105 protein-coding genes (2 of these 105 cut by a window edge) are annotated in these 112,022 nt (G+C 69.4%); 58 read left to right on the forward strand and 47 right to left on the reverse strand.

Annotated elements, in window-relative coordinates; all coding sequences use genetic code 11:
• From BM013_RS13325 to BM013_RS13335, 3 genes are all read right to left on the reverse strand, one after another.
• Positions 1–947: the 5' portion of a pyridoxal phosphate-dependent aminotransferase gene (locus BM013_RS13325; RefSeq protein ID WP_093127671.1), read on the reverse strand. Its footprint begins 283 nt before the window's first position; 947 of the gene's 1,230 nt are visible here — the first part of the coding sequence; its start codon is at positions 945–947; its stop codon lies beyond the left edge, outside the window.
• The gene (locus BM013_RS13330) at positions 944–1,852 is read right to left on the reverse strand and encodes an amino acid ABC transporter substrate-binding protein (RefSeq protein WP_093127674.1); all 909 of its coding nucleotides are present in this window, start codon (positions 1,850–1,852) and stop codon (positions 944–946) included. Before BM013_RS13330 ends, BM013_RS13325 begins: the two co-directional genes overlap by 4 nt.
• 107 nt (positions 1,853–1,959) lie before the next feature.
• Complete coding sequence (locus BM013_RS13335) at positions 1,960–3,498, reverse strand: L-piperidine-6-carboxylate dehydrogenase (protein WP_093127676.1); 1,539 nt, start codon at positions 3,496–3,498, stop codon at positions 1,960–1,962.
• Positions 3,499–3,713: 215 nt separating this feature from the next.
• On the opposite strand from BM013_RS13335, the gene BM013_RS13340 reads away from it, so the two are divergent.
• On the forward strand, positions 3,714–3,986 hold the full coding sequence (locus BM013_RS13340) for a GIY-YIG nuclease family protein (protein WP_093128109.1): 273 nt from the start codon (positions 3,714–3,716) through the stop codon (positions 3,984–3,986).
• Between the two features lie 19 nt (positions 3,987–4,005).
• Here the strand turns inward: BM013_RS13340 and BM013_RS13345 are convergent, their stop codons facing one another.
• Both BM013_RS13345 and BM013_RS41635 read right to left on the reverse strand, forming a co-directional pair.
• On the reverse strand, positions 4,006–4,890 hold the full coding sequence (locus BM013_RS13345) for an IclR family transcriptional regulator (protein WP_093127679.1): 885 nt from the start codon (positions 4,888–4,890) through the stop codon (positions 4,006–4,008).
• 31 nt (positions 4,891–4,921) lie between these two features.
• Entirely contained in the window at positions 4,922–5,110 is a 189-nt protein-coding gene (locus BM013_RS41635) for a hypothetical protein (protein WP_218153656.1), read from the reverse strand.
• Here BM013_RS41635 and BM013_RS13350 point away from each other — a divergent pair.
• From BM013_RS13350 to BM013_RS13380, 7 genes are all read left to right on the forward strand, one after another.
• Positions 5,109–6,191: an ABC transporter ATP-binding protein gene (locus BM013_RS13350; RefSeq protein WP_093127681.1), complete on the forward strand. Its 1,083-nt coding sequence runs from the start codon at positions 5,109–5,111 to the stop codon at positions 6,189–6,191. The two genes, BM013_RS41635 and BM013_RS13350, sit on opposite strands and share 2 nt — an antisense overlap.
• Positions 6,188–7,048: an ABC transporter permease gene (locus BM013_RS13355; RefSeq protein ID WP_093127683.1), complete on the forward strand. Its 861-nt coding sequence runs from the start codon at positions 6,188–6,190 to the stop codon at positions 7,046–7,048. The genes BM013_RS13350 and BM013_RS13355 overlap by 4 nt, the downstream gene beginning before the upstream one ends.
• Positions 7,049–7,052: 4 nt before the next feature.
• Positions 7,053–7,847, forward strand: a complete 795-nt coding sequence (locus tag BM013_RS13360; RefSeq protein ID WP_093127686.1) for an ABC transporter permease — start codon at positions 7,053–7,055, stop codon at positions 7,845–7,847.
• Positions 7,848–8,153: a (2Fe-2S)-binding protein gene (locus BM013_RS13365; protein ID WP_093127688.1), complete on the forward strand. Its 306-nt coding sequence runs from the start codon at positions 7,848–7,850 to the stop codon at positions 8,151–8,153.
• Positions 8,150–9,553 (forward strand): NAD(P)/FAD-dependent oxidoreductase, encoded by a 1,404-nt coding sequence (locus tag BM013_RS13370; protein ID WP_093127691.1) that lies wholly within the window; start codon positions 8,150–8,152, stop codon positions 9,551–9,553. The genes BM013_RS13365 and BM013_RS13370 overlap by 4 nt, the downstream gene beginning before the upstream one ends.
• A gap of 91 nt (positions 9,554–9,644) precedes the next feature.
• Positions 9,645–10,826 carry an NAD(P)/FAD-dependent oxidoreductase gene (locus BM013_RS13375; RefSeq protein WP_093127693.1) on the forward strand — a complete coding sequence of 394 codons (1,182 nt, stop codon included), beginning with the start codon at positions 9,645–9,647 and terminating at the stop codon, positions 10,824–10,826.
• Positions 10,827–10,847: 21 nt separating this feature from the next.
• Complete coding sequence (locus BM013_RS13380) at positions 10,848–11,900, forward strand: ABC transporter substrate-binding protein (RefSeq protein ID WP_093128111.1); 1,053 nt, start codon at positions 10,848–10,850, stop codon at positions 11,898–11,900.
• A 53-nt stretch (positions 11,901–11,953) separates the two neighbouring features.
• Here BM013_RS13380 and BM013_RS13385 read toward each other — a convergent pair whose 3' ends face one another.
• On the reverse strand, positions 11,954–14,746 hold the full coding sequence (locus tag BM013_RS13385; RefSeq protein WP_218153657.1) for a glycoside hydrolase family 19 protein: 2,793 nt from the start codon (positions 14,744–14,746) through the stop codon (positions 11,954–11,956).
• Between the two features lie 191 nt (positions 14,747–14,937).
• On the reverse strand, positions 14,938–16,164 hold the full coding sequence (gene tet / locus BM013_RS13395; RefSeq protein WP_093127698.1) for a Tet(A)/Tet(B)/Tet(C) family tetracycline efflux MFS transporter: 1,227 nt from the start codon (positions 16,162–16,164) through the stop codon (positions 14,938–14,940).
• A 104-nt stretch (positions 16,165–16,268) separates the two neighbouring features.
• On the opposite strand from tet, the gene tetR reads away from it, so the two are divergent.
• Positions 16,269–16,949 (forward strand): tetracycline resistance transcriptional repressor TetR, encoded by a 681-nt coding sequence (gene tetR / locus BM013_RS13400; RefSeq protein ID WP_093127701.1) that lies wholly within the window; start codon positions 16,269–16,271, stop codon positions 16,947–16,949.
• Positions 16,950–16,962: 13 nt separating this feature from the next.
• Here the strand turns inward: tetR and BM013_RS13405 are convergent, their stop codons facing one another.
• The gene (locus tag BM013_RS13405; protein ID WP_093127703.1) at positions 16,963–17,793 is read right to left on the reverse strand and encodes an alpha/beta fold hydrolase; all 831 of its coding nucleotides are present in this window, start codon (positions 17,791–17,793) and stop codon (positions 16,963–16,965) included.
• Between the two features lie 437 nt (positions 17,794–18,230).
• Between BM013_RS13405 and BM013_RS13410 the strand changes: the two genes are divergently transcribed.
• Both BM013_RS13410 and BM013_RS13415 read left to right on the forward strand, forming a co-directional pair.
• Positions 18,231–19,106 carry an AraC family transcriptional regulator gene (locus BM013_RS13410; protein WP_093127705.1) on the forward strand — a complete coding sequence of 292 codons (876 nt, stop codon included), beginning with the start codon at positions 18,231–18,233 and terminating at the stop codon, positions 19,104–19,106.
• A gap of 22 nt (positions 19,107–19,128) precedes the next feature.
• A complete protein-coding gene (locus tag BM013_RS13415; RefSeq protein ID WP_093127708.1) occupies positions 19,129–19,539 on the forward strand; it encodes a cupin domain-containing protein in 411 nt (136 codons plus the stop codon).
• A 7-nt stretch (positions 19,540–19,546) separates the two neighbouring features.
• On the opposite strand, the gene BM013_RS13420 is transcribed toward BM013_RS13415, so the two are convergent.
• The 3 genes from BM013_RS13420 to BM013_RS13430 form a co-directional block, all read right to left on the reverse strand.
• The gene (locus BM013_RS13420) at positions 19,547–21,181 is read right to left on the reverse strand and encodes a GMC family oxidoreductase (protein ID WP_093127710.1); all 1,635 of its coding nucleotides are present in this window, start codon (positions 21,179–21,181) and stop codon (positions 19,547–19,549) included.
• Between the two features lie 8 nt (positions 21,182–21,189).
• Positions 21,190–26,904 carry an alpha-2-macroglobulin family protein gene (locus tag BM013_RS13425; RefSeq protein ID WP_093127713.1) on the reverse strand — a complete coding sequence of 1,905 codons (5,715 nt, stop codon included), beginning with the start codon at positions 26,902–26,904 and terminating at the stop codon, positions 21,190–21,192.
• A 170-nt stretch (positions 26,905–27,074) separates the two neighbouring features.
• Complete coding sequence (locus tag BM013_RS13430) at positions 27,075–28,583, reverse strand: CoA-acylating methylmalonate-semialdehyde dehydrogenase (protein ID WP_093127715.1); 1,509 nt, start codon at positions 28,581–28,583, stop codon at positions 27,075–27,077.
• Between the two features lie 117 nt (positions 28,584–28,700).
• Between BM013_RS13430 and BM013_RS13435 the strand changes: the two genes are divergently transcribed.
• The 6 genes from BM013_RS13435 to BM013_RS13460 all read left to right on the forward strand — a co-directional run bounded on the left by BM013_RS13435 (position 28,701) and on the right by BM013_RS13460 (position 33,830).
• Positions 28,701–29,630: a LysR family transcriptional regulator gene (locus BM013_RS13435; protein ID WP_093128114.1), complete on the forward strand. Its 930-nt coding sequence runs from the start codon at positions 28,701–28,703 to the stop codon at positions 29,628–29,630.
• Between the two features lie 213 nt (positions 29,631–29,843).
• Positions 29,844–31,010: an MlaE family ABC transporter permease gene (locus BM013_RS13440; RefSeq protein WP_093127718.1), complete on the forward strand. Its 1,167-nt coding sequence runs from the start codon at positions 29,844–29,846 to the stop codon at positions 31,008–31,010.
• Positions 31,011–31,014: 4 nt separating this feature from the next.
• The gene (locus tag BM013_RS13445; protein WP_093127720.1) at positions 31,015–31,875 is read left to right on the forward strand and encodes an ABC transporter ATP-binding protein; all 861 of its coding nucleotides are present in this window, start codon (positions 31,015–31,017) and stop codon (positions 31,873–31,875) included.
• Between the two features lie 16 nt (positions 31,876–31,891).
• A complete protein-coding gene (locus BM013_RS13450; RefSeq protein WP_093127723.1) occupies positions 31,892–32,851 on the forward strand; it encodes an MlaD family protein in 960 nt (319 codons plus the stop codon).
• Positions 32,852–32,883: 32 nt separating this feature from the next.
• Positions 32,884–33,564: an ABC-type transport auxiliary lipoprotein family protein gene (locus BM013_RS13455; RefSeq protein WP_093127726.1), complete on the forward strand. Its 681-nt coding sequence runs from the start codon at positions 32,884–32,886 to the stop codon at positions 33,562–33,564.
• 44 nt (positions 33,565–33,608) lie between these two features.
• Positions 33,609–33,830, forward strand: a complete 222-nt coding sequence (locus BM013_RS13460; RefSeq protein WP_093127728.1) for a hypothetical protein — start codon at positions 33,609–33,611, stop codon at positions 33,828–33,830.
• Between the two features lie 42 nt (positions 33,831–33,872).
• Here BM013_RS13460 and BM013_RS13465 read toward each other — a convergent pair whose 3' ends face one another.
• Positions 33,873–34,613 (reverse strand): SIR2 family NAD-dependent protein deacylase, encoded by a 741-nt coding sequence (locus BM013_RS13465; RefSeq protein ID WP_093127731.1) that lies wholly within the window; start codon positions 34,611–34,613, stop codon positions 33,873–33,875.
• A 29-nt stretch (positions 34,614–34,642) separates the two neighbouring features.
• Entirely contained in the window at positions 34,643–35,506 is an 864-nt protein-coding gene (locus tag BM013_RS13470; protein WP_093127733.1) for an IclR family transcriptional regulator, read from the reverse strand.
• Positions 35,507–35,664: 158 nt separating this feature from the next.
• Here BM013_RS13470 and BM013_RS13475 point away from each other — a divergent pair, with 158 nt between their 5' ends.
• The 6 genes from BM013_RS13475 to fahA all read left to right on the forward strand — a co-directional run bounded on the left by BM013_RS13475 (position 35,665) and on the right by fahA (position 42,266).
• On the forward strand, positions 35,665–36,633 hold the full coding sequence (locus BM013_RS13475) for an MBL fold metallo-hydrolase (protein WP_093127736.1): 969 nt from the start codon (positions 35,665–35,667) through the stop codon (positions 36,631–36,633).
• A 155-nt stretch (positions 36,634–36,788) separates the two neighbouring features.
• Positions 36,789–38,432, forward strand: coding sequence for an FAD-dependent oxidoreductase (locus BM013_RS13480; protein WP_093127739.1), 1,644 nt, complete (start codon positions 36,789–36,791; stop codon positions 38,430–38,432).
• 5 nt (positions 38,433–38,437) lie between these two features.
• Positions 38,438–38,632 carry a DUF2783 domain-containing protein gene (locus tag BM013_RS13485; protein WP_093128116.1) on the forward strand — a complete coding sequence of 65 codons (195 nt, stop codon included), beginning with the start codon at positions 38,438–38,440 and terminating at the stop codon, positions 38,630–38,632.
• A gap of 61 nt (positions 38,633–38,693) precedes the next feature.
• Positions 38,694–40,004, forward strand: a complete 1,311-nt coding sequence (gene hmgA / locus BM013_RS13490) for a homogentisate 1,2-dioxygenase (protein ID WP_093127742.1) — start codon at positions 38,694–38,696, stop codon at positions 40,002–40,004.
• Positions 40,001–40,975 (forward strand): Bug family tripartite tricarboxylate transporter substrate binding protein, encoded by a 975-nt coding sequence (locus BM013_RS13495; protein ID WP_093127744.1) that lies wholly within the window; start codon positions 40,001–40,003, stop codon positions 40,973–40,975. The genes hmgA and BM013_RS13495 overlap by 4 nt, the downstream gene beginning before the upstream one ends.
• Positions 40,976–40,997: 22 nt before the next feature.
• On the forward strand, positions 40,998–42,266 hold the full coding sequence (fahA, locus tag BM013_RS13500; RefSeq protein WP_093127746.1) for a fumarylacetoacetase: 1,269 nt from the start codon (positions 40,998–41,000) through the stop codon (positions 42,264–42,266).
• 466 nt (positions 42,267–42,732) lie between these two features.
• Here fahA and mrdA read toward each other — a convergent pair whose 3' ends face one another.
• From mrdA to BM013_RS13520, 4 genes are all read right to left on the reverse strand, one after another.
• Positions 42,733–44,703 (reverse strand): penicillin-binding protein 2, encoded by a 1,971-nt coding sequence (mrdA, locus tag BM013_RS13505; RefSeq protein WP_093127749.1) that lies wholly within the window; start codon positions 44,701–44,703, stop codon positions 42,733–42,735.
• Positions 44,704–44,790: 87 nt separating this feature from the next.
• Positions 44,791–45,312 (reverse strand): rod shape-determining protein MreD, encoded by a 522-nt coding sequence (gene mreD, locus BM013_RS13510; RefSeq protein ID WP_093127752.1) that lies wholly within the window; start codon positions 45,310–45,312, stop codon positions 44,791–44,793.
• Positions 45,309–46,268, reverse strand: a complete 960-nt coding sequence (gene mreC, locus BM013_RS13515; RefSeq protein WP_093127755.1) for a rod shape-determining protein MreC — start codon at positions 46,266–46,268, stop codon at positions 45,309–45,311. The genes mreD and mreC overlap by 4 nt, the downstream gene beginning before the upstream one ends.
• 86 nt (positions 46,269–46,354) lie before the next feature.
• Positions 46,355–47,398, reverse strand: coding sequence for a rod shape-determining protein (locus BM013_RS13520; protein ID WP_007833435.1), 1,044 nt, complete (start codon positions 47,396–47,398; stop codon positions 46,355–46,357).
• A 214-nt stretch (positions 47,399–47,612) separates the two neighbouring features.
• Between BM013_RS13520 and gatC the strand changes: the two genes are divergently transcribed.
• The 3 genes from gatC to gatB are packed head-to-tail and all read left to right on the forward strand — an operon-like array spanning position 47,613 to position 50,921.
• A complete protein-coding gene (gatC, locus tag BM013_RS13525) occupies positions 47,613–47,912 on the forward strand; it encodes an Asp-tRNA(Asn)/Glu-tRNA(Gln) amidotransferase subunit GatC (RefSeq protein ID WP_093127757.1) in 300 nt (99 codons plus the stop codon).
• Entirely contained in the window at positions 47,912–49,426 is a 1,515-nt protein-coding gene (gene gatA, locus BM013_RS13530; RefSeq protein ID WP_093127759.1) for an Asp-tRNA(Asn)/Glu-tRNA(Gln) amidotransferase subunit GatA, read from the forward strand. Before gatC ends, gatA begins: the two co-directional genes overlap by 1 nt.
• 1 nt (position 49,427) lies before the next feature.
• Positions 49,428–50,921, forward strand: coding sequence for an Asp-tRNA(Asn)/Glu-tRNA(Gln) amidotransferase subunit GatB (gene gatB / locus BM013_RS13535; RefSeq protein ID WP_093127761.1), 1,494 nt, complete (start codon positions 49,428–49,430; stop codon positions 50,919–50,921).
• A gap of 75 nt (positions 50,922–50,996) precedes the next feature.
• Here the strand turns inward: gatB and BM013_RS13540 are convergent, their stop codons facing one another.
• Together BM013_RS13540 and pyrE are read right to left on the reverse strand one after the other, a co-directional pair.
• On the reverse strand, positions 50,997–51,692 hold the full coding sequence (locus BM013_RS13540; RefSeq protein ID WP_093127764.1) for a DUF4124 domain-containing protein: 696 nt from the start codon (positions 51,690–51,692) through the stop codon (positions 50,997–50,999).
• A gap of 11 nt (positions 51,693–51,703) precedes the next feature.
• Positions 51,704–52,387, reverse strand: a complete 684-nt coding sequence (gene pyrE, locus BM013_RS13545; RefSeq protein ID WP_093127767.1) for an orotate phosphoribosyltransferase — start codon at positions 52,385–52,387, stop codon at positions 51,704–51,706.
• A gap of 12 nt (positions 52,388–52,399) precedes the next feature.
• Here pyrE and BM013_RS13550 point away from each other — a divergent pair, with 12 nt between their 5' ends.
• Positions 52,400–53,203, forward strand: a complete 804-nt coding sequence (locus BM013_RS13550) for an exodeoxyribonuclease III (protein WP_093127770.1) — start codon at positions 52,400–52,402, stop codon at positions 53,201–53,203.
• Between the two features lie 39 nt (positions 53,204–53,242).
• On the opposite strand, the gene BM013_RS13555 is transcribed toward BM013_RS13550, so the two are convergent.
• Positions 53,243–54,175: a LysR family transcriptional regulator gene (locus BM013_RS13555; RefSeq protein ID WP_093127773.1), complete on the reverse strand. Its 933-nt coding sequence runs from the start codon at positions 54,173–54,175 to the stop codon at positions 53,243–53,245.
• A 103-nt stretch (positions 54,176–54,278) separates the two neighbouring features.
• Between BM013_RS13555 and BM013_RS13560 the strand changes: the two genes are divergently transcribed.
• Positions 54,279–55,517 (forward strand): flavin-dependent oxidoreductase, encoded by a 1,239-nt coding sequence (locus BM013_RS13560; protein ID WP_093127776.1) that lies wholly within the window; start codon positions 54,279–54,281, stop codon positions 55,515–55,517.
• A gap of 46 nt (positions 55,518–55,563) precedes the next feature.
• Positions 55,564–56,529, forward strand: a complete 966-nt coding sequence (locus BM013_RS13565; protein ID WP_093127779.1) for a tripartite tricarboxylate transporter substrate binding protein — start codon at positions 55,564–55,566, stop codon at positions 56,527–56,529.
• Between the two features lie 147 nt (positions 56,530–56,676).
• Here the strand turns inward: BM013_RS13565 and BM013_RS13570 are convergent, their stop codons facing one another.
• The 16 genes from BM013_RS13570 to BM013_RS13645 form a co-directional block, all read right to left on the reverse strand.
• Complete coding sequence (locus BM013_RS13570; RefSeq protein WP_093127782.1) at positions 56,677–57,441, reverse strand: GntR family transcriptional regulator; 765 nt, start codon at positions 57,439–57,441, stop codon at positions 56,677–56,679.
• A 29-nt stretch (positions 57,442–57,470) separates the two neighbouring features.
• Positions 57,471–58,169, reverse strand: a complete 699-nt coding sequence (locus BM013_RS13575) for a cysteine hydrolase family protein (protein WP_093127785.1) — start codon at positions 58,167–58,169, stop codon at positions 57,471–57,473.
• Positions 58,170–58,207: 38 nt separating this feature from the next.
• A complete protein-coding gene (locus tag BM013_RS13580; RefSeq protein WP_093127788.1) occupies positions 58,208–59,809 on the reverse strand; it encodes an ABC transporter ATP-binding protein in 1,602 nt (533 codons plus the stop codon).
• Between the two features lie 14 nt (positions 59,810–59,823).
• On the reverse strand, positions 59,824–60,537 hold the full coding sequence (locus BM013_RS13585) for a biuret amidohydrolase (protein ID WP_093127791.1): 714 nt from the start codon (positions 60,535–60,537) through the stop codon (positions 59,824–59,826).
• A gap of 10 nt (positions 60,538–60,547) precedes the next feature.
• Positions 60,548–61,540 (reverse strand): formamidase, encoded by a 993-nt coding sequence (locus BM013_RS13590; protein ID WP_093127794.1) that lies wholly within the window; start codon positions 61,538–61,540, stop codon positions 60,548–60,550.
• A gap of 5 nt (positions 61,541–61,545) precedes the next feature.
• Positions 61,546–62,469: an ABC transporter permease gene (locus BM013_RS13595; protein WP_093127795.1), complete on the reverse strand. Its 924-nt coding sequence runs from the start codon at positions 62,467–62,469 to the stop codon at positions 61,546–61,548.
• Positions 62,466–63,542: an ABC transporter permease gene (locus BM013_RS13600; protein ID WP_093127798.1), complete on the reverse strand. Its 1,077-nt coding sequence runs from the start codon at positions 63,540–63,542 to the stop codon at positions 62,466–62,468. Before BM013_RS13600 ends, BM013_RS13595 begins: the two co-directional genes overlap by 4 nt.
• A 107-nt stretch (positions 63,543–63,649) precedes the next feature.
• The gene (locus tag BM013_RS13605; protein ID WP_093127801.1) at positions 63,650–64,768 is read right to left on the reverse strand and encodes a BMP family ABC transporter substrate-binding protein; all 1,119 of its coding nucleotides are present in this window, start codon (positions 64,766–64,768) and stop codon (positions 63,650–63,652) included.
• A gap of 52 nt (positions 64,769–64,820) precedes the next feature.
• Complete coding sequence (hpxZ, locus tag BM013_RS13610; RefSeq protein WP_093127804.1) at positions 64,821–65,204, reverse strand: oxalurate catabolism protein HpxZ; 384 nt, start codon at positions 65,202–65,204, stop codon at positions 64,821–64,823.
• The gene (locus BM013_RS13615; protein ID WP_093127807.1) at positions 65,201–66,658 is read right to left on the reverse strand and encodes an AtzE family amidohydrolase; all 1,458 of its coding nucleotides are present in this window, start codon (positions 66,656–66,658) and stop codon (positions 65,201–65,203) included. Before BM013_RS13615 ends, hpxZ begins: the two co-directional genes overlap by 4 nt.
• Complete coding sequence (locus tag BM013_RS13620; protein WP_093127810.1) at positions 66,655–66,867, reverse strand: AtzG-like protein; 213 nt, start codon at positions 66,865–66,867, stop codon at positions 66,655–66,657. The genes BM013_RS13615 and BM013_RS13620 overlap by 4 nt, the downstream gene beginning before the upstream one ends.
• 24 nt (positions 66,868–66,891) lie before the next feature.
• Complete coding sequence (locus BM013_RS13625) at positions 66,892–67,725, reverse strand: ABC transporter ATP-binding protein (RefSeq protein WP_093127813.1); 834 nt, start codon at positions 67,723–67,725, stop codon at positions 66,892–66,894.
• Positions 67,722–68,552 (reverse strand): ABC transporter permease, encoded by an 831-nt coding sequence (locus BM013_RS13630; RefSeq protein ID WP_093127815.1) that lies wholly within the window; start codon positions 68,550–68,552, stop codon positions 67,722–67,724. Before BM013_RS13630 ends, BM013_RS13625 begins: the two co-directional genes overlap by 4 nt.
• A gap of 2 nt (positions 68,553–68,554) precedes the next feature.
• A complete protein-coding gene (locus BM013_RS13635) occupies positions 68,555–69,559 on the reverse strand; it encodes an ABC transporter substrate-binding protein (protein ID WP_093127818.1) in 1,005 nt (334 codons plus the stop codon).
• Positions 69,560–69,578: 19 nt separating this feature from the next.
• Positions 69,579–71,354, reverse strand: a complete 1,776-nt coding sequence (gene atzF, locus BM013_RS13640; protein ID WP_093127822.1) for an allophanate hydrolase — start codon at positions 71,352–71,354, stop codon at positions 69,579–69,581.
• A gap of 934 nt (positions 71,355–72,288) precedes the next feature.
• Positions 72,289–73,155 carry a M48 family metallopeptidase gene (locus BM013_RS13645; protein ID WP_093127825.1) on the reverse strand — a complete coding sequence of 289 codons (867 nt, stop codon included), beginning with the start codon at positions 73,153–73,155 and terminating at the stop codon, positions 72,289–72,291.
• A gap of 59 nt (positions 73,156–73,214) precedes the next feature.
• On the opposite strand from BM013_RS13645, the gene BM013_RS13650 reads away from it, so the two are divergent.
• From BM013_RS13650 to BM013_RS13680, 7 genes are all read left to right on the forward strand, one after another.
• On the forward strand, positions 73,215–74,621 hold the full coding sequence (locus BM013_RS13650) for an AmpG family muropeptide MFS transporter (RefSeq protein WP_093127827.1): 1,407 nt from the start codon (positions 73,215–73,217) through the stop codon (positions 74,619–74,621).
• Positions 74,622–74,744: 123 nt separating this feature from the next.
• Positions 74,745–75,947: a beta-ketoacyl-[acyl-carrier-protein] synthase family protein gene (locus BM013_RS13655; RefSeq protein ID WP_177225471.1), complete on the forward strand. Its 1,203-nt coding sequence runs from the start codon at positions 74,745–74,747 to the stop codon at positions 75,945–75,947.
• A complete protein-coding gene (locus tag BM013_RS13660) occupies positions 75,944–76,816 on the forward strand; it encodes a beta-ketoacyl synthase chain length factor (RefSeq protein ID WP_305728015.1) in 873 nt (290 codons plus the stop codon). The genes BM013_RS13655 and BM013_RS13660 overlap by 4 nt, the downstream gene beginning before the upstream one ends.
• A gap of 2 nt (positions 76,817–76,818) precedes the next feature.
• The gene (locus BM013_RS13665) at positions 76,819–78,471 is read left to right on the forward strand and encodes an NAD(P)/FAD-dependent oxidoreductase (RefSeq protein ID WP_093127830.1); all 1,653 of its coding nucleotides are present in this window, start codon (positions 76,819–76,821) and stop codon (positions 78,469–78,471) included.
• A 53-nt stretch (positions 78,472–78,524) separates the two neighbouring features.
• Positions 78,525–79,247 (forward strand): response regulator transcription factor, encoded by a 723-nt coding sequence (locus BM013_RS13670; protein WP_093127833.1) that lies wholly within the window; start codon positions 78,525–78,527, stop codon positions 79,245–79,247.
• A gap of 9 nt (positions 79,248–79,256) precedes the next feature.
• On the forward strand, positions 79,257–80,483 hold the full coding sequence (locus BM013_RS13675; RefSeq protein ID WP_093127836.1) for an ATP-binding protein: 1,227 nt from the start codon (positions 79,257–79,259) through the stop codon (positions 80,481–80,483).
• 65 nt (positions 80,484–80,548) lie between these two features.
• The gene (locus tag BM013_RS13680; protein ID WP_256219903.1) at positions 80,549–81,796 is read left to right on the forward strand and encodes an O-antigen ligase family protein; all 1,248 of its coding nucleotides are present in this window, start codon (positions 80,549–80,551) and stop codon (positions 81,794–81,796) included.
• 131 nt (positions 81,797–81,927) lie between these two features.
• Here BM013_RS13680 and BM013_RS13685 read toward each other — a convergent pair whose 3' ends face one another.
• From BM013_RS13685 to BM013_RS13695, 3 genes are read right to left on the reverse strand one after another with little or no spacing between them, the layout of a single operon-like run.
• On the reverse strand, positions 81,928–82,344 hold the full coding sequence (locus tag BM013_RS13685) for an ABZJ_00895 family protein (protein ID WP_093127841.1): 417 nt from the start codon (positions 82,342–82,344) through the stop codon (positions 81,928–81,930).
• Positions 82,341–82,550 carry a zinc-finger domain-containing protein gene (locus BM013_RS13690; RefSeq protein WP_093127844.1) on the reverse strand — a complete coding sequence of 70 codons (210 nt, stop codon included), beginning with the start codon at positions 82,548–82,550 and terminating at the stop codon, positions 82,341–82,343. The genes BM013_RS13685 and BM013_RS13690 overlap by 4 nt, the downstream gene beginning before the upstream one ends.
• Positions 82,551–82,555: 5 nt before the next feature.
• A complete protein-coding gene (locus BM013_RS13695; RefSeq protein ID WP_093127847.1) occupies positions 82,556–83,509 on the reverse strand; it encodes a branched-chain amino acid transaminase in 954 nt (317 codons plus the stop codon).
• 134 nt (positions 83,510–83,643) lie between these two features.
• On the opposite strand from BM013_RS13695, the gene BM013_RS13700 reads away from it, so the two are divergent.
• Entirely contained in the window at positions 83,644–84,657 is a 1,014-nt protein-coding gene (locus BM013_RS13700; RefSeq protein WP_093127850.1) for a recombination-associated protein RdgC, read from the forward strand.
• Positions 84,658–84,700: 43 nt separating this feature from the next.
• Here the strand turns inward: BM013_RS13700 and BM013_RS13705 are convergent, their stop codons facing one another.
• Together BM013_RS13705 and BM013_RS13710 are read right to left on the reverse strand one after the other, a co-directional pair.
• The gene (locus tag BM013_RS13705; protein ID WP_093127854.1) at positions 84,701–85,912 is read right to left on the reverse strand and encodes a M20 aminoacylase family protein; all 1,212 of its coding nucleotides are present in this window, start codon (positions 85,910–85,912) and stop codon (positions 84,701–84,703) included.
• A gap of 38 nt (positions 85,913–85,950) precedes the next feature.
• On the reverse strand, positions 85,951–87,276 hold the full coding sequence (locus BM013_RS13710; RefSeq protein WP_093127857.1) for an MFS transporter: 1,326 nt from the start codon (positions 87,274–87,276) through the stop codon (positions 85,951–85,953).
• A gap of 214 nt (positions 87,277–87,490) precedes the next feature.
• On the opposite strand from BM013_RS13710, the gene BM013_RS13715 reads away from it, so the two are divergent.
• Positions 87,491–88,489 (forward strand): LysR family transcriptional regulator, encoded by a 999-nt coding sequence (locus BM013_RS13715; protein WP_093127860.1) that lies wholly within the window; start codon positions 87,491–87,493, stop codon positions 88,487–88,489.
• A gap of 6 nt (positions 88,490–88,495) precedes the next feature.
• Here BM013_RS13715 and BM013_RS13720 read toward each other — a convergent pair whose 3' ends face one another.
• Positions 88,496–88,930 (reverse strand): glycerate kinase, encoded by a 435-nt coding sequence (locus BM013_RS13720; protein ID WP_093127862.1) that lies wholly within the window; start codon positions 88,928–88,930, stop codon positions 88,496–88,498.
• A gap of 148 nt (positions 88,931–89,078) precedes the next feature.
• Between BM013_RS13720 and BM013_RS13725 the strand changes: the two genes are divergently transcribed.
• A complete protein-coding gene (locus tag BM013_RS13725; protein WP_093127865.1) occupies positions 89,079–89,534 on the forward strand; it encodes a hypothetical protein in 456 nt (151 codons plus the stop codon).
• A 66-nt stretch (positions 89,535–89,600) separates the two neighbouring features.
• On the opposite strand, the gene radA is transcribed toward BM013_RS13725, so the two are convergent.
• Positions 89,601–90,989, reverse strand: a complete 1,389-nt coding sequence (gene radA, locus BM013_RS13730; RefSeq protein ID WP_093127867.1) for a DNA repair protein RadA — start codon at positions 90,987–90,989, stop codon at positions 89,601–89,603.
• Positions 90,990–91,089: 100 nt separating this feature from the next.
• On the opposite strand from radA, the gene hpaR reads away from it, so the two are divergent.
• From hpaR to BM013_RS13820, 18 genes are all read left to right on the forward strand, one after another.
• Entirely contained in the window at positions 91,090–91,524 is a 435-nt protein-coding gene (hpaR, locus tag BM013_RS13735) for a homoprotocatechuate degradation operon regulator HpaR (protein ID WP_093127869.1), read from the forward strand.
• Complete coding sequence (locus BM013_RS13740; RefSeq protein WP_093127872.1) at positions 91,521–92,168, forward strand: fumarylacetoacetate hydrolase family protein; 648 nt, start codon at positions 91,521–91,523, stop codon at positions 92,166–92,168. The genes hpaR and BM013_RS13740 overlap by 4 nt, the downstream gene beginning before the upstream one ends.
• Positions 92,165–92,935: a fumarylacetoacetate hydrolase family protein gene (locus BM013_RS13745; protein ID WP_093127875.1), complete on the forward strand. Its 771-nt coding sequence runs from the start codon at positions 92,165–92,167 to the stop codon at positions 92,933–92,935. The genes BM013_RS13740 and BM013_RS13745 overlap by 4 nt, the downstream gene beginning before the upstream one ends.
• 131 nt (positions 92,936–93,066) lie before the next feature.
• The gene (locus BM013_RS13750) at positions 93,067–94,047 is read left to right on the forward strand and encodes a Bug family tripartite tricarboxylate transporter substrate binding protein (protein WP_093127878.1); all 981 of its coding nucleotides are present in this window, start codon (positions 93,067–93,069) and stop codon (positions 94,045–94,047) included.
• A gap of 20 nt (positions 94,048–94,067) precedes the next feature.
• Positions 94,068–95,534: a 5-carboxymethyl-2-hydroxymuconate semialdehyde dehydrogenase gene (hpaE, locus tag BM013_RS13755; protein ID WP_093127881.1), complete on the forward strand. Its 1,467-nt coding sequence runs from the start codon at positions 94,068–94,070 to the stop codon at positions 95,532–95,534.
• A gap of 68 nt (positions 95,535–95,602) precedes the next feature.
• On the forward strand, positions 95,603–96,577 hold the full coding sequence (locus tag BM013_RS13760) for a Bug family tripartite tricarboxylate transporter substrate binding protein (RefSeq protein WP_093127883.1): 975 nt from the start codon (positions 95,603–95,605) through the stop codon (positions 96,575–96,577).
• A gap of 3 nt (positions 96,578–96,580) precedes the next feature.
• Positions 96,581–96,916: an aromatic ring-opening dioxygenase subunit LigA gene (locus BM013_RS13765; RefSeq protein ID WP_093127885.1), complete on the forward strand. Its 336-nt coding sequence runs from the start codon at positions 96,581–96,583 to the stop codon at positions 96,914–96,916.
• Positions 96,913–97,740 carry a DODA-type extradiol aromatic ring-opening family dioxygenase gene (locus BM013_RS13770; protein WP_093127888.1) on the forward strand — a complete coding sequence of 276 codons (828 nt, stop codon included), beginning with the start codon at positions 96,913–96,915 and terminating at the stop codon, positions 97,738–97,740. The genes BM013_RS13765 and BM013_RS13770 overlap by 4 nt, the downstream gene beginning before the upstream one ends.
• 13 nt (positions 97,741–97,753) lie before the next feature.
• Positions 97,754–98,161: a 5-carboxymethyl-2-hydroxymuconate Delta-isomerase gene (locus BM013_RS13775; RefSeq protein ID WP_093127890.1), complete on the forward strand. Its 408-nt coding sequence runs from the start codon at positions 97,754–97,756 to the stop codon at positions 98,159–98,161.
• Positions 98,162–98,174: 13 nt separating this feature from the next.
• Positions 98,175–98,978 (forward strand): 2-oxo-hept-4-ene-1,7-dioate hydratase, encoded by an 804-nt coding sequence (gene hpaH / locus BM013_RS13780; RefSeq protein ID WP_093127893.1) that lies wholly within the window; start codon positions 98,175–98,177, stop codon positions 98,976–98,978.
• Between the two features lie 136 nt (positions 98,979–99,114).
• Positions 99,115–99,936: a 4-hydroxy-2-oxoheptanedioate aldolase gene (gene hpaI / locus BM013_RS13785; protein ID WP_093127895.1), complete on the forward strand. Its 822-nt coding sequence runs from the start codon at positions 99,115–99,117 to the stop codon at positions 99,934–99,936.
• Positions 99,937–100,006: 70 nt separating this feature from the next.
• Positions 100,007–101,203, forward strand: coding sequence for an ATP-binding protein (locus BM013_RS13790; protein WP_093127898.1), 1,197 nt, complete (start codon positions 100,007–100,009; stop codon positions 101,201–101,203).
• Positions 101,200–102,648: a hypothetical protein gene (locus tag BM013_RS13795; RefSeq protein WP_093127900.1), complete on the forward strand. Its 1,449-nt coding sequence runs from the start codon at positions 101,200–101,202 to the stop codon at positions 102,646–102,648. Before BM013_RS13790 ends, BM013_RS13795 begins: the two co-directional genes overlap by 4 nt.
• Positions 102,649–102,670: 22 nt before the next feature.
• Positions 102,671–103,159 (forward strand): nuclear transport factor 2 family protein, encoded by a 489-nt coding sequence (locus BM013_RS13800; RefSeq protein ID WP_093128121.1) that lies wholly within the window; start codon positions 102,671–102,673, stop codon positions 103,157–103,159.
• Between the two features lie 37 nt (positions 103,160–103,196).
• A complete protein-coding gene (gene ilvD, locus BM013_RS13805; protein ID WP_093127903.1) occupies positions 103,197–104,930 on the forward strand; it encodes a dihydroxy-acid dehydratase in 1,734 nt (577 codons plus the stop codon).
• A gap of 32 nt (positions 104,931–104,962) precedes the next feature.
• Entirely contained in the window at positions 104,963–105,955 is a 993-nt protein-coding gene (locus tag BM013_RS13810; RefSeq protein WP_093127905.1) for a Bug family tripartite tricarboxylate transporter substrate binding protein, read from the forward strand.
• Positions 105,956–105,973: 18 nt separating this feature from the next.
• Positions 105,974–106,774: a class II aldolase/adducin family protein gene (locus BM013_RS13815; RefSeq protein WP_093127907.1), complete on the forward strand. Its 801-nt coding sequence runs from the start codon at positions 105,974–105,976 to the stop codon at positions 106,772–106,774.
• A gap of 19 nt (positions 106,775–106,793) precedes the next feature.
• Entirely contained in the window at positions 106,794–107,771 is a 978-nt protein-coding gene (locus BM013_RS13820; protein WP_093127909.1) for a 2-dehydropantoate 2-reductase, read from the forward strand.
• Positions 107,772–107,787: 16 nt separating this feature from the next.
• Here BM013_RS13820 and BM013_RS13825 read toward each other — a convergent pair whose 3' ends face one another.
• From BM013_RS13825 to BM013_RS13840, 4 genes are all read right to left on the reverse strand, one after another.
• Positions 107,788–108,198, reverse strand: a complete 411-nt coding sequence (locus tag BM013_RS13825) for a hypothetical protein (protein WP_093127912.1) — start codon at positions 108,196–108,198, stop codon at positions 107,788–107,790.
• 92 nt (positions 108,199–108,290) lie between these two features.
• Positions 108,291–109,094, reverse strand: coding sequence for a hypothetical protein (locus BM013_RS13830; RefSeq protein WP_256221491.1), 804 nt, complete (start codon positions 109,092–109,094; stop codon positions 108,291–108,293).
• Between the two features lie 84 nt (positions 109,095–109,178).
• Positions 109,179–110,318 carry a serine hydrolase domain-containing protein gene (locus tag BM013_RS13835; RefSeq protein ID WP_093127915.1) on the reverse strand — a complete coding sequence of 380 codons (1,140 nt, stop codon included), beginning with the start codon at positions 110,316–110,318 and terminating at the stop codon, positions 109,179–109,181.
• 9 nt (positions 110,319–110,327) lie between these two features.
• Positions 110,328–111,287: a DMT family transporter gene (locus BM013_RS13840; RefSeq protein ID WP_093127917.1), complete on the reverse strand. Its 960-nt coding sequence runs from the start codon at positions 111,285–111,287 to the stop codon at positions 110,328–110,330.
• A gap of 104 nt (positions 111,288–111,391) precedes the next feature.
• Between BM013_RS13840 and BM013_RS13845 the strand changes: the two genes are divergently transcribed.
• On the forward strand, positions 111,392–112,022 hold the 5' portion of the coding sequence (locus tag BM013_RS13845) for a LysR family transcriptional regulator (RefSeq protein ID WP_093127920.1). Its footprint extends 287 nt past the window's final position; only the first 631 of its 918 coding nucleotides appear in the window; the start codon lies at positions 111,392–111,394; the stop codon falls past the right edge of the window.

Below are 112,022 nucleotides of genomic sequence, written 5' to 3' on the forward strand. Positions count from 1 at the left end.
GCCACCACGAAGTCGCGCCGCGCCTGGAAGTCGGCGCAGCGCTCGGCCACGATGCCCTGCGGTCCGGTCAGCGCCTCGATGGCCGCGGCCTGGCTGATCGACGAAGGGCACGACGTGGTCTGGCTCTGCACCACGGCCATGGCCGCGATGAGCGCGCGCGGGCCCGCGCCGTAGCCCACGCGCCAGCCGGTCATGGCATAGGCCTTCGACACGCCGTTGATGGTCAGGGTGCGCTCGCGCAAGCGCGGCTCCACGGCCACGGGCGTGGCGAACGCCAGGCCGTCGTACAGGATGTGTTCGTAGATGTCGTCCGCCAGCACCCACACCTGCGGGTGGCGCAGCAGCACCTCGCACAGCGGCTTCAGCTGCGCCGCGCTGTAGGCGGCGCCGCTGGGGTTCGACGGCGAGTTGACGAACAGCCAGCGCGTGCGCGGCGTGATGGCCGCCTCGAGCTGCGCCGCGTCAAGCCGGAAACCGTTGGCCTCGGCGCACGCGACGGACACCGGCACGCCGCCGCAGATCTGCACGATGTCGGCGTACGAGGTCCAGTACGGCGCGGGCAGGATCACCTCGTCGCCGGGGTTCAGGCTGGCCATCAGCGCGTTGAAGATCACCTGCTTGGCGCCCGCGCTCACGCTGATCTCGTCGAGCGCGAAGTCCAGCGCGTTGTCGCGCTTGAACTTCAGCTGCACCGCCGCCTTCATCGCCGGGCTGCCGTCGAGCACCGTGTAGCGCGTGTCGCCGCGCTCGATGGCACGCACCGCGGCCTCGCGCACGTTCTGCGGCGTGTCGAAGTCGGGCTCGCCCGCGCCCAGCACGATCACCGGACGGCCGGCGCGCTTGAGCGCATTGGCGTGGTCGGTGATGCGCAGGATTTCCGACACGCCGATGGCGCGCACGCGCTGCGCCGGCTGGAAGGCGATGGAGTCGGCGGTGTCCGGGGTCACTTGGCGTAGGCTTCCAGCGGCTTGTCGTTGGGCTCGGCCATCAGCTGCTTGAGCGCCGGGCTCATCGGCAGGTTCAGGCTGGTGTTCTTCGGCGGAATGGCGGCCACGAACCACTTGGTGTAGATCTTCTCGAGGTCGCCGTTCTTCATCATGCGGCGCAGCGAGTCGTCCACCGCGGCCTTGAAGGCCGGGTCGTCCTTGCGGAACAGCAGCGCGATGGGCTCGGAACCCAGCGCCTCGCCCACGATGCGGTACGACGCGGGGCTCTTCGAGTTGGCGATGATGCCGGCCAGCAGGTTGTCGTCGAGCACGAAGGCATCGGCGCGGCCCGACTCCATCAGCAGGAAGCTCTCGAGGTGGTCCTTGCCCAGCATGGTGTTGTAAGACACGTTCTGCGCGCGCTCGCGCTTGCGCAGCAGCTGCACGGCGGTGGTGCCGGTCGATGCCGACACGTTGCGGCCCGCGAGCTGCTCCAGCGTGGTGATGCCCGAGTCGACCTTGGTGGCCATGCGCACTTCGCTCACGTACGTGGTGAGCGCAAAGGCCACCTGCTGCTGGCGCGCGGTGTTGTTGGTGGTGGGGCCACAGCCGATGTCCAGCGTGCCGTTCTGCACCAGCGGAATGGTGTTCTGCGCCGTGACGGCCATGTACTCGAGCTTGGCCTGCGGCGCGATGTCCTTCAGCACGCGCTCGCACAGCTCCACGTGGTAGCCCACGTACTTCTCGCCGGCGCCCAGCATGTAGGCCATGGGCGGCGAGGCTTCGCGCACGCCGAGCACCACCTTGCCGCTGGTCTTGATCTTGTCGAGCGTGCCGGTGGCGGTCTGCGCGGTGGCGCCGAAGGCGAGCGCGAGCAGCGCGGCGGCAATGCCGGTCGTTGCGGCGGTCTTGAAGGGAATGTTCATGTTCTCTGTCTCCTGGTTATGGTTCTGGTTGCGTGAATGCATGCGGCCGCCCGCCCGCCACCGCGGCACAGTGCCGCGCGGCGGGTTCGGGCGAACCGGGAAGGCGATCAGTCGCCGATGTCGAAGGTCACGCCTTGGGCCAAGGGCAACGCGGTCGAATAGTTGATGGTGTTGGTGGCGCGGCGCATGTACGCCTTCCAGCTGTCGGAGCCGGCTTCGCGCCCGCCGCCGGTTTCCTTCTCGCCACCGAAGGCACCGCCGATTTCAGCGCCGCTCGGGCCGATGTTGACGTTGGCAATGCCGCAGTCGGAGCCCGCGCTCGACATGAAGCGCTCGGCCTCGCGCACGTTCAGCGTGAAGATCGACGACGACAGGCCCGCGCCCACCGCGTTGTGCCACTCGATGGCTTCGTCCAGCGTGCCGTAGCGCACCACGTACAGGATGGGCGCGAAGGTTTCGCGCAGCACCGGGCCGTCGTGCGACTTCAGTTCCACCAGCGCGGGGCGCACGTAGAAGGCGTCGTTCGTGCCGATGCCTTCCACGCGCTGGCCGCCATGCACCGTGGCGCCGATCTCGCGGCTTTCGCCCAGCGCCTTCTGCATGCCGTCGAAAGCCGCGCGGTCGATCAGCGGGCCGACCAGCGTGCCGGCCGCGCGCGGGTCGCCGACCTGCACGTTGCCGTAGACCTTGGCCAGCTTGGGCACCAGCGCGTCGTACACGCTGTCGTGCACGAACAGGCGGCGCAGCGTGGTGCAGCGCTGGCCGGCCGTGCCCATGGCCGCGAAGGCGATGCCGCGCAGCGTGAGGTCGAGGTCGGCCGAGGGCGTGACGATGGCGGCGTTGTTGCCGCCCAGCTCGAGAATGGCGCGGGCGAAGCGCGCGGCCAGCTTCGGCCCCACCTGGCGGCCCATGGCGGTCGAGCCGGTGGCCGAGAGAATCGGCACGCGGTGGTCGTCCACCAGCACCTCGCCGATGTCGCGCTGGCCCAGCAGCAGGCCCAGCAGGCCCTCGGGCGCGTCGCCGAAACGCGCGATGGCGCGCTGCGCGATGGCATGCACGGCCAGCGCGGTCAGCGGTGTCTTTTCGGACGGCTTCCACACCACCGAGTCGCCGCACACCAGTGCCAGCGCGGCGTTCCACGACCACACGGCCACGGGGAAGTTGAAGGCCGAGATCACGCCGCACACGCCCAGCGGATGCCAGGTTTCCATCATGCGGTGCTCGGCGCGCTCGGTGGCCAGCGTGAGGCCGTAGAGCTGGCGCGACAGGCCGACCGCGAAGTCGCAGATGTCGATCATTTCCTGCACCTCGCCCGCGCCTTCGGACGGGATCTTGCCGGCCTCCAGCGTGACCAGGCGGCCCAGGTCGGCCTTGGCGGCGCGCAGCTCTTCGCCCAGCAGGCGCACCAGCTCGCCGCGGCGCGGGGCCGGCACGTTGCGCCAGGCCTTGTACGCGTCGTGCGCGCGGCCGATGGCGGCGGTGGCGTCGGCCGGCGAGGTTTGCGGCACCTGCGCGACCACCTCGCCGGTGACCGGCGAGCGCACCGTCAGCTCGCCGCCGGTGTGGGCGGCACGGGGCACGCCGAGGCGCTCGAGCAGCTGTGCGACTTCGGTGGCTACGGGAAGGGAGGTGTGGGCTTCGGACATGGACGCGCTCCGGGAAGGAGGTGGAACAAGAAGGCAAAGGGGGTGTGGGACCCGGCCAATATCAGCGAATCCCGCGCGCTTGCCTAGTGAAAATATGGAAGGACTTGATGCGTTTGGCGAATGAACTCCGGGGTCACATCTTCATTCAACGCACGATGCATGGCGACCCACAGGCCACCCGCAAACCACCCGCAGGCCCCCTGCACAATCGGCACGTGCCCCGAACCCCGCCCGACCTATCGCCCAAGCCCTACTGGCTCTACCTGCTGGAATGCGAAGGCGGCGTGTACTACGCGGGCATCGCGCTCGACGTGGAGCAGCGCTTCTTCCAGCATGTCTTCGGGCTGGGCGCCAAGTTCACGCGCGCGCGGCCGCCGCTGCGCGTGCTGGCGGCCCGCGAGTACCCCGACAAGGGCGCCGCGCTGCGGGCGGAGATCAGGCTCAAGGCGCTCCCGCGCGCACGCAAGCTGGCCTTCTTCGACGCGTAGCCGGCCTTTCGGTCGAACTTCAGGCCGGCGCGTCCGGCAGGCTGATGCGCTGCGCCGCCGGCGAGCCCGCCAGGCTCTGCGCGGGCCGCCGCAGCGTCGCATCGAACGGGTTGATCCTCGGCCCGATGGCCGCCGCCTCGCGCTTGAGCAGGTCGACCACCGTCGGCATGCGGTCGGCGTTGAGCCGGTCGGCGATGGTGCCCACGCTCAGCGCCGCCACGGCGCGCCCTTCGCGGTCGAGGATCGGCACGGCCACGCCGGCCATGCCTTCGAGCAGGCCGGTGTTGCGCCCCGCATAGCCGTTCTGGCGCACGCGCTCGATCTCGGTGCGCAGGTAAACCTCGTCGTACACGCCGTACTCGCGCACCCGCGACAGGTTGAAGCGGATCACCTCCTCGCGCTCGGCCTCGGGCAGGAACGCCAGGATGGCCAGCGCGCCCTGCCCCACGCCCAGCGCAATGCGCCCGCCGATGTCGCCGGTGAACGAGCGGATCGGAAACGGCCCCTCGCTGCGGTCCAGGCAGATGGCGTCGAAGCCGCTGCGCGCCAATAGGAAGATGCTGTCGCCCAGGCTCGCGCACAGCCGCAGCAGCACCGGGCGGCAGATGGAGCGCAGGTCGCCGGGGTTGCCCGCGCTGGCCGCGAGCGCGAAGAAGTCGATGCTCAGGCGGTAGAGCTTGCTGCGCTCGTCCTGCTCGACCATGCCCTCGGCCATGAGCGACTGCAGCAAACGGTGCGTGGTGGCCTGGGTGAGGCCCACCGACCGCGCGATCTGGGTCACGCGGCCGCCCTCGGCCTGCACCGCGCCGAGCGCGCGGATCACCGAAAACACGCGCGGCACGCCGCCGCTGGACGCCGCCGTGGCCGGGGTGCTCGCCGGGGTGTTCGCCAAAGTGCTTTCCATACCTTGCTCCTGCGGAATCAGATCCATTGCTTCAGGCCATCATATTCCATTGAATGGAATAAATTGAAGAAAGATTCTGATTAATGGAATACCCGAGGCGATCTGGCGCAATCGTTGCAATAGAGTGAATCGAAAGCAGCCAGCCGTCCATGGCCCGCACCAAGATGAACCGTGGTGCCTCCAGCCCTCTTTTCGCCCCCGCAGAAAGGCACCGTTCCATGTCATTCCTCCGGCTCACCGACGTGACCAAGTTCTACGGCACCACCCGCGCGGTCTCGGCCATGAACCTCACGGTGGAAAAAGGCGAGTTCGTCTCGCTGCTCGGCCCGTCGGGCTGCGGCAAGACCACCACGCTGCAGATGATTGCGGGCTTCGAGGCCGTGAGCAGCGGGCGCATCGAACTCGCCGGCAAGGACATCACGCACGCCAAGGCCAACACGCGCGGCCTGGGCATCGTGTTCCAGACCTACGCCCTGTTCCCGCACATGACGGTGGCCGACAACGTGAGCTTCGGCCTGGAAATGCGCAAGATGCCCAAGGCCGAGCGCACCGAACGCGTGAAGCAGGCGCTGGCGCTGGTGCACCTGGAGGCGCACGCCGCGCGCTACCCGCGCGAGCTCTCGGGCGGCCAGCGGCAGCGCGTGGCGCTGGCCCGCGCGCTGGTGATCGAGCCGCCGGTGCTGCTGCTGGACGAGCCGCTGTCCAACCTGGACGCCAAGCTGCGCGAGGAAATGCAGTTCGAGCTGCGCCAGATCCAGCGCAAGGTGGGCACCACCACGGTGATGGTCACGCACGACCAGAGCGAGGCCATGTCCATCAGCGACCGCGTGGTGGTGATGGAAGGCGGCTGCGCCACGCAGATCGACCATCCGCAGCGCGTGTACGAACACCCGAGCACGCGCTTCATCTCCACCTTCGTGGGCAAGGCCAACCTGCTGGACTGCCGCGTGTCCGGCAGCGGCGCCACGCGCACCTGCGTGGAAGTGGGCGCGCTGTCGCTCGACGTGGACGACACCGGCTTCAGCGTCGACGCCGCGGCGCTGCTCAGCGTGCGGCCCGAAAAGCTGCAGCTGGTGGCGCCGGGCCGCGGCCGGCTCGACGGCGAGGTGCAGGAGCGCTTCTTCCTCGGCAGCCAGTGGCTCTACCGCGTGGCCACGCCCGTGGGCGACCTCACGGTGCTGAGCCCCAACGACGGGCGCGAGGCGCTGGAAGAAGGCGCGCGCACCGGCATCGACTGGCCCGCGCACTGCATGCGGCTGCTGCCGGCGGACGCCGGCGCGGCCAAGGCGGTTGCCGCATGAGCACCTTGCAGAACAAGGCCACCCCGTGGTGGCTCTCCGGCCCCGCGCTGCTGCTGTTCACCGCGCTGCTGGTGGTGCCGCTGCTGCTCACCGCGGTGCTGTCGTTCAACGTGTACGACCCGGCCACGGGCCCGAAGGCCGGCGAGTTCACGCTCGAGCACTACGCGCTGGTGTTCTCCGACTCGTACTACCTGGGCATCTTCTGGCGCACCTTCTGGGTCTCGGGCCTGGTCACGCTGATCTGCGTGCTGGTCGGCGCGCCCGAGGCCTATGTGCTCAGCCGCATGCGCAACCCGTGGCGCTCGGTGCTGCTGCTGGTGGTGCTGGCGCCGCTGCTGGTGTCGGTGGTGGTGCGGGCCTTCGGCTGGAGCATGCTGCTCGGGCCCGAGGGCGCGGTGAACGGCCTGCTGCAACTGGTGGGCATCGGCCCGGTGAAGATCCTCTACACCAACGCGGCAGTGGTCATTGCGCTGGTGCACGTGATGCTGCCCTTCATGGTGATCCCGGTATGGACCTCGCTGCAGAAGCTCGACCCCGGCGTGGAGAACGCGGCCCTGTCGCTCAACGCCACGCCCTTCACCACGCTGCGGCGCATCGTGCTTCCGCAGGTGATGCCGGGCATTCTCTCGGGCAGCCTGATCGTGTTCGGCCTGGCCGCGAGTTCGTTCGCGATTCCGGGCCTGCTGGGCGGGCGCCGCCTGAAGATGGTCGCGACCATCGTCTACGACGAATATTTGAGCGAACTCAACTGGCCGCTGGGCGCCGCGGTGGCGCTGGTGTTGCTGGTGGCCAACCTCGTGGTCATGCTCAGCTACAACCGCCTCGTCGAAGGCCGCTACAAGAAAGCGCTGGGCTGAAGCGATGAACAAGAACGGCCCCATCGCGCTCGCGTTCAACGCGCTCGTCATCGTCTTCATGCTGGCACCGCTGGTGGTGGTGTGCATCGTGGCGTTCACGCCCGAGAACACGCTGACCATTCCGACCACCCACTTCTCGCTGCGCTGGTTCAAGGCGGTGTTCGCGCACCCCGACTTCATGCAGTCATTCTGGAACAGCCTGTGGCTCGCGCTGAGCTCGGCCACCATCGCCACGCTGCTGGCGGTGCCGGCCGGCATGGCGATCACGCGCTACGAGTTCCCGGGGCGCGACTTTCTGAACGGACTGTTCCTGTCGCCGCTGATCGTGCCGCACCTGGTGCTGGGCGTGGCGCTGCTGCGGCTGTTCGCGCTGGTCGGCGGCACGGGCAGCTTCGCCTGGCTGGTGATGGCGCACGCGCTCATCGTCACGCCGTACACGCTGCGGCTGGTGGTGGCGGCGCTGGTGGGCTTCGACCGCAGCGCCGAGCAGGCCGCACTCTCCTTGGGCGCGAGCCAGGCCACGGTGTTCCGCCGCATCACGCTGCCGATGATCCTGCCGGGCGTCACCGGCGGCTGGCTGCTGTCGTTCATCAACAGCTTCGACGAAGTGACGATGTCGATCTTCGTGACTTCGCCCAGCACGGTGACGCTGCCGGTGCGCATGTACATGTACGCGACCGAGTCGATCGATCCGCTGATGGCGGCCGTGTCGGCGCTGATGGTGGCGGTGACCGCCGCGGCAATGATCGTGCTCGACCGCGTGTACGGCCTGGACCGCGTGCTGGTGGGACGCAGATAGATGACGAAGACCTCCCTTGCCTTGCTGCACCGCGTGGCCGAGACCACCGGGCGCGACGCCGTGCCCTTCACGCTCGACGGCGCACCGGCCAGCGCCCTGGCCGGCGACACCGTGCTGACCGCCGTGCTCACCCAATGCGGCCAGCTGAGGCGCAATGAATTCAGCGGCCTGCCGCGCGCGGGCTTCTGCATGATGGGCGCCTGCCAGGACTGCTGGATCGCCACCGACGAAGGCGAACGGCTGCGCGCCTGCTCCACCTTCATCGCGCCCGGCATGGCGCTGGTCACCGGAAAGAACGGCGCATGACCGCTGCAAGCGAACTCCGTCCCGTGATCGTGGGTGCCGGCCCGGCCGGCGTGCGCGCTGCGCAGACGCTGGTGGCGCACGGCCTGCGGCCCGTGGTGATCGACGAGGCGCCGCGCGCCGGCGGCCAGATCTACCGCCGCCCGCCCGCGGGCCTGGCGCAGCGCACCGCGAGGACGCTCTACGGCTTCGAGTCGAAGCGGGCCGATGCGCTGCACGCGGCCTTCGACGGCCTGCGCGGGCGCATCGAGCACCAGCCCGACAGCCTCGTGTGGAACGCGCAGGACGGGCAGCTCGACGTGATGCACGGCCCCACGCAAGCCACCCGCCAGGTGCCCTACAGCCACCTGGTCGTGGCCACGGGCGCCACCGACCGCGTGCTGCCGGTGCCGGGCTGGACGCTGCCCGGCGTCTACACGCTGGGCGGCGCGCAGGTGGCGCTCAAGTTCCAGGGCTGCGCCATCGGGCGGCGCGTGGTGTTCATGGGCACCGGGCCGCTGCTGTACCTGGTGGCCTACCAGTATGCGAAGGCCGGCGTGGACGTGGCCGCGGTGCTCGACACCGCGCGCCTTGCGGACCAGATCGCCGCCACGCCCGCGATGCTCACGCAACCCGCGGTGTTCGCCAAGGGCGTGTACTACGTCGGCTGGCTGCGCGCGCACGGCGTGGCGCTGCACAGCGGCGTGCGGCCGTTGCGCGTGCTCGGCGACGACGCGCAGAGCCGCGTGACCGGGGTGGCCTGGCAGGACGGCAACGCCGAACGCACGCTGGCCTGCGACGCCATCGGCTTCGGCTACGCGCTGCGCTCCGAGACGCAACTGGCCGACCTGCTCGGCTGCCGCTTCGACTACGCGCCCATGCACCGCGCGCACCTGCCGGTGCGCGACGCGGCGGGCCGCGCGAGCGTGCCGGGCGTGTACCTCGCGGGCGATGGCGCCGGCATCATGGGCGCGGACGCGGCCGAATGGGCCGGCGAGCGCGCGGCACTGGCGCTGCTCGCGGACAACGGCGTCGCGATCGACACCGCGCGCGCGGCGCAACTCGAACGCCGGCTCGACCGGCTCACGGGCTTTCGCCGTGGCCTGGAGCGCGCCTTCCCGGTGCCGCAGGACTGGGCCGCGCACGCACCCGACGACCTCGTGGTCTGCCGCTGCGAGAACGTGACCGCGGGCACCTTGCGCCAGACCGTGGCCGTGAACGGCGCGAACGAGTTGAACCGGCTCAAGGCGCTGTCGCGCGTGGGCATGGGCCGCTGCCAGGGCCGCATGTGCGGCGTGGCCGCGGCCGAGATCCTCGCGCATGCCACGCAGCAGCCGCTGCAGCAGGTCGGCCGGCTGCGCGGGCAGGCGCCGATCAAGCCGATTCCGATCCGGCTCGTGCCGGCCGAAGGGAGCGGCACATGAGCACCCGCCCGTTCACCGTTCTTCGGTCCTGGTCTTGCCCCGGCCCCAACCCTCCCCCGGAAGGGGAGGGAGAAAGACAGGGAGCACCCGCATGAGCACGATCCAGAAACTGCGAACGGACGTCGTCATCGTGGGCGGCGGCATCGTCGGCGCCTCGGCCGCGCTCGCGCTGCGCCGCATGGGGGCCGCCGTGGTGCTGCTGGAGCGCGACCTGTGCGGCTCGCGCTCCAGCGGCGTGAACTTTGGCGGCGTGCGACGCCAGGGCCGCCCGGTGAGCCAGCTGCCGCTCGCGCAGCGCGCGCACCGCATCTGGGCCCAGCTGCCCGCGCTGCTGGGCACCGACGGCGAGTACATCCGCTCGGGCCACTTCAAGATCGCGCGCAGCGAAGCCGACATGGCCTCGCTGGAGCGCTACCGGGCGCTCAGCAGCGACTTCGACCTGGGCCTCGAACTCATCTCCGCCGCGCGCCTGCGCACGCAGTGCCCCTGGCTCGGCACGCGCGCGGTGGGCGGCTCGCTGTGCCTCGAGGACGGGCAGGCCAACCCGCGGCTGGTGTCGCCGGCCTTCGCGCTCGCCGCGCAGCGCGCGGGCGCGCAGGTGCTGGAGCGCCACAAGGTCGAAGAGGTGGCGCACGACGGCGAACTGTTCATGGTGCGCGCCGCGCATGCGCAAGGCACGCTCGAAGTGCAGGCCCCCGTGCTGCTCAACTGCGCTGGCGCATGGGCCGGCGCCATTGCCGCCCAGTTCGGCGAGACACCGCCGCTGACCTGGCGCAGCCCGCTGATGGCCGTGACCGAACCGGTTGCGCACTTCATGGACTGGAGCCTGGGCGTGGAGGGCGGCGGCATCTACTGCCGCCAGGTCGAACGCGGCAACCTGGTGATCGGCGGGGGCAACGGCCTCACGCTCGGCCCCGACCGCGCGCGCGCCGAGCGCGAGGGCATTGCGCTGCTCGCGCAGCAGGCCGTGGAGCTGCTGCCCGCGCTGCGCCATGCGCACATCATCCGCACCTGGGGCGGCACCGAGGGCTACCTGCCCGACCGCCAGCCGGTGCTCGGGCCCAGCCGCACCACGCCCGGCCTGTTCCACGGCTTCGGCTTCTCGGGCGCGGGCTTCCAGATCGGCCCGGCCGCCGGCGAGGTGCTGGCCGACCTCGCGCGCGACGGGCATACCGAGACCCCCATCGACGCCTTCGCCATCGAGCGCTTCGACACGCCGCCCGTTTCCCTGTCCGCCACGGTTTCCGCCGTTCCCACCGCATCCCCCACCTGAACTTGATTGGAGAGCATCACCATGTCCCGCACCGCCAAGTCCCCAACGTCCCTCCTCCTTCTCGCCGCGCTGCTCGCAGCCACCGGCGTCGCCAGCGCCCAGACCAGGACGCTCTACATCGGCATGAACGGCGGCACCATGGAGAAGGCGTACACGCAGTACGTGTTCCCGGCCTTCGAGAAAGCCTACGGCGCCAAGGTGGTGGTGGTGCCGGGCACCTCCTCCGACATCCTGGCCAAGGCGCAGGCCAACAAGGACAAGCCGCAGATGCACGTGATGTTCCTGGACGACGGCATCATGGTGCGCGCCATCGGCATGGGCCTGTGCCAGAAGCAGAAGCCCAGCCAGTCGCTCAGCGAGATCTACCCGGCCGCGCGCTTCAAGGACGACATGGCCAGCGGCGTGAGCCTGGGCATGACGGGCCTGGCCTACAACGCCAAGATGTTCAAGGAAAAGGGCTGGGCACCGCCCACCTCGTGGATGGACCTGGCCGACCCCAAGTACAAGGGCAAGGTGGTGTTCCAGTCGATGTCGTCCTCGTCCTTCGGCCTGCACGGCTTCCTGATGTTCAACCGCATCCAGGGCGGCAACGACAAGAACGTGGAACCCGGCTTCAAGGCCTGGCCCACCACGGTGGGGCCGAACGTGCTGGAGTACATCCCGAGCTCGGCCAAGCTGTCGGAGATGGTGCAGACCGGCGAGGCCGCCATCTTCCCGCTCACGCCCACGGCCGTGGCGGCGCTGAAGACCAAGGGCATTCCGGTGGAGTACGCGCCGCCCAAGGAAGGCGCGGTGGTGCTCATGGTGGGCCAGTGCGTGATTGCCAACAACAGCGAGCCCGAGCTGTCGCAGAAGCTCGCCGAGTTCCTGCTGAGCCCGGTGGCGCAGGCCAACGTGCTGCAGTACGGCGCGCAGATCCCGACCAACCCCAAGACCCCGGCCGAGGGTGAAGGCGCCGCGCAGGTGGCCGACATCAACAAGTGGATGAAGACGGCCGTGACCATCGACTGGGAAAGCATCAACGCGAACCGGCCCGCGTGGAACGCGCGCTGGAACAAGACCATCGAGCGCTGAACCCGCGCGCCCGAGCGCGCGATGGCGAGCGCTGCGGGCGCTGCGGGCGCCAGCTAGCGCGAGGTCTTCAGGTCGATGATCGTGCGCTGGTCGCGCAACGACGACTCGGAGCGCCTGAACATCGGCGTCGCGCCCTCGCGCTCGGTGGCCGCGGGCGGCGGCATGGCCATGGCGCGGGCCTTTGCGGACGCCTGGCTCGGCGCCTTGGCGCCCGCGACGATGCGGCGGAAGGTCGACATCACGGTCTTCTCGTCGTCGTCGAAGTCGCCGTGGTGCATGGCGCCCGAGGCGCTCTGCGAATCGTCCGGCTGGTTGTTCGGCGCGAGCACCAGCTCGGCGCCGAGCTTCTGGAAGGTCTGGCGCAGGTCCGCGTCGATCCAGCGTTCCATGCCCAGGATGGGCTCGCCCTCGCGGAACAGCGGAATGCGCGCCTCCTTCTCGAAGGCCGCCGACACCAGGTACAGCAGCGACTTGTTGTAGATCTTTGCGCAGTTGTCGTCGCGCTCGGTCTTGTCGCTGAGCGCGAACACGGCCATCTTGCCGAGCGTGCCCTTCTGCATCGCCGGCAGGTAGGCCGAACGGAACAGTTCCACCGTGCAGGCCGGTGCCCACAGCGTGCAGGTCTGCACCTTCAGGCCGCGGTCGTTGAGCAGCTTGACCACCGGCGCGAGCAGGATCGAGCCCGCGCTGTGGCCCACCATGTGGATCTCCAGGCCCGGCAGCTTCTGCGCGAGCGCCTTCAGGTGGTCGGCCACCAGCACCGCCGCCCCGCCAGGGCCACCGGTGGCCAGTGCGTTCTGCTTCATCTCGTCCCACGCCGACTTGCCCGTGAGCACGCGCGCCAGCGGCTCCAGCGCGTCGTCCAGCCGGTCGAGCATGAAGTCCTTGGTGGCGTCGAGGGCGCCTTCGGGCCGCCGGCGGCTCACCGTGTCCTTCAGGATGTTGGTGACGGTGGTCCAGTAGTCGGTGCGCCAGATGAAGGCCAGCGGGTACACGTTGCCGCCCAGCAGCGGCGGGCGGTACTCGGCCAGGCGCTGCGTGGCGGCCTGCTCGCTCACCAGCCCGCCGTGCGCGTAGAGCAGGATGCGCGGCTTGTCCCAGCCCTGGGTCACGCGCGGAATGTCGTCCTCGAAGATACGCGCGAGCTCGGCCTCGGTGCAGCCGTAGTCGCCGCCCGCCTTGAGCATGCCGTTGTTGCCCACGCTCACGATGTGCGGGCGCAGGTCGGCGAACGAGTAGGCGTTCGACTGCGCGGCCGCCGCGGCATGCACCGCCGCGATCGACTCAAGCCGGCGCAGCGTGACCGGCGCGCCGAGCCGCGCCACCCAGGTGTCGCTGCCGTTCTCGAGCCAGTCGTCGTAGCTGATGCGCGCGAAGCCCTGCCGGCCCCAGCCCACGCCCCACGAGTTCTGCAGCCAGAAGCCCTGGTCGTCGAAGGCCACGATGGCGAAGGCATGGCCGCCGGTGATGGTGGGCGACTGCGTGATGACGCCGTCGGCGCCGACGGCGTTCCAGCCCGCGTGCACGGTACAGGTGACGTACAGGATGCCGACCTCCGCCAGCGCGGAGTGCATGGCCACGATGTCCTTGTGGTTCACGCGGAAGTAGGCGCCCAGCGGCCGGCGCAGCGCGTCGGAGGTGCGCGCGTCGGTCAGGCCCTGCGGGTCGCTCTTCTTCGCGGGCTTGTAGGGGAACAGCGTCTCGGAACACACGCCGTGCTTGTGCCAGCCCTTCATCGCGCCGCGCGCGCTGGAGCCGCTGTAGTTCTCGCCCGGCCACTCGTCGTAGCGGCGCGCCAGTTCGTAGAACATGCGCGGGCTCACCGGCACGTTGTCGGGTATCACGCGGCGGCGCAGCAGCAGGTAGTTGGCCACCGTGGCCAGCCCGAAGCCGGTGCACGCGCCTTCGCTGCCCTGGTCGAGGATGGGCACGCCGTAGTCGATGTAGTCGCCCAGCGGCACGTGCGTGGGCACCTCGATGAGCGTGGGCGTGTACATGAGGTCGCGAAAGTCGAGCGTGTCGGGGCGCGCGTCGAGCACGCGTTTTGGCGTGCCCGCATCCGCGGCGGCGCCGGCTTGCGCCGAAGCCGGGCGCTTCTTCGCACGGCCCGTGGACGGCCTGGCCGCCACCGGTTCTTTCGCGGCCTGCGCCGCCGTGTCGAGGGCGATCAGCTCGGGGCCGCGTTCGAGCGCGTCGGCCGCTGCCGTGGCGGCGCGGGCCTTGGCGCTCCTGCCGGCACTTGCACCGGCACTTGCACCGGCACCTGTACCCGCGCGTGCCGAAGCCTGCACCGGCGCGCTCGCGCCCAGCACCTGCCTGGCCACCGCATAGAAGCGCTCGCGGTCGGCCGCGCCGTTCTGCCCGCCGTTGATGCGCTGCGTCACCTCCGTGAAGTTGCCCGCGTCGGCCAGCGCGTTGAGGCCCTTGCGTTCCCAGAACAGCCCCGCGATGGAGAAGCCGACCTCGGGCGTCGCGGCCTGGTCGGGGTTGCCCACCAGGTCCAGCCCCATCAGGTCGCCGAAGGTCTTGTAGTTGGCGCGCCCGGTGATCTGGATCGGCCCGCGCCCCTTGAAGCGCCGGCCGTCGCCGGGCTGCGTGTTGCCCAGCCTGCGCGCGAGGTCGCTGGGCGGCTCGTAGCGTTTCTGCGCGGCGGTCGGCCCCCAGATCTCCTCCATGAACTGCAGCTCGCCCGACTCGTGCGCCAGTTGCGCGAGAAAGGCCGCCATGCGCAACGGCGTGTCGATGCCGTGCGCGCTCATGGCGTCGTTGAGCGGCTGCAGGAACAGCGCGCGGCGGCGCTGCGAGGCGTTGCGCATGATCTGCGCAAGTTGGAGATCGGTCAGCATGGGAAGGGCTCCTTCGGGCGACGACGTGTCGCAAGCTGTGCGGCCCGCGCATCTTTCCGCTTGCGGGCGGCGAAAGAAATTCCACGAACTGCGTATGCCGAAGGTGGAGCCCGGCTGTAACGCTTCGTGCGCCGCGGTTCAGGGCGTCACGGGCCGTACGGCCTTCACGCGGTTCACGCGCTTCACGGGCTTCAAGGTCCGCGCGGCGCGATCTTCGCCAGCAGCACCGGCAGGCACAGCACGTACACCGCCGCGCCCGCGAGCCACACGATGCCCGGGAAGGTGGCGCGGTACGCGAAGTACAGCGGGCTGATCAGCAGCGGCCCGAGCACCGCGGCCAGGCTGGTGATGCTCGCGAGCACGCCCTGCAGCCGCCCCTGGTGGTCCTCGCCCACGCGCGACGACAGCGAGGAGCGCAGCGCCGGCGCGGCGACACCTCCCAGGCACAGCACCGGCAGCAGCGCGAGCGCCATCCAGCCGCGCGTGGCGAAGGCGATCAGCGCGTAGGCCGTGAAGTCGGCGGCGGTGCCGATGGCGATGGTCGCGCGCTCGCCCCAGCGCTCGGCCACCGGACCGGCCACGAAGGCCTGCATCAGCGCATGGAACAGCCCGAAGCACGCGAGCGAGAGGCCGACCATGGTGCCGTTCCAGGCGAACTTGTCCTCGCCGTAGATGACCCAGGTCGTGCCGGCGACCTCGCCCACCAGCACCAGCACCCCGAACACGCCGAGCATCGGCAGCAGCGCCGGAAAGCCCGCGGCCCAGCGCAGCGGCGCGAGCGGATGCAGCACGCCGCGGTCGAAGGGCTGCGCCACGAGCGCCGGCGGGCGCGACTCGCGCAGCAGCAGCAGGCCCGCCAGGAAGGTCAGGCCGTTGAGCACCGCGGCCGCGACGAAGGGCAGCCGCACGCCGTGGTCGCCGAGCACGCCGCCGATCGCCGGCCCGGCGATGAAGCCCAGCCCGAAGCACGCGCCCATGCGGCCGAACCAGCGCGCGCGCTGGTGCTCGGGCGTGAGGTCGGCAATGGCGGCCGAGGCCACCGCCATGCTCGCGCCGGTCATGCCCGCGACGGCGCGGCCCACGAACAGCATCCACAGCGAGGGCGCGAAGGCCATGAAGAGCGCGTCGATGGCCGCGCCCGCCACCGAGACGAGCAGCACCGGCCGGCGGCCGAAGCGGTCGCTGAGCGCGCCGAGCACGGGCGCGCAGAGGAACTGCATCAGCGCGTAGAGCGAGAGGAAGGCGCCGAAGCGCCAGCCGAGGTCGCCGGTGTGGCCGACCTCGCGCAGCAGGCCCGGCACGATCGGCATGACCAGGCTGATGCCGACGGCGTCGAGCGTGACAATCGCCAGGATCACGGCGTGCGCGTGGCGGCTGCTGCTCGCCGGAGCGGGTGGGGAATCGTTGAAATTTATCATTGATAAGGAAATTATCAGCGATAAATTCTGGCGTGTGAAGCACCCGCGCACGTCACCGTCCGCACCATCCACTCCGGCACACCCATCGGCACACCTACATCGGCATGAAACTGGACCGCGAAACGATCCTCGAGGCGGCGCTCGCGCTGCTCGACGAGGTCGGCATGGACAAGCTCAGCACCCGGCTCCTGGCCGAGCGGCTCGGCGTACAGCAGCCCGCGCTGTACTGGCATTTCCGCAACAAGCGCGCGCTGCTCGACGCGATGAACGGCGAGATCCTGCACCGCGCGCACGAGCGCAAGCTGCCGTTGCCCGGCGAGACCTGGGACGCGTTCCTGCGCGAGAACGCGCGCAGCTTTCGCCGCGCGCTGCTGGCGCGGCGCGACGGCGCGCGGCTGCATGCCGGCTCCGAGCCCGACCCGGGCGACCTCGACATGGTCGAGGCCCAGATCGCGGCCGTGGTCGGCTTGGGCGTGCCCGTGGTGCAGGCGATGACGCTGCTGATCGCGCTGGGCCGCTACACGGTGGGCTGCGTGCTCGAGCAACAGGCCACGCCGCCCGACGCGGCCGCGCAGCAGCAGGCGCTCGATGCCGCCGCGGCCTCGCGCCCGCTGCTGGCGGAGGCGTTCGCCAGCTACCGCCGGGCCGGGCCCGACGCGCTGTTCGAGATCGGCGTGGACCTGATGCTCGAAGGCGCGAAGGCGCGCCTGGCAGAGGACTCGCCCGAGGCGCCCGCCCCTACCCCACCCGCCCCCAAGCGGCGCAGCCCCGCGCCGCGCCGCTGAAGGCGGCTCGGCCTCAGCCCTTCACGAAGGCCAGCAGGTCGGGGTTGATCACGTCCGCGTGCGTGGACAGCATGCCGTGCGGGTAGCCGTCGTAGCTCTTGAGCGTGCCGTGCTTGAGCAGCTTGGCCGACAGCGGGCCCGAGTCCGCATAGGGCACGACCTGGTCGTCGGTGCCGTGCATCACGAGCACGGGCACGTCGATCTTCTTCAGGTCTTCGGTGAAGTCGGTCTCCGAGAACGCCTTGATGCACTCGTAGTGCGCGTTGGCCGCGCCCATCATCCCCTGCAGCCACCAGCGGTCGATCAGGCCCTGCGAGACCTTCGCGCCCGGCCGGTTGAAGCCGTAGAACGGGCCGGTGGGCACGTCGATGAAGAACTGCGCGCGGTTGGCCGCGAGCGCGGCCCTGAAGCCGTCGAACACCTCCAGCGGCAGGCCGCCGGGGTTGGCCGGCGTCTTCAGCATGATGGGCGGCACGGCGCTCACCAGCACCGCCTTGGCCACGCGGCCCGGCTTGGCGCGGGCCACATAGCGCGCCACTTCGCCGCCGCCCGTCGAATGGCCGATGTGCACGGCGTTCTTCAGGTCCAGGGCGTCGGTCAGTGCGGCGACGTCCGCCGCGTAGGTGTCCATCTCGTGTCCGTCCGCGGTCTGCGAGGAGCGGCCGTGGCCGCGGCGGTCGTGCGCGATCACGCGGTAGCCCTTGCCGACGAAGAACAGCATCTGCGTGTCCCAGTCGTCCGCGCTCAGCGGCCAGCCGTGGTGAAAGACGATGGGCTGCGCGTTGCGCGGTCCCCAGTCCTTGTAGAAGATGTTCGCGCCGTCCTTGGTGGTGACAAAGCTCATGGGAGATCCTTTCAAGTGGTTGGGAACCGGTGGCGCCGCGTGTTTGGGCGCTGCAGCCGCTGTTGAAGTACCGAAGGCGGACGCGGACACGATGCCGGCCGCACCCGCCAGAATACGGCGCCGCGATGCACCTGTCGTGTCTGCCGTGCCGGTCTCGGGGGTCGTGTGGGTGTCGGACATGCTTCTTTCCTGGCTGGGTTGTGCGCCGGCGAACGCGGAATTGCTGCGCCGGGCACGAGACTGTCGGCCAAACGGCGCGGCGCATCTTGAACAAAATGCCGGTGCCTTTCACGTTCTCACCGGCGCTCGACGCGCGGTGCGGGCCGGTCTAGAGTCGCCGTTCTTCCACCCTCAGCCGCAACCCCCATGACGCGCCATTCCGCTGCCCCGTTCCGCCGGACGGACTCCTCCGCCCGCCGCGGCGGGCAGGCCGCGCCATGAGCCCGCCGCCGTCGGACTGGTTGCTGCGCGGCGCCGGCAACGGCGGCCTGGAGCGCATCGAGGCCTTCTTCCAGGGCGACGCGTACGCCCTGCACCGCCACGACACCTACGCCATCGGCTGCACCATGGCCGGCGTGCAGTCGTTCACCTACCGCGCCTCGCTGCGCCACAGCCTGGCCGGCAACACGGTCGTGCTGCATCCCGACGAAGTGCACGACGGCCACGCCGGCACGGACGAAGGCTTTCGCTACCGGATGCTGTACGTGGAGCCGGCACGGCTGCAGCAGGCGCTGGGCGGTGTGGCCTTGCCCTTTGTCACGGGCGGCGTGTCCACCGACGCGCGCCTCGCCCACGCGGCGCGGGCGCTGCTGGACCACCTGGACTCCCCGCTGGAGGCGCTCGAGGAAGACGATGCGGTGCTTTCGCTGGCCCTCGCCTTGCAGGCCGCCGCCGGGTCGCCTGCACGCAAGGTGGCAGGCGACTTTCGCGCGGCACGGATCGCGCGCGAATTCATCCACGACGAGCCCGATCGCGTCGTCACGCTGGACGCGCTCGCCGCGGCAGCGGGGCGTGACCGCTGGAGCCTCTCGCGCGACTTTCGCGCCTTCTTCGGCACGAGCCCCTACCGCTACGTCACGCTGCGCCGGCTCGACCGCGCCCGCGGCCACATGCTGGCGGGCCGGCCGCTGGCCGATTGCGCGGCCCTGGCGGGGTTCGCCGACCAGAGCCACATGACGCGGCAGTTCGCGGAGGCCTTCGGCGTGACACCGGCGCGGTGGCTGCGCATCTTCAGGGCCGGGCACGACCTCACGAACGACGCACGATCGTTCAAGACGACCGGTGGAGGGCCTTCTAGAGTGCGGTTCGATTGAATCTTCAGGACCGCCAAGCGCCATGACACCGACCCACACCGTCCACACCATCCCCACGCCTGCTGCCCGCACCTACGCCAGCGTCAACCTCGCCCACAAGCTGTCGCTGCTGCACGAACACTGGTCGCAGCGCGTCGTCGCCGAGATGAACGACTACCAGTTCAAGATCGCCAAGCTGCAGGGCGACTTCGTGTGGCACAGCCACGCCGACACCGACGAGTGCTTCCTCGTCGTGGCCGGCGAACTGCGGATCGATTTCCGCGACGGCGCCGTCACGCTGCGCACCGGCGAGATGTTCGTGGTGCCCAAGGGCGTGGAACACAAGCCGTTCGCGAGCGGCGAAACGCACGTCCTGCTGGTGGAGCCGCGCGGCGTGGTCAACACCGGCGACGCGGAAAGCGACCGCACCCGAGCGAACGACGTGTGGATCTGACGCGGGCTCAGCGGTTGTCTTCGACGATCCAGCCCGCGGCCTTCTCGGCCATCATCAAGGTCGGGCTGTTGGTGTTGCCGCTGGTGATGGTAGGCATCGCGCCCGCATCGACCACGCGCAGGCCGTGCACGCCGCGCACGCGCAGGCGCGAATCGAGCACCGCCATCGGGTCGGCATCGGCGCCCATCCGGGTCGTGCCCACCGGATGGAAGATGGTGGTGGCGATGTCGCCGGCCAGCCGCGCCAGGTCTTCGTCGGTCTGGTACTGCACGCCGGGCTTCCATTCCTGCGGCTTGTATTTGGCCAGCGCGGGCTGCTCGGCGATGCGGCGCGTCACGCGCAGCGAGTCGGCCGCCACCTTGCGGTCTTCGTCGGTGCTCAGGTAGTTGGGCGCGATGGCCGGCGCGTCTTCGAAGCGCTTGCTCTTGATGCGCACCGAGCCCCGGCTGGTTGGGTTGAGGTTGCACACGCTCGCGGTGAAGGCCGGGAAGCTGTGCAGCGGATCGCCGAAGGCGTCGAGCGACAGCGGCTGCACGTGGTACTGCAGATTGGGCCACTCGCACTCGGGCGAGCTGCGCGTGAAGGCGCCGAGCTGCGAGGGCGCCATGCTCATCGGGCCGCTGCGCTTGAGCAGGTATTCGAGGCCGATCTTCGCCTTGCCCACCATCGACGAGGCCATCACGTTGAGCGTGGGGGCGCCGTCGATCTTGTAGACAGCACGAATCTGCAGGTGGTCCTGCAGGTTGGCGCCCACGCCCGGCGCGTCGAGCACCACGTCGATGCCGTGCTGGCGCAGCAACTCGGCAGGGCCCACGCCCGAGAGCTGCAGGATCTGCGGCGAGCCGATGGCGCCCGCGCTCAGCACCACCTCGCGCGAGGCGGTGGCGGTGGTCATCTCGGTGCCGTTCCACACCTCGGCGCCGGTGCAGCGGCGCGTGCCGTCGGGCAGGGTCTCGAACAGCAGGCGCGAGACCTGCGCGCCGGTCCACAGCTCGAAGTTGGGCCGGCCGTAGCAGGTCGGGCGCAGGAAGGCCTTGGCGGTGTTCCAGCGCCAGCCGTTCTTCTGGTTGACCTGGAAGTAGCCCACGCCCTCGTTGCTGCCGCGGTTGAAATCGGTGGAGTGCGGCACGCCGGCCTGCACCGCGGCCTCGGCGAAGGCGTCGAGGATGTCCCAGCGCAGGCGCTGCTTTTCCACCCGCCATTCGCCGCCCGCGCCGTGCATCTCGTTGGCGCCCAGGTAGTGGTCTTCGTGCTTCTTGAAGGCCGGCAGCACGTTCTGCCAGCGCCAGCCTTCGTCGCCGGTCACGTCGGCCCAGTGCTCGTAGTCGCGCGACTGGCCGCGCATGTAGATCATGCCGTTGATGCTCGAGCTGCCGCCCAGCGTCTTGCCGCGCGGATAGCGCAGCACGCGGCCGTTCAGGCCCGCGTCGGGCTCGGTGCTGTAGAGCCAGTCGGTGCGCGGGTTGCCGATGCAGTACAGGTAGCCCACCGGGATGTGGATCCAGTGGTAGTCGTCCTTGCGGCCCGCCTCGATCAGCAGCACGCGCTTGTGCTTGTCGGCGCTCAGCCGGTTGGCCATGAGCGAGCCCGCGGTGCCGGCGCCGATGATGATGTAGTCGAAGGTGTTGTCGTTGTCTCTCATCTTTTTTCTCAGGGTTTCACGGTCATGGTCTGGGCGGTGCCCTCGCCGAAAACTTCGGGTGCGTACATGGCCTCGGCGCGCACCGGCGGCAGCTTGAACTCGCCCGCGTTGTTCAGCCGCACGGTGTACTCCACGCGCCAGTTGCCGCGCGGCACGTAGCGGAAGTAGGCACGGTAGCTGTCGGTGGCGCGCTCGATGTAGCTGGGCCAGGCCCAGCCCGCGCCGCTTTCGTCGCGCTGCGCGAGCTTGCTTTCGCGGCCCAGGCCGCGCCCGAGCTGGCTGGCACCCGAAGGCACGGCGTCGCGCACCACCACCCAGGTCTGCTCGGCGGTGGATTCGAGGTCGAGCCGCACGCGGTAGACATCGCCCACCGACCACTGGCCCTTGCGCTTCTGCTCCACCGGCGTGACGCTGCGGCGCACCACGAGGCCGTTGGCCACGGGCTGCGCGTTGCGCACAGCGGCCAGCGTGCTGACGGTGGCCCAGGGCTTGCCGTTGCCTTCGTGGCGAAGCTGCAGCGTGCCCTGCGCCGCTTGTGCGGGCCACGGCAGCAGCATGCCCGGCGCCTTGGCGTCGGCCCATGCGGCATCGCGCGTGGTGCGGCCCAGCGTGGCGCGCGTGGCGCCGTCGACCGGACCGGCCTCGAACTGCTGCTGGAAGCGGCGCAGCGCCACCGTGCTCCAGGCGTTGCCGGTGGTGGTGCCCCAGCGGCCCGCGTTCTGCCGGCCGACCAGGCCCTGCGTGATGAGCGGTGCGTCGGCCTTCCAGGCCGCGTCGGTCTCGGCCCACTTCTGCGCCAGCAGCGCCATGCGCGCGGCGGTGCTGTCGCCGCTCCACATGAACCACCACCAGTGCAGCGCCGACTCGTCGCGCCAGCGCAGCCGCGTGCCCTGCACGTCGAAGCGGCTGCGCAGCTGCGCGCCGGCCTGCTGCAGTGCGGCGTCGCGTTCGGCGCCGGCGGGCATGGCCATGAGCGTGCGCGACCAGTCGACCAGCGACTGGGCCGAGAGCGCGTCGAGCGCCTTCGGCCGCACCACGATCTTCGCGCGTCCATGCTCCACCAGCGTGGCCTGCGCGGCGAGCTGCTGCGGCTCGAGGTCGTTGCGCGGCGCCCAGTCCTGCGCGCCCAGGCGGCCCTGCAGCAGGGCGTCGAGCGCGTCGAGCATGCGGCCGCGCTGCGCCTCGGGCACCGGCCAGTCCTTGGCGCGGGCCAGGTCGAGCAGCTGCACGGTGAGCATCTCGCTGCCTGCCAAGGTGGCCTCCGGGAAGTAGCGCGCCAGGCCCTTGCCGTCGAGGTACTTCGGCAGCTCGGCCATGAGCTTGTCCCAGCCCGCGCGGTCGTCGAGCGAGACGAAGCGCGAGCTCTGCTGCTCGAGGCACATGTACGGGTACTGCGCCATCCAGCGCATCGACTCGGCCAGCGCGGCGTCGACCAGGCTGGACTGCAGCGCGACGCGCACGCCGCCGGTGAGCGGCACCGCGTCGCGCGGCTGCACGACGGGCACGGCACCGGCGTCGGCCACCGCCAGCAGCGTCGATTGCCGCACGGTGGCGGCCAGCGCGGGCACCACGCGTTGGGCGATCTCCAGCGCGTCGCGTTCGCCACCGCCCTGCGCGCCGATGCGCCAGCGCAGCATGCCGGCACCCGCGGGCACGGCCACGGGCCACAGCACTTCCTGCGTCTGGCCGGGCGCGAGCTGCACGCGGCGTTCGATCTTCAGGCCGCGCGCGGCCAGCGCGTCGGCGGGCACCACGTCGCGCGCGCCCGGCCAGTCGCCGTCGGGCTCGACGGCCGCTTCGGCCTTGAGCACCACGGCCAGCGGACCGGCGCCGGTGTTGCGCAGGCTGAGCTTCTGCACGATGGCGTCGTCCGCGCGCAGCAGCTCGGGCAGGCCGCTGAAGATCTGCAGCGGCTGGGTGCTGGTGATCGTGGTCTCGCCCTGGCCGAACTGCGCCTCGCCCGCGCTGGCGATGGCGACGATGCGGAACTGCGTGAGCGCGTCGTTCAGCGGCACGGTGACGCGGGCGATGCCCCGGGCGTCTGTGCGCAGGTCGGTGCGCCAGAGGACCAGCGAAGACAGGTCGCTGCGCGGCGGGGGCGGTTCGTCGGCCCCGCCACCGGGCTTGGCGACGCGCATCGCTGCAACGGCGGCCGGTGCCGGCACGGCGCCGAACGCGCCGCGGTCGGCCTCGTCGTTGGGCTGGTGCTGCGGCTGCGGACCGGTCTCGACGCGGCGCAGCAGCCGGGCGTCGAGCGCCGTGCTGGTCACGGCGTTGCCGCGCGCCGCGAACATGACCTTGGCCAGCGACCAGGTGTCGTTGGGCTTGAGCGCCAGCAGGGCCTGGTCGACCGCCACCAGCGTGACGCGCGCGTCGGCCAAGGGTTGGCCGGCGGCGTCGCGCACCGTGACTTCCATCGGCACCTGAGAGCGCGGCCGCGCCACGGCGGCCGTGGGCCGCACGCCGACCGACAGCGTCCAGGCCTCGGGGCGCACCGGCACGTCGGCGCGTTGCGTGCTGGCGATGGGCTCGTCCTTGCCGGCGCCCTGCAGCGGGTACACATAGCGCGCGGCCAGGTGCACGTTGGGCGCGTGCTGCGCGGTGAGCGGCAGGTCGATGCGCTGCTCCATCGCGCCGAGCGCATGCACGCTGGCGGCAATGACGCCTTCGCGCTCGGTGGTGAGCAGCAGGTACGCCGGCAGGCGCTCGGGGCGCGCGACGACGAGCGCCGTGTCGCCGGGCCCGTACGACGGCCCGTTCTCCAGCTTCAGCGCGGAGCGCGCCGCGGCCTCCTGCCAGCCCAGCGCCCAGCGGTACTGCAGCATGGCCGTGCGCACGACGGCGCGGCTGTGCTTCAGGCTGGCGGCGCTGGCGTTGAACAGCCACAGCTCGCTCACCTGCTTGTGTTCCTGGGCTGCGGGCAATTGCCATTCGCACGACCACTGGCCCTGCGCGTCGGTGCGGGTGCTGCACACGTCCACCTCGGGGCCGAGGTCGGTGAAGCGCTGGCGGCCGCTGTTCCAGTCGCGCTGCACCGGCTTGACGCGCACGGTGACGGGCTCGTCGGCCAGCGGCCGGTCCTTGTCGTCGAGCGCGATGCCTTCCACGGCCTGCGCCCGGTCGCGGTCCTTCGCGCGCATGCGCAGCCCGAGCTTCATGCGGTCGGGCCACAGCATGGTGCCGGCGCCCACCGTCTGCGTCTCGCCGTTCGGGTCCTGGAACTTGAGTTCGGTCTGCAGCAGCATCGGCCGCTCCAGCGGCGGCGCCTTGAGCCGCAGCTGCGCCTTGCCGGCGGCGTCGAGCTTCGTGGATTGCACCGCGATGGCCGGCGGCGTGGTCAGCGCGGCATCGGCGTCTTCCTCGTAGAAGGTGTAGCCGGGGCGCGGGCCCTGCACGTCGCGCGTCCAGCCCTGCTGCACGGTCACCGGCAGGCCGGCGGCCGCGCCGCCCGCGAAGTAGCTCAGCCGCGCATCGACCACCGCGAGCTGCGCATCGCGCTCCCACAGCGCCCTGGCGCGCAGCTCGCTGTCGAACACCGGCGTGCGGAACTCCTCGACCTGGAACTGCGTGCTGGCCAGCTGCCGCCCGCCCTGCGACACCGCCGCCGTGTAGACGCCGAGCCTGGCGGCGACGGGAATCGTCCACTGGTGCGAGGCGCTGCCGTCGGCGCCCAGCGGCACGCTCGCGGTGTGCACCTTGTCGCTCCAGCCGTAGCGGATCTCCACGTCGAGCGTGCCCGCCGGCGGCAGCGCGAAGCCGCGGCTTTCGAGCAGCCGCACCACGTGCTGCATGCTGACCGTTTCGCCGGCCTTGAACAGGGTGCGGTCGAGCACGGTGTGGGCGCGGACGTTCTGCGCGCTGCGCCCGGCGTAGAAGCCGTTCCACCCGGGCGAGACCTGCATCAGCGCCATGTCGTCGCCGGCGCGCACCACCACCCAGGGGCTGTTGTTGCCGCCACCGCCGCCGAAGCGCGGCGCCACGGGGCGCGCGCTGTCGTAGCGGCACGCGAGCTTGCCGCGCAGGGCTTCGCCGGGCCGCGCCAGGCCCTGCGCATCGGTCTTGCCGCGCCAGAGCAGCTCGCGGTTGCACGCGTACACGGCCACGTCGGCACCGGCCACGGGCTTCGCGCTGTCGAAGGCGGTGACCCAGATCACCGACGCGCCGCCGTCGCTGAAGCTGGCGCCGGGGTTGAGGTTGGTGGCCTGCACCACCGCATAGCGCTGGCGCGGCGCGGTGTCGCGCGCCTGGCCGGCGGGCAGCGGGCGCGTGTCGATGTACTGCGCGAACGCGGCGCTGTCGGCGCGCACCACATGCAGGCCGGGCGCGGTGAGCGGCACGCCGACGAATTCCATCGCGCCGCCGCGGGTGTCGAGCGTCGAGGTGCGGGGCGCGCCGGCCCTGGTGTTCAGCTGGTCGGAGGGCCACTGGCCGTCCTGCTGGCCTTGCAGCAACTCGATGGCATAGGCCTCGATGCCCGCGCCCATCTCGCCGCCCAGGCGCCATTGCCGCAGCGGCAGCGACTTCTCGGCGTGGCGCACCGCGAAGGCGGCCACCGCCTCGGACTTGCCAGGTTGCCACGGCATCACCGCCAACGGGTTGGCCACGCCGAGGTACGGCGGCAGGCGCGCGAACTCGACGGTCTTCGGAAACTCCGCCGCATTGGCCAGCGGCCGGCCGAGCACGTCGCGGAAATCCTCGGGCAGCCGCACGGTGAACCGGGTGCCTTCGCCGAAGCCGTTCTTCGCGGGCGGCACCTGCAGTTGGCGCACCTCGTCGCGGCGCCACCGGTCGACGACGTCGAACGGCAGCTCCGCGCCCGACGCGTCGGTCAGCCGGAACATGCCGGCGCGGGCCGGACCGATGCCGCCCGAGAAGTTCAGCATGACCGGCTGGCGCGGGTCGCAGGCCTTCTGGCCCGCCGGGTAGTCGAGCACCGTGCAGGAGAGCTGGGCCGTGAAGCGGGGGCGCACGGTGTAGTTGAAGCGCTTCGGCTCGGCGTTGCCGGCGCCCGCCTGGCTCAGGCGAAGCTGCGCGCCTTCGGGCAGCGGCTGCGCGCAACGCAGCCCGAGCGCATACGAAGTGCCCTTCGGCGCGGCGCGCACGGCCACCGCCAATGCATCGCCGGTGACGGCCACCGCGGGCTGGCGCAGCACCTTGTCGCCGTCGCGCTGCTCGCAGCTGAAGCCCGCGGCCAGCGCCTGCGGATCGCCGGTCGGCTGCGGGTCGATGTGCTGCAGCAGGAAGACCTGGTCGGGCGCGACTTCCGCGCCCTCACCGGGGTAGGAGGCAAAGAAACCGTAGGGGCCGGCAACGAAGCTGGCCGCGGGCGGCGGGGTCACCGCGTCGCCCGCCAATGTCTTGAGGCCGGGCTTGAAGACGACGTTGCAGCGCGTGCCGCCGCGCACGTCCTTCGCGAACTCGAAGGCCCAGGCGCGCGGGCCGATCCAGCGCGCGCGGCCTTCGGGGGTCTGGGGGGAACATTGGAGCGTGGCGGGCTCGGCGCCGTCGCTCTGGCCGAGGGGCACCATGTCGGCGTCGAAGCGCACCGACACCTGCCGCACGTCGCGCGCCTCGCCTTGAGGGCTCACGCCCAGCACGCCGGCCGCGTGCAGCGGCGGCGCCGCGAACGCCGCGGCGAACGCGGTCGCAAGGGCCAGCAGGCGCCACGGCGCGCCGCCGGCAGGCAGGGGGAAAGTCTTGTTCTTCGTGCGGTTCGCGGCCATCGTCTCCTCGCTCCTCTCTGGGTGTTCTGGAATTGGACCTAAAAGGCGTCCATGTTTCTAACTGTTCATTGCGAACTCTACGAAAGAAAAACTTCAGAACCGCAGGAGAAAGGAAAACCCGGCCCGGCACTGCACCGGGTCCGGGGGCCGCGCAAGCGGACGGGCCTGGCTTACTTCGCCGTGGGCATCACGAACTCGGCGCCCTTGCCGATGCTCTCGGGCCAGCGCTGCATGACCGACTTCTGCTTCGTGTAGAAGCGCACGCCCTCTTCGCCGTAGGCGTGCATGTCGCCGAACAGCGAGCGCTTCCAGCCGCCGAAGCCGTGCCAGGCCATGGGCACGGGAATCGGCACGTTGATGCCGACCATGCCCACCTGGATGCGGCGGCTGAACTCGCGCGCCACGTTGCCGTCGCGGGTGAAGCAGCTCACGCCGTTGCCGAATTCATGCGCGTTGACGAGGTCGACGGCGTCCTTGAAGTTGGCCACGCGCACGCAGCCGAGCACCGGGCCGAAGATCTCTTCCTTGTAGATGCGCATCTCGGGCGTGACGTGGTCGAACAGCGTGCCGCCCATCCAGAAGCCGTCGCCGCAGCCTTCGCCGGCCTTGCTGCCGTCGAAGCCGCGGCCGTCGACCAGCAGCTTCGCGCCTTCCTTCTCGCCCAGGTCGATGTAGCCCGTGATGCGCTCGTGCGCGGCACGCGTGACGATCGGGCCCATCTCGGCGGCGAGGTTGGTGCCGTTGAGCACCTGCAGCGCACGAGTGCGCTCGACCAGCTTGGGAATGATCTTGTCGGCCACGTCGCCCACCAGCACCGCCACCGAAATGGCCATGCAGCGTTCGCCGGCCGAGCCGTAGCCCGCGCCGATGAGGGCGTCCACGGTCTGGTCGATGTCGGCGTCGGGCAGCACCACCATGTGGTTCTTCGCGCCGCCCAGGGCCTGCACGCGCTTGCCGTGGCGCGCGCCGGTTTCGTAGATGTAGTTGGCGATGGGCGTGGAGCCCACGAAGCTGATGGCCTTCACGTCGGGGTGCTCGAGCAGCGCGTCGACGGCGACCTTGTCGCCCTGCACCACGTTGAACACGCCGTCGGGCAGGCCGGCTTCCTTCAGCAGCTCGGCCATGCGCAGCGAGGCGCTCGGGTCGGTCGGGCTGGGCTTGAGCACGAAGGTGTTGCCCGCGGCAATGGCCACCGGGAACATCCACATCGGCACCATCACCGGGAAGTTGAACGGCGTGATGCCGGCGACCACGCCCAGCGGCTGGCGCAGCGTCCAGTTGTCGATGCCGGTGGAGACCTGGTCGGTGAAGTCGCCCTTGAGCAGCTGCGGAATGCCGCAGGCGAACTCGACGATGTCGATGCCGCGGCTGACTTCGCCCTGCGCGTCGGTGAAGACCTTGCCGTGCTCGGCGGTGATGAGGTGGGCCAGTTCGTCCTTGTGCTCGTTGAGCAGCTGCAGGAACTTGAACATGACGCGCGCGCGGCGGATGGGCGGCGTGTCCGCCCAGGCCGGGAAGGCGGCCTGCGCGGCGGCCACCGCGGTGGCGACCTGCGCGGCATCGGCCAGGCCGGCCTTGCCGGTGACCGCGCCGGTGGCGGGGTTGGTCACGTCCTGCGTGCGGCCGGAGGTGTTGGCGGCGGGCTTGCCGGCGATGAAATGGTCGATGGAGGTGGACATGAGAAGGGCTCTCGCAGGCGAAGGGATGGGAGGGATGCGGCCAGTTTAGGCAGCGAGCCGGCCCTCGCCTAGTCACGAGGCTTGAACTTATTGTTCATCCTGGCGAACAATGCAAGCATGAAACCTCAAAATATCGAGGCGCTGTGGACGCACCTGCACTGGCTCACGGTGCTCGCGCAGCAGGGCAGTTTCACGGCCGCGGCGCTGCGCCTGGGCGTGAGCAAGGCGGCCATGAGCCAGCGCATTGCCGAGCTCGAACGCGCGGCCGGCGCGCCATTGGTGCAGCGCACCACGCGCAGCGTGCGGCTCACGGAGGCGGGCCAGCGGCTGGTGGACGACATGCGCGGGCCGTTCGAGCAGATCGCCCACAGCTTTGCCGGCGTGCGCGACCTGGCGGGCGTGCCGCGCGGGCTGGTGCGGGTGACGGCGCCGGTGGCCTTCGCGCGCCAGCAGCTGGTGCCGCGGCTGGCCGACTTCCTGCGCGCGCAGCCCGAGGTGCGCATCGAGCTCGACCTGTCGGACCGGCTCAGTTCGCTGGCCATGGAAGGCTTCGACCTGGCCATTCGCCACACGGCCGCGCCGCCCGACACGCACGTGGCCTGGACGCTGTGCGAAACCCGCTCGGTGCTGGTGGCGAGCCGCGCCTACCTGCGACGGCGCGGCACACCGCGCGAACCGCAGGCGCTGGCCGACCACGACTGCCTGCACTACCCGCGCGCGCAGGACACGCCGACCTGGCATTTCGAGGCGAAGACGTCTGCGCCGCGCATCACGGTGCCGGTGTCGGGCCCGCTGGTCGCCAACAACAGCGAGGCGCTGCGCGACGCCGCCCTGAGCGGGCTGGGCATTGCGCTGGTGCCCGACTTCAGCGCCCAGTCGGCGCTGCAGTCGGGCAAGCTGCAGCAGGTGCTGCCGCAGTGGCGCTCGGTGGGCGCGTTCGGCGAGCGGCTGTATGCGATCCGGCCCTACGCCACCCACGTGCCGCAGGCGGTGACGGCCTTCGTCGGCTGGCTGCGCGCGACCCTCGCGGCGGGCTTCGCGGCCTGAAGCGGCGCTCCGGCCAACATGAAGAACGCATGAAGAAAATGGCGGCAGCCGGCCCGCGGGCAGGGATTCTGAAAGGAAACTGAAAAAACGGCGTGGCGCCCTACGCAAACGAAGGGTCTGCGACACATGACGCACGGATGCACCCGGTTACGATGCGCGCTTCCCCCTGCTTTTTTTGTTAACTTTCCCTCTCCTTTCTCTCTCGTCCGCCCTATGTCCCCTGCCACATCGCCTGCCGACGCCTCAGCCGCCGACAGCGCGTGGCCCCGCGTCGGGCAGCGCGAGCAGGACGGCCGGCAGTGGACGGTGGCCAGCGGCCGCTGGACCACGCTGGCGATGTCGTCCAAGCCGGCCTGGCAGGCGCTGTCAAAAAGCCTGAAAGACGCGCCCGCCGCCGACGATCGCGCCTGGGACCTGCGCCCGATCGAGCAGCTCGACCACATCGGTGCGCAGCTGCTGTGGGAACACTGGCGCCACCAGTGGCCGGCCACGCTCGAGATGTCGCCCCAGCACAAGGCGGTGCTCGACCAGGTGGCGCAGTACACCGTTTCCACGCCGGCCGAGCCCGCGCCCTCGCTGAACGAGCGCATCCGCGCGTTCGCGCACCACGGGCCGCGCGCCATGTTCGTCATGCGCGACCTGACCGGGCTGGTCGGCCAGCTCGCGCTGGACATCGGCACGCTGATCCGCGCGCCGCACCGCGGGCCATGGCGCGACTTCTCGGGGCACCTCTACCAGTTCGGCGCCACGGCGCTGCACATCACGGCGCTGGTCGGCCTGCTGATCGGCGTGGTGCTGGCCTACCTGATCTCGCAGCAGCTGCGCCAGTACGGCGCCGAGAGCTTCGTGGTGAACATCCTCGGGCTGTCGCTGGTGCGCGAGCTCGGGCCGGTGCTGGCGGCCGTGCTGATCGCAGGGCGCTCGGGCTCGGCCATCACGGCGCAGATCGGCGTGATGCGGGTGACGGAAGAACTCGACGCCATGCGCGTGATGGGCATTCCGCACGGCTTTCGGCTGGTGATGCCGCGCGTGCTGGCGCTGGCCATCGCGATGCCGCTGATCAGCCTGTGGACCTCGATGGCCGCGCTGGCGGGCGGCATGATGGCGGCCGACGCGGCGCTGGACATCTCGCCGGCCTACTTTCTCTCCGCGCTGCCGCGCGCGGTGCCCATTTCGAACCTGTGGCTGGCCATGGCCAAGTCGGCGGTGTTCGGCGTGATGATCGCGCTGATCGGCTGCTACTTCGGCATGAAGGTGAAGCCCAACACCGAGAGCCTCGGGCGCGGCACCACCTCGTCGGTGGTGACGTCGATCACCGCCGTGATCCTGGTCGATGCGTTGTTCGCCGTGCTCTTCAAGGGCATCGGTTTCAGGGCCTGACACCATGAGCATGCCCGTGCGTCCCGACACCGACGCCACCGTGGTGGACATCCGCGGCCTGTGGACCGTGTTCCAGACCGCCGACGGCGAACAGGTGGTGCACCGCGACCTGCAGCTGCACATCGACCGCGGCGAGGTGCTGTCGCTGGTGGGCGGCTCGGGCACCGGCAAGACGGTGCTGCTGCGGCAGATTCTCGGGCTGGAAAAACCCACGCGCGGCAACGTCGAGGTGCTGGGCCAGGAGCCCGGCGAACTGAGCGCCTCGGGCGCGGCCAACGTGGGCATGCTGTTCCAGCACGGCGCGCTGTTCTCGGCCTTCAGCGTGCTGGAGAACATCGCCTTTCCGCTGCGCGAGCTCAAGCTGCTGCCCGACGAGCTGATCCGCCACGCGGCGCTGGTGAAGCTGCAGATGGTGGGCCTGGGCCCGCAGCATGCGAACAAAAGCCCGTCGGACCTGTCGGGCGGCATGATCAAGCGCGTGGCGCTGGCGCGCGCGCTCATCATGGACCCGCCGCTGCTGCTGCTGGACGAGCCCACGGCCGGCCTCGACCCCGAGGCCTCCGACAGTTTCTGCGACCTGCTGCGCGGCCTGCACCGCGAGCTGGGCCTCACGGTGGTGATGGTCACGCACGACCTGGACACGCTGTTCGACCTGAGCACCCGCATCGCGGTGCTGGCCGACCAGAAGGTGATCGTCTCCGGCGCGGCGCGCGAGGTCATCGCGTACCCGCATCCGTTCATCCACGAATACTTTCTCGGCGGGCGCGGCCAGCGCGCCCTGGAAGCGCTGCATGACAAACCCGCCGGCGCCCCCGACGCATCCGGTACACAAGAGACGCAGCCCGCCCCGCAGGCGGGCCGCTGAAAGGTAGGTAGCCACCATGGAAAACAAGGCCCATGCCCTCGCCGCCGGCGCCTTCGTGCTCGGCTTGATCGCCGCGCTCGTCGCGCTGGTGATCTGGTTCACGCGCGACAACACCGTGCGCAACGTCTACGAGCTGTCCACGCGCGAGGCCGTCAGCGGCCTGCAGCCGCAGGCCATGGTGCGCTACCGCGGCATCGCGGTGGGCAAGGTGACCTCGATCGACTTCGACCCCAAGGTCGCGGGCAATGTGCGCGTGCGCATCACGGTCGACGAGCGCGTGCCGCTCACCACCTCCAGCTTTGCCACGCTGAGCTACCAGGGCGTGACCGGCCTGGCCTTCATCGCGCTGGACGACAAGGGCGAGTCGAAGGTGGCGCTGAAGCCCGACAACGACGACCCGCCGCGCATTCCGCTCAAGCCCTCGATGCTGGCGCAGCTGCAGGACCGCGGCGAAGCCATCATCAACCAGGTGGAAGAAGTGACCAAGCGCGCCAACCAGCTGCTGAGCGACCCCAACCAGAAGCGCGCGGCCGATGCGCTGGAGAACATCGCGGCCGCCTCGGCCAGCGCCAACACGCTGCTCAAGACGCTGGACAACACCGTGAAGACCGGCCTGAACCCGGCGCTGACGAAGCTGCCGGACACCATGGCCTCGGTGAAGAAGGCGGCCGGCGACGTCTCGCGCGTGGCCAACAACTTCAACACCACCGTGGGCCGGCTGAACGCGCCCGACGGCCCGGTGGAGCGCCTGAGCGACGGCACCAAGGCGCTTGCGCAGGCGGTGGATTCGTTCAACGCGGCCACGCTGCCGCGCGTGAACCGCGTGGCCGACGACACCTCGCACGCCGTGCGCCGGCTGGGCCGGGCGGCGGACAGCATCAACGACAACCCGCAATCGCTGCTGTTCGGCAACGGCGGCGCGGCGGCGGGCCCGGGCGAACCGGGTTTCAGCGCGCCGGCCGCGGCGCGGCCCTGACAGCGGACCCCGGGAGCGCAGGAGCACCGACCATGAACACCATCCGATCCCTGACCACGCCGCTGGCCCTCGGCCTCGTGCTGCTGGCCGCCGGCTGCGGCGCGCTGCCCGACAAGCCCCAGCGCGCCACCCTGTACGACTTCGGCCCCGGCGTGCCCGCGGCATCGGCCACCGGCACGACCGTGGCCAATGCGGCGCCCGCCACGCTGCCCACGCTGGCGCTGGCCGAGTTCGAGGCCAACGCCCGGCTCGACGGCACGCAGATCCTGTACCGCCTGGGCTATGCCGACGTGAACGAGTTGCGCCCCTACGGCCAGTCGCGCTGGAGCCTGCCGCCCGCGCAGCTGCTGCGCCAGCGGCTGCGCGACACGCTCTCCGAGCGCCGCATGGTGCTGGGCCCGGAAGAAAGCGCGACCATCGCGCGCGGCAAGGGCGAGGTGCCCGACATGCTGCGCATCTCGCTCGAGGAGTTCAGCCACTACTTCGACTCGGCCAGCGCCAGCACGGGCCTGGTGCGGCTGCGCGCCACGCTGGTCCGCAGCAGCACGGGCGGCGACCGCGTGCTGGGCCAGCGCCTGTTCACCGTGCGCCGCCCCGCCCCCAGCGCCGACGCGCCCGGCGGCGTGAAGGCGCTGATTTCGGCCAGCGACGGCGCGGTGGCCGAGGTGGTGCAGTGGGTGGACCAGTTGCAGCGGCAACAGCCCAGGCAGTAACCTGCGCCCACCTGAATTCATCTGAACCCCGGAGGCGCTACCCCATGAACGCAACGCGCATCGTCGGCATCCTGCTGATCGTGGCGGGCATCGCCGCCCTGGCCCTCGGCAGCTTCAGCTTCACCAAGGAAACCCACCAGGCCAAGCTCGGCCCGCTGGAGTTCTCGCTGAAGGAGAAGGAAACGGTCAACCTGCCGGTGTGGGCCGGCGTGGCGGTGATCGCTGTGGGCGGGGCGCTGCTGCTGTTCGGCGGCAGGAAAAGTTGAAGCGCTGACTAGCTTGAAGCGCGCTTGAAGGGCTGAAGCGCTTCAGCCCAGGCCCGCCAGCAGCTTCGGCAGCAGCTCTTCCGAGGTTCCGCGCAGCACCGCCGAGGCCGCATCGTCCAGGTGCGGCAGCGGCTCCACATTCAGCGTGACCAGCCGCGCGCCATGCGACAGCGCGGTCTGCGGCAGTTCGGCCGCCGGGTAGACGACGGTGGTGCTGCCGACCACCATGAACAGGTCGCACTCCTGCGCCGCCACCTGCGCGTCGAGCAGCACGCCGGCATTGAGCATCTCGCCGAACATCACCACGTCGGGCCGCGCATGCGAGCCGCAGCGCAGGCAACGGTGAAAGGGCCACGGGCCGCTGCGGTTGCCGCAATGGTCGCAGCGCCAGCGGCGCAGCGAGCCGTGCAGCTCGAGCACGTCCTGCCCGCCGGCCTGGGTGAGCAGGCCGTCGACGTTCTGCGTGACCAGCCGCGTGGCCGGGCGCAACCGCTGCAGCTGCGCCAGCGCGGCATGGCCCGGGTTGGGCAGCGCCGACTCGATCACCGACAGGCGCTGCGCCCAGAATCTGGTGAAGCCGGACGGGTCGCGCGCGAGGTCTTCGGCATGGGAGAACTGCAGGGCGTTCTGGCTTTTCCAGAGGCCGTCGGCGTCGCGGTAGGTCGGAATGCCCGAGGCGCGCGACAGGCCCGCGCCCGAGAAGACGACGGTGCGCCGCGCGTTGCGCAGCAGTTCGATGGCGGTCTGGAGGGAAGAGGAAAGATCGGGTGTGACTGGCGTCATCGCTCTGGTCTGGGGGAAATCGCCGAGGCTCAAGCTGGGGTGGGGGAAGCCGGGGAAGCTGGGGAGGTGGGAGCGGGGGCGCCCAGGCGCTGCGACACGGTGTCCGCGCAGGCCTTGAGCGCGCGGGCGATCTCGCCGTCCCACGCGGTATCGAAGATGGCGGCCGAGCCGATGGCGGTCACGGCCAGCACGATGGCGCCAGTGTGGTCGAAGACGGGCGCGGCCATGGCGCTGACCCCCTCGATGACCTCGCCGTCGGAGCGGCTGATGCCGTGCGTGCGCACTTCCCGCAGCTGGCTTTCGAAATCGCTCCACGACGGCAGCGGCTGCACCGGCGGCATGCCGGCGGGCGGTGGCGGCTCGGCCTTGCGCTGCTTCTGGCGCTGGCGCTCTTCCTCGAGCAGCCGGCGCACCACCTCGGCGTCGAGGTAGGTCGCGAACACGCGGCCCGAGGCGGTGTTGGTCAGCGAGAACACCGTGCCGTGGCGCATGTTCACGTGCACCGGCGAGGGCGACTCGGCCGTGCGCACGATGGTCGCGCCGCGCGCGCCCCACACGGCCAGCGCCACGGTGTGGCCGATCTGCTGGGCCAATTGCGCGATCAGCGGGGTCGCGATGTGCACCGGGTCGGCCTGCTGCAGGCTGATGAGCCCCAGTTGCAAGGCAAGCGGGCCGAGCAGATAGTGGCCGCTGGCGCGGTCCTGCTCGATCAGGCCCAGGCGCCCGAAGCTGACCATGTACGGATGCGCCTTGGCGGGCGTCATGTCGGCCTCGCGCGCGAGGTCCTTCAGCGCCATGGGGCGGCCGTGGTGCACCAGCGCGCGCAGCAGCTGTCCGCCGACTTCGATGCTCTGGATGCCGCGCTGGGCGCGGTCGGTGTCATTGGCTGCCATGGCCCGCCCGTCGTTCGTTCATGAAGAAGGGATTAGACATTAACTGATCCGAAGCTTACACTGCGAAAATTCGTTCAGAGCAAATTCATTCGCGTTAGACGAATTACTTTCGAACCGATTCAGATCCATCCCACCCTGCGACCCCACCGGAGACAACGATGAGCCAAACCAAGAAATTCGCCAGCCAAGCCGACATGGAAGAGAAGAAGGTCACCTTCAGCCAGATCTCGGAACATGCCTGGGCCTACACCGCCGAGGGCGACCCCAACACCGGCATCATCATTGGCGACGACTGCGTGCTGGTGGCCGACACCCAGGCCACGCCCGCCATGGCCGCCGACGTGGTGCGCCGCATCCGCGAAGTGACGGACAAGCCCATCCGGTACGTGGTGCTCACCCACTACCACGCGGTGCGCGTGCTGGGCGCGGCCGGCTACTTCGACAAGGGCGCCGGCCACATCCTGGCCAGCCAGGACACGCGCGACCTGATCGTGGAGCGCGGCGAGGAAGACAAGGCCAGCGAAATCGGCCGCTTCCCGCGCCTGTTCCAGAACGTGGAGAGCGTGCCCCCGGGCCTGACCTGGCCCACCATGACCTTCACCGGCAAGATGACGCTGTGGCTCGGCAAGCTCGAGGTGCAACTGATCCAGCTGGGCCGCGGCCACACCAAGGGCGACACCGTGGTCTGGCTGCCCCAGGAGCGCACGCTGCTGTCGGGCGACCTGGTGGAGTTCGGCGCCACGCCGTACGCCGGCGACGCCTACTTCAAGGACTGGCCGCAGACGCTGGACAACATCGCCGCGCTGAAGCCCGCCGCGCTGGTGCCGGGCCGCGGCGCCGCGCTGACCACGCCGGCCGAGGTGGCCGAGGGCCTGACGGGCACGCGCAACTTCATCTCCGACGTGTACGCCAGCGTGCAGGAAGGCGTGAAGGCCGGGCGCGACCTGAACGCGGTCTACAAGGACACCTACGAGAAGCTCAAGCCCAAGTACAGCCAGTGGGTGATCTTCGACCACTGCATGCCGTTCGACGTGAGCCGCGCGTACGACGAAGCCTCGGGCCATGCGGACCCGCGCGTGTGGACCGCGCAGCGCGACATCGACATGTGGAAGGCCCTGGAGGGCTGATCGGCATTCGCTCCCTCCCCTCCGGAGGAGGGCAGGGATGGGGGCGGACGGCCTCGAGCGCCGCGCGGCATTGAAGGCCGCTTGCCCCCATCCCAGCCTTCCCCCGGAAGGGGAAGGAGCAAAGACAGAAGACACAAGAGACACGGAGACAACACGTGATCGACTATCAAAGTCTGCGCTTCGACTACCGCCACCATGCCGACCAGGACGCGGCCACGCCCGCGCGCCACCCGGTCGTGATCGTCGGCGCGGGCCCCGTGGGCCTCACGCTGGCCATCGACCTCGCGCTGCGGCAGGTGCCCGTGGTGCTGCTGGACAACGACAACACGCTTTCCAGCGGCTCGCGCGCGATCTGCTTCGCCAAGCGCACGCTGGAGGTGTTCGACCGCCTGGGCTGCGGCGACCGCATGGTCGACAAGGGCGTGTCGTGGAACGTGGGCAAGGTGTTCTTCCACGACGAGCAGGTCTACCGCTTCGACCTGCTGCCCGAGCCCGGCCACGAGCGCCCGGCCTTCATCAACCTGCAGCAGTACTACGTGGAGGGCTACCTGGTCGAGCGCGCGGCCACGCTGCCGCTGATCGACCTGCGCTGGAACCACAAGGTGACGGGCATCGAGCAGCGCGACGACGGCGCGGTGCTCACCGTGGAAACGCCCGACGGCAACTACCTGCTGCAGGCCGACCACGTCGCCGCCTGCGACGGCTCGCGCTCCAACCTGCGCCAGCTGCTGGGCCAGGAGGCCAAGGGCCGCGTGTTCCGCGACCGCTTCCTGATCGCCGACATCACCATGGACGCGCAGCTGCCCACCGAGCGCCGCTTCTGGTTCGACCCCTCGTTCCACCCCGGCCAGAGCGTGCTGCTGCACAAGCAGGCCGACGGCATGTGGCGCATCGACTTCCAGCTCGGCTGGGACGCCGACCCGGTGGAAGAGCGCAAGCCCGAGAACATCACGCCGCGCGTGCGCGCGCTGCTCGACAGCATCGGCTTCACGGACGTGCAGTTCCAGATCGGCTGGGCCAGCGTCTACACCTTCGCCTGCCAGCGCATGGAGCGCTTTCGCCATGGCCGCGTGCTGTTCGCGGGCGACTCGGCGCACGGCGTGTCGCCCTTCGGCGCGCGCGGCGCCAACTCGGGTGTGCAGGACGCGGACAACCTCGCCTGGAAGCTCGCGGCCGTGGTGCAGGGCCAGGCGCCCGACGCGCTGCTGGACACCTACGCCAGCGAACGCGAGTTCGCGGCCGACGAGAACATCCGCAACTCCACGCGCGCCACCGACTTCATCACGCCCAAGAGCGAGGTCAGCCGGCTGTTCCGCGACGCGGTGCTGGCGCTCACCAGGCGCCACGCCTTTGCGCGCACGCTGGTCAACAGCGGGCGGCTGTCGGTGGCCACGGTGCTGCGCGATTCGCCGCTGAACACCACCGATGCCGACACCTTCGCCGGCGCGATGATGCCGGGCGCCGCGGCGGCCGATGCGCCGGTGGCGCGCGCCGACGGCAGCACCGGCTGGCTGCTGCGCGAATGCCATGTGGCGCGGTTCACCGCGCTGGTGTTCGGCCAGGGCGAGGCCGCCGAGCGCAGCCTGCAGGTGCTGCAGACCAGCGACCTGGCGCTGCACGTGGTGCGCGTGGAAGGCGGCGGCGCCGACGGCCAACTGGCCACCCAGCGCTACGACGCGCAGCCCGGCACCGTGTACCTGCTGCGGCCCGACCAGCACGTGTGTGCGCGCTGGCGCCGGCCCACGGCGGCGAACATCCGCGCGGCCGCCGACCGCGCACTGGCCAAGGCAACCCCATGAGCGCCATGCAGCAACACCTGATCACCACGCCCAACCTCGAGGCGCCCGACGACTTCTACGAGGCGCTCATCGAGGCGCACCAGGGCCTTTCCACCGAGGAAAGCCACGCCTTCAATGCGCGCCTTGTGCTTGTGCTGGCCAACCACGTCGGCGCGCTGGCCGTGCTGCGCGAGGCCTTCGACGCGGCGCGCGCCGGCTGAGCAGCCCGCACAGACACATGCACGTCCAACCTCATCGCGATTTTTTCGAAAGAGAAAGCACATGACCCAAGCAACCCCTGCTTCCGAGCGGCGCTACCAGAGCGGCTTCGGCAACGAGTACGCCTCCGAGGCCGTGCCCGGCGCCCTGCCCCAGGGCCGCAACAACCCGCAGCGCGGCCCCTTCGACCTGTACACCGAGCTGCTCTCGGGCACCGCCTTCACCGCGCCGCGCCACGAGAACCGCCGCACCTGGCTGTACCGCCGCCAGCCCTCGGTGGTGTCGGGCCGCTACCAGCCGTACGCGCAGGCGCACTGGAGCACCGGCGCCGACCGCGAGATCGCGCTGCCGCCCGAGCCGATGCGCTGGCACCCGATGCCGCTGGACGGCGCGGCCGAGGCCGACTTCATCGACGGCATGCACACCGTCGCGGCCAACGGCGATGCGGAGTCGCAGGTCGGCATCGGCTCGCTGATGTACGTGGCGGGCCGCTCGATGGAGCGCCGCGCCTTCGTCAACGCCGACGGCGAAATGCTGCTGGTGCCCCAGCAAGGCCGCCTCGTCATCACCACCGAACTCGGCGTGCTTGAAGTGAAGCCCGGTGAAATCGCCGTGCTGCCGCGCGGCATGGCGTTCAAGGTCGCATTGCCTGATGGGCTCTCGCGCGGCTACGTGTGCGAGAACTACGGCGCGCACTTTCGCCTGCCGGAGCTGGGCCCGATCGGCTCGAACGGCCTGGCCAACGCGCGCGACTTCCAGGCGCCGGTGGCGGCCTTCGAGGCTGAAGAAGGCGCCTACGAGATCGTCAAGAAATTCGGCGGCCGCTTCTGGCAGGCGCCGATGAAGCAGACGCCCTTCAACGTGGTCGCCTGGCACGGCAACCTGTCGCCGGTGAAGTACGACACGGCGCACTTCATGGCGATCGGCTCGATCAGCTTCGACCATCCCGATCCGTCGATCTTCACCGTGCTGACCTCGCCCAGCGACACGCCCGGCACGGCCAACTGCGACTTCGTGATCTTCCCGCCGCGCTGGATGGTCATGGAGAACACCTTCCGCCCGCCCTGGTTCCACCGCAACCTCATGAGCGAGTTCATGGGCCTGGTGCTGGGCGAGTACGACGCCAAGCCGGGCGGTTTCAAGCCCGGCGGCGCGAGCCTGCACAACTGCATGGTGCCGCACGGCCCCGACGAGGAAGCCTTCGACAAGGCCACCCGCGCCGACCTGAAGCCGCACAAGCTGGACAACACGCTGGCCTTCATGTTCGAGAGCCGCTACCGCTTCATTCCGACCAATTTCGCACTCCAGAGCCCCGCGCTCGACGCCGACTACGCCGACTGCTGGGCCGGCCTCAAAGATCAATTCAAAGCATGAAGAACGCATTCACCCTCACCCGCCGTGCAGCGGCCGTCGCGCTGCTCGCCGCACCTTTCCTTGCGCATGCGGCGGACTACCCGACCAAGCCCATCCGCTTCGTCGTGCCCTACAGCCCCGGCGGCACCACCGACCTGGTGGCGCGCACCGTGGGCCAGAAGGTGTCGGAGAAGCTGGGCCAGCCGGTGCTGATCGACAACCGCGGCGGCGCGGGCGGCAACATCGGCATGGACGCCGTGGCCAAGGCCGCGCCCGACGGCTACACCATCGGCTTCGGCGCCATCTCGACCAACGCGCTGAACCCGCACATCTACAAGTCGATGGCCTTCGACCCGCGCAAGGACTTCACCGCCATCAGCCTGCTGGGCACCTCGACCATCGTGCTGGAAGTGCCGGCGGTCTCGCCCATCAAGACCGTGCCCGAGCTGATCGCGGCCGCCAGGAAGAACCCCGGCATGCCCTACGCCACCGCGGGCGCCGGCACCTCGATGAACCTGGCCGGCGTGATGTTCGCGCAGATGACCGGCACCGACCTCGTGCACGTCGCCTACAAGGGCAGCGGCCCGGCCATCACCGACATGCTGGGCAACAACATCGGCGTGATGTTCGACAACCTGCCGGCCTCGCTGCCGCACATCCAGTCGGGCAAGCTGCGCGCACTGGCCGTGGCGGGCCCCGCGCGCTCGCCCTCGCTGCCCGACGTGCCGACCATGGCCGAAGCCGGGCTCAAGGGCTATGCGCTGGACCCCTGGTTCGGCGTGTACGGCCCGGCGAAGCTGCCGGCGCCGATCGTGAAGGCGCTGAACGAGGCCTTCGTGGAAGCGCTCGCCATGCCCGACGTGAAGGCCAAGCTGCAGCAGGCCGGCTTCTCGCCGCGCGGCTCCACCGCGCAGGAACTGACCACGCTGAGCGAGACCGAATACAAGCGCCTGGGCGATGTGGCCAAAAAGGCCGGCATGACGGCCGATTGAACCGATTCACAGAAAGACATCCATGACCGCACTCAACGCCACCCATGACCCGAAGCTGCGCAGCTGGGTCGCCTCGGCCAATGACGCCGGCACCGACTTCCCGGTGCAGAACCTGCCCTTCGGGCGCTTCCGCACCGCGGGCAGCAGCGACGCCTTCCGCATCGGCGTGGCCATCGGCGACCAGGTGCTCGACCTGCGCGCCACCGGCCTCGTCGACACCGACGACATGAACGTGCTGATGGACGCCAGCGTGAAGGACCGCCAGGCCCTGCGCGCCGCCATCTCCGCGGGCCTGGCCGAAGGCAGCGACAAGCAGGCCGCATGGTCGAAGGCGCTGCTCGCGCAGGCCAAGGCCGAGATGACCGTGCCTTGCCGCATCGGCGACTACACCGACTTCTACACCGGCATCCACCACGCCACCACCATCGGCAAGCTGTTCCGCCCCGACCAGCCGCTGATGCCCAACTACAAGTGGGTGCCCATCGGCTACCACGGCCGTGCGTCGTCCATCGGCGTGAGCGGCCAGAGCTTCAAGCGCCCGCAGGGCCAGACCAAGGCACCCGATGCCGCGTCGCCGAGCTTCGGCCCGTCGAAGCGGCTCGACTACGAACTGGAGCTGGGTTTCCTGGTGGGCCGCGGCAATGCGCAGGGCGAGCCGATTGCCATCGGCGAGGCCGAAGACCATCTGTTCGGCGTGACGCTGCTCAACGACTGGTCGGCGCGCGACCTGCAGGCCTGGGAATACCAGCCGCTGGGCCCGTTCCTGTCGAAGAACTTCGCCAGCACGCTGTCGCCGTGGATCGTGACGACCGAAGCGCTGGCGCCGTTCCGCGCCAGGTTCGAGCGCCCCGCCGGCGACCCGCAACCGCTGCCCTACCTCGACTCGGCCGCCAACCGCGAGAGCGGCGCGCTCGACATCACGCTCGAAGTGCTGCTGCAGACCGCGAAGATGCGCGCCGAAGGCGTTGCGCCCGTGCGCCTCACGCGCGGCAACACCACCGAAGCCGCCTACTGGACCGCCGCGCAGCTCATCACGCACCACACGGTGAACGGTTGCAACCTGCAGCCGGGCGACATGCTGGGCTCGGGCACGCTGTCGGGCCCGAAGCCGGACGAAGCGGGTTCGCTGATCGAGCTGACGCTGGGTGGCAAGCAGCCGATCACGCTGCCGAACGGCGAGAAGCGCACGTTCCTGGAAGACGGGGACACGCTGGTGATGCGCGGGTACTGCGAGCGTGCGGGCGCGGTGCGCATCGGGCTGGGTGAAGTCGCGGGGACCGTGGTCGCCTGAGGCTTCGGTACGGTTCCCTTTCCCCGCGTTGCTCCCTCTCCCTCTGGGAGAGGGTCAGGGTGAGGGCAGCGGCCTGGCACCATCGCGCGGACGTCATTGCCGCTCACCCTCACCCCAACCCTCTCCCCAAGGGGAGAGGGAGCAAGACAACTCGGCACCGTGATTCAACGCGCGGTCCCCCCTCCCGCGTTGTTCCCTCTCCCTCTGGGAGAGAGTCATGGTGAGGGCATCGGCCTGGGAACATCGCGCGGACGTCATTGCCACTCACCCTCACCCCAACCCTCTCCCCAAGGGGAGAGGGAGCAAGACAATTCGGCACCGTGATTCAACGCGCGGTCCCCTCTCCCCGCGTTGTCCCCTCTCCCTCTGGGAGAGGGTCAGGGTGAGGGCAGCGGCCTCAAACATCGCGCGGACTTGATGGCCGCATGCCCCCACCCTCCCCCGGGAGGCGAGGAAGCAAGACGAATCAGGGCGCGGCCGCCGGCGTTGCAACAGGCGACGGCCACGCCACTTCGCTTGCCACGCGCGGCTTGCCGATCGGCGCGGTCGCCTTGCCGATCTTCATCGCGGCCAGGTCGGCCTCGCTCGGGTACTGGTTCGCGAGCCAGTAGTCGAACACGCGGCGCGCAATGGGCGCCGCGGCACCGGCGCCCCAGCCGGCGTTTTCCACGATCACCGCAATGGCGATCTTCGGGTCGTTCACCGGCGCGAAGCCCATGAACAGCGCGTGGTCGCGCTGGTGCTCTTCGAGCGCGCGGGCGTTGTACTTGGTGTTCTGCGCCTGCGTCACGGCCTGCGCCGTGCCGGTCTTGCCGGCCGCCTGGTAGAGCGCGCCCGCGAACACGCCGCGCGCCGTGCCGCTGGTGACCACGCTGGTCAGGCCTTCGCGGATCACCGAGATGGCCGCCGGCGTGTAGCCGAGGTTTTCCGCCGGCACCGGCGGCAGCGGCACCACCTGCCCGCTCACCGTGTTGCGCGTGGCCAGCACCAGGTGCGGCCGGTGCTTGATGCCGCCGTCGGCCACGATGGAGGTGGCCTGCGCCAGCTGCAGCATCGTGAACGCGTTGTAGCCCTGCCCGATGCCCAGCGAGATGGTTTCGCCCGCGTACCACTTCTTCTGCTCGGGGCGCTTGTAGGTGTTGCGCTTCCACTCGGTGCTGGGCAGCACGCCGCGCACCTCGCCGCCCAGGTCGATGCCGGTGATCTGGCCGAAGCCCAGCGGCTTCATGGAGTCGTGGATCAGGTCCACGCCCATCTCGTTGGCCAGCGAATAGAAGTAGATGTTGCTCGACAGCTGGATCGCGCGGCGCATGTCCACGCCGCCCAGGTTGCCTTCGGGGCTGCCGAAGCGGTGGCCGCCGAAGTTGAAGAAGCCGGGGTCGTTCACCACCACGCTGGGGCCGCGCTTGCCCGTCTGCAGCGCCGCCAGCGCCATGAAGGGCTTGTAGGTGGAGCCGGGCGGGTAGGTGCCGCGCAGGGCGCGGTTCAGGAGCGGCTTGTCCAGCGACTCGGTGAGCGCCGCCCAGCTCTCGTTGTCGATGCCCTCGACGAACAGGTTGGGGTCGAAGGTGGGCTTGCTCACGAAGGCCAGCACTTCGCCCGTCTTGGGGTCGATGGCCACCACCGCGCCGCGCCGCTCGCCGAACATGTCTTCCACCAGCTTCTGCAGCTTGATGTCCATCGACAGCATGACAGTGTTGCCGGGCGTGGCCGGATGGCTCGCCAGGCGGCGCACGGCGCGCCCGCCGGCCGAGGTCTCCATCTGCTCGACGCCGGTCTGGCCGTGCAGCGTCTTCTCGTAGCTCTGCTCGATGCCGAGCTTGCCGATGTAGTCGGTGCCCTTGTAGTTGGCCTGTTCTTCCTCGTCCCAGTCTTCCATCGCGACCTTCTCGCGCTGGTTGATGCGCCCGATGTAGCCGAGCACGTGCGAGGCGAGTTCGCCCTGCGGATAGTTGCGGAACAGCCGCGCCTTGATTTCCACGCCCGGGAAGCGGTAGCGCTGCGCCGCGAAGCGCGCGACCTCTTCGTCGCTCAGGCGGGTGCGGATGGGAATGGAGTCGAAGCTGCGCGAGTCTTCGCGCAGGCGCTTGAAGCGGCGGCGGTCGCGCGGCGACACCTCGAGCACCTGGGTCAGGCTGTCGATGGTTTCATCGACGTCGGCCACTTTCGAGGGCGTGATCTCCAGCGTGTAGGCCGAATAGTTGGAAGCCAGCACGATGCCGTTGCGGTCGAGGATCAGGCCGCGGTTGGGCACCACCGGCACCACGGCCGTGCGATTGCTCTCGGCCTGCTCGGCCAGGTCTTCATGGCGCGTGACCTGCAGGTAGATCAGCCGCGCGCACAGCAGGCTGAAGGCGAACAACACCGCCATGCCGATGACGATCACGCGGCGCTTGAAGCGCGCGAGGTCGGCGGCGACGTTGCGGATTTCGGTCATGGCGGTGGGAGCTTAGGCGCGTGCAAGTGCTTTTGGCAAATGCACATGCACAAGGCACATGCAGGCAGCAGATGCGGGCAGCAGGGCTTAGAGGGGGCGGTTCTCGTCCGGTTCCGGCGTGCGGCGCTGGGGGGCAAGTAACAGTGCTGTTGCCAGAGGCCACAGCGCGGCCTCGATCGCGGGCGAGACCAGCACCGTCCAGCCGGGGAACACCCCGCCGCCGATCATGCGCGTGACCACCTCGATCAGCTGCGACAGCGCGAACAGCGGCAGCACCTGCAGCGCCTGCGAGAGCACCGGGTACCACAGCAGGCGCCGGTGGATGGTGATCGCGAAGAAGCCCAGCGTGGTGTAGGACAGCGCATGCTGGCCGAGCATGGACGACTGGTGCACGTCCATGCACAGGCCGAAGACGAAGGCCGCGCCGATGCCCACGCGCGAGGGCTGGTGCACGCCCCAGAACACGATCACCAGCGCCAGCAGGTCGGGCATCCAGACCGCGCGGCCGATGGGAACCATGTTGACGAGCAGCGCCACCACGAGGCTCGACCACATGAAGAAGGGGCTGACGGGCAGCAGCAGCTGCTGCTGGCCTGGTCGCTTGATCACCGGCGTTCCCCCTGCTTCTTCTCGTTCTTGCCCGCGCCGGGCTTGCCTTCGGGCCGCTTGCGCGGCGTGGCCGCGGGCGCGGCGGGCGGCGGCGCGGCCGGGTTGCCCGTGGGGGCCAGCACCAGCACGTAGCGCGCGGCCATCACATGGGCCAGCGGCACGCAGTAGATGCGGGCGAAGGCCGAGTCGGCGCGCCGTTCGATGCGCTCGATCTTGGCCACCGGCAGGCCGGCGGGGTAGATGCCGTCGACGCCGCTGGTGGAGAGCAGGTCGCCCTCCTGCAGGTCGGCGTTGGCGGCCATGAAGCGCAGCTCCAGCCCGCCGCCGTGCGCCGAGGCGTCGCCGAAGGCCACGCTGCGCACGCCGGTGCGGGTGTTCTGCACGGGAATGGACAGGTCGCGGTCGATCACCAGCGTGACCTCGCTCGTGAACGGCAGCACCTGCGTGACCTGGCCGAGCACGCCGCGCGAATCGATCACCGGCGAGCCGGGCGCCACGCCCTGGGCGAGGCCCTGGTCGATGACGATCTTGCGGGTGTACGGGTCGGCCGCGTCGTAGAGCACCTCGGCGGCGCGGCCCGGCGTGGTGGTGGTCTGGCGCAGCTCGAGCAGCTCGCGCAGGCGGGCGTTGTCCTGCGCCAGCGTGTCGGCCTGCGCGGCGCGTTCGGCCTGCATCATGAGCGCCTTGCGGGCGTCGTCCTCGTTGCGCTGCGCGGTCTGCAGGTCTTCGAAGTAGCGCCCGCCGCCCAGCACCGCCTGCACCGGCTTCAGCGCCATCCATTGCACGGGGTAGAGCACCGCGCCGAGGCCCGCTCGGATCGGTTGCACGATGTGGAAGCGGGCGTCGGCCACCATGAGGAACAGGGCCAGCGCGCCGAAGAAGATCAGCTTGCTGAGCGCCGACTGCCCCTGGTTGAACAGGGGGGGCGCTGTGCGATCGAGCGTGCCCAGAGGCATGAGTTCAGACCCGGCGGTGGTGCGGAATCAAATAACAAAAAGCCGGCCTGCGCAAGCAGAGGCCGGCGATGAGGACGGGGGTCCGGTCACTCACTCGTGAAGATGCTTCCGAGACGGTCCATGCGCTCCAGCGCGATGCCGCAGCCGCGCACCACGCAGGTCAGCGGGTCTTCGGCCACCAGCACCGGCAGGCCGGTTTCCTCGGCCAGCAGGCGGTCCAGGTCGCGCAGCAGCGCGCCGCCGCCGGTCAGCATCATGCCGCGTTCGGCGATGTCGGCGCCCAGTTCGGGAGGCGTCTGCTCGAGCGCGTTCTTCACGGCCGAGACGATGTTGTTCAGCGGATCGGTCAGGGCTTCCAGCACTTCGTTGCTGCTGATGGTGAAGCTGCGCGGCACGCCTTCGGAAAGGTTGCGGCCCTTGACTTCCATTTCCTTGACTTCGGAGCCCGGGAAGGCCGAGCCGATGTTCTTCTTGATGACTTCGGCCGTCGGCTCGCCGATCAGCATGCCGTAGTTGCGGCGGATGTAGTTGATGATGGCTTCGTCGAAGCGGTCGCCGCCCACGCGCACGGAGCCCTTGTAGACCATGCCGCCCAGCGAGATGACGCCCACTTCGGTGGTGCCGCCGCCGATGTCCACCACCATCGAGCCCGAGGCTTCGCTGACGGGCAGGCCGGCGCCGATGGCCGCGGCCATGGGTTCCTCGATGAGGTAGACCGAGGTGGCGCCCGCCGCTTCGGCGGCGTCCTTGATGGCGCGGCGCTCGACCTGGGTCGAGCCGCAGGGCACGCAGATGATGATGCGCGGGCTCGGCGTGAGCAGCGTGCGCGGGTGCACCATCTTGATGAACTGCTTGATCATCTGCTCGGTGATCACGAAGTCGGCAATGACGCCGTCCTTCATCGGGCGGATGGCCTCGATGTTGCCGGGCACCTTGCCCAGCATGGCCTTGGCCTCGCGGCCGACGGCCTGGATCACCTTCTTGCCGTGGGGGCCGCCTTCGTGGCGGATCGCGACGACCGAGGGCTCGTCCAGCACGATGCCCTTGTTGCGGGCGAATATCAGGGTGTTGGCGGTGCCGAGGTCAATCGCCAGGTCGGTGGAGAAGTACCGACGGAAAGCTCCAAACATGTGCGGAATCCTCTGAGCACGGCCTGCGCACCGGCAGGTCGTCGCTCTATTTTTTGGGTCGTTTGACGGGGTGGATTGATCGTTTTTGGCGCAAAAGCCGGCGTGTTCGCGGGGGTTGCGGCAAAGGCGGGATAATACCCGAATCCCCTCTGATTCCTGTATTAGCACCCGCTTCGGCGTGCGATTCCCCCGCTTTTTTGGGCCGTCCCGTCATATGTCACTTTCCGCATCCGATATTGCGCGCATCGCCTCGCTGGCGAGGCTGCAGCTTGCCCCCGATGAAAGCGAGCGCATGCTCAACCAGATCAACGGCTTCTTCGACCTGGTCGAACGCATGCGTTCGGTGGACACCGCCGGCGTCGAGCCGCTGGCCCACCCCGTGGCGGCGCTCGAAGACATCACGCTGCGCCTGCGCGACGACGTGGTCAGCGAGCCGAACAACCGCGAAGCCAACCAGAAGAGCGCCCCGGCCGTCGAAGCCGGCCTGTTCCTCGTGCCCAAGGTGATCGAATAATGAGCAGCAGCGGCGAATTGCATCAATTGAGCGTGGTCGCGCTGGCCAAGGCGCTGGCCGAACGCAAGGTCTCGGCCGTCGAGGCCTCGCAGGTTTTCCTGGGCCGCATGAAGGCCCACCAGTCGCTGGGCACCTTCGTGGACGTCAATGAAGAGGTCACGCTGGCCCAGGCCCGCGCCGCCGACGCGCTGATCGCCGCCGGCAACGCCCCGGCGCTGGCCGGCGTGCCGATTGCGCACAAGGACATCTTCGTTACCGCCGACTTCGCCACCACCGCCGGTTCGAAGATGCTGGCGGGCTACCGCTCGCCGTTCGACGCGACCGTGGTGCGCCGCCTGGCCGAGGCCGGCGCGGTCACGCTGGGCAAGCTGAGCTGCGACGAATTCGCCATGGGCTCGGCCAACGAGAACGTCGCCGTGCCCGCCGTGGGCCACGACACCGCCGTGCCCGTGCAGAACCCCTGGAACCGCGAGCGCATTCCGGGCGGCTCGTCCGGTGCCAGCGCGGCCGCCGTGGCGGCGCGCCTGGCGCCCGCGGCCACCGGCACCGACACCGGCGGCTCGATCCGCCAGCCGGCGTCGTTCTGCGGCGTCACCGGCATCAAGCCGACCTATGGGCGCGCCTCGCGCTACGGCATGGTGGCCTTCGCATCGAGCCTCGACCAGGCCGGCCCGATGGCCCGCTCGGCCGAAGACTGCGCGCTGCTGCTGTCGGCCTTCTGCGGCCCCGACCTCGACCGCGACTCCACCTCGATCGACAAGCCCGCCGAAGACTTCAGCCGCTCGCTGAACGACTCGCTCGAAGGCCTGCGCATCGGCGTGCCGAAGGAGTTCTTCGGCGAAGGCGTGGCACCCGGCGTGCGCGCGGCCGTGGACGCGGCGCTCGCGCAGTACGAGAAGCTCGGCGCCAGGCGCGTCGAGGTGAGCCTGCCGCGCACCGAGCTGTCGATTCCCGTGTACTACATCCTCGCGGCCGCCGAAGCATCGAGCAACCTGAGCCGCTTCGACGGCGTGAAGTTCGGACACCGCGCCAAGGACTATTTCGACCCTGCGAGCAAGAAGAGCCCGCTCACGCAGATGTACGAACGCACGCGCGCCGAAGGCTTCGGCGACGAGGTGAAGCGCCGCATCATGATCGGCACCTACGTGCTCTCGCACGGCTACTACGACGCGTACTACCTGCAGGCGCAGAAGGTGCGCCGCATGATCGCCGACGACTTCCAGCAGGCCTTCAGGCAGTGCGACGTGATCGCCGGCCCCGCCGCGCCCACCACCGCGTGGAAGCTCGGCGAACACGGCGACGACCCGGTGGCCGACTACCTGGCCGACATCTTCACGCTGCCCGCCTCGCTGGCCGGCCTGCCGGGCATGAGCGTGCCGGCAGGCTTCGACGACGGCATGCCCGTGGGCCTGCAGCTGATCGGCAACTACTTCGGCGAAGCGAAGCTGCTCAACGCAGCGCACCGCTTCCAGCAGGCCACCGACTGGCATGCACGCACGCCGGAGGGCTTCTGACATGAGCGAGACCGTGAACACATTCGAAGCACAACAACAGGGCCGCCCGACCGGCCCGCTGGTGCGCGGCTATGAAGTCATCATCGGCTTCGAGACGCACGCCCAGCTGTCGACGAACAGCAAGATCTTCAGCCGCGCCTCCACCGCCTTCGGCGCCGAGCCCAACACGCAGGCCTGCGCCGTCGACCTGGCGCTGCCCGGCACGCTGCCCGTGATGAACAAGGGCGCGGTCGAACGCGCCATCAGGCTCGGCCTGGCGCTGGGCTCGCACATTGCGCCGCGCAGCGTGTTCGCGCGCAAGAACTACTTCTACCCCGACCTGCCCAAGGGCTACCAGATCAGCCAGTTCGAGATTCCGGTGGTGCAGGGCGGCACGGTGTCGTTCTTCCTCGGCGAAGAGCAGAAGACCGTGCGCCTGGTGCGCGCCCACCTCGAGGAAGACGCGGGCAAGTCGCTGCACGAGGACTTCATCGGCCAGAGCGGCATCGACCTGAACCGCGCCGGCACGCCGCTGCTCGAAATCGTGACCGAGCCCGACATGCGCTCCACCGCCGAGGCCGTGGCCTATGCGAAGGAGCTGCACAAGATCGTGACGTGGATCGGCATCTGCGACGGCAACATGCAGGAAGGCAGCTTCCGCTGCGACGCCAACGTGTCGGTGCGCAAGCCCGGCGACAAGCTCGGCACGCGGCGCGAGATCAAGAACCTCAACAGCTTCAAGCACATGCAGCAGGCGATCGACTACGAGATCCGCTGGCAGATCGAGGAGATCGAGGACGGCCGCAAGATCGAGCAGGCGACCGTGCTGTTCAACGAAGGCACCGGCGAGACGCGTGCGATGCGCGCCAAGGAAGACTCGGCCGACTACCGCTACTTTCCCGACCCCGACCTGCCGCCGCTGGTGATCGCTGCCGACTGGATCGAACGCGTGAAGGCCGAGATGCCCGAACTGCCGCGCGCCATGGCCGAGCGCTACGTGAGCACGCACGGCCTGTCGGCCTACGACGCAGCGCAGCTCACGCAGAGCGCCGCGCTGGCCGGCTACTTCGACGAAGCCGTGAGCGCGGGCGCCACGCCCAAGCTCGCGAGCAACTGGATCACCGGCGAGATGGCGCGCCGCCTGAACGCCGCCGAGATCGGCATCGAGGCCGCGCCCGTGAAGGCGCAGCAGCTGGGCCAGCTGGTCAAGCGCATCGCCGACGGCACGCTGCCGAACAATGCCGCGCGCCAGGTGTTCGACGCCCTGTGGACCGGCGAAGGCAGCGATGTCGACGCGATCATCGAGGCGAAGGACCTGAAGCCGATGGCCGACACCGGCGCGCTCGACACGATCCTCGACGAGGTGATTGCGAAGAACGCGAAGAACGTCGAGGAGTACCGCGGCGGCAAGGAAAAGGCGCTGAACGCCCTGGTGGGCCAGGTCATGAAGGCCAGCGGCGGCAAGGCCAACCCGGCGCAGGTCACCGACCTGCTGAAGGCCAAGCTGGCCGCCTGATCGAAGGAAAAAAGCCTGGGCCTTGCGCAAGGCCCAGGCGGGCTCAACCGGGGGGCATCTACGACCCCGTCGGCCTCAGCGCGGGTTGCCGCCGTTCTGCGGCGTCCACAGGCCCTTGAGCCGCGTGCGCTCTTCGTCGAAGCGCGCATTCACCCGCTTCTTCTCTTCTTCCTGCTCCGAGATGAAGCGGTTCTGCACGGCCACGCTCTGCGTGTTGTCCTCGAGCTTGCGGCGCACCGCGCCGGGCGCCTTGGTCGGGTCCTGCTTGTAGAACTCCATCTCCTCGTCGATCTTCTTGCGGTCTTCGCCCAGTTCCGCAATGCGCTTGCGCGCCGCCTGGCTCACCACGTCGACCTGCGCCAGCGCCTCGGTGCGCTCGCGGTCGTGCGTGGTGGCGTTCGGGTAGCGCACCAGCAAGGCCCGCTCGCGGCGGCGCTCGTCGGTGATGCGCGCCGCCTGCACGGCGGCTTCACGGGCGCGGTCTTCGCGCTCCTGCAGCTCGCGCGCCGTGTAGGTCGGCTCGATCTTGCGGCGCACCGAGCCGCTCGGGTTCAGCTCGCGCTGCTCGCGGTCGCTGCACTCGGCAATGGGCCGGTCGGCCGTGAGCGTGCGCCCGCGCGCGTCGGTGCAGGTGAAGATGCCGGCGCCCGCGCCTTCCAGTTTCTGCGTTTGCGCATGCAGCGCGCCGCAGAAAAACAGGGACGAGGTTGCCAGGAGCGTGAACGCCGCCGCCAGCAGGCGAGCCGGTTTGCCGTGGTCGCGTGCGTGCATCGGGCTGTGCCTCAGCTGGCGCCGTAGCGCGTGCGGTAGGCCAGCACGCGCTCGTGGTGCGCGCCCAGGTCGGCCGCGGCATTGCCCGAGAGGTAGCTCAGCAGGTCGTCCAGCGTGGCGATGGCGATCACCGACAGGCCGAGCTGGTTGCGCACGTACTGCACGGCGCTGTGGTTCACGTCGACACCGTTCTCGGTGGCCTTCTCCTGCCGGTCGAGCGCGATGGCCACGGCATGCGGCGTGGCACCGGCGGCCTGGATGGCGGCGATCGACTCGCGCACCGCGGTGCCGGCGGACATGACGTCGTCGACGATCAGCACGCGGCCCTGCAGCGGCGCGCCCACCAGGTTGCCGCCCTCGCCGTGCGCCTTGGCTTCCTTGCGGTTGTAGGCAAAGGGGTAGTTGCGACCGCGCCGCGCGAGCTCCGCGGCCACCGTGGCGCCCAGCGGAATGCCCTTGTAGGCGGGGCCGAAGATCATGTCGAATTCGAGCCCGCTCTCGATCAGCCGGTCTGCATAGAATCCGGCCAGACGGGCGATCTTGCCGCCGTCGTCGAAGAGCCCCGAATTGAAGAAATAAGGACTCATTCGACCGGCTTTGGTCTTGAATTCGCCGAAGCGCAGCACGCCGGCATCCAATGCGAACTGGACGAAGTCCTGTGCGACCGCGCTGCTTTTCTCACCATCTACAGCCATCGGAAATTCCTTGTGTTCAAACTGACCAGTCTCAATCTCAATGGCCTGCGTTCGGCCGCTACCAAAGGCGTGGCCGACTGGGTGGCCGAACTTGCGCCGGATTGTATTTGCATGCAGGAGATCCGGGTCCAGGCCAGCGACATCGAAGGCCGTTTCGAGGAGATGGCCGGCCTCAAGGGCCATTTCCACTTCGCCGAGAAAAAAGGATACGCCGGCACCGCCGTCTACACCAAGCACGCACCGAGCCAGGTGGTGGTGGGCTGGGGCGACGCCGAGTTCGACGCCGAGGGCCGCTACCTCGAGCTGCGCTTCGACACGCCCAAGCGCAAGTTCTCGGTCATCAGCTGCTACTTCCCCAGCGGCAGCTCGGGCGAGGAGCGCCAGCAGGCCAAGTTCCGCTTCCTGAAGGGCTTCTTCCCGCACCTGCTGGCGCTCAAGAAGGAGCGCGAGTTCGTGCTGTGTGGCGACATCAACATCGCCCACCAGCAGATCGACCTGAAGAACTGGCGCGGCAACCAGAAGAACAGCGGCTTCCTGCCCGAGGAGCGCGCCTGGATGACCCGCCTGCTCGACGCCGGCACCGACGGCGCGGGCCTGGTGGACGTGTACCGCATGCTCAAGCCCGAGACCACCGCCGACGCCTACACCTGGTGGAGCAACCGCGGCCAGGCCTACGCGAACAACGTGGGGTGGCGGCTGGACTACCACCTGGCCACGCCGGCCATCGGCGCGCTGGCCCGCACCGAGCAGATCTACAAGACCGTGAAGTTCTCGGACCACGCGCCGATCACGGTGGACTACGACTTCACGCTGTAAGCCGGCCCTTCAGCCGCGCCCCCGGCCTCGGCCCAGGCTTCAACGCGACAGCGCGGGCAGCGCCTTCTCCAGCGTCGCCACGAAGGCCTGCATGGCCTCCGTTTCGTGTGCGCCGCGCTTGGCGATGCGGTAGAAGTCGAGCCCGACCTTCGGCTTGGTCAGCACGTCGGTGCGCACGCGGTGGCGGCGGCAGGCCGCGAGCGCGAAGGTGGGCATCACGGCCGTGCCGAAGCCGGCCTCCACCATCGAGATCAGCGTGCCGAAGAAGTTGAAGGCCGGACGCTGCGCGTCGGCCAGGCCGATGGCGCCCAGGTGCTGGTCGATCACCTTCTGGATCGGGTTGCCCGGCGGCAGGCCGATGAGCTCGTCACCGCGCAATGCCGACCACGGCGCCTGGCCGAAGGCCGGGGTCGCACGGCTTGCATCGCCGTCGTTGCCGCCATTGCCACCATCGACCGGCGCCACCCGCATCAGGTGAAAGCGCCCGACCGGCGTGCGTTGCAGGCCTGGCGCGGCCTTGAAGAAGAAACCCAGCCCCATGTCGGCGTCGCCCGCCGCCACCATGGCCTCGACGTCGCGCAGGTCGGCGTCGAACAGGCGCAGGCTCACCTGCGGGTGCGCCGCGTGGAAGCTGTTGAACACGCGCGGCAGCAGATGCGACGACACCAGCGGCGTGGCCGCGATGCGCAGCGTGCGGCGCGCCGCCTCGCCCGCCGCGCCCAGCTCGGCCGCCACGTCGTCCAGGTCGGTCACCAGCCGCTCCACCACCGGCAGCAGCCGACGGCCTTCCGGCGTGAGGCTCACCACGCGCGTGGTGCGGTCGAACAGCCGGCAGCCCAGCTGCTTTTCCATCTCGCGCACCAGGATGCTCAGCCCCGCCTGCGTGATGTGCGCCTGCTCGGCCGCGCGCGTGAAGTTGCCGATGCGCGCCACGTGCAGGAACGCGCGCATCTGGCGGGTCGACAGGTTCATAAGGATTCATGATAAATCCATATCACATCTAAATTTCCCAAATGGTTTATCTGCGTTCCTAATCCGGCCCGAGACAACCCCGGGCGCAACGCGCGCATTCACCATGAGCAAAGAAGTCATCATCCTGGGCGCCGGCATCGGCGGCCTGACCCTGGCGCTGAGCCTGCACCAGGCCGGCATCGCCTGCCGCGTGTACGAGGCCGTGCCCGAACTCAAGCCGCTGGGCGTGGGCATCAACCTGCTGCCGCACGCGGTGCGCGAACTCACCGAACTCGGCCTGCTGCCCGCGCTCGACAAGGTCGGCGTGCGCACGCAGGAGGCCGTGTTCTTCACCGAGCACGGCCAGCTGGTCTTTCGCGAAGCCGCGGGCCAGCACGCGGGCTACGACTGGCCGCAGTTCTCCATCCACCGCGGCGACCTGCAGACGCTGCTGTACGAAGAGACGCTCAGACGCCTGGGCCCCGACAGCGTGGTGTGCGCGCGCCGCTGCACCGGCGTCGAGCAGGACGCGCAAGGCGTCAGCGTGCACTTCGCCGACGCGCCCTCGGTGCGCGGCGCGGTCGCGGTCGGCTGCGACGGCATCCACTCGGCGCTGCGCAAGCAGCTCTACCCGAACGAAGGCGCGTCGCGCTATTCGGGCGTGAACATGTGGCGCGGCACCACGCGCTGGAAGCCCTTCCTCTCGGGTGGCAGCATGGTGCGCGCGGGCTGGCTCACGGTCGGCAAGATGGTGATCTACCCGATCCGCAACGACATCGACGCCGAGGGCCACCAGCTCGTCAACTGGGTCGCCGAGATCCATGCGCCGCAACCCGCGCTGCGCGACTGGAGCCGCGCCGGCCGCCTCGAGGACTTCCTGCCGGCCTTCGCCGACTGGCACTTCGACTGGCTCGACGTGCCCGCGCTGATCCGCGCGTCCGACACCATCCTGGAGTACCCGATGGTCGACCAGGACCCGCTGCCGCGCTGGACCCACGGGCGCCTCACGCTGCTGGGCGACGCCGCGCACCCGATGGTGCCGCGCGGCTCCAACGGCGCGGGCCAGGCCATCATCGACGCGCGCTTCCTCGCCGGCGCGCTGAAGGACATGGGCGTGGGCCCCGCCGCGCTCGAGGACTACGACCGCGTGCGCGTCAAGGCCACCACCGACGTGGTGCTGACCAACCGCAGCAACCCGCCCGACACCATCCTGCGCGAGGTGTACGAACGCGCGGGCGGCAAGCGTTTCGAGAAGATCGAGGACGTCGTGCCCGTCGCCGAGTTGCAGGCCATCTCGGACAACTACAAGCGCGTGGCCGGCTACGACCCGGTCGCACTGAAGGCCCGGCCTTCCTTCCTTTGACATTCGAACATTCCCGGAAGAACACGGAGACAACGACATGCGTTCAATGCGCTCACTGACCAAGACCCTCGCCACCCTGCTCGCCGCCGCCGGCATGGCCACCGCCGCGCACGCCTGGCCCGACCAGCCCATCACGCTGGTGGTGCCCTACACGCCCGGCACCGGCATCGACCTCGTGGCACGCCAGCTCTCGGCGCGCCTGCCCGCCCTGCTGGGCCAGCCGGTGATCGTGGAGAACGTGGCCGGTGCCAGCGGCAACATCGGCAGCGAGCGCGTGGCGCGCGCCAAGCCCGACGGCTACACGTTGATGGTGCAGGTCAATACGCTGGTGATGAACCGCAGCCTCTACAAGTCGCTGAGCTACGACCCCGTGGCCGACTTCGCGCCGGTGTCGCTCACCTCGTGGGGCACGCTGCTGCTGGTGACCAACCCGAACGTGCAGAAGGTCACGTCGGTGCAGCAGATGGTGAGCGCGGCCAAGGCCGCGCCCGGCAAGCTGACCTACGCCACGCCCGGCGTGGGCACGCCGCACCACCTGTCGATGGCGCTGCTGATGCAGGGCACCGGCACCGAGATGCTGCACGTGCCCTACAAGGGCACGGCCGGCGCGGTGACCGACCTGCTGGGCGGGCGCATCGACTACATGTTCCTGCCGGTGCACGTGGCGCTGCAGCACATCCAGGTCGGCAAGCTCAAGGCCATTGCCACCGGCAGCGGCAAGCGCCTGGCGCAACTGCCCGACGTGCCCACCCTGGCCGAGGCCGGCGTGACCGCCGACAACGTGGACATGTGGTACGGCGTGCTCGCGCCGAAGGGCACGCCGGCGGACGTTGTCGCGCGCCTCAACACCGAGATTGCGAAGGTGCTGAAGCAGCCGGACGTGGCGAAGTCGTTCGAGTCGCAGGGCATGGTGCCGGCCAGCTCGACGCCGGCGGAGTTCGGCGCGCTGATGAAGAAGGATGCGGACCGCTGGGCCAGCGTGGTGAAGCGCGGGAACATCACCGCGGACTGAGCCCGGTCTTTTCCTTTTGTATTTTTCCCTCCCCTCCCGGGGAGGGCCGGGGTGGGGGCACGACGGCTTTTGAGAAGGTTGCTGCCTGTGCGTAGGCCGCTTGCCCCCATCCCAGCCTTCCCCCGGAAGGGGAAGGAGCAAGACCCCTCAGCGCGACGCCGGGCCCTTGCCCGCATGCCGCGCCAGATGCACCTGGTGCAGCGTGATCTTGCGCACCTCAGCCTGGCTGGTCTCGATGTGCGCGCGCAGCAGCATCGCGGCCTGGTCGCCGCGGTTCGCGCGGATGGCCTTCAGTATCTTCGCGTGTTCGTCGTAGGTGGCGTCGATGCGCGGCTGCTTGGTGAAGTCGAGCCGGCGGATGATGCGGATGCGGTCCGTCACGTCGCCGTGCACGCGCGCCATCTCGGCATTGCCAGCGGCCGCCACCAGCGCGCAGTGAAAGGCCTCGTCCCACTGCGCCACCTGCGCCATGTCGCTGCTGCGCTGCGCCGCGGGCACCAGCCAGATGTCGGCCAGCGTGTCGAGCAGGCCGCGGTCGATGTGGCGATCGGTTTCGCACAGCCGGTGCACGGCGGTGGTCTCCAGCACCATGCGCAAATCGTAGAGCTGCTCGAACTGCTCGAAGTCGAAAGGCAGCACGCGCCAGCCGCTGCGAAACAGCACCTCGACGAAGCCTTCCTGCTGCAGCCTGAACAGCGCCTGGCGCACCGGCGTGCGAGACACGCCGAGCCGGTCGCTGATCTCGTTCTCGGTGAAGCGATCGCCCGGCACCAGGATGAACTCGGCCACGTCGCGCTTGAGCTGCGCGTAGACCTCGTCGGCCCGTGTGCGGAAAACCGTCGCGTCGACAGTGGGGGCGACGGCGGCGGCGGCGGGGGCTGAAGGTTCGGGACGGGGTCGGACGGTAGACACGGGTGGGATGTTAGTCGTTGGCGCCGTGGTCACGACGGCGTGTTCAGCGCACCAGGCGCATCCAGTGCATCCAGTGCGTTCAGCAGCGCGGCGCTCGGCGCGGTCCAGCCGACGATGCCGCCCTGCGCGCGCACCATGTCGAGCGTGGCCGCCTTGAACGCCGGAAAGTAGCTCTCGGTGCAATCCTCGAGCAGCAGGCTGTCGTAGCCGCGGTCGTTGGCTTCGCGCATGCTGGTCTGCACGCACACCTCGGTCGTCACGCCGCCGAACAGCAGGTGCGTGATGCCGCGCTGCCGCAGCAGGTCGTGCAGCCCGGTGGCGTAGAACGCGCCCTTGCCCGGCTTGTCGATGACGACCTCGCCGTCGACCGGCGCCAGCGCATCGATGATCTGGTTGCCCGGCTCGCCCGTCACCAGGATGCGGCCCATCGGACCCTCGTCGCCGATGCGCAGCGTGGGGTTGCCGCGGTTGCGCTTGGCGGGCGGACAGTCCGACAGATCGGCGGCATGCGCCTCGCGCGTGTGCACCACGAGGCCGCCGGCCCGGCGCCAGGCGCGCAGCGCTCGCTGCGTGGCCGGCACGATGGCCTCCAGCAGCGACACGTCGTTGCCCAGCGTCTCGCCGAAGCCGCCGGGCTCGATGAAGTCGCGCTGCATGTCGATGAGCACCAGCGCCGTGCGGGCGACGTCGAATTCGTAGGGGAAGGGGTTGGCTTGCTCGATGCGCATGGTGCGGCTCGCTGGTTGTTTCAACGCGAATGCGGCGCTCAGGCCGCGGCCCTCGCGACATGCGCGGGCTCGTGGTGCCCGCCACCCATGTGCGCGCCGATCACATGCCGCTCGGCGCCCGCGGCCGGCGTCTCGAACACGATCTGCCCCTCGCTCATCACCACGATGCGGTCGGCCAGCTCCAGCAGTTCGTCGAGGTCTTCGCTGACCAGCAGCACCGCCCCGCCCTTCTCGCGCACCTGCACGATGCGCGAGTGGATCTCCGCAACGGCCGCGAAGTCGAGACCGAACACCGGGTTCGCGGCAATCAGCACGTTGATGTCGCCCGCCAGTTCACGCGCCAGCACCGCGCGCTGCACGTTGCCGCCGGACAGGCTGCGAATCGGCGCGCCCTCGCCCTGCGTCTTCACGCCGTACTCGGCGATCCATTCGCGCGCCCGGCTGCGCCAGTACGGAAAGCTCAGCACGCCGCCGCGCGACAACGGCGGCCGGTCGAAGTCGCGCAGCGCCATGTTCTCCGCCACGCTGAGATCGCCGACGCAGGCATTGCGCAGCGGCTCCTCGGGCAGGCTGCGCACCTTGAGCTCGCGGTTCTCCGCGCGGTGCGCGCCGTAGGGCCGGCCCATCACCGTGACCTTGCCCGCCAGGCGCGGGCGTTGGCCGACGAGGGCTTCGACGAGTTCGCGCTGCCCGTTGCCCGACACACCGGCCACGCCGAGGATTTCGCCGGCGCGCACGGACAGGCTCAGGTCGTGCAGCGCCAGCGTGCCGCGGTCGCCCTGCGCCTTGAGGCCTTCGACCTTCAGCGCGACAGGCGCATCGGCAGGCAAGGGCTTGCGGCTGACCGGTGCCTGCGAAGACGACTGCGCCTGCTCGCCGCCCATCATGGCCTGCGCCAGTTGCGCCGGGCTCGTGTCCACCACGCGGCAGTGGTGCACCGCCTTGCCGCGCCGCAGCACCGTCACGCTGTCGGCATACGCCATCACCTCACGGAACTTGTGCGTGATGATCAGCACCGTGCACAGCCCGCTGCGCGCGAACTCGCGCACATGGCCCAGCACCTCGTCGGCCTCCTGCGGCGTGAGCACGGAAGTGGGCTCGTCGAGGATCAGCAGGCGCGGCTTCAGGTAGAGCTGCTTCAGCAGCTCGAGCTTCTGCTTCTCGCCCGCGGCCAGCTCCGAGGGCCGCACGTCGAGGTCGAGGCTGAACGGCGTGGTCGCCAGGAAGGCCTCGAGTTCCGCGCGCTTGGTCTTCCAGTCGATCAGCGCGGGCGTCTTGCCGCCCGCGAGCAACAGGTTCTCGGCCACCGTCATGCCCGGCGCCAGCGTGAAGTGCTGGTACACCATGCCGATGCCCAGCGCGCGCGCCACGATCGGGTTGGCGATGTCCTGCTCGCGCCCGTCGATGAGGATGCTGCCCTCCTCCGCGCGCTGGAAGCCCGCCACGCACTTCACCAGCGTGCTCTTGCCCGCGCCGTTCTCGCCCAGCAGCGCATGCACCGTGCCGGGCTCGACGCGCATCGTCACGCTGTCCATCGCGGTGAAGGCGCCGAAGCGCTTGGTCAGCCGGTAGGTGTCGAGCGCGAGTGCGCCGCTGCCCATGGGCAGGCCGCCGATGGCGTGGGGAGAGATTGCGCTCATGGCATTCATGGCGTTCAGCCCAGCGTGGCCAGCAAGGCCCGGGAGGTGGCGTGCGCGCCGAACACGCCGCCCTGCATCGTGACCATCTTCAGCGCCGCCAGGTGGTTGCCATGGTCCGTCGCAGCGGTGCAGTCCGACAGCAGCAGGCACTCGAAGCCGCGGTCGTTCGCATCGCGCATCGTCGTGTGCACGCACACGTCGGTCGTGATGCCCGCCAGGATCAGGTTCTCGATGCCGCGCGTGCGCAGGATGAGTTCCAGGTCCGTCGCATAGAACGAGCCCTTGCCGGGCTTGTCGATCACCACCTCGCCCGGCAGCGGCGCCAGCTCCGGAATGATTTCCCAGCCCGGCTGGCCGCGCACCAGGATGCGCCCGCACGGCCCGTCGTCGCCGATGCCCACGCCGTTCGCGCCGATCTGCCGCGAACGCCAGCGCTTGTTGGCCGGCAGGTCGCCCAGGTCGGGCCGGTGGCCTTCGCGCGTGTGGATGATGTGATAGCCCAGCGGGCGCAAGGCGGCCAGCGTGCGCGCGATGGGCTGGATCGGCGCCTGCACCAGCGACAGGTCGTAGCCCATCACGTCGACATAGCCGCCCTTGCCGCAGAAGTCGGTCTGCATGTCGATCACGATCAGCGCGGTGTTGTCGGGCCGCAGCGCGCCGTTGTACGGCCAGGCGTAGGGCTCGGCCGCCACGTGGCGCTCGGTGGTGTTGGCGATGGTGGTGGTCATGGTTTTCGCGTCATCCCCGGTAGTTGCGCTCGGGCGGCGCGAAGCCGCAACTGGTGCCGTCGGTCACCTTCACCTCGGCGCTCCACGGCAGCTTGTAGGTGCCCGCGGCCATGTCGCGCATGTAGGTGTACGGGCAGTCCTGTGCGCCGCCCTTCACCGCCACGTAGCCGCGGTGGTACAGCTGGTAGATGTTGTTCTCCACGCCCCAGCCGGTGCGCGCCTCGCGCACCAGGTCGGGCCGCAGCTCGGCGGTGACGATCTCGTCGACACGCCCGCCGCCCTCGGCCAGCACCGTGCCGTCGAAACGGCAGAACATGCCCTCGCCCATCGAATCGAAGCTGCCGTCGCTGCCGCTGAGGCACACGCTCGCGGTGTAGGCCAGGTTGCAGAAGGCGTTGGCCTGGTTGGTGATCTTCCACGCATGGCGGATGGGCGCGGTGTAGCCCGCGGTGCGCAGGATGATGTCCGCGCCCTTGTACGCGGCCTCGCGCGCCATCTCGGGGAACATGCCGTCGTGGCAGATGATGAGCGACAGCGTGCTGCCGTTGGGCCCTTCGCACACCGGAATGCCGAGGTTGCCCGGCTCCCAGGGCTCCACCGGCACCCACGGGTGCAGCTTGCGGTAGTAGAGCTTGACGGCGCCCTGGTCGTCGATGATCAGCCCGCTGTTGTACGGGTTGCCGCCGGGGTTGGCCTCCATGATGGAGAAGCAGCCCCAGATGCGGTGCTCGATGCAGGCCTGTTTGAAGGCCGCCACCTCGGGGCCGTCGAGCGTGCACATGATCTCGGGGCTGGTGTCCATCGACAGGCCGTGCAGCGCGTACTCGGGGAACACCACGAGGTCCATCGTGCCCTGGTTGCGGCGCGCCTTGCCCACCATGTCGCAGATGCGCCGCGTCTGCGCGGCCAGGTCGGCCGGTGTCTTCACGTTGGGCAACTGCAGTTGCACCAGGCCGACGACCACGCCGTGCGCCGATTTGTTGAGACCTCCGAGACCGCTCATGGCATTCAGCTCCTTGTCGATGAAAGTTCGCCGGGGCTGCCGACGGCCGCGCTGCCCGGCTTGCAGGTGAACACCAGGATCACCAGCGTGAGCACGTAGGGCACGGTGTTGAAGAGGTGGTAGCCCCAGCCGATGCCGATGGACTGCAGCGCCGGCCCGATGGCGCCCGCGCCGCCGAACAGCAGCGCCGCACCCACGCAGCGCAGCGGGCTCCAGCGCGCGAAGATCACCAGCGCCACGGCGATCAGGCCCTGGCCGCTGGAGATGCCTTCGTTCCAGCTGCCCGGATAGAACAGCGTGAGCGACGCCCCGCCAAGGCCCGCGATGAAGCCGCCCGCCGTGGTCGCCGCGATGCGCAGGCCCGACACCGAATAGCCGAGCGCGCGCGTGGCCTGCGCAGAGTCGCCCGCCATGCGCACCAGCAGGCCGGCACGCGTGCGCGCGAAGCCCCACCACAGCAACACCGCGAGCGCCACGCCGATGGGCACCAGCGCGTTGAGCTGCAGCGCCGAGCGCACCACCGTGTTGTCGCTCCAGAAGCCCAATGGAATGGCGGGAATCTGCGGCGCCTGCGGCTGGATGAGCGGCTTGCCCAGGTAGAAGGCGAGCCCCGTGCCCAGCAGCATCAGCGCGATGCCGGTGGCCACGTCGTTCACGCGGTCCAGCGAACACAGCAGGCCGTGCAGCAGCGCGAGCAAGGCGCCCGCCACCGCGCCGATCAGCACGCCGAGCCAGGCCGAGTCGGTGAGGTACGCGCCGCCGAAGGCCGCCATGGCCGACAGCACCAGCACGCCTTCGAGCCCGAGGTTGATGCGGCCCGATTTTTCGGTGAGGCACTCGCCCAGGCTCACGAACAGGAACGGCGCGCCCACGCGCAATGCGCCGCCCACGATGCCCGCCACCAGCGCGATCCATTGGTCGGCGGTCATGCAAGAGCACTCCTGTCGTAATGCTTCGCCTCGGGCAGCATCCGGTCGCCGAACTTCTTCCAGTTGACCGTGCGCAGCCCTTCGCTCGCAAGGATCAGCACGAAGGCGATGCCCTGCAGCACCAGCACCGACGCGTCGGGCAGGCCGACCCGGCGCTGCAGCAGGCTGCCCGCCGCGCCGAAGCCGCCGAACAGGATGGCCACCGGCACGATGGCCACCGGGTTGTGCCGCGCGATGAACGACACCAGGATGCCCGCGTAGCCGTAGCCCGCGATCAGCGAGGCATTGGCGTTGGTGTGCACCGCCGCCACTTCGACCGCGCCCGCGAGCCCCGCGCATGCACCGCCGAGGCCGCAGGCCGAAAGAATGAGCCGCGTGGCCGGCAGGCCCACCAGCTGCGCGGTGCGCGGGTTGCCGCCCACCACGCGCACCGAGAAGCCCGAGGCCGTGGCGCGCAGCCACCAGCCCAGCCCCAGGCACGCCACCACGCCGATCGCCAGGCCCCAGTGCACGTCGGAACCCCCGATGCCGCCGATCAGCATGCCCTCGTTCAGCGCATAGGTGGACGGCTTGTTCAGGCTCGCCGGATCGCGCAGCGGCCCTTCGACCAGGTGCTTGAAGATGCCGATGGCGATGTAGGCCAGCAGCAGGCTGCTGATGGTTTCGTTGATGCCGCGGAACTGGCGCAGCCAGCCCGCGAGCATGATCCACAGCGCGCCGGCCACCGCCCCCGCGATGCACACGGCGACCGTGCCGACGACGTTGCCGGGCAGCGGCACCGCATGCGCGAGCGCCGCGCAGGCCAGCCCGCCGAACACCAGCGCGCCTTCGCCGCCGATGATGATCAGCCCGGCGCGCGCGGGCAGCGCCACGCACAACGCGGTGAGCATCAGCGGCGCGGCGCGCTGCAGCGTGTTCTGCCAGGAGAACCAGTCGCCGAACGCGCCCTTGAACAGCGTGGTCCACACCTCCACCGGGTCGACCCCGGCGAAGGCCACCACCAGGCCGAACAGCAGCAGCGCCGCCGCGATGGCGAACACCGGCAAAGAGAATTCCTTGAGTGCGTGGCGCATGATTTTTCAGTGAAATCGGCCGCCGCCGGGCCACCCCAAGGCGGGCCGAGCCTCCCCCTCGGGGGGTGGCGAAGCACACGCAGCGGCAAGCCGGGGGGCTGACATTTCTAGACGGAGCCGACCACGCCTTCGACCAGGTAGTTCATCTTCTCGAGCTCGAGGTCGGTCTGCTTGAGCACCTTGCCCGCCGGCACCACCACCGCGCCCTTGTTGTCCTTGATGCCGTCCTTGAAGATGTCGAAGCTGCCCGCGATCATCTTCGCCTTGATGTCGTCGGCCTGCTTCTTCGCGGCGTCCGGCACCATGGGGCCGTAGGCCGACATCTTCACGTAGCCCTCCTTCAGGCCGCCGCGCAGGAAGTTGGGATGCGGCTTGCCGGCCTGCGCGGCCTCGATGGTGGTCTTGTACGCAGTGAGCCAGTTCCACTCGGCCCCGGTGAGGTAGGCGTTGGGTGCCAGCTTGGCCTGGCTCGCGTGGTAGCCGCAGACCATCTTGCCGCGCTTGGCGGCTGTCTCGACCACCACCTTGGGGCCGTCCACGTGCATGGTGAACACGTCGCAGCCCTGGTCGGCCAGGCTGTTGGTGGCCTCGGCCTCCTTCACCGCCATCGACCAGTCGCCCGTGAAGATCACGCTGCAGGTGATGTTCGGCTTGACCGAGCGCGCACCGAGCGTGAAGGCGTTGATGTTGCGCAGCACCTGCGGAATGGGCTTGGCCGCGACGAAGGCGATCTTGTTGCTCTTCGTCATGTGCGCGGCGATCACGCCATTGAGAAACTGGCACTCGTCGATGTAGCCGAAGAAGCTGCCCACGTTCTTCGGGTGCTTGCCTTCGGTCCAGAGGCCGCCGCAGTGCGAGAAGCGCACGTCGGGGTTCTTCGGCGCCACGGCCAGGATGTGCGGATCGAAGTAGCCGAAGGACGTGGGGAACAGCAGCTTGGCGCCGTCCTGCGAGATCATGCCGGCCATGGTCTTCTGCACGGCGGCGGTCTCGGGCACGTTCTCTTCCTCGACCACCTTGATGCCGGGGAGCTTCTTGATCTCGGCGGCGGCCATGGCGTGCGCCTGGTTGTAGCCGTAGTCGTCGCGCGCGCCGACGTAGATCACGCCCACGGTCAACGCTTTGGCCTGCGCACCGGCCAGGGCGCTCCAGCCCCCGAGCGAGCCGGCGGCGCCCAGCGCGGCCAGGGCCTTCAGGGAATCACGGCGGTTGAATTGACTGGTCATCACGTACTCCGTTCTTGGAAACAGTTGGGGTGGGTGCAAGGAAATCGTGGCCTCAGCCCAGCAGGCTGACGTGCGCCGAGACCACGCGCCAGCCTTCGGGCGTGCGCATCCAGGTCTGGCTCTGGCGGCCGGTGCGCCCGGCGCCCTCGCGGCGGAACTCGCAGTTGGCGGTGGCGAAGTCACGGCCGTAGCTGGTGATGACGGTGATGAGCAGCTCGCGCGCCAGCCCCTGCGACGGGCGCGAGGCGCGAAAGGCGCGGATCTCGTCGCAGCCGTACAGGTTCTCGGTGGCGCCGTAGCGCAGCGTGGTCGGGCTGTTCCAGAACAGCTCGTCGAGCACCTCGACCTTGTTGTTGACCAGCGCGTCTTCGTAGCGCGCGAAGGCCGCCTTCACTTCGGCCAGCACGTCGGGCAGGTTGATGTCGCTCGCGTTCATGCGGGGGTCTTCTCCGGGGTCAGCGCGGCGACGGGCGCATGCGCCACGCCGGCCGCTTCGAGCGCCGCGGCCACGCGCAGCACGAGGTCTTCGCGCCAGGGCGCACCGATCACCTGCACGCCGATCGGCAAGTTGGCGTGCGCGCCCCACACCGGCACCGCGCACACCGGCAGGCCGATGCACGAGAAGGGCTGGGTCAGCAGGCCCATGTTCGGGCGCACCGGCAGCGGGTGGCCGTTGACCTCGAAGGTCTCGGCGCCGATGGGCGTGGCCGCGCTGGGCGTGGCCGGCGCCAGCAGGATGTCGTAGCGGCCGAACAGCCGCGCCACCGCTTCGGCATAGGCCAGGCGCACGCGCTGCGCGCGCGACACCCAGGCCGCCGGCAGCAGCGCGCCCGCGAGGAAGCGGTCGCGCGAGAGCGGCTCGAAGTCGTGCGCGCGGCGGCGCAGGTCGGCCAGGTGCAGCGCGGCGCCTTCGGCGTTGGTGATGAGGAACGCGGCGGCGCGCCCCGCCTCGACCATCGGCAGCTCGACGCTGCCCGGCGAGACGATCGCGCCCAATGCCTCGGCCACGCGGTCGACGGCGGCCGACGCCTCGGCGCCCGCGCGCTCGCGGAAGTAGCCGCCGAGCACGCCGACACGCAAGCCGCGCGTGCCGTGGCCCAGCGAAGGCGACACGGGCTCGGCGGCGCGCTGCGCGCAGCCGGGGTCGTGCGGGCCGCCCGCTTCTTCGGGCCCCTGCATCGCGTCGTACACCCGCGCCAGGTCGCGCGCCGAGCGGGCGAACGGGCCGAGGTGGTCCAGGCTCGACACGAACGGAAAGCTGCCGGTGCGCGGCAGCCGCCCGAAGGTGGGCTTGAGGCCGAACACGCCGCACAGCGAGGCCGGCACGCGGATCGAGCCGTTGGTGTCGGAGCCCAGCGTCAGCGGCACCTGCCCGGCCGCCACGGCCGCACCCGAGCCGCCCGAGGAACCGCCCGCGATGCGCGTGAGGTCGTGCGGGTTGCGCGTGGGGCCTTCGTGGCTGTTCTCGGTGGTGAAGCCGTAGGCGTATTCGTCCATGTTGAGCGCGCCGACCAGCACGGCGCCCGCGCGCTCGAGCCGGCGCACCAGCGCGGCGTCGGCGCGGGCGGGCGCGGTCTGGTGTTCGATCTTCGAGCCGGCGAGCGTGGGCAGGCCGGCAATGTCGAACAGGTTCTTCACCGCGAAGGGCACGCCCAGCAGCGGCAGTTCGCGGGTGCGCGCGCCGTTGGCCGAGGCGAGCGATGCATCGACCTGCGCGGCGCGGCGCAGCGCGCGCTCGGACAGCACCGAAGTGAAGGCGTTGACCCGGTCGTCGGTCGCGTCCACGCGCGCCAGGCTGGCCTGCACCAGCGCGGTGGCGCTGGCGGTGCCGGCGCGCACCGCATCGGCCATGGCGCAGGCGTCGCGCCCCAGCAGCTCGGCGGCGCTCATGCTTCTTTCTCCTCGGGCGCGACGGGCGCGAAATGCACGGCGGATTCGGCCGACATCGACAGCGGCACGGCCTCGATCAGTGCGGCGAAATCGGCGGCAAGCGCGAAATAGCGCAGCACGCCGGGCCGGTGGGCGGGCGACAGCGGCAGTTCGAGCGCCGCGGCGGCGGCGGCTACATAGCTTTCGATCTGTGTGGGGGTCATGGTCATCGCGTTGCTCCTGCTGAAGGCGCCCTAGCGGCGAACCTCGCGCTGGAAGATGTCCAGGCTGAGCTTCTTCATGGCGACGAAGCTCTCGGTGCTCAACGTCTCCACGGTGCGCGGGCGCGCATCGCCATAACGCAAGATCTCGGCCACCCTGGTGGGCCGCTTGGTGAGCAGCAGCACTTCGTCGGCGAGGTACACGGCCTCTTCCAGGTCGTGCGACACCAGCAGCATGGTGGTGCCGGTCTGCATGAACACCTCCTGCAGCTTCTCGCGGATGAAGAGGGTCATCTCGAAATCGAGCGCGGAAAACGGCTCGTCGAGGAACAGCACCTCGGGGTTGGGCGCCAGCGCGCGCATGATCGACGCGGTCTGCTGCTGGCCGCCCGAGAGCTCGTACGGAAAGCGCTTCAAGTCGAACTTCACGTCGAAGGACGCCACCAGTTCTTCCATGCGGCGGTCGACCTCGGCCTTGCTGCGGCCTTCGAGCTTCAGCGGGTAGGCGATGTTGTCGATGGTGCGCATCCACGGGAACATCGCCTCGCGGTAGTTCTGGAACACGTAGCCGATCTTGGTGTCCTTGCGCTGCTTGCCGTCGAACAAAATCTCGCCCGCGTCGATGGGAATCAGCCCCGCGATCATGTTGATGAGCGTGGACTTGCCGCAGCCGTTGGGGCCGAACACCGAGACGATGGCCTGCTTGGGAATGTCGAGGTCGAAGTTCTCGTACAGCGGCCAGCCCGCGAAGTACTTGGTGAGCCCGCGGATGGTGATGTGCGTGCCGGCCGGGCCGGGCCTGAACGCGGGCTTGGGCACGTCGGCGTACACCGGGCCGTTGATGACGATCTCGGGCGTGACTTTCATCGACCGCTCCAGTGCACGATGCGGCGCTCGGCAACAAGAAAAAGAATGTTGAGCGCATAGCCCAGCGCGCCGGCCGCGAGGATGGCCGCGTACATGCTCTTCACGTTGAGCACCTGCTGCGCGTCGATGATGCGGTGGCCCAGCCCGGTGTCGGAGCCGATGAACATCTCGGCCACGATGACGATCACCAGCGCCATCGACACCGCGGAGCGCAGGCCCACGAAGCTGGGCTGCAGGCTCTCCCAGATCAGCACGTCCTTGAAGACCTGCCAGCGCGAGGCGCCCATGACCTTCGCGGCCATCACGCGCTGCTTGCGTGCGTTCATCACGCCGTAGGCGCTGTTGAACACCACGATGAGCAGCGCGCCGAAGGCCGCGATGGCGATCTTGTTGACGTCGCTCACGCCGAAGATCAGCAGGAACAGCGGGATCAGCGCGGAAGAAGGCGTGGAGCGGAAGAAGTCGATCAGGAACTCCACGCTGCGGTAGGCCTTCTCGTTGCTGCCGAGCAGCACGCCCAGCGGCACGCCGACCACCGCCGCGATGAGGAAGGCCTGCAGCGTGCGCCACACGGTCATGGCGAAGTCGGTGAGCAGCGGTCCGCCCGCGAGCCCCGTGATCAGCGCCGCGATGGTGTCGGCGGGCGTGGGCAGAAGAATGGGCTTGATGAAGCCCAGGCGCACCACCAGGTCCCACGCGATGAACAGCACCACGGGCCCGATGAAGGGCAGCAGCCGGTCGCGCAGCGGCGTACGGGGCACGGCGGTGGCGGCACCGGCGGCCGGCGGGGTCCACGGCGCGGCCGTGGTCGGGCTTGCGTCGGCCATGCTCAGGCCTTGTAGAGAAGGCCGTCCACCGCGACCTTCTTCTCGAAGATGCCCTTCTCGGTGAACAGGTCGTAGAACTTCTGGAAGTACGCCACGTCGCTGGGCTTGAACTCGTTGTAGAGCATGTACGACGCGAGCGGCACTTCGGCCGTGAGCTTGCCTTCGATGGCGGTGTAGCCCTTCATGAACTGGCGCGCTTCGTCGGGCTTGGTGCGCACCAGCTCCACGCCGCGCGCATAGGCGGCGATGTACTTCTTCGCCACCTCGGGGTTCTTCTTGATGAACTCGGTGGTGAGGCTGGCCGCGCCGCCGTGCCACGGCGCCATCGGGTCGCCCAGGATGTATTTGGCGACCACGCCGGCCTCGATGACGCGCGTGGTGCCGTTCATGCGGCCCACGGTGCCGGTGGGCTCCAGCGTGTAGCAGGCGTCGACCTGGCCCGCCACCAGCGCGGCCACGTGCTGGCCGATGGGCAGCTCGCTCACGCTCGCGCCCTTGGCGCCGGCGCGCTCCAGCATGGTCTTGCACAGCGTGACGTTCTGGATGCCGGGGCCCGAGGCGACCTTCTTGCCGGCCAGCTCGGCCATGCTCTTGATGGGGCTGTCCTTGGCGACGATGAACTCGTCGAGCACGAACTTGGCGTTGCTCGGGTTGGTGCAGAAGATCTTGAAGAGACCCGGCTGCGCGATCTCGCCGATGGCGAGGTTGGCCGAGCCGGTGCCGTTGGCGCTGCCGTCGCAGCGCCCGGCGAGCATGCCTTCCATGACCTGCTGGGCGCCGGCGAATTTCAGCGGCTCGACGTCGAGGCCGGCTTCCTTGAAGTAGCCCTTGTCCACGGCCGCGAAGAACGGCAGGCCGGCGGCCACGGGCCAGAAGCCGATGCGCAGCTTGGGCGCGCCCTGCGCGCGCACCATGGCGGGCGCGGCCAGCACGGCCAGGCCCGCGGCGCCGGCCTGCAGCAATTGGCGGCGGCGGTGCGATGCGGATGGTTTGTCTTGGGTGCTCATCGGGGCTCCTGGGTCAAGGTCAAAGAGAAGAAGGAGAAGGAGAGAAAGAAGAAGGGGTGGCGCGGCTCGCGACGTAGGCACGCCAGCCGCCATGCGAAGTCACGTCCTGCGCGCCGGCCAGTGCATGGCCTTCGCAGATGAAGCCCTTCACCCAGCTGCCGTCGGCCAGCTCGACGCTGCCGAGGCCCAGGGGCGGCGGGATCAGCGCGAGGAAGCTGCCGACCTGCGCGAGGGGCACGGCCCAGACTTCGAGCGCGATGGCGGCGCCTTCACTGCCTTTATTGCCTTCACTGCCTTCAGCCACGCGCTGCAGGCCCGGCTTGGGCGGCACGGTGCCGGGCAGCGCATGCAGGCGATAGGCCGGCGCGGTGGTGGTGGCGCGCAGCAGCGTGGCGCCGCGCTCGGTGAGCTGGCTGTTGAGCGGCATGCCCGACAGGTGCGCGCCGACGACGGCGATCGGCAGCAGGTCGGCACCCTCGGCGGCGAGCCCCGGAATGGCGCGCATCGCCGGCAGCGGCGTGCCCGTTGCGCCCTGCGGGAGGCCGGTGGAGTGATGAAAGCGCTGACCCAGATCGGCCAATGCCAGGTCGCTGCCGCAGGGCCCGATCAGCGTGATGCCGAACGGCAGGCCGTCGGCGCGCAGGCTGCCGGGCACCGAGAGCGCGGCGTAGTCGAGCAGGTTGACGAAGTTGGTGTACGCGCCCAGGTTGCGGTTGAGCACGACCGGGTCGGCGCGCATCTGCTCGCGCGTGTAGTGCGTGGGCGCGGTGGGCACCACCAGCACGTCGATGTGGCGCCACATGGGCTCGACCTGCTGGGCGATGGCGCGCAGGCGGGTCTGGGCGTCGAACACGTCGGCGGCGGTGTAGCCCTGGCCCTGGGCGAGGATGCCGCGCACGGGCTCGATCACCTCTTGCGCATGGGCGTCGAAGAACGGACGCACCGCGGCGTAGCGCTCGGCGACCAGTGCGCTTTCGTACAGCAGCGCGGCCGCCTCGGCCAGCGGCGCGTAGGGAATGGTGACGGGCGAGCCGCCCAGGGCCAGCAGCCGCGCGGTGGCGTCGTTGAAGGCCTGCTCGGCGGCGGTGTCGCCGAAGAAGCTCAGCGTGTCGGGCACGCCGAAGTTGAAGCGCGCGGGGAGTGGCTGGCGGCGCAATGGCAGGTCGCGCGAGAAATCCCGCGAGTACGGGTCGCGCGCATCATGGCCGGCGGCGGCCAGCAGCACGTCGACGGCGGTGGCGACGGTGCGCGCGAAGATGGAAACGCAGTCGGCGCTCTGCGCCGCGGGCACCACGCCGAAGGCGCTCAGCAGCCCGCGCGAGGGCTTCAGCCCGACGATGTTGTTGAGCCCGGCCGGCACGCGGCCCGAGCCGGCGGTGTCGGTGCCGAGCGCGAAGTCGACCTCGCCGGTCGCCACCACGTAGGCCGAGCCCGAGCTGGACCCGCCCGAGACATAGCGTGCGTCGAAGGCATTGGGCACCTCGCCGTACGGCGAGCGCGTGCCGTTCAGGCCGCAGGCGAACTGGTCGAGGTTGGTCTTGCCGGCCAGCGATGCACCGGCTTCGAGCAGGCGCTGCACCACGGTCGCATGAACCGAGGGGTGCCGCTCGAAGGCCGGGCAGGCGGCGGTGGTGGGCACGCCGGCCACGTCGATGTTGTCCTTGACCGCGAAGCGCAGGCCGGCGAGCGGCAGGGCGAAACCGAGGGCATCGCCGGCCCGTGCGTGCGCGACGGGTTGCGCGAACTTCGCGATCCAGGCGGCGGCAGGCGATCCGTTTTCTTCATGCACCATCATCAGGCATCCAAACTTGTGTACAAGTCGAGATGCAAGCGGCGTGCCAGCGGGAATGGGTGTTGGATTGGCTCCTTCCTCTCCCGGGGGAAGGCTGGGATGGGGGCTGGGCTTCGGTCAGGCGCCGTGGTTGTTCGAAGGCCGTCATGCCCCCACCCCTACCCTCCCCCGGGAGGGGAGGGAGAAATGCAGGCAGCCTGCGATGCACGACGTGTGTCTTGCTCCTCCCCTTCCGGGGGAAGGCTGGGATGGGGGCAGGCCTTCGATCAGGCGCCGTGGTTATTCAAAAGCCGTCGTGCCCCCACCCCTGCCCTCCCCCCGGGAGGGGAGGGAGAAATGCAGGCAGCCTGCGATGCACGACGTGTGTCTTGCTCCTCCCCTTCCGGGGGAAGGCTGGGATGGGGGCAGGCCTTCGATCAGGCGCCGTGGTTATTCAAAAGCCGTCGTGCCCCCACCCCTGCCCTCCCCCCGGGAGGGGAGGGAGAAATGCAGGCAGCCTGCGATGCACGACGTGTGTCTTGCTCCTCCCCTTCCGGGGGAAGGCTGGGATGGGGGCAGGCCTTCGATCAGGCGCCGTGGTTATTCAAAAGCCGTCGTGCCCCCACCCCTGCCCTCCCCCCGGGAGGGGAGGGAGAAATGCAGGCAGCCTGCGATGCACGACGCGTGTCTTGCTCCTTCCCCTTCCGGGGGAAGGCTGGGATGGGGACAGGCCTTCGATCAGGCGCCGTGGTTGTTCGAAGGCCGTCGTGCCCCCACCCCGCCCTCCCCTGGGAGGGAACGGAGAAAGGCAAGCAGCCTGCGATGCACGACGTGTGTCTTGCTCCTTCCCCTTCCGGGGGAAGGCTGGGATGGGGGCGAGCCTTCGATCAGGCGCCGCGCTTATTCGAAAGCCATCGTGCCCCCACCCCTGCCCTCCCCCGGAAGGGGAGGGAGAAACTCAGCTCTTCCTGGCGTCGCGGTAGAGCTTCTCCACCTTCGGCAAATTCGCCTCCAGCTTCGCAATGCGGTCCGGCCCGGTCGGGTGAGTCGACAGGAAATTCAATCCGCCCTGGTTCTTGGAGGCCGTGGCCATCTTCTGCCACAGCGACACCGATGCCTTCGGATCGAAGCCCGCGCGCGCCGCGAGTTCCAGGCCCACCAGGTCGGCCTCGGTCTCGTCGCTGCGGCTGAACTTGAGGGTGATGAGCTGCGTGCCGGCGCGCGCCGCCAGGTCGCCCACCTGGCCCAGGCCGAGCAGCTGCGCACCGATGGAGAGCGCCGCGCCGGTGCCCGCGCTCTTGGCCATGCGGGCGCGCGCGTGCTCGCGCAGCGCGTGGGCCATCTCGTGGCCCATGACCATGGCGACTTCGTCGTCGCTGAGCTTGAGCTGCTCGAGGATGCCGGTGAAGAAGGCGATCTTGCCGCCGGGCATGCAGAAGGCGTTGATCTGCTTGCTGCCGATCAGGTTGACCTCCCACTTCCACTCGCGGGCACGTGCGTTCCACGGCGTGGCGAAGGGAATGAGGCGGTTCGCGATGGCGCGCAGGCGCTGCAGCTGCGGGTTGCCGTCGCCCGCCAGCGCGCCCTTGGCGCGCGCCTGTTCGAGCAACTGGCCGTACTGCTGAACGCCGGCCGCCTCGATCTTGTCGGCGGGCACGAGGTTGCGCGCCATCGAGGCATTGCCGACGTTGACCTGCGCCAGCGCCGCGCCGCTCAGGGCCGTGCCGGCCACGCCGGCCGCGGCCAGCAGGAAGGCCCGCCGTGGATTCCAGGGCGACGCCGCGGCCGGCGCGGCGAATTCGGAGCGATCGCATCGTATGCACATAGGGGCCGGATCATAGGAACAAATGAAGACAAACGGCGCCCCGATGGCCCCCGTCACTCATGGACAATCCCTCACCCATGTCCGCATCGCCTGCAGAAACCCCCACCTCCTCCACCCCGCCCTGGCGCGACGCGCTGAAGGTCTACCTCGAACCCGCCACGCTGCGCATGCTGGCGCTGGGTTTCTCGGCGGGGCTGCCGCTGCTGCTGGTGCTGGGCACGCTGAGCTTCCGGCTGCGCGAGGCGGGCATCGACCGCACCACCATCGGCTACCTGAGCTGGGTCGGGCTGGCCTACGGCTTCAAGTGGGTCTGGGCGCCGCTGGTCGACCGGCTGCCGCTGCCGCCGCTGACCACGCTGCTGGGGCGCCGGCGCGGCTGGCTGCTGCTGGCGCAGGGCCTGGTCGTCGCGGGGCTGGTCGGCATGGCCATGAACGACCCGCGCCTGGGGCTCACGCCGCTGATCTGGTGCGCGCTGCTGGTGGCCTTCGGCTCGGCCACGCAAGACATCGCGCTGGACGCCTTTCGCATCGAATCGGCCGAATCGCGCAAGCAGGCCGCGCTGGCCGCCGCCTACCAGACGGGCTACCGGCTCGCCATGATCTGGGCCGGCGCGGGCGTGCTGTGGGTCGCGGCCTGGGCCGAGGTGGCGCCGGCCGTGGCCGCCACGGGGGCCGCGGCCTACCAGAACGGCGCCTGGAAGACGGCCTACCTGGTGATGGCCGGCTCGATGGCGGTGGGCGTCGTCACCGTGCTGCTGTCGCCCGAACCGGTGCAGCGCGCGCTGCCCAAGGCGAAGAACGCGGCCGAATGGCTGCAGGGCGCGCTCATCGAGCCTTTTGCCGACTTCATCCGCCGCTACAAATGGCAGGCCGCGCTGATCCTCTCGCTGATTGCCATCTACCGCATCAGCGACGTGGTGATGGGCATCATGGCCAACCCGTTCTACGTGGACATGGGCTTCACCAAGGACGAGGTGGCCACGGTCAGCAAGATCTACGGCGTGGTCATGACGCTGGTGGGCGCCTTTGTGGGCGGCGTGCTGTCGATGCGCCTGGGCGTGATGCGGGTGCTGATGCTGGGCGCGGTGCTCAGCGCCGCCAGCAACCTGCTGTTCGCCTGGCTGGCCTCGCGCGGGCACGACCTGACGGCGCTGATCGCCGTGGTCTCGGCCGACAACCTGGCCGGCGGCATCGCCTCGGCGGCCTTCATTGCGTACCTGTCGAGCCTGACGAACATCAGCTACTCGGCCACGCAGTACGCCCTGTTCAGCTCGCTGATGCTGCTGCTGCCCAAGTTCATCGCCGGTTATTCGGGCGTCTTCGTCGACGCCTACGGCTACAGCACCTTCTTCATTGCCACCGCGCTGCTGGGCGCGCCGGTGCTGGTGCTGGTGGCGCTGGCGTCGCGGCTCACGACCACCCGCGGCGACCCGCACGGACGTCGGGAAGACGCGGACACCCTATAGGACAAGGCCGACGCCGGGCGCCCCGCGCAACTGGTAGGCTGTTCGCGTTTACATTCGTTTCCTGACGTTTTTGATACTTTTCTGCGCTTCGCGCGCCTTGCCAGCCAGCCCAACTACAAGATCGTGCCGTCCCGAATCTCTCCTCTCCAAATCACCGCCTACACGGCGACGTCCGCCGTCGGTGTCGGCAAGGAAGCGCTGGCCGACGCGCTGGCGCAGTCGCGCAGCGGCCTGCGCGCCAACGACTTCGGCGACGCGCCGCTGCCGACCTGGATCGGCCGCGTCGAGGGCGTCGAGGACGTGCGGCTGCCCGAACCGCTGGCCCACTGGGATTGCCGCAACAACCGGCTGGCCTACATGGGCCTGCAGGCCGACGGCTTCATGGAAGCGGTGGCTGCCGCGCGCGAGAAGTACGGCGCCTCGCGCATCGCGCTGATCCTGGGCACCTCGACCGCCAGCATCGGCGAGACCGAGCTGGCCTACACGCAGCTCGACGCGCAAGGCAACTTTCCGCCGAACCAGCGCCGCGCCGCGGTGCACACGCCGCATTCGCTGGCCATGTTCACGCAGGAGCTGCTGGGCATCAGCGGCCCGAGCGAAACCATTTCGACCGCCTGTTCCTCGAGCGCCAAGGTGTTCGCCTCGGCCGAGCGGCTCATCCGCCTGGGCCTGGCCGACGCGGCCGTGGTGGGCGGCGCCGACACGCTGTGCGGCAGCGTGCTGTTCGGCTTCAACTCGCTGGAGCTGGTCTCCACCGAGCCCTGCCGCCCGTTCGACGCCCATCGCAACGGCATCAGCCTGGGCGAGGCGGCGGGCTTCGCGCTGGTGGAGCGCGTGCAGACCGGCGCCGACGCCGCGCCGCTGCACCTGCTGGGCTACGGCGAGGCGAGCGACGCGCACCACATGTCCACGCCGCACCCCGAGGGCCTGGGCGCCGAGCGCGCGCTCGACGAGGCGCTGGCACGCGCGGGCCTCGCGCCGGACGCCATCGACTACATCAACATGCATGGCACCTCGAGCCAGAAGAACGACGAGGTCGAGGGTGCGCTGGTGGCGCGCCGCTTCCCCGCGCGCACGCACGCCAGCTCGACCAAGGGCTTCATGGGCCACACGCTGGGCGCGGCGGGCATCGTCGAGGCGGTCGTCAGCCTGCTGGCGATCGAGCGCGGCCTGATGCCGGGCACGGTGAACACGCGCACGCTGGACGAAGGCTTCGGCCCGCAGATCCGGCTCGAACCGGCGCGCGGCGAGGTGCGCTACGCACTGAGCAACTCCTTCGGCTTCGGCGGCAACAACTGCTCGCTGGTCTTCGGCAAGGCGGCATGAGCGCCACAAGCCAGATGAGCGACATGAACACCACCGCCCCCGTGCCCCCCACCCTCTACATCGAAGGCCCCGCCTTCTGGACCCCCACCCTGCCCGGCTGGGACGCAGCCAGCGCCGCCTTCCGCGGCGAAGGCGCGCTGGCCGACCCGCCCGCCAAGCGCCCCGCCCCGCAGGTGCTGGCCCCGGCCGAGCGGCGCCGCGCGCCCGACACCGTGGCGCTGGCGCTCGAAGTGGCGGCCGCCGCCATGGCCGCGTCGGGCCGCAACGCCGCCGACGTGCCCTGCGTGTTCACCTCGGCGCACGGCGACCTGTCGATCAACGACTACATGTGCGGCACGCTCGCGACCGACCCCAAGGTGTTGTCGCCCACCAAGTTCCACAACTCGGTGCACAACGCGGCCGTGGGCTACTGGACCATCGGCACCGGCTGCATGGCGGCCAGCAACGCCGTGTCGGCCTACGCGCACAGCTTTGCCTCGGGCCTGCTCGAGGCGGCCGTGCAATGCGCGGCCGACCAGGAGCCGGTGCTGTTGGTCGGCTACGACACGCCCACCGTGGGCGCGCTCACGTCCGTGACCGACAGCCGCGGCCTGCTCGCGGTGGCGCTGGTGCTCGCACCCGCGCCCACCGAGCGCACCGTGGCGGCGCTGCACTGGTCGATGGCCAGCGGCGCCGATGCCGCGACCGAGGCCACGCAGCCGCGTTCGGACGCGGCGAAGTCGCTCGCCGGCATCAACCCGATGGCCGACGCGCTGGGGCTCTTCGAATCGCTGGCGCATCTCGGCAAGGAGCCCCCGGCCCCCGTCGACCTGCCGCTGTCCCCCACCCTTTCACTTCGGCTGCAGCTGCAGCCGCTCAACCGGAGCTGACCATGACCGACACTGCGCCCGACACCTTCGACGCAGTGATCATGGGAGGCGGGCTGGCGGGCCTCACGCTGGCGCTGCAGCTGCGCCAGCGCTTCGCCGACCTGCGCGTGCTGGTGCTGGAGCGCCGCGCGCACCCGGTGCCGCATGCGGCGCACAAGGTGGGCGAGTCGTCGGTGGAGATCGGCGCGCACTACTTCGACACGGTGCTGGGCCTGAAGGCCCACATGGACGAGTCGCAGCTGCGCAAGTTCGGCTTTCGCTTCTTCTTCAGCGAAGGCCGCAGCGACATCGACAACGTCACCGAGATCGGCGCGAGCCGTTACCTCTCGGTGCCCAGCTACCAGATCGACCGCGGCATCTTCGAGAACTTCCTGGCCGAGGAGGCCGCGCGGCGCGGCGTGCGCTTCGTCGACGGCGCGCTGGTGCGCCGCATCGACCTGGCCGACGACCCGAAGGCGCTGCACGCGATCGAATGGACCCGCGGCGAGCACACGCACCATGCGCAGGCCCGCTGGGTGATCGACGCCTGCGGGCGCGCCGGCATGCTCAAGCGCAAGCTGGGCCTGGCCGAGGCGAATGCGCACGACGTGAACGCGGTGTGGTTTCGCATCGGCGAGCGCATCGCCATCGACGACTGGAGCGACAACGCCGAGTGGCGCGCGCGCTGCGACCCGCAGGCGCGCTGGCTGTCCACCAACCACCTGGTGGGCGCGGGCTACTGGGCCTGGCTGATCCCGCTGGCCTCGGGCTCGCACTCGGTGGGCATCGTGGCCGACCCCAGGCTGCACCCACTGGACACCATGGACACCTTCGACAAGGCCATGGCGTGGTTCGCCACCTACCAGCCGCGGCTGCACGAGGCACTGAAGGACAAGCGCCACCTGCTGCAGGACTTCGCGTTCCTCAAGCACTTCTCGCACGGCTGCAAGCAGGTGTTCTCGGGGCGCCAGCGCTGGGCCATGACGGGCGAGGCGGGCCTGTTCCTGGACCCCTTCTATTCGCCGGGCAGCGACTTCATCGCCATCGGCAACACCTACATCACCGACCTGATCGCGCAGGACCGCGCCGGCCGGCCGCTGGAGGCGCGCGCGCAGCTGTACGACCAGCTCTACCACTCGTTCTACGAAAGCACGCTGGCGCTCTACCAGGACCAGTACCCGCTGTTCGGCGACCCCGAGGTGCTGCCGGTGAAGGTGATCTGGGACTACGCCTACTACTGGGGCGTGCTGTCGCAGATCTTCTTCCAGCAGCGCCTGACCGACCTGCACGCGCTGGGCGGCCTGAAGAACGAGATGCAGCATTGCCAGCGGCTGAACTTCGCGGTGCAGAAGCTGCTGCGCCACTGGTCGGCCGCCAGCAGCCGCGCCAACCCGGCCGTGATGCTCGACCAGGCCGCGATGCCGTGGTTCGCCGAACTCAACCGCAGCCTGCGCGACAAGCTGGACGACGCGGCCTTCCGCGCGCGCATCCGCGCCTCGACCGTGCAGCTGCGGCAGCTGGCCGGTGAAATCCTCGAGCGGGCGCGCGCCGCAGACGCTGGCGTGGACGCCGGCGAGCTGCCCGCGTTACTCGCGGAGAATCTCGACCTCCCTCCGGTGGCCACTGGACAGGGCGCTATGCTTTTCGCAGCGAGTCCCGTTGACATGGCCGCCTGAGGTTTACCCAACTTTACGGAGCGTTCAAGCCTGCTTGCTCCCTGTGGACGACCATGAAGCGCATGAGCACCCCCCAACTCCTGATGATCGAAGACGACGCCCGCCTGGCGCAGATGGTGGGCGAGTACCTGACGCAGTCGGGTTTCGCCTTCAACCACGCCGGTGACGGCACGAGCGGCCTCGAGCAGCTGCAGCAGCACGCGCCCGACCTGGTGATCCTCGACCTGATGCTGCCCGACACCGACGGGCTCGAAGTCTGCCGCCGCATCCGCGCGCTGCCCGGCCCGCTGTCCAAGGTGTCGGTGCTGATGCTGACCGCCAAGGGCGACCCGATGGACCGCATCATCGGCCTGGAGATCGGCGCCGACGACTACCTGCCCAAGCCCTTCGAGCCGCGCGAGCTGCTGGCGCGCATCCGCGCCGTGCTGCGCCGGCGCAGCGAGAACGCCACCGAGAGCGAAGCCTCCACGGTGATGCGCTTCGGCACGCTGGAGATCGACCGCAACGCGCGCACCGTGTCGGTGGCCGGCGCGCTGGCCGACCTGACCTCCTACCAGTTCGACCTGCTGGTGGCCATGGCCGAGCGCGCGGGCCGCGTGCTCACGCGCGACCAGATCATGGAGGCCGTGCGCGGGCGCGAGCTCGAGGCCTTCGACCGCTCCATCGACGTGCACATGGGCCGCATCCGCGCGGCCATCGAGGTCGACGCGAAGAACCCCAAGCGCATCCTCACGGTGCGCGGCGTGGGCTACGTCTTCGCCAAGCAGCAAGACTGAGGGCTGCCGATGCTGCGCAGCTTCTATTCCCGGCACCTCTACGTGCGCATCTGGCTGGCGGTGGTCGCCGGCGTGGTCATCCTCACGCTGATGGCCAACTGGATCGTGCGCGAGGCGGCCGAGGCCGAGCGCGAGCGGCTGGCGCCGGTGCCGCGCAACGTGGTGGTGCTCGACGAGCAGGACAAGCAGATCGGCACGGGCACCGCGCTGCGCGTGCCGGGCCAGGGCCTGGAGTTCGACGTGACGCTCGGCGACGGCAAGGCGGTGACGCTGCGCGTGGCGCCGCGCGAGCGGCCCGGCGGCACCGGCGGCTTCGCGCCATGGCGCACGCCGTTCGGGCTGGGCTGGATGATCGCCCTGGTGGGCGTGGCGGTGGCGCTGGGCGTCTACCCGATCGTGCGGCGCATCACGCAGCGGCTGGAATCGCTGCAGCGCGGCGTGCAGCGATGGGGCGAAGGCGATCTCTCGGCGCGCGTGACCGAAGAAGGGCAGGACGAAGTGGCTGATCTCTCCAAACGATTCAACGCGTCGGCGGAACGCATCGAGAAGCTGGTGCGCTCGCACAAGTCGCTGCTGGCCAACGCCTCGCACGAGCTGCGCTCGCCGCTCACCCGCATCCGCATGGGCCTGGAGCTGATGGGCGAGCGCCCGAGCCAGTCGGCGCGCGAGGAAATCTCGCGCAACATCGGCGAGCTCGACCAGCTCATCGACGAGATCCTGCTGGCCAGCCGGCTGGACGCCAGCGAGGCCGACGTGGGCACCGTCGAGGCGGTCGACCTGACCGGCCTGGCCGCCGAGGAGTGCGCGCAGGTGAACGCCGAGCTCGACCTGGCCGCGGGCACCGACAACGCCAACCTCACCGTGCCGGGCGTCTCGCGCCTGCTGCGCCGGGCCATCCGCAACCTGCTGGAGAACGCCCGCCGCTACGGCGCCGGCGAAATTTCGGTGGAGCTGGGCAGCGCCAACGGCTATTCGACGGTGCGCGTCAACGACCGCGGCCCGGGCGTGCCGCCGGCCCTGCGCGAACGCATCTTCGAGCCCTTCTACCGGCTGCCCGGCGCCAGCGAGCGCAACGGCGGCGTCGGCCTGGGGCTGGCGCTGGTGAAGTCGATCGCCGAGCGCCACGGCGGCACGGTGCGCTGCGAGGACCGCCCCGGGGGCGGCGCGAGCTTCGTGATACGGCTGCCTGCGGCTTCGGTGGCCTCGGTAGCCTCGGGGGTGGCGCGCGGCCACTGAGCGTCCCCCGCCCCACCGGGGCTGGTCAGGTTGGCGCCACGGTGCCCACCTAAAATCCCGCCCCTATGCAGAGATCGCACATCGTTCGGCCCGCGGCCATGTTCTGGGGGCTGGTGGTGTTCATGCCGGTCGGCGTCACCTACCTTTCAGCCCTGCTGCTGCTCGCGACCATGCTGCTCGCCGGCGGCTACCGCGAACGCTATGCGCGGCTGCGCGCCAACCCGCTGTGGTGGCCGGTGATGGCCTACCTGGCCTGGATGCTCGTCGTGCTGGCCGTGCGGCCGCACTACCCCGAGACCCCCTCCAACCTGTTCCACGGGCTGCGCATCGGCCTGACGATGCTGATGGCGATGGCGCTCGCGCGCGAGGAGGCCATCTGGGCGCTGCGCGGCTTCCTGCTGATCGCGGCGCTCAACGTGCTGCTGATCGTTCTCTACTACGCCATCGGCTTTCCGGTCTGGTCGCCGCTGCGCGCGGTGGTCATGGAGGTCGGCAACAAGTCGATCAGCAACGCGCTGCTGTTCAGCGTGGTGGCCGCCACGGCCGCCGTGTGGGGCATTGCGCAGATCGCCGCGCACAAGCCGCTGCGCGCCATTCCCGCCTTTCTGCTGATGCTGGGGCTGGGCCTGGTGGTGGCACTGCCGCTGACCTCGCGCACCTCGGTGCTGGCGCTGCTGCTGGTGATTCCGGCGGTGTGCGTGCACCAGTGGCGCAGCCACCTGAAGATGCTCGTGGGTTCGCTGGTGCTGGGCGCCGTGGTGCTCGGCGCGGGGCTCTACCAGCTGCCGCAACTGCAGCACAAGGTGGAGACCGGCGTGCAGGAACTCGAGGAGGCGCAGGCCGGCGCGGTCTTCAAGGGCAGTTGGGTCATCCGCTACTACATGTACCGCGACACCGGCCTCATGATCGCCGACCGCCCGCTCACGGGCTGGGGCATCGGCGGCTGGACCGAGCAGTGGCACAAGCGCGGCCCCGCGCTCTTCGCCGACTCGAACATGCCGCACAACGACTTCCTGTGGGTGGGCGCGCAGGGCGGCCTGCCGGCATTGCTGAGCCTGCTGGTCATCATGGTGGCGGCCGTGTGGCAGGCCTGGAAACGCCCGGACATGGCGGGCCGCTACGCGCTGGCGGCCACGCTGATCGCGCTGATCGCCTCGAGCGTGAACTCGGCGCTGCGCGATGCGCAGATCGGGCTGGCGCTGCTGTGGATCGCCATGGTCTACCTGCGGCTGGCGCAGGAGCGGTTCGACCCGGACCCCTGGCACGACCTGCTGCCGAGGCGCCTGGCGGGCAAGATCTCCAACCCGGGCTGAATCCGCCTGTCGTGCGGTCGCTGCGCCCTGCACAGGGAGTCGCAGTGTCGACCGCAGCGCCGATATCAGTGCCGATATCAGTGCCGATATCAGCGCCGATATCAGCGCCGATATCAGCGCCGCGTGCAGCCTCAACCGTTGGTGTTGTTGTTGCCGCCTGCGCGCCTGGCCTCGGCCGCCGCGTACTGTTTGCCCGCGAAGCCGACGAAGAACCAGATCACCGCCGCGTGCAGCGCTGCCACGAAGAGCAGCACCAGCGCCAGGAAGGGCGCGCCGGCGAAACGGCTGATCGCGAACGTGACGACGACCTGCATGAGGACGTCGATGGCGAGCATGCCGAGGATCGCGCGCTTTTTCTCGTCAGGCGTGAAGTAGCGCCCGTTCTTCTTGGCGAAGTCCATGCAGACCCAGGTCACGGCCGTGAGCAGGGCCGCGACGTTGCCGCTGGTGTTGGACGCGGCTCCCGCCAGGTGCAGCGCGACGGCCACCACGGCCAGCAGCACCAGGTACGCCGCCGCGAAGCGGCGCAGGAGCGCGGGGAGCGTCAATGCCGCGACGACACCGTCTCGCCGGCCTTCAGGCGGTACACCGTGCCGCAGTACGGGCACTTGGCTTCGCCGGTGCGCGCCACGTCGAGGTAGACCTTCGGGTGGTTGTTCCAGAGCTTCATGTCGGCCTTGGGGCTGGGGCAGAACACGCCGCCTTGATGATTGAGCTCCTTGGCCAGGAGTTCGACGACTGCATTGGTGGACATGGGATTCAGACTTTCGTGAGCCAGTGGGCGTACTTGGGATTCTTGCCGTTCACGATGTCGAAGAAGGCAGACTGGATTTTCTCGGTGATCGCGCCGCGCGAGCCGCCGACGCCGCGGTTGCCGATCTCGACGCGGTCGAGTTCGCGGATGGGCGTCACTTCAGCGGCCGTGCCGGTGAAGAAGGCCTCGTCGGCAATGTAGACCTCGTCGCGCGTGATGCGCTTCTGCACCAGCTCCAGGCCCAGGTCCTTGCACACGTGCAGGATGGTGTTGCGCGTGATGCCGTTGAGGGCGCCGGCCGACAGGTCGGGCGTGTACACCACGCCGCCCTTGACCACGAAGATGTTCTCGCCCGCGCCTTCGGACACGAAGCCGCTCGCGTCGAGCAGCAGCGCCTCGTCGTAGCCGTCGTCCAGCGCTTCCATGTTGGCCAGGATCGAGTTGGTGTAGTTGCTCACCGTCTTGGCCTGCGTCATCGTGATGTTGACGTGGTGGCGCGTGTAGCTCGACGTTTTCACGCGGATGCCGCGCTTCATGCCTTCCTCGCCCAGGTAGGCGCCCCACGACCAGGCCGCGACCATGGCGTGGATCTTGTTGCCCTTGGGGCTCACGCCAAGCTTCTCGGAGCCGATCCAGATCAGCGGGCGCAGGTAGCAGCTTTCGAGCTTGTTCTCGCGCACCACCTGTTTCTGGGCCTCGTTGAGCTGTTCCTGCGTGAACGGAATCTTCATGCGCAGGATCTTGGCGCTGTTGAACAGGCGCTCGGTGTGCTCGGCCAGGCGGAAGATGGCCGTGCCGCCGTCTGCCGTCTTGTAGGCGCGCACGCCCTCGAAGGCGCCGCAGCCGTAGTGCAGCGTGTGGCTCAGCACGTGGATCTTGGCGTCGCGCCAGTCCACGAGTTCGCCGTCCATCCAGATCTTGCCGTCACGGTCGTCCAGCGAGGGGGGGATCGAGCTCATTTCCTGATTCCTTTGGGGAGCGGTGTGGGGGTGCGACCCGGGGGAAGTCGCAAAAGCTTTCGATTTTACGGCGGCGGGATTCCCGAGGTGCCCGACAATGATTGGTTGTCCAAACCAGTGGAAAAAGGGTTCCCGTGTCCGTATTCAAGAACGTCATCGTCTATCGCATCGAACCTGCCTGGTCCCAAACACTGGCCGAGGCGGAAGAAGGGCTCGGCAAGCAGCGCTTCGTGCCTTGCGGCCCCTCGCAGGAAAAGTCCGCGGGCTGGGTCGAGCCCCGCGGCGAGGCCAACGGCCCGCTGGTGGAGTCCATCGACGGCCAGTGGCTGGTCGAGTACATGGTCGAAAGCAAGCAGGTCCCCGGCTCCGTGGTGCGCCGCAAGCTCGACGAGCGCTGCGCCAGCATCGAGACCACCACCGGCCGCAAGCCCGGCAAGAAGGAAAAGAAGGAGCTCAAGGAAGACATCACCCTGGAGCTGCTGCCCATGGCCTTCACGCGCAGCGCGCGCGTCACGGTGTGGATCGACAAGGCCGAGAACCGCCTGGTGATCAACAGCGGCAACGCCTCGCGCGCCGACGAAGTGGTCACCAGCCTGGTGAAGTCGTTCGACGGCTTTGCCGTGGCGCTGGTCAACACGCAGATCGAGCCCGCCGCCGCCATGGCCAACTGGCTGCTCACGCAGGAGCCGCCGGCCGGCTTCACGATCGACCGTGAGTGCGAGCTCAAGGCCTCCGACGATTCCAAGGCCGTGGTGCGCTATGCCAAGCACCCGCTGGACATCGACGAGGTGAAGCAGCACATCACCGACGGCAAGCGCCCGACACGCCTGGCCATGACCTGGGACGACCGCGTGTCCTTCGAGCTCACGCAGGGCATGCTGATCCGCAAGATCACCTTCCTCGAAGGCACGGGCGACGGCGCCTCGGGCGGCAAGAAGGAAGACAACTTCGACGCCGACGTGGCCATTGCCACGGGCGAGCTCGGCCAGCTGGTGCCGGCGCTGCTCGACGCGCTGGGCGGCGAGGCGGCGTTCTCGGCGGCGCTGCCGGACGAGGCGGCCAAGCCTGCGGCTGCAACTACCGCTGCTGCTGCTGCGAAATCGAAGGCCCCGAGCGACGAGCCCGAGGAAGAAGACGCGCCGTTCTGACGCGCCTTCGAGCAGACCGCCAGGCTGAGCTTGAGGCTGAGCTTCAGGCCACCAGGTAGGTCTGCGCCAGCCGCACCCAGCAGGCGGCGCCCAGCGGCAGCACGGCGTCGTTGAAGTCGTAGCCGGGGTTGTGCACCATGCAGCCGCCGAACTCGCCCTCCCCGTTGCCGAGCATCAGGTAGCAGCCCGGCAGCGCGGCGAGCATCCAGGCGAAGTCCTCGCTGCCCGCGAAGCCCTTGGGCGCCTGCGTGAGCACGTTCTCCTCGCCCACCAGCTCCGCGCACACCTGCGCGGCCAGCAGCGTCTCGGCCGCGGTGTTGACCACCGGCGGCACCAGCTGGCGGTAGTCGATCTCGGCCTCCACGCCGTGCGCCTGCGCGGTGAAGCCCACGATTTCGCGGATGCGCTGCTCGACCAGCGCGCGCGTCTCGGGCCGCGCCGCGCGCACGTTCAGGCCCAGCGTGACCGACTGCGGAATCACGTTGTGCGTGGCGCCGCCGCGAATGAAGCCGACCGACACCACCGCCGTGTCGTCGGGCGCCACGTTGCGCGCCACCACCGTCTGCAGCGCAGTGACCACCGCAGCGGCGGCGGCGACCGGGTCGCGCGCGCGGTGCGGCATGGCGCCGTGGCCGCCCACGCCCTTGAGGGTGACGTCGGCCACGTCGGACGACAGCGTCACCGGCCCCGTGACGGCCAGCATCGTGCCCACCGGCACGCCGGGCGCGTTGTGCAGCGCGTACACCGCATCGCAGGGGAAGCGCTCGAACAGGCCGTCTTCGATCATCGCGCGCGCGCCGCAGAGGTTCTCTTCGTCGGGCTGGAAGATCAGGTTCAGCGTGCCGTCGAAGTTGCGCGCCTTGGCCAGCGCCTTGGCCGCCGCCAGCAGGATGGCCGTGTGGCCGTCGTGCCCGCAGGCGTGCATGCGGCCCGCGTTGCGGCTCGCGTACGGCAGGCCGGTGGCCTCGGTGATGGGCAGCGCGTCCATGTCGGCGCGAATGCCCAGGCGGCGCGTGCCGTGGCCCAGCTTCAGCTGCGCCACGATGCCGGTCCTGCCGATGCCGGTGTGCACTTCGTAGCCCCAGCTGCGAAGAAGGTTGGCGACGAGTTCGCTGGTGGCGCTGACCTCGAAGCCGAGCTCCGGGTTGGCGTGGATCTGGCGGCGGATGTCGACGAAGGCCTGCGTGTCGACGTCGGCCTGCGGCAGCAGGCGCGACAGGATCTTGTGGGTCTGGGGGCTGAGTTGGCGGGTCATGGAAAGAGGTCCGTTTCAGATAGGTCCGTTGCAGCGATTCAGGCGGCCTTGCGTTCGCGCAGGCTCAGCAGCGCGCCCAGGCTCAGCACGCCGCACACCATCATGTAGAAGGCCGGCGCCATCGGGTTGCCGGTCTTCGCGAGCAGCCAGGTCACGATGAACTGCGAGGAGCCGCCGAACACCGTCACGCCCACGCTGTAGATCACCGAGATGCCGCTGGCGCGCACGCCGGCCGGCAGCATCTCCAGCAGCATCAGGAACATGGGCGTGGTGCCGATGTTCACGCTCGCGGTCAAGAGCGCCGACAGGGCCAGCACCAGCGGCACGCTCGGGTAGTGGCTGATGAGCCAGAACACCGGGTACACGGCGAGCACGCTGAACAGCAGCGAGCCGATCACCAGCGGCTTGCGGTTGGGCAGCCTGTCGGCCAGGCGCCCCGCCACCAGCGACACCACGAACAGCGTGATGCCCGTGACGCAGCCCGACAGCAGCGACAGCGACGGCGGCATGTGCAGCACGCGGATCATGTAGGTGGGCATGAAGAACACCACCAGGTACATGGTGGCCGTGCCCGCGGTGGTGGCCAGGATGCCCTTGAGCACCGTGGGGCCGTGCTCGCGCAGCAGCCGGCCGACCGGGCTCGACTCGTGGCTGTCGGCGGTGTGCGTCTCTTCGAGATTCGCGCGGATATACAGCCCCACGGGCGCGATCAGCAGTCCGAGCAAAAACGGCAGGCGCCAGCCCCAGCTTTCGAGCGAGGCCTGCGGCAGCGCGGCGTACAGCGCGGCGCCGGTGAGCGCGCCCAGCAGCGCCGACACGCCCTGGCTCGCAAGCTGCCAGCTCACGCGAAAGCCGCGGCCCTTCACGCCGCCGGCTTCCATCAGCATCGAGGTGGCCGCGCCCACTTCGCCGCCGAGCGAGAAGCCCTGCAGCAGCCGGCCCGCGACGATCATCAGCGAGCCGAACACGCCGGCCGATGCGTAGCTGGGCGCGAAGGCAATGCACAGCGTGCCGAGCACCATGAGGCCGATGGTCAGCGTCATGGCGGCCTTGCGGCCCTTGCGGTCGGCGTAGTTGCCGATGATCACGCCGCCCAGCGGGCGCATCACGAAGCCGATGCCGAAGGTGGCCACGGCCAGCAGCAGCGAGCCGTAGGGGCTGTCGGAGGGAAAGAACAGCTTGCCGATCAGCAGCGCGAAGAAGCTGTAGACGGTGAAGTCGTACATCTCCAGCGCGTTGCCCAGCGAGCAGGCCGCGATCAGGCGGAACTGGCTCTGCCTGGGCTTGCCGCGAACGGAGGCGGGCGCGGCGCTCGGCGGTGAAGAAGCCCCGATCGGGCTTGCGGGCAATGCGGCTTCGCTCATCTAATGTGTCTCCACGAACAGGTTGCGCAGGATCGGACGACCCCTTTGCGGCGGAGTATTCAGGCAAAGCGCGGCAGCGCAGAATCACAAATTTTCATGCCGATAACCAAATGGAATCCCCGTCATAAAGAGGCGCTGGAGACCATCGGGACAAGTACCAAGGCGGCGCACGCGCGCCCCTTTTTCGAGAGCACGCAGAAAGAACGGCACCACGATGAAGCTGCAACAGTTGCGCGTCCTGCTGGCGGTGGCACAGCACGGCAGCATCCATGAAGCCTCGCGCAGCCTCCACACCACGCAGCCCGCGCTGTCCAAGACCATCTCCGAGCTGGAACGCGAACTCGGCGTGACGCTGATGTCGCGCTCCACGCGCGGCGTGAGCCTCACGGCCTACGGCGTGGCGCTGGTCAAGCGCGCGAGCCTGGTCGAGCAGGAACTGCGGCATGCGCTGGAAGACATCGAGGCGATCCGCGGGCACGACGAGGCGCAGCTGAACATCGGCTTCACCGCGGTGGCGTCGAGCGGGCCGCTGCCCGATGCGATGGCGTCGTTTCGCCAGCGCTTTCCGAACGTGGCGATGCGCGGCTTCGAGCTGCGCCCGCAGCAGATCTTCGAGGGCCTGCGCGAAGGCCGGCTCGACCTGGGGCTGATCTCGACCTGCAACGGGCCGGGCACCAACGTCTTTCAGTGGGAGCCGCTGTTTTCGGTGGCCATGCACCTGTCGGTGCGCGCGGGCCATCCGCTGCGGCGCGTGCGCAAGCTGCAGCCGCTGCTGGACGCCGACTGGCTGGTGCTCGACCCGATCGACGACGCGGGCAGCCCGCTGGTCAGCACGATGCAGATGCACGGGCTGGAGATGCCCAGGCGCATGGTGCAGAGCGCGTCGAACCTGCTGGGGCTGCAGCTGGCCACGCAGACCGACATGATCAGCATGTGGTCGGACTTCGTGTTCCACGGCGCGGGGCCGCTGCGCCTGCAGCCCGGCTTGCTGGAGAAGCTGCCGATCACGGACGAGCTGCCCGATTTCGACGTGTTCCTGGTCTACCGCTCGGCCGACCTGATGACGCACGCATGCGCCGAGTTCGCGAAGGAAGCGCGCCACCAGGCCAAGGCGAACCCGCCGTGGCGGCTGCCGCGGCGCAAGGCCGGGGCCGGGGCCGGGGCCGGGGCCGGGGCCGGGGCCGGGGCCGGGGCCGGGGCCGGGGCCGGCTGAAGCAGGTCAGGCCGCGGGGTTCTGCGTCTCTTCGTCGGCCGCGTTCTCGGGCCGCGTCATGGTCCAGCTCTGCAGCTTGCCGCCCACGAACACGGCGTCGACATACGAATCGCCGCCGTCGGTCCAGCGGTAGTGCTCGGGCTGCTCGTCCTTGGGCGAGCGCAGTTCGCCGAGGGCGCGCGTCATCGCGATCACGTGCATCAGCGTTACTCCGGGCTTGAGCTTGGCGTTGAGCATCACGGCGCTGCCCACGTAGCCCACGGGCCGTTCGGCGGCGCGCTTCAACACCTGCATGGCGCGGTTGAAGTGCAGCAGCAGGAACATGATGATCGCACCGCCGGCCAGGGCGACGCCGCCCCAGCCGCCGCTGCGCCAGGCCAGCCCGAGAAGAAGGATGGCACCGACGGGCACCAGAAATTTCTTGAAATTCATGGCGCGCATTGTCGCCGCCCCGACGTGTGTCACGAAGTAGCGGCCCCGACTACCGCCGGGGGCGCAGGACGGTACTCGGCGCCAAAGACGCATGGCCCGGGAGCGCCAGCGGGCACATTTCGCTTCACGGGCATCAGCCCGGGCCACTGAAAAGCGTATGACCATTCCGCGTTCCGTCACTTTCGTTCGTCTCACCCTCGCCGCCGCGCTCGCCGCCACCGCATTGAGCGGCTGCTACGTCGTCCCGCTCGGACAACCCGCTCCCGCCGTACCGTCTTCGCAGTCGTACGCCGTGGCACCGGGCCCGATCGCACAGACCTTCAACGCGCGGCTGTACCCGTCGAACACCGAAGCCGCGCGCTACGGCGCCGTCGCCGGCACGGTCACGAACGACATGAACGGCCGCGGCCACTTCAACGCGCAGATCGGCGGTGAACAGTTTCAGGGAGAGGCAACACGGGTCGCAGGCTCGCGGGGCACCGGCGTGGCGAATGCCACCGGCAGCCGCGGCGGCAACCTGAGTTGCCAGTACACGATGAACTCGGCCACGTTGGGCAGCGGCCAATGCGTGCTCAACGGCGGACCGGCGTTCACGATGCACATCGGGGGGTAGGAGGGAGGGTAGGCCCGGCGCGCGGATGTGCGCCGGGTCATTTTTTGCCGGCCTGCCGGCAACGGATCAATCGAGGCGGCGGACCACGTCCATCGCCTCTTCGATGCGGTCGACGGCGTGGATCGTCAGCCCTTCGATTTCCTTCGCGCCCTTCCTGGGCGCGTTGGCCTTGGGAACCACCGCCACGCTGAAGCCCAGCTTGGCGGCCTCGCGCAGGCGCTCCTGCCCGCGCGGCGCCGGGCGCACCTCGCCGGCCAGGCCCACTTCACCGAACGCGATGAAGCCCTTGGGCAGCGGCTTGCCGCGCAGGCTCGAGGTGATGGCCAGCATCACGGCCAGGTCGGCCGCGGGCTCGCTGATGCGCACGCCGCCCACCGCGTTCACGAACACGTCCTGGTCCATGCAGGCCACGCCGGCATGGCGGTGCAGCACGGCCAGCAGCATGGCGAGGCGGTCGCGGTCCAGGCCCACCGACAGGCGGCGCGGGCTGGGGCCGCCGTTGTCGACCAGCGCCTGGATTTCCACCAGCATCGGCCGCGTGCCTTCCAGCGTGACCAGCACCACGCTGCCGGGCACCGGCTCGGCGTGCTGGCTCAGGAAGATGGCGCTCGGGTTGGTCACGCCCTTCAGGCCGCGCTCGGTCATGGCGAACACGCCGATCTCGTTGACCGCGCCGAAGCGGTTCTTGATGGCGCGCACCAGGCGAAAGCTCGAGTGCGTGTCGCCCTCGAAGTACAGCACCGTGTCGACCATGTGCTCGAGCACGCGCGGGCCGGCCAGCGCGCCCTCCTTGGTCACGTGGCCCACCAGCACCACGGCCGTGCCGCTGGTCTTGGCGAAGCGCGTGAGGTGCGCCGCGCATTCGCGCACCTGCGCCACCGAGCCGGGCGCGGAGGTGAGCTGGTCCGAATACACGGTCTGGATCGAGTCGATCACCGCGATCGCCGGGCGCGTGGCGTCGAGCGTGGCGATGATCTTCTCCAGCTGGATCTCGGCCAGCACCTGCACCTGCGAGTGATCGAGCCCGAGCCGCTTGGAGCGCAACGCCACCTGCGAGCCGCTCTCTTCACCGGTGACGTACAGCGCGTTCTGCCCCGCGCGCTGCAGCGCATCGACTGCCTGCAGCAGCAGCGTCGACTTGCCGATGCCAGGGTCGCCGCCGATCAGCGTGACGCCGCCCGAGACGATGCCCCCGCCCAGCACGCGGTCGAGCTCGTCGAGCCCGGTGGGCGTGCGCGCGACATCGGTGGCTTCGATTTCGGAAAGCGTCGAGAGCTCCGATGCGCCCGCGAGCGACGCGAACTGCGTGCCGAAGCGGTTGTTGGCCGCGCCGCCCGCGCCCGCCACCTGTTCGACGAGGGTGTTCCATGCACCGCAGCTCGGGCATTTGCCGAGCCACTTGGGGCTGGTGCCGCCGCATTCACTGCAGACGAAAAGTGTTTTGTCCTTGGCCATCCGTCGAGTTTAGGTGTCCGCACAAACCCTGATGACTGCGGCCTAGGAAAGCTTCGGCGAATCATTTAACATGTTAAGTAATTTCAAAGAGAGACTTGCCTTGAGCACGACATTCACGCACCGCAATTTGCCGCGCCTGCTGCTGCAGGCCCGCGAAGCCGTGATGGCCCACACCCGGCCCAGCCTGCGCGAGCACGCGCTGTCCGACCAGCAATGGCGCGTGCTGCGCGTGCTGGGCGAACACGGCGCGGTCGACACTGGCCGTGTGGCGCGCGAGGCCTTCATCCTCGGCCCCAGCCTCACCGGCGTGCTGGCGCGCATGGAGCGCGACAACCTCATCACCCGCGCGCGCGATCCGGCCGACCAGCGCCGCACCGTGGTCGAGGCCACGGCGCACGGCATGAAGCTGGTGAAGCGGCTGTCGACCAGCATCGAGGCGCACTACGACTGGATGGAAGAGTCCCTCGGCAAGGCCAAGCTCACGCAGCTCTACGGGCTGCTCGACGAACTCATCGCACTGGAGCAACCCTCATGAGCAGCGCACCGCATTTCATTCCGACGGGCACGGTGTACGGCACCCTGCTGAACTTTCGCGCCGAGGTCGAGGCGCTCGCGCCGCAGATGACGCAGCCGCCCTACAAGGCACCGCCGAAGGCGCCCGTGCTCTATGTGAAGACGGCCAACACCTGGAGCCCGCACGGCAGCGCCATCGCGGTGCCGGCCGGCGTGCCCGAGGTGGAAGTCGGCGCGAGCATCGGCATGGTGATCGGCGCCGAGGGCGACGTCGAAGGCTTCGTGCTGATGAACGACCTGTCGATCCCGCATGCGAGCTTCTTCCGCCCGCCGGTGAAGTTCAAGTGCGTCGACGGCTTCCTCGGCATCGGCCCCGTGCTGCGCGACGCGCAGGAGGTGGCCGACCCCGCGAGCTTTCGCGCCGAGGTGCGCATCAACGGCGAACTGAAGCAGTCGCTCGACTTCTCGCAGCTCGTGCGCCCCGCACGGCAGCTGCTCGCCGACGTGGGCGATTTCATGACGCTCGCGCACGGCGACGTGCTGCTGCTGGGCTGCGCCCCGGGCCGGCCGCTGGCGCGCGCCGGCGACCGCATCGACATCTCGGCGCCCGGTTTTGAAACCCTCGGTAACACGCTGGTCGACACGCCGGTGAAGGAAGCCGCATGAAGCACGCACGCGTCATCTTCGAAGGCCGCGAACACACCGGCACCGCCCACGAGTTCAACGGCCAGGCCGACGCCGCCGTACGCCTGGACGACGGCCGCGTCGTGCCGCAGGCGCAGCTCACGTGGCTGCCGCCGCTCGCGCCCACGGCACGGCCGCGCACCATCCTCGCGCTCGGCCTGAACTACGCCGACCACGCGAAGGAACTGGAGTTCAAGGCACCGGAAGAACCGCTGGTGTTCGTGAAGGGCCAGAGCGCGCTCATCGGCCACCGCCAGCTCACGCACCGCCCGGCGGGCGTGCAGTTCATGCACTACGAATGCGAGCTCGCCATCGTGGTCGGCAAGACCGCGAAGAACGTGAAGCGTGCCGACGCCTACGGCTTCATCGGCGGCTACACGGTGGCCAACGACTACGCCATTCGCGACTACCTGGAGAACTGGTACCGCCCCAACCTGCGCGTGAAGAACCGCGACACCTGCACGCCGCTGGGGCCGTGGTTCGTCGATGCGGCCGACGTGCCCGACCCGATGGCACTGGCCTTGCGCACGACAGTGAATGGCAAGGTCACGCAGCAGGGCAACACGCACGACATGATCTTCGACGCGCCCTTCCTCATCGAATACTTCAGCCGCTTCATGACGCTCTCGCCGGGCGACCTGATTCTCACGGGCACGCCCGACGGCGTGGTCGACTGCCAGCCGGGCGACGTGATCGTCACCGAGATCGACGGCATCGGCGCGCTGGTCAACACCATCGCGGCGGCCTGAGCCACACGCCACCACACGCCACCGCACACAACTGCCACGCAACTGCCGCGCCGCAACGCGCAACCGAAGCGCGCGACAGCGCACTTCCTCCCTTGCCACATTCACAACCCGATCAGCGGAGACAACACGACATGATCAACGGCAAAAAGCTCCTCCACGTCACGGCCGCCGCATTGGCGCTGGCCGCCTCGGCTGCTGCGTTCGCGCAGGCCACCTACCCCGCCAAGCCCGTGCGCTGGGTGGTCGGCTACCCGGCCGGCGGCGGCACCGACTTCCTCGCGCGCACCGTGGGCGCGCAGGTCTCGCAGCAGCTGAACCAGCCGGTGCTCGTGGACAACCGCCCCGGCGCGGGCGCGATCATCGCGTCGGAGAACGTGGCGCGCTCGGCCGGCGACGGCTACACCGTGTTCTCGGCCGACAACGGCGTGCTGGTCTACAACCCCGCGCTCTACAAGAAGCTGCCCTACGACGCCGAGAAAGACTTCGCGCTGGTCGGCATGATGGGCCGCTCGCCGCTGATCATCACGGCCGCGCCCAATGCCGGCATCGCCGACGCCAAGGCGCTGCTGGCCGCGCTCAAGACCTCGCCCGGCAAGTACAGCATCGCCACGCCGGGCACCGGCAGCCCGCACCACCTGGCGCTCGAGCTGTTCCAGCGCGAGGCCGGCGTGTCGATGCTGCACGTGCCCTACAAGGGCGGCGCGCCCGCGCTGCAGGACCTCATGGGCGGCCAGGTCGCGCTGATGATGCTCGACCTGCCCAGCGGCGTGAGCGCGGTCAAGGCCGGCAAGGTGATTCCGTTGCTGGCCATGTCGGCCGAGCGCGTGCCGCAGCTGCCCAACATCCCCACCGCCAAGGAGCTCGGCTTCGCCAGCGTCGAGGCCTACACCTGGCAGGGCCTGGTCACGCCCGCGGCCACGCCGAAGGAGGTGCAGGCCCGGCTGGGCACCGAGCTGCAGAAGGCCATGGCCGAACCGGGCGTGCGCCAGAAGCTCTACGACGCCGGCTGGGAAGCCCGCCCCGCCGACGCCACCGAAATGACGCGCTACACCGACGCGGAACGCAAGAAATGGCACGCCTTGATCAAGGCGCGCGACATCAAACTCGACTGACCCCGACCGGACACTTCTTCATGCAACAGATCAACCATCTCATCGGCGGCAAGTCCGTCACCGGCAAGGACTACTTCGAAACGGTCAACCCGGCCACGCAGGAAGTGCTGGCCGAAGTCGCCTCGGGCGGCGAGGCCGAGGTGAACGCGGCCGTGGCCGCCGCCAAGGAAGCCTTTCCCAAGTGGGCCGGCATGCCCGCGCCCGAGCGCGCCAAGCTGATCCGCAAGCTGGGCGACCTGATTGCGAAGAACGTGCCCGAGATCGCGCAGACCGAAACCAACGACTGCGGCCAGGTCATCGCCCAGACCGGCAAGCAGCTGATTCCGCGCGCGGCCGACAACTTCTACTACTTCGCCGAGATGTGCACGCGGGTGGACGGCCACACCTACCCCACGCCCACGCACCTGAACTACACGCTGTTCCACCCGGTGGGGGTGTGCGCGCTCATCAGCCCGTGGAACGTGCCCTTCATGACGGCCACCTGGAAGGTCGCGCCGTGCCTGGCCTTCGGCAACACGGCCGTGCTGAAGATGAGCGAGCTGTCGCCGCTCACCGCCGCGCGCCTGGGCGAGCTGGCGCTGGAAGCCGGCATTCCGCCCGGCGTGCTGAACCTGGTGCACGGCTACGGCAAGGAAGCCGGCGAGCCGCTGGTGGCGCACCCCGACGTGCGCGCCATCTCGTTCACCGGCTCCACCGCCACCGGCAACCGCATCGTGAAGAGCGCCGGGCTGAAGAAGTTCAGCATGGAACTGGGCGGCAAGAGCCCGTTCGTGATCTTCGAGGACGCCGACCTCGACCGTGCGCTCGACGCGGCCGTGTTCATGATCTTCAGCAACAACGGCGAGCGCTGCACGGCCGGCTCGCGCATCCTGGTGCAGCAGTCGATCTACGCGGACTTCGCCGCCAGGTTCGCGGAGCGCGCCAAGCGCATCACCGTGGGCGACCCGCTGGACGAGAAGACCATCGTCGGTCCGATGATCTCGCAGGCCCACCTGGCCAAGGTGCGCAGCTACATCGAGCTGGGCCCGAAGGAAGGCGCGACCCTGCTGTGCGGTGGCCTGGATGCACCGTCGAACCTGCCCGACCGCGTTCAGCGCGGCAACTACGTGATGCCCACGGTGTTCGCCGACGTCGACAACCGCATGAAGATCGCGCAGGAAGAAATCTTCGGCCCGGTCGCCTGCCTGATCCCGTTCAAGGACGAGGCCGATGCCATCCGCCTGGCCAACGACATCGCCTACGGCCTGAGCAGCTACGTGTGGACCGAGAACATCGGCAAGGCGCACCGCGTGGCCGCCGCCGTGGAGGCCGGCATGTGCTTCGTCAACAGCCAGAACGTGCGTGACCTGCGCCAGCCCTTCGGCGGCACCAAGGCCTCGGGCACGGGCCGCGAAGGCGGCACCTGGAGCTACGAGGTGTTCTGCGAGCCGAAGAACGTGGCGGTGTCGCTGGGCTCGCACCACATTCCGCACTGGGGCGTGGCGTGAGCCAGGCCCCAAGACTCTCGCTGGGGTGTGGCGTGAGCCAAACCCCAAGACTCTCGCTGGGGCGTGGCGTGAACACGCGGCGTCGCACGCTGCTGCAGGGCGCGGCCGCTTTCGCCGCGCTGCCTTCGCTGGCACGCGCGCAGGCCGCATGGCCCAGCAAGCCGATCCGCGTGATCGTGCCCTTCACCCCCGGCGGCACCACCGACTTCGTCGCACGCCTGGTGGGCGTGGAGCTGTCGAAGGCGCTGGGCCAACCGGTCATCGTCGACAACAAGCCCGGCGCGGGCACGGTGATCGGTGTCGACGCCGCCGCCAAGGCCGCCGCTGACGGCTACACCTTCGTCTGCGTGGCCAACAGCTTCACGGCCAACCAGACGCTGATCCGCAAGCTGCCCTACGACACGCAGAAAGACCTGCGCCCGGTCGCGCTCATGGGCATGTCGGAGCACGTGCTGGCCACGCACCCGAACAGCGGCCTGAAGACGCTCGCCGACCTGCGCAACCAGGCCAAGGCCAAGCCCGGCACGCTGAGCTTCGCCTCCTTCGGCAACGGCACCTCGGCCCACCTGTCGGGCGAGATGCTCAAGCTGCAGATGGGCCTGGACATCGTGCACGTGCCCTACAAGGGGCAGGGCCCGGCGCTCACCGACCTGCTCGGCGGGCAGGTGACGATGATGTTCGGCAACTGGCCCGAGTTCCGCAGCCATGTGCAGAACGGCAAGCTCATCGCATTGGGCATGGCGACCGCGCAGCGCTCCCAATACGCGCCAGCCATACCCACACTGGCGGAACAGGGTGTGCCCATCGAGTCCAATTCGTGGAACGGCCTGCTGGCCCCCGCCGGCACGCCCGACGCCGTGGTGCAGCGCATGAACGCCGAGGTGAACCGCGTGCTGGCCGGGCCGGTGGTGACGCAGGCCTTCCACAAGGGCGGCATCGCGTCGCTGTCGGGCACGCCGGAGCGCTTCGCGGCGTTCATCCAGAGCGAGATCGCGAAGTACGGCGACGTGATCCGCAAGGCCAACATCCAGGTCGAGGGCTGAACGATGAGCCTCTATGCGATGCAGAAGTTCCTGTTCGCGCTGAACCGCGAGCAGGACGTGCAGCGGCGCTACGCCGAAGGCGGCGACGCGCGCGCCACATTGCTCGGCGGCTACGACCTCAGCGACGAAGAGCGCGAGGCCATCGACAGCGGCGACATCGGCAAGCTCTATGTGCTCGGTTGCAACGGCCAGTTGCTGATGCACTTCGCGCCGCTGCTGGGCATCGCATGGGCCGACTACCTCGAAGCCATGCGCGAGGGCGTGCGCAAGTACGGCCCGGTGCGCGCGGGCATCTATGCAATGACAACCGGCACCAACGAGAAAGTGGCAGGCGTATGAGCCTCGTATTCGCAGGCGTGTGCAGCCACGCCCCCGGCATCACCGGCCGCGCGCACCTGGCCGACCCGGCGGTGAAGGACGAGTTCCACGCGCAGTTCCACCGTTTCGGCGAGGCCATGCGCGCGACCAAGCCCGACGCGGTGATCGTGATCGCGGCGGAGCACTTCGCGAACTTCTTCATGAACAACATGCCGGCCTATGCCATCGGCATGGCCGACAGCTACGAAGGCCCCATCGAAGACCCGAAGTGGCTGGGCATCGGGAAGCACACCATCCCCGGCGACGCGGCGCTCTCGCAGCGCCTCATTCGCGAGGTGATGCAGACGGTGGACGTGGCCTACGCGGAAGAATGGAAGTTCGACCACGGCATCATGGTGCCGCTGAACTTCCTCACGCCGAACTTCGACACCAAGGTGATCCCCGTGAACATCAACTGCCAGGGCCCGCCGCTCACGCCGCTGCACCGCGCATGGGCCTTCGGCGAAGCCTTGCGCCGCGCCTGCGACAAGGCGCCCGAGCGCATTGCGCTGGTGGGCACCGGCGGCATCTCGCACTGGCCGGCCACGCCCGACTCGGGCAAGGTCAACGCCGAGTGGGACGCCGAGTTCATGCGCCGCTGGTGCGCCAACGACCGCGAAGGCATGCTCTCGCAGGACGACTACGGCGACGAGGCCACCTACCGCGAAGCGGGCCAGGGCGGCTTCGAGATCCGCACCTTCCTCAGCGTGGCCGCGGCCGCGCGCGGCAAGGGCGAGATCTTTCACATGAAGGCCATTCCGATCTTCGCGGTGACATGCACGGCCGCGACCATGTCGGTGGAATGAACGGAGAACGACGATGCCCCACCTGGTGATTCTGTACACGCCCAACATCGAGGCCGAGACCGACATGTCGGCGCTGTGCCGCACGCTGGCCGACACCATGCTGCAGCAGCACGACGAGGCCGGCAAGCCGGTGTTCCCCATCGGCGGCACGCGCGTGCTGGCCTACCCCGCCGCGCACCACGCGGTGGCCGACGGCAAGGCCGACTACGCCTTCGTGTACCTCAACATCCGCATGGCCGCGGGGCGCTCCGAGGCGGTGAAGAAGAAAGCCGGCGACGAACTGCTGGCCGACGTGCGCGCGCATTTCGCGCCCATCTTCGACCGGCGCCCCATCGGCATCACGCTGCAGATCGACGAAAGCCCCGGGCAGGTGTACGACGGCAAGCACAGCAACCTGCACCCCCTGTTCAACAAGAACTGAACGAACCGAACCCATGCTCTCCCAAGCCACCATCGCCCAACTGGCCGCCGAGCTGCACGAAAGCGAGAAGTCGCGCGTGCAGGTCGAGCATTTCTCCAAGCGCTTCCCAGAGATGACCATCGAGGACGGCTACGCCATCTCGCGCGAATGGGTGAAGACCAAGATCGCCGAGGGCCGCACGGTGAAGGGCCACAAGATCGGCCTGACCTCGCGCGCCATGCAGCAGTCCAGCCAGATCGACGAGCCCGACTACGGCACGCTGCTGGACGACATGTTCTTCGAGCAGGGCGGCGACATCCCGTTCAAGCGCTTCATCGCGCCGCGCGTCGAGGTGGAGCTGGCCTTCGTCCTCGGCAAGAAGCTGCAGGGGCCGAACGTGACCATCTTCGACGTGCTGGCCGCCACCGACTACGTGGTGCCCGCCATCGAGATCATCGATGCGCGCATCGAGCAGTTCGACCGGAACACCAAGGCCATGCGCCGCGTGTTCGACACCATTGCCGACAACGCGGCCAACGCCGGCATCGTGATGGGCGGGCGCCCGGTGAAGCCCGACGCGGTCGACCTGCGCTGGGTGAGCGCGCTGCTCTACAAGAACGGCGTGATCGAGGAGTCGGGCGTGGCCGCGGCCGTGCTCAACCACCCGGCCACCGGCGTGGCGTGGCTGGCCAACAAGCTCGCGCCGTGGGACGAATGCCTGGAGGCCGGCGAGGTGGTGCTGGGCGGCTCGTTCACGCGCCCCACCACCGCCCTGCCCGGCGACACATTCCATGCCGACTACGGCCCGCTCGGGTCGATCGCCTTCCGCTTTGCATGAAGCTCGCCCCCAGGCTTCGCGCACTTCGTGTCGCTTCGCCAACCCCCTACCGGGGGCAACACCAGCGGCCCGGCAAAGCCGGTTCCGCGGTGTTCCACGAATGAAGACAGCACCCTTCCATCTACTGGACTGAACAATGCAAACGCCCCTCAACACCTTCAAGCAGGCCCTGCAGGCCGGCAAGCCCCAGATCGGCCTGTGGGTCGGCCTGGCCGACGGCTATGCGGCCGAGATCCTGGCCGGCACCGGCTACGACTGGCTGCTGGTCGACGGCGAGCACGCGCCCAACGACGTGCGCTCGGTGCTCGCGCAGCTGCAGGGCATCTCCAGCATGTGGTCGGCCCAGCCCGAAGCCGAGCGCTCGCACCCCATCGTGCGCATTCCGGTGGGCGACACCACGCTCATCAAGCAGTACCTGGACATCGGCGCGCAGACGCTGCTGGTGCCCATGGTCGACACCGCCGAGCAGGCCGCGCGCCTGGTGCAGGGCATGCGCTACCCGCCCGAAGGCATCCGCGGCATGGGCAGCGCGCTGGCGCGCGCCTCGCGCTGGCAGGCCTACCCCAACTACCTGCACGAAGCCAACGCGCAGACCTGCCTGCTGGTGCAGGCCGAGACGGTGGAGGCGATGAAGAACATCGACGCGATCGCGGCCACGCCGGGCGTGGACGGCGTGTTCATCGGCCCGGCCGACCTGTCGGCCTCGATGGGCTTCGTGGGCCAGCCCAACCATCCCGAGGTGCAGGCCGTGATCGCCGACGCCATCGCGCGCATCCTCAAGGCCGGCAAGGCGCCGGGCATCCTGTCGACCACCGAGGAGCAGGCGCGCAAGTGGCTCGCGGCCGGTGCGCTGTTCGTGGCAGTGGGGGTGGACACCATCGTGCTGGCGGCGGCGGCCAAGGAATTGCTGGCGAAGTACAAGAACCGCACGGCCAACCCTGGCTCGCCGGGCTACTGAGCGGCGCTCGAACAGCGCGCTCACGGCAATGCATGCTAGATTTGACGTACGTTAAATTCATCGTACTTCAATGAAAATCAACCCAGGCGGCGCGCTGGCGCTCGAAGACATCGTGGGCCGGGACACCTTGGTGGCCGAGGTCATGGACATCCTCGAAACCCAAAGCCTGCAGCTCGTCGCCGAACGGCGCATGGGCAAGACCCACGTGCTCAGCAAGCTCGAAGCGCAGCAACGCGACGGCTGGGTGATGGTCAAGCGCGACCTGGAAGGCGTACGCAGCGCCAACGAGTTCGTCCAGTACGTGATGGCCGACCTGCACCCGCTGCTCAGCAAGGTCAAGAAGTTCAGGGAATGGCTTGCGGGCATCGGTTCGGAAGCCGCGGGGCTGAAGATCGGTCCGGTCACGCTCCCGAACTTTGCGGCCAAGACGTGGAAGCAGGGTCTGGTCGATACCCTGGCCCACCTGGGCGAATCGGCGCAGACGCAGTGCGTGGTTTTCCTGTGGGACGAACTGCCCATGATGCTGCAGAACCTCGCGAAGACCGCACCGCAGGACGCGATGGAACTGCTGGACGTGCTGCGCAGCATCCGCCAGGAAAACGCCAAGGTCCGGATGGTGTTCACCGGCTCGATCGGCTTGCACCACGTCGTGCGGCACTTGAAGCAGCAAGGCTATGTCAACGCGCCGGTCAACGACATGGCCACGATGGAGGTGCCGCCCCTGGCGCATGCCGATGCGGTGTCCCTCGCGCTGCAGCTGTTCCAGGACAACCGCATTGCCATGGCCGAAGACGCCGTGGCCGGCGTGGTGGCTGCAGAGGTCGACGACATCCCGTTCTACATCCACCATGTGCTCAGCAAGCTCAAGGCCAGGCACGCGGGGTCGGCCTACCGCGTGACGGCCGATGACGTGCGCAAGGAAGTGGCCGATGCCATCCGGTCCGCGCTCGACCCCTGGCATCTGAAGCACTACGAGGAACGAACGCGCGAGTACTACACCCACGATCGCACGGCATGCCACGCGTTGCTGGACGCGGTGGCGTCGACGGCAGGTTCGATGTCCATGCAGTCCGCCATCAACCGTGCCAAGAGCGTTGTTCCGGCGCTGGACCGTGAAAGCTGGCTCGAGCTTACGCACCTGCTCGAGCGCGACTATTACTTCGTGCGCCACCCGGACAGTGGGGAGCTTCGGTACAAGTTCAGCATCGTGGCGCGTTGGTGGCGCTGGCACCGCGGCGTGTCCGTGACGGAAGGCGGTGTCGCATGACGAAGAAGAATGCGCCTTCCGTCGTGCCCACGCCAATGACGCAGAAGGCGCTCTATCTCTCGCATTTCACGCCGAGCATGATGCAGCCCGACACGCTGCAGCACATGCTGGTTCAACGCCAGCCATTGATCGACGCGTGCTGCGACGATGTCGTGCACAGCGTGACGACACGCGCCAAGCACCACTACCTCTTCGTCGGCCCGCGCGGCATCGGCAAGACCCACCTGATCTCGCTGCTGCATCACCGGCTTTCGACGTCGAAGGACATTCAAGAACGAGGCTTGATCGCATGGATGCGCGAAGAAGAATGGGGCGTGACCAGTTTCTTCGAACTGGTGCTACGCATCTTGCGTACGCTGGACCAACAGGTTCCAGCACTGGGCATCGCGGCGCGAACGGCGCCGTTGTATGAGCTGACGCTCAAGCAGGCGGAGTCGCAAGGCACGTCGCTTCTGTTGGAGGTGCTCGGCAACAAGACGCTTGTCGTGCTGATGGAAAACCTGGACGACCTCTTCGATCAGCTTGGCGATGCCGGCCAGCGCCAGTTTCGGGCGTTCATCCAGAACCACCCGCAACTCGTTCTGGTCGCCACGACACCCGCCCTGTTCGCTGGCGTGAGCCTTCAGAAATCGCCGTTCTACGGCTTCTTCGATATCCAGGCATTGAAGGAATTCAGCCTCGAAGACGTCGTCGATCTGCTGAAGAAGATCGCGGTGGAGCGCGGCGACAACGCGTTGACCGAGTTCATGGAAACACGAGAGGCTCGTGCTCGCATTCGCGCGGTGCACCACCTCGCGGAGGGCAATCCGCGCATCTACGTGATCCTTGCGCAATTCCTGAGCCGCGAGGCGCTCGACGAACTGGTGCAGGCAGTGATGCACACGCTGGACGAGCTCACGCCCTACTACCAGGCGCGCATGAAGGAGCTTTCGGGGCAGCAGCGGAAGATCGTGGAATACCTCGTGAGCTATCGCGGCGCGGCGCCGGTCAAGCAGATTGCAAAGGCCTGCTTCATCACGCCCCAGACCTGCTCGGGACAGCTCAGGCAGCTGCGAGAAAAGCGCTATGTGCACTCGATCGAAGCAGGACGCGAGAGCTTCTACGAGTTGACCGAGCCGCTGATGCGGCTTTGCATGGAAGTGAAGCAGCAGCGAGGCGAGCCCGTCGGACTGTTGGTGGAGAGTCTGCGCATCTGGTATGCCGAAGCCGAACTGCGCGAAGGGCTCGACCGTGCCGAAGGCAAACGGGAAGTCGATGAGCACCATGGCTCGGGCGAGCGGATATTCGATGCACTTGCCGAACCGGCAGTGAGCGCCGAATTCGAAAAGATCGTTCTGCGCGTGATGCAAGCGGCGTCCGCGTGGAAAAGAACCGGCGATGAAAAGCATCTCCTGGTACTGCCAAGGGAAGAACGCGCCCTGGCAGTGAATCTCAAGACAGACTGACCTCATGCACTGGAGCCTCTCGATGCAACGCACCCCCCTGGCGGCCCTGGCCGCGGCAGCCACCTTGTTCCTCGCCGCCTGCGCGCCCATGGGCGGCGGCAAGCCGGGTACCACGGCCACCACGGCCACCACGGCCCAGCAGGAAGCCAACCGCCAGGCCGTGCTCGCCTTCTACGAGAAGGGCCTGAACCAGAAGGACGCCGACGCGGCGCTGCAGTACGTGGGCAACCGCTACGTGCAGCACAACCCCACGGCGGCCGACGGCCCCGAGGGCTTTCGCAAGTTCATCGCGTTCCTGCGCGAGAAGTTTCCGAACTCGCGCAGCGAGATCAAGCGCAGCTTCGTCGACGGCGACTACGTGATCCTGCATGTGAACGCGGTGCGCGAACCGGGCACGCGCGGCAGCGCCATCGTCGACATCTTCAAGCTGGAGAACGGGAAGATCGTCGAGCACTGGGACGTGGTGCAACCTGTGCCGGAAGCGGCCGCGAACAACAACACGATGTTCTGAGCCTCCTTTTCAAAATCTGCCAGCCCACGCCAGCCCGATGACCACGCCCACCGACCCGAACAAGCGCTTTCGCTCCGCCACCATCCGCGAGGGCACGATCCGCGCGACCACGCGCAGCTTCCTGCACGCGCTGGGCCAGGACGACGAGGACATCGCGCGCCCGCACATCGGCGTGTTCCACACCGGCGGCGAGATGAGCCCGTGCAACCTCAACCTGCGCGAGCAGGCGCAGCACGCCAAGACCGGCATCTACGCCGGCGGCGGCACGCCGCACGAATGCCCGGTGGTGTCGATCAGCGACGGCCTGACGATGGCGCACTCGGGCATGCGCTTCTCGCTGATCTCGCGCGAACTCATCGCCGACAGCGTGGAGGCCTCCACGCGCGGCCACCAATGGGACGGCATCTTCGCCATCGGCGCCTGCGACAAGAACCTGCCGGGGCTGATGATGGGCATGGTGCGCTGCAACGTGCCCAGCGTGTTCGTGCACGGCGGCTCGGCGCTGCCGGGGCAGATGCCCGGCCCCGACGGGCGCGACCTCAACGTGGTCGACACCTACGAGACCATCGGCAAGGTGCTGGCCGGCACGGCCACGCCCGACGAGCTCGACGCCATGAGCCGCGCCTGCCTGCCCACGGCCGGCGCCTGCGCGGGGCAGTTCACGGCCAACACCATGGGCATGGTGTCGGAGGCGCTGGGCCTGGCGCCCATCGGCTCCAGCATGGTGCCCGCCGTGTTCAGCGAGCGCGCACCGCTGATGCGCCGCGCCGCCAAGACGCTCATGAAGGCGGTGATGGGCGACAGCCCGCTGCCGCGCGACATCGTCACGCGCAAGGCACTCGAAAACGCCTGCGCCGTGGTGTCGGCCACGGGCGGCTCGACCAACGCCGCGCTGCACCTGCCGGCCATCGCGCACGAGGCGGGCATCAAGTTCCACCTCGACGACGTGGCCGAAGTGTTCGCGCGCACGCCGCTCATCGCCGACCTGCGCCCGGGCGGTCAGTACCTGGCGCGCGACGTGTTCTACATCGGCGGCGCGGGCGTCATCCTGCGCACACTGCTGGAGCAGGGCTTCCTGCACGGCGACGCGCTCACCTTCACCGGCCGCACCATGGCCGAGGAACTGGCCGGCGCGCTGGCACCCGACGGCCGCGTGGTGCGCGAGGCCGGCAACCCGATCACGCGCGACGGCGGGCTGGCGGTGCTCAAGGGCAACCTGTGCCCCGACGGCGCGCTGCTCAAGACCGCGGGCCTCAAGGGGCTGGTGTTCCGCGGGCCGGCGCGCGTCTTCAACTCCGAGGAAGAGGCGCAAGCGGCAGTGCAGAACCGCCGCTATGAGCCGGGCGACGTGATCGTGATCCGCAACGAAGGCCCCAAGGGCAGCCCCGGCATGCGCGAGATGCTGGGCATCACCGCGCTGCTCTACGGCCAGGGCATGGGCGACAAGGTGGCGTTGCTGACCGACGGGCGCTTCTCGGGCGCCACGCGCGGCCTGTGCATCGGTTATGCGGGGCCTGAAGCCGCGGACGGCGGCCCCATTGCGGCGCTGCGCGACGGCGACGTGATCGCCATCGACGCGCGGGCCGAAGCGCGCAGCATTTCGGTGGAGCTGACGGCGGAAGAAATCGCGTCGCGCCTTGCCGGACGTGAGGTAAACGCGGGGGCGCCAAAAGGCGGTTTGTTGGAAAAATACGCGCTCACCGTGCGCCCTGCCCACCAGGGCGCCGTGACCCACTCGGGCGCGGTCACCTGGCTGCGCGACGAGTCTTGACCCTCCACAACAACCGTCCGGAGAGAGACACCATGAGCTTCACGCGCCGCCAGATCCTGCAGACCACCAGTGCCTCGGCCTTGATGGCCGGCCTGGGCCAGAACGTCTTCGCGCAAGCGATGAACATCGAGACCGCCACCATCGTCACCGGCTTCGCGGCCGGCGGCACGTCGGACACGACCTGCCGGCGCCTGGCGCTGAAGCTCAGCCCCGAGTACGCGAAGACGGCCGTGGTCGAGAACCGCACCGGCGCGGGCGGCCAGATCGCCGTGAGCTACGTGAAGGCCCGCCCGGCCGACGGCAGCACCATCCTGCAGACGCCGACCTCGATCCTCACGATCTACCCGCACATCTACAAGAAACTGCCGTACGACCCGATGGTCGACATCACGCCCGTGAGCCTGGCCTGCATCTTCGACTTCGGCTTTGCCGTGGGCCCGGCCGTGCCGGCCAGCGTGAAGACGGTGCCCGAGTTCCTGGCCTGGGCCAAGGCCAACCCCGAGGGCGCCAACTTCGGCTCGCCGGCCGCGGGCTCCACGCCGCACTTCATCGGCGCGCTGCTGGGCAAGAAGGGCGGCGTCGAGCTCAAGCACGCGGCCTACCGCGGCACGCAGCCGGCCATGCTCGACCTGCTGGGCAGCAACATCTCGGCGGTGTCGGGGCCCATCGGCGACATCACGCAGCACCTGCAGTCGGGCAAGGTTCGCATCCTGGGCGTGTCGGGTGCCAAGCGCAGCCGCTTCGCGCCCGACGTGCCCACCTTCGGCGAACAGGGCCTGAAGGACATGGCGCACAGCGAGTGGTTCGCCTTCTTCCTGCCGGCCAAGGCCTCGCCGGAGCTGGTGACCAGGCTGAACACGGCCATGAAGAACGCCCTGGCGCAAAAGGACGTGATCGACGGCCTCGGCACCTTCGGCCTGGAAGCGATGTCTTCCACGCCGGCCGAGCTGACGGAGCTGCTGAAGAAAGACACCGCCAAGTGGGCGCCGATCGTGAAAGAGGTCGGCTTCACCGCGGAAGGCTAAACCCATGAAGGAACTGCAATGAACACACTCGCCACCCCCGCGCCGTCGTCCACGTCGGCGCTGGTCCATCCCTCGATCCATCCCGACGAGCGCGCCGCGCGCGAGGAGCTCGCGGCCTGCTACCGCGTGTTCGCGATGCTGGGCTGGGTCGAGATGATCTACAACCACATCACGGTGCGGCTGTCCGACAGCGTGACCGGTGGCGAGAAGCAGTTCCTCATCAACCCCTTCGGGCTTCACTACAGCGAGGTCACGGCCAGCAACCTGGTGAAGATCGACCTGCAAGGCAAGGTGCTCGACGGCTCGACGCACAAGGTGAACCCGGCCGGCTTCGTGGTGCATGCGGCCATCCACGACGGCCTGCCGGGCGCGCACTGCGTGATGCACACGCACACCACCGCCGGCGTGGCCGTGGCCTGCCTGCAGGGCGGCCTGCAGCAGACCAACTTCTACACCGCGCAGCTGCACGGCATGGTGGCGTACCACGACTTCGAGGGCATCACCATCCACGCCGACGAAGGCCCGCGCCTGCTCAAGAGCATCGGCGAGCGCAACGCGGTGATCCTGCGCAACCACGGCCTGCTGGCCTGGGGCCAGACGCTGCCGCAGACCTTCGCCATCCTGTGGACGCTGCAGCGCGCCTGCGAGATCCAGATGGCCACCTTTTCGATGGGCCAGGCCATTCCGGTGAGCGAGGAAATCGCCCGGCGCTGCACGCGCGACGCGCTGCAGTTCAGCCCCGAGCACGGCGCCGGGCAGGATGTGTTCAATGCGCTGGTGCGGCAAGTGGACCGCATCGACCCTTCGTACCGCAACTGAACCTGAAGCGACAGACCCCATGAAGATTTGCATCTACGGCGCCGGCGCCATCGGCGGCTGGATCGGCGTCAGCCTGGCGCAAGCCGGCGAACGCCTCAACGTGGTGGCGCGCGGCGCCACGCTCGACGCACTGCAGCGCGACGGCCTCAGCCTGATGCGTGGCGACGTTCGCACGCGCGTGCCCGTCAACGCGGTGGCCGACCCCACTGAGCTCGGCGTGCAGGACCTGGTGATCATCGCCGTGAAGGCGCCCGCGCTGGCCGGCGTGGCCGAGCGCATCGGCCCGCTGATCGGCGCCGACACCCTCGTGCTGGTGGCCATGAACGGCGTGCCGTGGTGGTTCCTCGAAGGCGGCTTCGGCGGCGAGATCACGGGCCACCGGCTCGCGGCCGTCGACCCCGAAGGCGCCATTGCGCGCGCCATTCCGTCGCGCAACGTGATCGGCTGCGTGGTGCATTGCAGCTGCTCGCTCGACGCGCCGGGCGTGGTGCGGCACCACTTCGGCAACGGGCTGATCGTGGGCGAGCCGTCGGGCGAAGCCACGCCGCGCGTGCAGAAACTGGTCGAGCTGCTCAGGAGCACCGGCATCGACACCACGCTGTCGCCGCAGATCCAGAAGGACGTGTGGTTCAAGCTGTGGGGCAACATGACGGTGAACCCCATCAGCGCGCTCACCGGCGCCACCACCGACCTGATCATGGGCGACGACTACGTGCGCGGTTTCATCTCGGCCGTGATGCTGGAGGCCAAGGAAATCGGCCGGCGCATCGGCATCGAGATCACGCAGAGCCCGGAAGACCGCCACGCGGTCACGCTGAAGCTGGGCGCGTTCAAGACCTCGATGCTGCAGGACGTGGAGGCCGGCCGCTCGGTGGAGCTCGACGCGCTGGTGACCGTGGTGCGCGAGCTCGGCGAACTGACGGGCGTGGCCACGCCGTTCACCGATGCGCTGCTGGGGCTGGCGCGGCTGCGCACGCGCCAGCTCGGGCTGTACTGAAGCCCGGACGGATCGCTCAGGCGCTGGGTGCGGCAGGCCTCATCCAGTCGGCCGCGAAGGTCTGCAGCGCCGTCGCCACCCATTCCTCCTCGTCGTCCGACAGGGTATGGAACGGCACGCCGATGCGGTCCTTCGCATGGTCGTCGCCGAGTTCGGCGCGGATGCGCTTGTGGGTGCCTTCCACGTTGCTCGGCGTGCGCGTCACCACCACCTGCGCACTTTGTCGTTGCAGCGTGAAGCGGAAGTGGAAGCTGCCGACCTCGACCCGCACGCGCTGGATGTCGATGTGCAGCCGGTCCTCCAGCACCGTGAAGTACATGAAGTCTTCCGGGTCCTCGGGCGTGCCGAAGCAGTCGAGGGACGTGCCGGCGGCGCTGCCGTGGCGCGCGAGGATGCGGGCCAGGTTCGCGGGATCCCTGATGTCCATGGTTGAAGCAGTTCCAGACGGATTGGCGCTCGACAGGCGTGGGGCAGCTCGCACAGGCCCGCAGCCCTTGAAAGGGCTGCGGCGGCGCGCAGTCACCAGAACTTTTCAGGCGTGGCGGCCAGCGCGGCGGTGCAGGCGGCCACGGCCTTGGCGCGCTCCTCGCGCAAGCGCTGCCAGTTGTCGGCCTGCCACTGGGCCCACGCGACGGGCTCCGACTGGTAGAAGCATTCGGCCGGCGGGCGCATGAAGCCCGCGCGGCCGAGCTGGGCACCGAACTTCAGGCGGAACAGCTCGTCGGACCCCAGCAGGTTCTCGTAGACCAGGTGCCACGGCCCCGGCAGCAGCGGCGTGTCGGCCTGCGCCTGGACCTTGGCCGCCTCCGCGATCTCCTCGGGTGTGGAGCCGTCCGTGAGAGCCAGGGCGTGCGCGGCTTCGGCGCGCTTGCGGTAGATGCCGGTGGCGACCTTGCCGAGCGCGTCGGTCAGGTCGCTGATGGCCGGGTTGACGCCCAGCGGGTCTTGCTCGAGCGCCGCGAGCGTGGTGCCGCCGAGGTCGTCCTTCGAGAAGCCCTGCGCGGCCATGCCACCCGCCAGCACGGCGAACGCCACGTTCAAGGCAACCTGTCCCGCGGCGTGGCCGACGGTGTCCTCGCGGCGCACCACGCGAAGCTTCTCGATGCCCGGCTTGTAGACGCCGAGCTTGAAAAGCACACGGGTCTGCGGCAAGGCGGGTGCGGATGCAGCTACGGGCTCGGCGGGCGCCTGCGCGGCGGGAGCCTCCGTGGCGAGCGTGGCCGGCGCCGCCGCATCCGGCTCGGCGTGGGCCACGAAGCTCAGCGCGGCCAGCGCGATGCCGCAGGCGTGCATGGCGGCACGTTGTTTTTTCTTCGAGATCATGTGAACGGAATTCCTCCGGCGCGGATTGTCTCCGCACCGCACCGCACCGGGCGGGGCCGCCTGCTCACCCGCGCCGCAAGCGCGTCAGGCCAGCGCGCGCCGGATCGCCGCCACGGCCCGCAGCGTGCGTGCCGTGGCGATCGCATCGATCGGCTGGTTCTGCGACGACAGCTTGGCGATGACCAGTTCGTTGCGCGGATCGACGAACAGGTGCTGCCCGTGGATGCCCATGGCGAACAGCATGCCCGGCGCGTCGTCGACCACGTACCAGCCGTTGCGGTAGCGCATGCGCATGCCCGCGAAGCCGGCGGCGAACTCGCCCTGGCGCCAGGCCTCGGCATCGCCGCCGTGCCACGTGTTGTCGATCCAGTCCGCGGGCACCACGGCGCGGCCGTCGACGCCGCGCCCGCCCTGCGCCACCATCCAGCCCACGCGCGCGAGGTCGCGCACCGTGGCGCACAGGCCGCCGGTGCAGCGGGCGGCGCCCTTCGGGTCGACGGTGATGCAGGCGGCGTCTTCGGCGCCCAGCGGGACCCACAGGCGCTCGCTGGCCAGCGTGGCGAACGGCTGGCCCGCGGCGCGCTCCATGACGAGGCCGAGCAGGTCGGTGTTGGCCGAGGTGTACTTGAACGGCCCGCCGTGCGGCGCGTGCATGGCCGCGGTGGTCTCGAAGAAGGTGCGCAGGTCCGACTGCGAGCCGCCGGGCGGCGCCGGGTCCCAGCCGGTGGACAGGCGGTAGGCCTCGAGCGCCTGCGCGTCCATGACCACGCCGGTGCGCATGTCGAGCAGCTGCTGCACGGTGGCGCCTTCGAAGGCGGTGCGCGCGAGCTCCGGCACGATGTCGGACACCGGCGCCGCCACGTCGAGCAGGCCCGCGCCGTGCAGCGTGCCGGCCACCAGCCCCACGACGGACTTGGTCGCCGACATGAGGATGTGCGGCGTGTGCGCCGTCATGCCGCTGTCGTAGAACTCGTGCACGACGCGGCCCTTGTGCATGACGACGAAGCCGTCGGTGCGGGTGAGCTGGTGGAACTCGGCCAGATCAAGCGCGGCGGGTTCGGCGGGCTCGGTGGGGAATGGCGTGGCGCGGGCCGGGTCGTTGGCGATGTCGGCCACGGGCACGATCTCGCGCACATGCTGGAAGGCCCAGGTGCTGTGCGGCCGGCTGCGCCAGTTGCCGTGGTTCGCGGCGGCGGGAAGTTCTGCGTCGGTAGATTGGTCCATGCCCCTAGTCTAGGGAGCGCGGGCTTCGCGATCCATGCGCGGGGCGCCCGGATTCTTCGTCGATCGTTCGCGCGTCGGCAGCGTGACCCACCACGCGGACGCCACGATCAGCAAGCCGCCCGCCCAGCCCCACGGCCCGACGCGCTCGCCGAAGCCGTACACCGCGATCAGCGCACCGAACACCGGCTCGCTGCCCATCAGCAGCGACACCCGGCTCGGGCTGGTGCGCGAGGCGGCATGGTTCTGCGCGAAGAAGGCGAACACGGTGCACAGCAGCACCAGGTAGGCCATGCCCCACCAGAACGAGGCGGTGGCCGGCGGCAGGTGCCATGCGCCCTGCGCGGGCGAAGCCACCAGCGAGACCAGCGCCGCGCCCAGCGCCATCACGCCCGCCTGCACGGCCGTGAGCGTCAGCGCCGGCAGCGTGTGCCGGCCGGCCAGCCGGCGCGTGAGGCAGACCATGACGGCGCGCAGGAACGCCGCGATCACCATCAACCCGTCGCCCCAGCCCACCGACATCTCGGCTGGCGAGGTGGCTGAAAGCATCGCCGCGCCCAGCGCCGACAGGCCCGCCGCCCAGAACATGCGCCGCGCCGGGCGCTGCCGCAGCAGCCACCATTCGACGAAGGGCGTGAACGCGACGCACAGGCTGATGAGGAAGGCGGCGTTGCTGGCGCTGGTGAGCGACACGCCGAAGGTCTCGCACACGAAGATGGCCAGCAGGTTGGCGCCCAGCAGGCCGCCCACCGCCAGGCCCTGGCGCCGCCCGGCGTTGCGCGCGCCGAACAGCGGCCCGAGCGCCGGCAGCAGCACCACGAAGGTCAGCCCGAAGCGCAGCGCGATGAACTCCAGCACCGGCAGCTGCTGCGTCGCCTGCTTGGCCACGGCATAGCTGCCGCCCCACACCGCCGCCACCAGCAGCAGCATGAGTTCGGCCCCGCCGATGCCGGCCCATTTTCTTGACGCCATACTGTCGCCCGCTTCCCAACAACGAAGAACCCATGAAGAAGGACGGATTGTTCGGGGCATCACCCGGGCCGAACAGCCGTCGGCCGGAACAGGACTATTGCGCCGTGGGAACGAATTCATTTCTCAAAGTGCTGCCGGAGATGGTGACCTTCGTGCGGGTCGCCGAACTCGGCAGCTTCTCGGCCGCGGCCGACCTGCTGGGCATGACGCCGTCGGCCGCGAGCCGGCAGGTGAAGCGGCTCGAAAAGGAAATCGGCGTGCAGCTGCTGCAGCGCACCACGCGCCAGCTGCGCCTGACAGAGGCCGGCACCGAGGCTTTTGCGCGCTGCCGCGAGCTGGTGCTGGCGGCGCAGGGCGCGATGGACGTCGGCCCGCAGTTCGCCAGCCGGCCCGGCGGGCTGGTGCGCATCAGCGCGCCGAAAGCCTTCGCGCGGCGCGTGCTGCACCCGCACATCTTGGTGTTCCTGCAGCGCTACCCGGAGGTGGACGTGCAGCTCATCGTGAGCGACCGCGACGTCGACCCGATCCGCGAAGGCGTCGACCTGGTGGTGCGGCTGACCACCGAGCCGCCCGAAGGGCTGGTGGCGCGCCCGCTGATGGCGGTGGAACACATCCTGTGCGCGACGCCGCGCTACCTGGCACGGCACGCGGCCATCGCGCACCCGGACGACCTGCTGGCGCACAGCTGCCTGTCGCTCGGCGAGCACGAGCGCGACAACCACTGGCGGTTTCGCA

The sequence above is a fragment of the Variovorax sp. OK605 genome, from assembly GCF_900115445.1.
Taxonomy (GTDB): Bacteria; Pseudomonadota; Gammaproteobacteria; order Burkholderiales; family Burkholderiaceae_C; genus Variovorax.

Coding starts and splice junctions, on each gene's coding strand:
- BM013_RS13330 (WP_093127674.1), bottom strand. CDS start 1,852: ATGAACATTCCCTTCAAGACCGCCGCAACGACCGGCATTGCCGCCGCG.
- BM013_RS13335 (WP_093127676.1), bottom strand. CDS start 3,498: ATGTCCGAAGCCCACACCTCCCTTCCCGTAGCCACCGAAGTCGCACAG.
- BM013_RS13345 (WP_093127679.1), bottom strand. CDS start 4,890: ATGGAAAGCACTTTGGCGAACACCCCGGCGAGCACCCCGGCCACGGCG.
- BM013_RS13350 (WP_093127681.1), top strand. CDS start 5,109: ATGTCATTCCTCCGGCTCACCGACGTGACCAAGTTCTACGGCACCACC.
- BM013_RS41635 (WP_218153656.1), bottom strand. CDS start 5,110: ATGGAACGGTGCCTTTCTGCGGGGGCGAAAAGAGGGCTGGAGGCACCA.
- BM013_RS13355 (WP_093127683.1), top strand. CDS start 6,188: ATGAGCACCTTGCAGAACAAGGCCACCCCGTGGTGGCTCTCCGGCCCC.
- BM013_RS13360 (WP_093127686.1), top strand. CDS start 7,053: ATGAACAAGAACGGCCCCATCGCGCTCGCGTTCAACGCGCTCGTCATC.
- BM013_RS13365 (WP_093127688.1), top strand. CDS start 7,848: ATGACGAAGACCTCCCTTGCCTTGCTGCACCGCGTGGCCGAGACCACC.
- BM013_RS13370 (WP_093127691.1), top strand. CDS start 8,150: ATGACCGCTGCAAGCGAACTCCGTCCCGTGATCGTGGGTGCCGGCCCG.
- BM013_RS13375 (WP_093127693.1), top strand. CDS start 9,645: ATGAGCACGATCCAGAAACTGCGAACGGACGTCGTCATCGTGGGCGGC.
- BM013_RS13380 (WP_093128111.1), top strand. CDS start 10,848: ATGTCCCGCACCGCCAAGTCCCCAACGTCCCTCCTCCTTCTCGCCGCG.
- BM013_RS13385 (WP_218153657.1), bottom strand. CDS start 14,746: ATGCTGACCGATCTCCAACTTGCGCAGATCATGCGCAACGCCTCGCAG.
- tet (WP_093127698.1), bottom strand. CDS start 16,164: ATGATAAATTTCAACGATTCCCCACCCGCTCCGGCGAGCAGCAGCCGC.
- tetR (WP_093127701.1), top strand. CDS start 16,269: ATGAAACTGGACCGCGAAACGATCCTCGAGGCGGCGCTCGCGCTGCTC.
- BM013_RS13405 (WP_093127703.1), bottom strand. CDS start 17,793: ATGAGCTTTGTCACCACCAAGGACGGCGCGAACATCTTCTACAAGGAC.
- BM013_RS13410 (WP_093127705.1), top strand. CDS start 18,231: ATGAGCCCGCCGCCGTCGGACTGGTTGCTGCGCGGCGCCGGCAACGGC.
- BM013_RS13415 (WP_093127708.1), top strand. CDS start 19,129: ATGACACCGACCCACACCGTCCACACCATCCCCACGCCTGCTGCCCGC.
- BM013_RS13420 (WP_093127710.1), bottom strand. CDS start 21,181: ATGAGAGACAACGACAACACCTTCGACTACATCATCATCGGCGCCGGC.
- BM013_RS13425 (WP_093127713.1), bottom strand. CDS start 26,904: ATGGCCGCGAACCGCACGAAGAACAAGACTTTCCCCCTGCCTGCCGGC.
- BM013_RS13430 (WP_093127715.1), bottom strand. CDS start 28,583: ATGTCCACCTCCATCGACCATTTCATCGCCGGCAAGCCCGCCGCCAAC.
- BM013_RS13435 (WP_093128114.1), top strand. CDS start 28,701: ATGAAACCTCAAAATATCGAGGCGCTGTGGACGCACCTGCACTGGCTC.
- BM013_RS13440 (WP_093127718.1), top strand. CDS start 29,844: ATGTCCCCTGCCACATCGCCTGCCGACGCCTCAGCCGCCGACAGCGCG.
- BM013_RS13445 (WP_093127720.1), top strand. CDS start 31,015: ATGAGCATGCCCGTGCGTCCCGACACCGACGCCACCGTGGTGGACATC.
- BM013_RS13450 (WP_093127723.1), top strand. CDS start 31,892: ATGGAAAACAAGGCCCATGCCCTCGCCGCCGGCGCCTTCGTGCTCGGC.
- BM013_RS13455 (WP_093127726.1), top strand. CDS start 32,884: ATGAACACCATCCGATCCCTGACCACGCCGCTGGCCCTCGGCCTCGTG.
- BM013_RS13460 (WP_093127728.1), top strand. CDS start 33,609: ATGAACGCAACGCGCATCGTCGGCATCCTGCTGATCGTGGCGGGCATC.
- BM013_RS13465 (WP_093127731.1), bottom strand. CDS start 34,613: ATGACGCCAGTCACACCCGATCTTTCCTCTTCCCTCCAGACCGCCATC.
- BM013_RS13470 (WP_093127733.1), bottom strand. CDS start 35,506: ATGGCAGCCAATGACACCGACCGCGCCCAGCGCGGCATCCAGAGCATC.
- BM013_RS13475 (WP_093127736.1), top strand. CDS start 35,665: ATGAGCCAAACCAAGAAATTCGCCAGCCAAGCCGACATGGAAGAGAAG.
- BM013_RS13485 (WP_093128116.1), top strand. CDS start 38,438: ATGCAGCAACACCTGATCACCACGCCCAACCTCGAGGCGCCCGACGAC.
- hmgA (WP_093127742.1), top strand. CDS start 38,694: ATGACCCAAGCAACCCCTGCTTCCGAGCGGCGCTACCAGAGCGGCTTC.
- BM013_RS13495 (WP_093127744.1), top strand. CDS start 40,001: ATGAAGAACGCATTCACCCTCACCCGCCGTGCAGCGGCCGTCGCGCTG.
- fahA (WP_093127746.1), top strand. CDS start 40,998: ATGACCGCACTCAACGCCACCCATGACCCGAAGCTGCGCAGCTGGGTC.
- mrdA (WP_093127749.1), bottom strand. CDS start 44,703: ATGACCGAAATCCGCAACGTCGCCGCCGACCTCGCGCGCTTCAAGCGC.
- mreC (WP_093127755.1), bottom strand. CDS start 46,268: ATGCCTCTGGGCACGCTCGATCGCACAGCGCCCCCCCTGTTCAACCAG.
- BM013_RS13520 (WP_007833435.1), bottom strand. CDS start 47,398: ATGTTTGGAGCTTTCCGTCGGTACTTCTCCACCGACCTGGCGATTGAC.
- gatC (WP_093127757.1), top strand. CDS start 47,613: ATGTCACTTTCCGCATCCGATATTGCGCGCATCGCCTCGCTGGCGAGG.
- gatA (WP_093127759.1), top strand. CDS start 47,912: ATGAGCAGCAGCGGCGAATTGCATCAATTGAGCGTGGTCGCGCTGGCC.
- gatB (WP_093127761.1), top strand. CDS start 49,428: ATGAGCGAGACCGTGAACACATTCGAAGCACAACAACAGGGCCGCCCG.
- BM013_RS13540 (WP_093127764.1), bottom strand. CDS start 51,692: ATGCACGCACGCGACCACGGCAAACCGGCTCGCCTGCTGGCGGCGGCG.
- pyrE (WP_093127767.1), bottom strand. CDS start 52,387: ATGGCTGTAGATGGTGAGAAAAGCAGCGCGGTCGCACAGGACTTCGTC.
- BM013_RS13555 (WP_093127773.1), bottom strand. CDS start 54,175: ATGAACCTGTCGACCCGCCAGATGCGCGCGTTCCTGCACGTGGCGCGC.
- BM013_RS13560 (WP_093127776.1), top strand. CDS start 54,279: ATGAGCAAAGAAGTCATCATCCTGGGCGCCGGCATCGGCGGCCTGACC.
- BM013_RS13565 (WP_093127779.1), top strand. CDS start 55,564: ATGCGCTCACTGACCAAGACCCTCGCCACCCTGCTCGCCGCCGCCGGC.
- BM013_RS13575 (WP_093127785.1), bottom strand. CDS start 58,169: ATGCGCATCGAGCAAGCCAACCCCTTCCCCTACGAATTCGACGTCGCC.
- BM013_RS13580 (WP_093127788.1), bottom strand. CDS start 59,809: ATGAGCGCAATCTCTCCCCACGCCATCGGCGGCCTGCCCATGGGCAGC.
- BM013_RS13585 (WP_093127791.1), bottom strand. CDS start 60,537: ATGACCACCACCATCGCCAACACCACCGAGCGCCACGTGGCGGCCGAG.
- BM013_RS13590 (WP_093127794.1), bottom strand. CDS start 61,540: ATGAGCGGTCTCGGAGGTCTCAACAAATCGGCGCACGGCGTGGTCGTC.
- BM013_RS13595 (WP_093127795.1), bottom strand. CDS start 62,469: ATGACCGCCGACCAATGGATCGCGCTGGTGGCGGGCATCGTGGGCGGC.
- BM013_RS13600 (WP_093127798.1), bottom strand. CDS start 63,542: ATGCGCCACGCACTCAAGGAATTCTCTTTGCCGGTGTTCGCCATCGCG.
- BM013_RS13605 (WP_093127801.1), bottom strand. CDS start 64,768: ATGACCAGTCAATTCAACCGCCGTGATTCCCTGAAGGCCCTGGCCGCG.
- hpxZ (WP_093127804.1), bottom strand. CDS start 65,204: ATGAACGCGAGCGACATCAACCTGCCCGACGTGCTGGCCGAAGTGAAG.
- BM013_RS13615 (WP_093127807.1), bottom strand. CDS start 66,658: ATGAGCGCCGCCGAGCTGCTGGGGCGCGACGCCTGCGCCATGGCCGAT.
- BM013_RS13620 (WP_093127810.1), bottom strand. CDS start 66,867: ATGACCATGACCCCCACACAGATCGAAAGCTATGTAGCCGCCGCCGCC.
- BM013_RS13625 (WP_093127813.1), bottom strand. CDS start 67,725: ATGAAAGTCACGCCCGAGATCGTCATCAACGGCCCGGTGTACGCCGAC.
- BM013_RS13630 (WP_093127815.1), bottom strand. CDS start 68,552: ATGGCCGACGCAAGCCCGACCACGGCCGCGCCGTGGACCCCGCCGGCC.
- BM013_RS13635 (WP_093127818.1), bottom strand. CDS start 69,559: ATGAGCACCCAAGACAAACCATCCGCATCGCACCGCCGCCGCCAATTG.
- atzF (WP_093127822.1), bottom strand. CDS start 71,354: ATGATGGTGCATGAAGAAAACGGATCGCCTGCCGCCGCCTGGATCGCG.
- BM013_RS13645 (WP_093127825.1), bottom strand. CDS start 73,155: ATGTGCATACGATGCGATCGCTCCGAATTCGCCGCGCCGGCCGCGGCG.
- BM013_RS13650 (WP_093127827.1), top strand. CDS start 73,215: ATGGACAATCCCTCACCCATGTCCGCATCGCCTGCAGAAACCCCCACC.
- BM013_RS13660 (WP_305728015.1), top strand. CDS start 75,944: ATGAGCGCCACAAGCCAGATGAGCGACATGAACACCACCGCCCCCGTG.
- BM013_RS13665 (WP_093127830.1), top strand. CDS start 76,819: ATGACCGACACTGCGCCCGACACCTTCGACGCAGTGATCATGGGAGGC.
- BM013_RS13670 (WP_093127833.1), top strand. CDS start 78,525: ATGAAGCGCATGAGCACCCCCCAACTCCTGATGATCGAAGACGACGCC.
- BM013_RS13675 (WP_093127836.1), top strand. CDS start 79,257: ATGCTGCGCAGCTTCTATTCCCGGCACCTCTACGTGCGCATCTGGCTG.
- BM013_RS13680 (WP_256219903.1), top strand. CDS start 80,549: ATGCAGAGATCGCACATCGTTCGGCCCGCGGCCATGTTCTGGGGGCTG.
- BM013_RS13690 (WP_093127844.1), bottom strand. CDS start 82,550: ATGTCCACCAATGCAGTCGTCGAACTCCTGGCCAAGGAGCTCAATCAT.
- BM013_RS13695 (WP_093127847.1), bottom strand. CDS start 83,509: ATGAGCTCGATCCCCCCCTCGCTGGACGACCGTGACGGCAAGATCTGG.
- BM013_RS13705 (WP_093127854.1), bottom strand. CDS start 85,912: ATGACCCGCCAACTCAGCCCCCAGACCCACAAGATCCTGTCGCGCCTG.
- BM013_RS13710 (WP_093127857.1), bottom strand. CDS start 87,276: ATGAGCGAAGCCGCATTGCCCGCAAGCCCGATCGGGGCTTCTTCACCG.
- BM013_RS13715 (WP_093127860.1), top strand. CDS start 87,491: ATGAAGCTGCAACAGTTGCGCGTCCTGCTGGCGGTGGCACAGCACGGC.
- BM013_RS13720 (WP_093127862.1), bottom strand. CDS start 88,930: ATGCGCGCCATGAATTTCAAGAAATTTCTGGTGCCCGTCGGTGCCATC.
- BM013_RS13725 (WP_093127865.1), top strand. CDS start 89,079: ATGACCATTCCGCGTTCCGTCACTTTCGTTCGTCTCACCCTCGCCGCC.
- radA (WP_093127867.1), bottom strand. CDS start 90,989: ATGGCCAAGGACAAAACACTTTTCGTCTGCAGTGAATGCGGCGGCACC.
- BM013_RS13740 (WP_093127872.1), top strand. CDS start 91,521: ATGAGCAGCGCACCGCATTTCATTCCGACGGGCACGGTGTACGGCACC.
- BM013_RS13745 (WP_093127875.1), top strand. CDS start 92,165: ATGAAGCACGCACGCGTCATCTTCGAAGGCCGCGAACACACCGGCACC.
- BM013_RS13750 (WP_093127878.1), top strand. CDS start 93,067: ATGATCAACGGCAAAAAGCTCCTCCACGTCACGGCCGCCGCATTGGCG.
- hpaE (WP_093127881.1), top strand. CDS start 94,068: ATGCAACAGATCAACCATCTCATCGGCGGCAAGTCCGTCACCGGCAAG.
- BM013_RS13765 (WP_093127885.1), top strand. CDS start 96,581: ATGAGCCTCTATGCGATGCAGAAGTTCCTGTTCGCGCTGAACCGCGAG.
- BM013_RS13770 (WP_093127888.1), top strand. CDS start 96,913: ATGAGCCTCGTATTCGCAGGCGTGTGCAGCCACGCCCCCGGCATCACC.
- BM013_RS13775 (WP_093127890.1), top strand. CDS start 97,754: ATGCCCCACCTGGTGATTCTGTACACGCCCAACATCGAGGCCGAGACC.
- hpaH (WP_093127893.1), top strand. CDS start 98,175: ATGCTCTCCCAAGCCACCATCGCCCAACTGGCCGCCGAGCTGCACGAA.
- hpaI (WP_093127895.1), top strand. CDS start 99,115: ATGCAAACGCCCCTCAACACCTTCAAGCAGGCCCTGCAGGCCGGCAAG.
- BM013_RS13790 (WP_093127898.1), top strand. CDS start 100,007: ATGAAAATCAACCCAGGCGGCGCGCTGGCGCTCGAAGACATCGTGGGC.
- BM013_RS13795 (WP_093127900.1), top strand. CDS start 101,200: ATGACGAAGAAGAATGCGCCTTCCGTCGTGCCCACGCCAATGACGCAG.
- BM013_RS13800 (WP_093128121.1), top strand. CDS start 102,671: ATGCAACGCACCCCCCTGGCGGCCCTGGCCGCGGCAGCCACCTTGTTC.
- ilvD (WP_093127903.1), top strand. CDS start 103,197: ATGACCACGCCCACCGACCCGAACAAGCGCTTTCGCTCCGCCACCATC.
- BM013_RS13810 (WP_093127905.1), top strand. CDS start 104,963: ATGAGCTTCACGCGCCGCCAGATCCTGCAGACCACCAGTGCCTCGGCC.
- BM013_RS13815 (WP_093127907.1), top strand. CDS start 105,974: ATGAACACACTCGCCACCCCCGCGCCGTCGTCCACGTCGGCGCTGGTC.
- BM013_RS13820 (WP_093127909.1), top strand. CDS start 106,794: ATGAAGATTTGCATCTACGGCGCCGGCGCCATCGGCGGCTGGATCGGC.
- BM013_RS13825 (WP_093127912.1), bottom strand. CDS start 108,198: ATGGACATCAGGGATCCCGCGAACCTGGCCCGCATCCTCGCGCGCCAC.
- BM013_RS13830 (WP_256221491.1), bottom strand. CDS start 109,094: ATGATCTCGAAGAAAAAACAACGTGCCGCCATGCACGCCTGCGGCATC.
- BM013_RS13835 (WP_093127915.1), bottom strand. CDS start 110,318: ATGGACCAATCTACCGACGCAGAACTTCCCGCCGCCGCGAACCACGGC.
- BM013_RS13840 (WP_093127917.1), bottom strand. CDS start 111,287: ATGGCGTCAAGAAAATGGGCCGGCATCGGCGGGGCCGAACTCATGCTG.